Annotated in this window: 116 protein-coding genes and 1 tRNA gene (2 of these 117 cut by a window edge); 37 read left to right on the top strand and 80 right to left on the bottom strand. The window is 51.9% G+C overall.

Going from position 1 to position 113,672, the window contains the following annotated elements; translation table 11 throughout:
- From NI000_RS15605 to NI000_RS15585, 5 genes are all read right to left on the bottom strand, one after another.
- Positions 1 to 1,076: the 5' portion of a cache domain-containing sensor histidine kinase gene (locus NI000_RS15605; RefSeq protein WP_253412018.1), read on the bottom strand. 766 nt of this gene lie to the left of the window's left edge; the window shows 1,076 of its 1,842 coding nt (coding positions 1-1,076); the start codon lies at positions 1,074 to 1,076; the stop codon falls past the left edge of the window.
- Between the two features lie 190 nt (positions 1,077 to 1,266).
- A complete protein-coding gene (locus NI000_RS15600; protein ID WP_253412017.1) occupies positions 1,267 to 2,724 on the bottom strand; it encodes a catalase in 1,458 nt (485 codons plus the stop codon).
- 133 nt (positions 2,725 to 2,857) lie between these two features.
- Entirely contained in the window at positions 2,858 to 3,694 is an 837-nt protein-coding gene (locus tag NI000_RS15595) for a response regulator transcription factor (protein ID WP_253412015.1), read from the bottom strand.
- Complete coding sequence (locus NI000_RS15590) at positions 3,673 to 4,065, bottom strand: Fur family transcriptional regulator (RefSeq protein ID WP_088832162.1); 393 nt, start codon at positions 4,063 to 4,065, stop codon at positions 3,673 to 3,675. The genes NI000_RS15595 and NI000_RS15590 overlap by 22 nt, the downstream gene beginning before the upstream one ends.
- A 55-nt stretch (positions 4,066 to 4,120) precedes the next feature.
- Positions 4,121 to 4,567 (bottom strand): hypothetical protein, encoded by a 447-nt coding sequence (locus tag NI000_RS15585; RefSeq protein ID WP_253412013.1) that lies wholly within the window; start codon positions 4,565 to 4,567, stop codon positions 4,121 to 4,123.
- A 264-nt stretch (positions 4,568 to 4,831) separates the two neighbouring features.
- Here NI000_RS15585 and NI000_RS15580 point away from each other — a divergent pair, with 264 nt between their 5' ends.
- The 3 genes from NI000_RS15580 to NI000_RS15570 all read left to right on the top strand — a co-directional run bounded on the left by NI000_RS15580 (position 4,832) and on the right by NI000_RS15570 (position 8,621).
- Complete coding sequence (locus NI000_RS15580) at positions 4,832 to 5,524, top strand: response regulator transcription factor (protein ID WP_253412011.1); 693 nt, start codon at positions 4,832 to 4,834, stop codon at positions 5,522 to 5,524.
- Positions 5,502 to 7,760, top strand: a complete 2,259-nt coding sequence (locus NI000_RS15575) for a sensor histidine kinase (RefSeq protein WP_253412009.1) — start codon at positions 5,502 to 5,504, stop codon at positions 7,758 to 7,760. Before NI000_RS15580 ends, NI000_RS15575 begins: the two co-directional genes overlap by 23 nt.
- Before the next feature lie 195 nt (positions 7,761 to 7,955).
- On the top strand, positions 7,956 to 8,621 hold the full coding sequence (locus NI000_RS15570; protein WP_253412007.1) for an NAD(P)H-dependent oxidoreductase: 666 nt from the start codon (positions 7,956 to 7,958) through the stop codon (positions 8,619 to 8,621).
- An 88-nt stretch (positions 8,622 to 8,709) separates the two neighbouring features.
- Here NI000_RS15570 and NI000_RS15565 read toward each other — a convergent pair whose 3' ends face one another.
- From NI000_RS15565 to NI000_RS15550, 4 genes are all read right to left on the bottom strand, one after another.
- Entirely contained in the window at positions 8,710 to 9,516 is an 807-nt protein-coding gene (locus NI000_RS15565) for a potassium channel family protein (RefSeq protein ID WP_253412005.1), read from the bottom strand.
- Between the two features lie 350 nt (positions 9,517 to 9,866).
- The gene (locus NI000_RS15560; RefSeq protein WP_253412003.1) at positions 9,867 to 11,087 is read right to left on the bottom strand and encodes a multidrug effflux MFS transporter; all 1,221 of its coding nucleotides are present in this window, start codon (positions 11,085 to 11,087) and stop codon (positions 9,867 to 9,869) included.
- Positions 11,088 to 11,419: 332 nt separating this feature from the next.
- Positions 11,420 to 12,304 carry a GNAT family N-acetyltransferase gene (locus NI000_RS15555; protein WP_253412001.1) on the bottom strand — a complete coding sequence of 295 codons (885 nt, stop codon included), beginning with the start codon at positions 12,302 to 12,304 and terminating at the stop codon, positions 11,420 to 11,422.
- 118 nt (positions 12,305 to 12,422) lie between these two features.
- On the bottom strand, positions 12,423 to 13,409 hold the full coding sequence (locus NI000_RS15550; protein WP_253411999.1) for a lipoate--protein ligase: 987 nt from the start codon (positions 13,407 to 13,409) through the stop codon (positions 12,423 to 12,425).
- Between the two features lie 228 nt (positions 13,410 to 13,637).
- Between NI000_RS15550 and NI000_RS15545 the strand changes: the two genes are divergently transcribed.
- From NI000_RS15545 to NI000_RS15530, 4 genes are all read left to right on the top strand, one after another.
- On the top strand, positions 13,638 to 13,988 hold the full coding sequence (locus NI000_RS15545) for a c-type cytochrome (RefSeq protein ID WP_253411997.1): 351 nt from the start codon (positions 13,638 to 13,640) through the stop codon (positions 13,986 to 13,988).
- 214 nt (positions 13,989 to 14,202) lie between these two features.
- A complete protein-coding gene (locus NI000_RS15540) occupies positions 14,203 to 14,889 on the top strand; it encodes a queuosine precursor transporter (RefSeq protein WP_253411996.1) in 687 nt (228 codons plus the stop codon).
- Between the two features lie 538 nt (positions 14,890 to 15,427).
- The gene (locus NI000_RS15535; RefSeq protein ID WP_253411994.1) at positions 15,428 to 15,778 is read left to right on the top strand and encodes a hypothetical protein; all 351 of its coding nucleotides are present in this window, start codon (positions 15,428 to 15,430) and stop codon (positions 15,776 to 15,778) included.
- 176 nt (positions 15,779 to 15,954) lie between these two features.
- Entirely contained in the window at positions 15,955 to 17,478 is a 1,524-nt protein-coding gene (locus NI000_RS15530) for an MDR family MFS transporter (RefSeq protein ID WP_253411992.1), read from the top strand.
- Between the two features lie 51 nt (positions 17,479 to 17,529).
- Here the strand turns inward: NI000_RS15530 and NI000_RS15525 are convergent, their stop codons facing one another.
- From NI000_RS15525 to NI000_RS15510, 4 genes are all read right to left on the bottom strand, one after another.
- A complete protein-coding gene (locus NI000_RS15525) occupies positions 17,530 to 18,108 on the bottom strand; it encodes an NAD(P)H-dependent oxidoreductase (protein ID WP_253411990.1) in 579 nt (192 codons plus the stop codon).
- 278 nt (positions 18,109 to 18,386) lie between these two features.
- A complete protein-coding gene (locus NI000_RS15520) occupies positions 18,387 to 18,965 on the bottom strand; it encodes a TetR/AcrR family transcriptional regulator (protein ID WP_253411988.1) in 579 nt (192 codons plus the stop codon).
- A gap of 125 nt (positions 18,966 to 19,090) precedes the next feature.
- The gene (locus NI000_RS15515; protein ID WP_253411986.1) at positions 19,091 to 20,269 is read right to left on the bottom strand and encodes an NAD(P)/FAD-dependent oxidoreductase; all 1,179 of its coding nucleotides are present in this window, start codon (positions 20,267 to 20,269) and stop codon (positions 19,091 to 19,093) included.
- A gap of 35 nt (positions 20,270 to 20,304) precedes the next feature.
- On the bottom strand, positions 20,305 to 20,739 hold the full coding sequence (locus NI000_RS15510) for a DUF1641 domain-containing protein (RefSeq protein ID WP_253411984.1): 435 nt from the start codon (positions 20,737 to 20,739) through the stop codon (positions 20,305 to 20,307).
- Positions 20,740 to 21,182: 443 nt separating this feature from the next.
- Between NI000_RS15510 and NI000_RS15505 the strand changes: the two genes are divergently transcribed.
- Both NI000_RS15505 and gluQRS read left to right on the top strand, forming a co-directional pair.
- A tRNA-Asp gene (locus NI000_RS15505) sits at positions 21,183 to 21,259 on the top strand.
- A 209-nt stretch (positions 21,260 to 21,468) separates the two neighbouring features.
- The gene (gluQRS, locus tag NI000_RS15500; protein WP_253411982.1) at positions 21,469 to 22,422 is read left to right on the top strand and encodes a tRNA glutamyl-Q(34) synthetase GluQRS; all 954 of its coding nucleotides are present in this window, start codon (positions 21,469 to 21,471) and stop codon (positions 22,420 to 22,422) included.
- 147 nt (positions 22,423 to 22,569) lie between these two features.
- Here gluQRS and NI000_RS15495 read toward each other — a convergent pair whose 3' ends face one another.
- From NI000_RS15495 to NI000_RS15445, 11 genes are all read right to left on the bottom strand, one after another.
- Positions 22,570 to 23,541: an ABC transporter substrate-binding protein gene (locus NI000_RS15495; protein ID WP_253411980.1), complete on the bottom strand. Its 972-nt coding sequence runs from the start codon at positions 23,539 to 23,541 to the stop codon at positions 22,570 to 22,572.
- A gap of 39 nt (positions 23,542 to 23,580) precedes the next feature.
- Complete coding sequence (locus tag NI000_RS15490; protein ID WP_375540977.1) at positions 23,581 to 24,606, bottom strand: FecCD family ABC transporter permease; 1,026 nt, start codon at positions 24,604 to 24,606, stop codon at positions 23,581 to 23,583.
- On the bottom strand, positions 24,606 to 25,643 hold the full coding sequence (locus tag NI000_RS15485) for a FecCD family ABC transporter permease (RefSeq protein ID WP_253411979.1): 1,038 nt from the start codon (positions 25,641 to 25,643) through the stop codon (positions 24,606 to 24,608). Before NI000_RS15485 ends, NI000_RS15490 begins: the two co-directional genes overlap by 1 nt.
- Complete coding sequence (locus NI000_RS15480) at positions 25,615 to 26,211, bottom strand: nitroreductase family protein (protein WP_253411977.1); 597 nt, start codon at positions 26,209 to 26,211, stop codon at positions 25,615 to 25,617. The genes NI000_RS15485 and NI000_RS15480 overlap by 29 nt, the downstream gene beginning before the upstream one ends.
- 109 nt (positions 26,212 to 26,320) lie before the next feature.
- Entirely contained in the window at positions 26,321 to 27,850 is a 1,530-nt protein-coding gene (locus NI000_RS36950; protein ID WP_253411975.1) for a helix-turn-helix domain-containing protein, read from the bottom strand.
- Positions 27,851 to 27,951: 101 nt separating this feature from the next.
- Positions 27,952 to 29,901, bottom strand: a complete 1,950-nt coding sequence (abc-f, locus tag NI000_RS15470) for a ribosomal protection-like ABC-F family protein (RefSeq protein ID WP_253411973.1) — start codon at positions 29,899 to 29,901, stop codon at positions 27,952 to 27,954.
- Positions 29,902 to 30,000: 99 nt separating this feature from the next.
- A complete protein-coding gene (locus NI000_RS15465; RefSeq protein WP_010500226.1) occupies positions 30,001 to 30,144 on the bottom strand; it encodes a hypothetical protein in 144 nt (47 codons plus the stop codon).
- 204 nt (positions 30,145 to 30,348) lie between these two features.
- On the bottom strand, positions 30,349 to 31,023 hold the full coding sequence (locus NI000_RS15460; protein WP_253411971.1) for a YceI family protein: 675 nt from the start codon (positions 31,021 to 31,023) through the stop codon (positions 30,349 to 30,351).
- Between the two features lie 349 nt (positions 31,024 to 31,372).
- Positions 31,373 to 31,957, bottom strand: a complete 585-nt coding sequence (locus NI000_RS15455; RefSeq protein ID WP_253411969.1) for a YdeI/OmpD-associated family protein — start codon at positions 31,955 to 31,957, stop codon at positions 31,373 to 31,375.
- 60 nt (positions 31,958 to 32,017) lie between these two features.
- A complete protein-coding gene (locus tag NI000_RS15450; RefSeq protein WP_253411967.1) occupies positions 32,018 to 32,857 on the bottom strand; it encodes a 1,4-dihydroxy-6-naphthoate synthase in 840 nt (279 codons plus the stop codon).
- Positions 32,854 to 33,534 (bottom strand): futalosine hydrolase, encoded by a 681-nt coding sequence (locus NI000_RS15445; protein ID WP_253411965.1) that lies wholly within the window; start codon positions 33,532 to 33,534, stop codon positions 32,854 to 32,856. Before NI000_RS15445 ends, NI000_RS15450 begins: the two co-directional genes overlap by 4 nt.
- A 309-nt stretch (positions 33,535 to 33,843) precedes the next feature.
- Here NI000_RS15445 and NI000_RS15440 point away from each other — a divergent pair, with 309 nt between their 5' ends.
- From NI000_RS15440 to NI000_RS15430, 3 genes are all read left to right on the top strand, one after another.
- A complete protein-coding gene (locus tag NI000_RS15440; RefSeq protein WP_253411963.1) occupies positions 33,844 to 34,695 on the top strand; it encodes a helix-turn-helix domain-containing protein in 852 nt (283 codons plus the stop codon).
- A gap of 70 nt (positions 34,696 to 34,765) precedes the next feature.
- Positions 34,766 to 35,770 (top strand): ABC transporter substrate-binding protein, encoded by a 1,005-nt coding sequence (locus NI000_RS15435; RefSeq protein ID WP_253411961.1) that lies wholly within the window; start codon positions 34,766 to 34,768, stop codon positions 35,768 to 35,770.
- 37 nt (positions 35,771 to 35,807) lie between these two features.
- On the top strand, positions 35,808 to 36,857 hold the full coding sequence (locus NI000_RS15430; RefSeq protein ID WP_253411959.1) for an NAD(P)/FAD-dependent oxidoreductase: 1,050 nt from the start codon (positions 35,808 to 35,810) through the stop codon (positions 36,855 to 36,857).
- Between the two features lie 70 nt (positions 36,858 to 36,927).
- Here the strand turns inward: NI000_RS15430 and NI000_RS15425 are convergent, their stop codons facing one another.
- Entirely contained in the window at positions 36,928 to 38,286 is a 1,359-nt protein-coding gene (locus tag NI000_RS15425) for a sodium-dependent transporter (RefSeq protein ID WP_253411957.1), read from the bottom strand.
- A 242-nt stretch (positions 38,287 to 38,528) separates the two neighbouring features.
- Between NI000_RS15425 and NI000_RS15420 the strand changes: the two genes are divergently transcribed.
- Positions 38,529 to 38,756, top strand: a complete 228-nt coding sequence (locus NI000_RS15420) for a PspC domain-containing protein (RefSeq protein WP_054972628.1) — start codon at positions 38,529 to 38,531, stop codon at positions 38,754 to 38,756.
- A gap of 54 nt (positions 38,757 to 38,810) precedes the next feature.
- A complete protein-coding gene (locus NI000_RS15415) occupies positions 38,811 to 39,395 on the top strand; it encodes a PspA/IM30 family protein (RefSeq protein ID WP_253411955.1) in 585 nt (194 codons plus the stop codon).
- 51 nt (positions 39,396 to 39,446) lie between these two features.
- On the opposite strand, the gene NI000_RS15410 is transcribed toward NI000_RS15415, so the two are convergent.
- From NI000_RS15410 to NI000_RS15350, 13 genes are all read right to left on the bottom strand, one after another.
- Positions 39,447 to 40,085 carry a TVP38/TMEM64 family protein gene (locus NI000_RS15410; RefSeq protein ID WP_253411954.1) on the bottom strand — a complete coding sequence of 213 codons (639 nt, stop codon included), beginning with the start codon at positions 40,083 to 40,085 and terminating at the stop codon, positions 39,447 to 39,449.
- A gap of 49 nt (positions 40,086 to 40,134) precedes the next feature.
- On the bottom strand, positions 40,135 to 40,449 hold the full coding sequence (locus tag NI000_RS15405) for an MGMT family protein (RefSeq protein WP_253411953.1): 315 nt from the start codon (positions 40,447 to 40,449) through the stop codon (positions 40,135 to 40,137).
- A gap of 12 nt (positions 40,450 to 40,461) precedes the next feature.
- Positions 40,462 to 41,049 carry a DNA-3-methyladenine glycosylase gene (locus tag NI000_RS15400; protein ID WP_253411951.1) on the bottom strand — a complete coding sequence of 196 codons (588 nt, stop codon included), beginning with the start codon at positions 41,047 to 41,049 and terminating at the stop codon, positions 40,462 to 40,464.
- Positions 41,050 to 41,219: 170 nt separating this feature from the next.
- Positions 41,220 to 42,167 (bottom strand): aminopeptidase, encoded by a 948-nt coding sequence (locus NI000_RS15395; RefSeq protein ID WP_253411949.1) that lies wholly within the window; start codon positions 42,165 to 42,167, stop codon positions 41,220 to 41,222.
- Between the two features lie 36 nt (positions 42,168 to 42,203).
- Positions 42,204 to 42,884, bottom strand: a complete 681-nt coding sequence (locus NI000_RS15390) for an AroM family protein (protein ID WP_253411947.1) — start codon at positions 42,882 to 42,884, stop codon at positions 42,204 to 42,206.
- A 38-nt stretch (positions 42,885 to 42,922) separates the two neighbouring features.
- Positions 42,923 to 43,870, bottom strand: a complete 948-nt coding sequence (locus tag NI000_RS15385; RefSeq protein ID WP_253411945.1) for a DUF1177 domain-containing protein — start codon at positions 43,868 to 43,870, stop codon at positions 42,923 to 42,925.
- 97 nt (positions 43,871 to 43,967) lie between these two features.
- Positions 43,968 to 44,756, bottom strand: a complete 789-nt coding sequence (locus NI000_RS15380; RefSeq protein WP_253411943.1) for an IclR family transcriptional regulator — start codon at positions 44,754 to 44,756, stop codon at positions 43,968 to 43,970.
- A 46-nt stretch (positions 44,757 to 44,802) separates the two neighbouring features.
- Positions 44,803 to 45,768 (bottom strand): ABC transporter ATP-binding protein, encoded by a 966-nt coding sequence (locus NI000_RS15375; protein ID WP_253411940.1) that lies wholly within the window; start codon positions 45,766 to 45,768, stop codon positions 44,803 to 44,805.
- Complete coding sequence (locus tag NI000_RS15370; protein WP_253411938.1) at positions 45,765 to 46,742, bottom strand: ABC transporter ATP-binding protein; 978 nt, start codon at positions 46,740 to 46,742, stop codon at positions 45,765 to 45,767. Before NI000_RS15370 ends, NI000_RS15375 begins: the two co-directional genes overlap by 4 nt.
- Positions 46,743 to 46,775: 33 nt before the next feature.
- The gene (locus tag NI000_RS15365) at positions 46,776 to 48,035 is read right to left on the bottom strand and encodes a M20 family metallopeptidase (RefSeq protein ID WP_253411936.1); all 1,260 of its coding nucleotides are present in this window, start codon (positions 48,033 to 48,035) and stop codon (positions 46,776 to 46,778) included.
- A 29-nt stretch (positions 48,036 to 48,064) separates the two neighbouring features.
- A complete protein-coding gene (locus NI000_RS15360) occupies positions 48,065 to 49,654 on the bottom strand; it encodes an ABC transporter substrate-binding protein (RefSeq protein WP_253411934.1) in 1,590 nt (529 codons plus the stop codon).
- A gap of 44 nt (positions 49,655 to 49,698) precedes the next feature.
- On the bottom strand, positions 49,699 to 50,577 hold the full coding sequence (locus NI000_RS15355) for an ABC transporter permease (RefSeq protein ID WP_054972656.1): 879 nt from the start codon (positions 50,575 to 50,577) through the stop codon (positions 49,699 to 49,701).
- 47 nt (positions 50,578 to 50,624) lie between these two features.
- On the bottom strand, positions 50,625 to 51,638 hold the full coding sequence (locus tag NI000_RS15350; RefSeq protein WP_301292505.1) for an ABC transporter permease: 1,014 nt from the start codon (positions 51,636 to 51,638) through the stop codon (positions 50,625 to 50,627).
- A 434-nt stretch (positions 51,639 to 52,072) separates the two neighbouring features.
- Between NI000_RS15350 and NI000_RS15345 the strand changes: the two genes are divergently transcribed.
- On the top strand, positions 52,073 to 52,369 hold the full coding sequence (locus NI000_RS15345; protein WP_253411930.1) for a ferritin-like domain-containing protein: 297 nt from the start codon (positions 52,073 to 52,075) through the stop codon (positions 52,367 to 52,369).
- Positions 52,370 to 52,393: 24 nt separating this feature from the next.
- Complete coding sequence (locus NI000_RS15340; RefSeq protein WP_253411928.1) at positions 52,394 to 52,741, top strand: spore coat protein; 348 nt, start codon at positions 52,394 to 52,396, stop codon at positions 52,739 to 52,741.
- A 42-nt stretch (positions 52,742 to 52,783) separates the two neighbouring features.
- On the opposite strand, the gene NI000_RS15335 is transcribed toward NI000_RS15340, so the two are convergent.
- Both NI000_RS15335 and NI000_RS15330 read right to left on the bottom strand, forming a co-directional pair.
- Positions 52,784 to 53,614, bottom strand: coding sequence for an undecaprenyl-diphosphate phosphatase (locus NI000_RS15335; RefSeq protein ID WP_301292504.1), 831 nt, complete (start codon positions 53,612 to 53,614; stop codon positions 52,784 to 52,786).
- A gap of 124 nt (positions 53,615 to 53,738) precedes the next feature.
- A complete protein-coding gene (locus NI000_RS15330) occupies positions 53,739 to 54,617 on the bottom strand; it encodes a LysR family transcriptional regulator (protein ID WP_253411927.1) in 879 nt (292 codons plus the stop codon).
- Between the two features lie 129 nt (positions 54,618 to 54,746).
- Between NI000_RS15330 and NI000_RS15325 the strand changes: the two genes are divergently transcribed.
- Positions 54,747 to 55,487 carry an SDR family NAD(P)-dependent oxidoreductase gene (locus NI000_RS15325; RefSeq protein WP_253411925.1) on the top strand — a complete coding sequence of 247 codons (741 nt, stop codon included), beginning with the start codon at positions 54,747 to 54,749 and terminating at the stop codon, positions 55,485 to 55,487.
- A gap of 738 nt (positions 55,488 to 56,225) precedes the next feature.
- Here NI000_RS15325 and NI000_RS15320 read toward each other — a convergent pair.
- Complete coding sequence (locus NI000_RS15320; RefSeq protein WP_253411923.1) at positions 56,226 to 56,891, bottom strand: hypothetical protein; 666 nt, start codon at positions 56,889 to 56,891, stop codon at positions 56,226 to 56,228.
- Positions 56,892 to 57,070: 179 nt separating this feature from the next.
- On the opposite strand from NI000_RS15320, the gene NI000_RS15315 reads away from it, so the two are divergent.
- Positions 57,071 to 57,262, top strand: coding sequence for a hypothetical protein (locus tag NI000_RS15315; RefSeq protein WP_253411921.1), 192 nt, complete (start codon positions 57,071 to 57,073; stop codon positions 57,260 to 57,262).
- A 349-nt stretch (positions 57,263 to 57,611) separates the two neighbouring features.
- Here the strand turns inward: NI000_RS15315 and NI000_RS15310 are convergent, their stop codons facing one another.
- From NI000_RS15310 to NI000_RS15300, 3 genes are all read right to left on the bottom strand, one after another.
- Positions 57,612 to 58,103: an EVE domain-containing protein gene (locus NI000_RS15310; protein ID WP_253411920.1), complete on the bottom strand. Its 492-nt coding sequence runs from the start codon at positions 58,101 to 58,103 to the stop codon at positions 57,612 to 57,614.
- 28 nt (positions 58,104 to 58,131) lie between these two features.
- On the bottom strand, positions 58,132 to 58,674 hold the full coding sequence (locus NI000_RS15305; RefSeq protein WP_253411918.1) for a DinB family protein: 543 nt from the start codon (positions 58,672 to 58,674) through the stop codon (positions 58,132 to 58,134).
- Positions 58,675 to 58,739: 65 nt separating this feature from the next.
- Positions 58,740 to 59,687 (bottom strand): helix-turn-helix transcriptional regulator, encoded by a 948-nt coding sequence (locus NI000_RS15300; RefSeq protein ID WP_253411916.1) that lies wholly within the window; start codon positions 59,685 to 59,687, stop codon positions 58,740 to 58,742.
- Positions 59,688 to 59,903: 216 nt separating this feature from the next.
- On the opposite strand from NI000_RS15300, the gene NI000_RS15295 reads away from it, so the two are divergent.
- The 3 genes from NI000_RS15295 (at position 59,904) to NI000_RS15285 (ending at position 63,425) form a co-directional block, all read left to right on the top strand.
- The gene (locus tag NI000_RS15295) at positions 59,904 to 60,479 is read left to right on the top strand and encodes a beta-class carbonic anhydrase (RefSeq protein WP_253411914.1); all 576 of its coding nucleotides are present in this window, start codon (positions 59,904 to 59,906) and stop codon (positions 60,477 to 60,479) included.
- A gap of 99 nt (positions 60,480 to 60,578) precedes the next feature.
- Complete coding sequence (locus NI000_RS15290; protein WP_253411912.1) at positions 60,579 to 62,696, top strand: cadherin-like beta sandwich domain-containing protein; 2,118 nt, start codon at positions 60,579 to 60,581, stop codon at positions 62,694 to 62,696.
- A 129-nt stretch (positions 62,697 to 62,825) separates the two neighbouring features.
- Positions 62,826 to 63,425, top strand: a complete 600-nt coding sequence (locus NI000_RS15285) for a short chain dehydrogenase (protein ID WP_253411910.1) — start codon at positions 62,826 to 62,828, stop codon at positions 63,423 to 63,425.
- A gap of 20 nt (positions 63,426 to 63,445) precedes the next feature.
- Here NI000_RS15285 and NI000_RS15280 read toward each other — a convergent pair whose 3' ends face one another.
- The 18 genes from NI000_RS15280 to NI000_RS15195 all read right to left on the bottom strand — a co-directional run bounded on the left by NI000_RS15280 (position 63,446) and on the right by NI000_RS15195 (position 81,177).
- Positions 63,446 to 64,114, bottom strand: coding sequence for an MgtC/SapB family protein (locus tag NI000_RS15280; RefSeq protein ID WP_253412137.1), 669 nt, complete (start codon positions 64,112 to 64,114; stop codon positions 63,446 to 63,448).
- Positions 64,115 to 64,421: 307 nt separating this feature from the next.
- Entirely contained in the window at positions 64,422 to 65,681 is a 1,260-nt protein-coding gene (locus tag NI000_RS15275; protein ID WP_253411909.1) for a sugar ABC transporter substrate-binding protein, read from the bottom strand.
- A gap of 51 nt (positions 65,682 to 65,732) precedes the next feature.
- Positions 65,733 to 66,551 carry a carbohydrate ABC transporter permease gene (locus NI000_RS15270; RefSeq protein WP_253411907.1) on the bottom strand — a complete coding sequence of 273 codons (819 nt, stop codon included), beginning with the start codon at positions 66,549 to 66,551 and terminating at the stop codon, positions 65,733 to 65,735.
- Positions 66,541 to 67,422, bottom strand: coding sequence for a carbohydrate ABC transporter permease (locus NI000_RS15265; RefSeq protein WP_253411905.1), 882 nt, complete (start codon positions 67,420 to 67,422; stop codon positions 66,541 to 66,543). Before NI000_RS15265 ends, NI000_RS15270 begins: the two co-directional genes overlap by 11 nt.
- Positions 67,423 to 67,427: 5 nt before the next feature.
- The gene (gene treR / locus NI000_RS15260; protein WP_253412135.1) at positions 67,428 to 68,153 is read right to left on the bottom strand and encodes a trehalose operon repressor; all 726 of its coding nucleotides are present in this window, start codon (positions 68,151 to 68,153) and stop codon (positions 67,428 to 67,430) included.
- A complete protein-coding gene (gene treC, locus NI000_RS15255) occupies positions 68,153 to 69,835 on the bottom strand; it encodes an alpha,alpha-phosphotrehalase (RefSeq protein WP_309247900.1) in 1,683 nt (560 codons plus the stop codon). The genes treR and treC overlap by 1 nt, the downstream gene beginning before the upstream one ends.
- Before the next feature lie 240 nt (positions 69,836 to 70,075).
- A complete protein-coding gene (locus NI000_RS15250) occupies positions 70,076 to 70,750 on the bottom strand; it encodes a stalk domain-containing protein (protein ID WP_253411903.1) in 675 nt (224 codons plus the stop codon).
- A 125-nt stretch (positions 70,751 to 70,875) separates the two neighbouring features.
- The gene (locus NI000_RS15245) at positions 70,876 to 72,207 is read right to left on the bottom strand and encodes an ABC transporter substrate-binding protein (RefSeq protein ID WP_253411901.1); all 1,332 of its coding nucleotides are present in this window, start codon (positions 72,205 to 72,207) and stop codon (positions 70,876 to 70,878) included.
- Between the two features lie 43 nt (positions 72,208 to 72,250).
- Complete coding sequence (locus tag NI000_RS15240; RefSeq protein ID WP_253411899.1) at positions 72,251 to 73,411, bottom strand: efflux RND transporter periplasmic adaptor subunit; 1,161 nt, start codon at positions 73,409 to 73,411, stop codon at positions 72,251 to 72,253.
- Positions 73,412 to 73,442: 31 nt separating this feature from the next.
- A complete protein-coding gene (locus NI000_RS15235; RefSeq protein ID WP_216797005.1) occupies positions 73,443 to 74,276 on the bottom strand; it encodes a carbohydrate ABC transporter permease in 834 nt (277 codons plus the stop codon).
- A gap of 60 nt (positions 74,277 to 74,336) precedes the next feature.
- A complete protein-coding gene (locus NI000_RS15230; RefSeq protein ID WP_253412131.1) occupies positions 74,337 to 75,203 on the bottom strand; it encodes a carbohydrate ABC transporter permease in 867 nt (288 codons plus the stop codon).
- A 211-nt stretch (positions 75,204 to 75,414) separates the two neighbouring features.
- Complete coding sequence (locus NI000_RS15225) at positions 75,415 to 76,509, bottom strand: HAMP domain-containing sensor histidine kinase (protein WP_253411897.1); 1,095 nt, start codon at positions 76,507 to 76,509, stop codon at positions 75,415 to 75,417.
- Positions 76,502 to 77,197, bottom strand: a complete 696-nt coding sequence (locus tag NI000_RS15220; RefSeq protein WP_253411895.1) for a response regulator transcription factor — start codon at positions 77,195 to 77,197, stop codon at positions 76,502 to 76,504. The genes NI000_RS15225 and NI000_RS15220 overlap by 8 nt, the downstream gene beginning before the upstream one ends.
- Before the next feature lie 93 nt (positions 77,198 to 77,290).
- Positions 77,291 to 78,178: a VanY-A/VanY-F/VanY-M family D-Ala-D-Ala carboxypeptidase gene (gene vanY, locus NI000_RS15215; RefSeq protein ID WP_253411893.1), complete on the bottom strand. Its 888-nt coding sequence runs from the start codon at positions 78,176 to 78,178 to the stop codon at positions 77,291 to 77,293.
- A 94-nt stretch (positions 78,179 to 78,272) separates the two neighbouring features.
- Positions 78,273 to 79,229 carry a hypothetical protein gene (locus NI000_RS36760; RefSeq protein ID WP_301292503.1) on the bottom strand — a complete coding sequence of 319 codons (957 nt, stop codon included), beginning with the start codon at positions 79,227 to 79,229 and terminating at the stop codon, positions 78,273 to 78,275.
- Positions 79,230 to 79,638: 409 nt separating this feature from the next.
- Positions 79,639 to 80,136 carry a phage tail protein gene (locus tag NI000_RS15205; RefSeq protein ID WP_253411891.1) on the bottom strand — a complete coding sequence of 166 codons (498 nt, stop codon included), beginning with the start codon at positions 80,134 to 80,136 and terminating at the stop codon, positions 79,639 to 79,641.
- Between the two features lie 21 nt (positions 80,137 to 80,157).
- A complete protein-coding gene (locus NI000_RS15200) occupies positions 80,158 to 80,622 on the bottom strand; it encodes a GNAT family N-acetyltransferase (protein WP_253411889.1) in 465 nt (154 codons plus the stop codon).
- A 213-nt stretch (positions 80,623 to 80,835) separates the two neighbouring features.
- Positions 80,836 to 81,177: a zinc ribbon domain-containing protein YjdM gene (locus NI000_RS15195; protein ID WP_253411887.1), complete on the bottom strand. Its 342-nt coding sequence runs from the start codon at positions 81,175 to 81,177 to the stop codon at positions 80,836 to 80,838.
- Between the two features lie 497 nt (positions 81,178 to 81,674).
- Here NI000_RS15195 and glpT point away from each other — a divergent pair, with 497 nt between their 5' ends.
- Together glpT and NI000_RS15185 are read left to right on the top strand one after the other, a co-directional pair.
- A complete protein-coding gene (gene glpT, locus NI000_RS15190) occupies positions 81,675 to 83,042 on the top strand; it encodes a glycerol-3-phosphate transporter (protein ID WP_253411885.1) in 1,368 nt (455 codons plus the stop codon).
- A gap of 209 nt (positions 83,043 to 83,251) precedes the next feature.
- Entirely contained in the window at positions 83,252 to 83,791 is a 540-nt protein-coding gene (locus tag NI000_RS15185) for an NAD(P)H-dependent oxidoreductase (RefSeq protein WP_253411883.1), read from the top strand.
- A 261-nt stretch (positions 83,792 to 84,052) separates the two neighbouring features.
- Here NI000_RS15185 and NI000_RS15180 read toward each other — a convergent pair whose 3' ends face one another.
- Entirely contained in the window at positions 84,053 to 84,820 is a 768-nt protein-coding gene (locus NI000_RS15180) for an ArsR/SmtB family transcription factor (RefSeq protein ID WP_253411881.1), read from the bottom strand.
- Positions 84,821 to 84,982: 162 nt separating this feature from the next.
- On the opposite strand from NI000_RS15180, the gene NI000_RS15175 reads away from it, so the two are divergent.
- From NI000_RS15175 to NI000_RS15165, 3 genes are read left to right on the top strand one after another with little or no spacing between them, the layout of a single operon-like run.
- Positions 84,983 to 85,534, top strand: coding sequence for an NADPH-dependent FMN reductase (locus NI000_RS15175; RefSeq protein WP_253411880.1), 552 nt, complete (start codon positions 84,983 to 84,985; stop codon positions 85,532 to 85,534).
- A gap of 26 nt (positions 85,535 to 85,560) precedes the next feature.
- Positions 85,561 to 85,908: an ester cyclase gene (locus tag NI000_RS15170; RefSeq protein WP_253411878.1), complete on the top strand. Its 348-nt coding sequence runs from the start codon at positions 85,561 to 85,563 to the stop codon at positions 85,906 to 85,908.
- A 22-nt stretch (positions 85,909 to 85,930) separates the two neighbouring features.
- Complete coding sequence (locus NI000_RS15165; RefSeq protein WP_375540976.1) at positions 85,931 to 86,335, top strand: ester cyclase; 405 nt, start codon at positions 85,931 to 85,933, stop codon at positions 86,333 to 86,335.
- A 55-nt stretch (positions 86,336 to 86,390) separates the two neighbouring features.
- Here the strand turns inward: NI000_RS15165 and NI000_RS15160 are convergent, their stop codons facing one another.
- From NI000_RS15160 to NI000_RS15150, 3 genes are all read right to left on the bottom strand, one after another.
- A complete protein-coding gene (locus NI000_RS15160) occupies positions 86,391 to 88,088 on the bottom strand; it encodes a copper amine oxidase N-terminal domain-containing protein (protein WP_253411876.1) in 1,698 nt (565 codons plus the stop codon).
- Positions 88,089 to 88,233: 145 nt separating this feature from the next.
- Complete coding sequence (locus NI000_RS15155) at positions 88,234 to 89,466, bottom strand: cytochrome P450 family protein (RefSeq protein ID WP_253411874.1); 1,233 nt, start codon at positions 89,464 to 89,466, stop codon at positions 88,234 to 88,236.
- Positions 89,467 to 89,484: 18 nt separating this feature from the next.
- The gene (locus NI000_RS15150) at positions 89,485 to 90,105 is read right to left on the bottom strand and encodes a TetR/AcrR family transcriptional regulator (protein WP_309247899.1); all 621 of its coding nucleotides are present in this window, start codon (positions 90,103 to 90,105) and stop codon (positions 89,485 to 89,487) included.
- A 178-nt stretch (positions 90,106 to 90,283) separates the two neighbouring features.
- Here NI000_RS15150 and uraA point away from each other — a divergent pair, with 178 nt between their 5' ends.
- The 3 genes from uraA to NI000_RS15135 all read left to right on the top strand — a co-directional run bounded on the left by uraA (position 90,284) and on the right by NI000_RS15135 (position 93,289).
- On the top strand, positions 90,284 to 91,558 hold the full coding sequence (uraA, locus tag NI000_RS15145) for a uracil permease (protein WP_253411870.1): 1,275 nt from the start codon (positions 90,284 to 90,286) through the stop codon (positions 91,556 to 91,558).
- A 182-nt stretch (positions 91,559 to 91,740) separates the two neighbouring features.
- Positions 91,741 to 92,217, top strand: a complete 477-nt coding sequence (locus tag NI000_RS15140; protein WP_253411868.1) for a hypothetical protein — start codon at positions 91,741 to 91,743, stop codon at positions 92,215 to 92,217.
- 85 nt (positions 92,218 to 92,302) lie between these two features.
- Positions 92,303 to 93,289 carry a hypothetical protein gene (locus tag NI000_RS15135; RefSeq protein WP_253411866.1) on the top strand — a complete coding sequence of 329 codons (987 nt, stop codon included), beginning with the start codon at positions 92,303 to 92,305 and terminating at the stop codon, positions 93,287 to 93,289.
- A gap of 39 nt (positions 93,290 to 93,328) precedes the next feature.
- Here the strand turns inward: NI000_RS15135 and NI000_RS15130 are convergent, their stop codons facing one another.
- From NI000_RS15130 to NI000_RS15120, 3 genes are all read right to left on the bottom strand, one after another.
- On the bottom strand, positions 93,329 to 94,744 hold the full coding sequence (locus tag NI000_RS15130; protein ID WP_253411864.1) for a serine hydrolase domain-containing protein: 1,416 nt from the start codon (positions 94,742 to 94,744) through the stop codon (positions 93,329 to 93,331).
- A complete protein-coding gene (locus NI000_RS15125; protein ID WP_253411863.1) occupies positions 94,741 to 95,319 on the bottom strand; it encodes a TetR/AcrR family transcriptional regulator in 579 nt (192 codons plus the stop codon). The genes NI000_RS15130 and NI000_RS15125 overlap by 4 nt, the downstream gene beginning before the upstream one ends.
- Before the next feature lie 186 nt (positions 95,320 to 95,505).
- Positions 95,506 to 96,816, bottom strand: a complete 1,311-nt coding sequence (locus NI000_RS15120) for an amidohydrolase family protein (protein WP_253411861.1) — start codon at positions 96,814 to 96,816, stop codon at positions 95,506 to 95,508.
- A 158-nt stretch (positions 96,817 to 96,974) separates the two neighbouring features.
- Between NI000_RS15120 and NI000_RS15115 the strand changes: the two genes are divergently transcribed.
- Positions 96,975 to 97,403, top strand: a complete 429-nt coding sequence (locus tag NI000_RS15115) for a MarR family winged helix-turn-helix transcriptional regulator (protein WP_253411859.1) — start codon at positions 96,975 to 96,977, stop codon at positions 97,401 to 97,403.
- Between the two features lie 215 nt (positions 97,404 to 97,618).
- On the opposite strand, the gene NI000_RS15110 is transcribed toward NI000_RS15115, so the two are convergent.
- From NI000_RS15110 to NI000_RS15100, 3 genes are all read right to left on the bottom strand, one after another.
- Positions 97,619 to 98,098, bottom strand: coding sequence for a regulator (locus NI000_RS15110; RefSeq protein WP_253411858.1), 480 nt, complete (start codon positions 98,096 to 98,098; stop codon positions 97,619 to 97,621).
- Positions 98,099 to 98,485: 387 nt separating this feature from the next.
- Positions 98,486 to 98,617 carry a hypothetical protein gene (locus NI000_RS36755; protein ID WP_301292502.1) on the bottom strand — a complete coding sequence of 44 codons (132 nt, stop codon included), beginning with the start codon at positions 98,615 to 98,617 and terminating at the stop codon, positions 98,486 to 98,488.
- Between the two features lie 21 nt (positions 98,618 to 98,638).
- Entirely contained in the window at positions 98,639 to 99,916 is a 1,278-nt protein-coding gene (locus NI000_RS15100) for a helix-turn-helix domain-containing protein (RefSeq protein ID WP_253411856.1), read from the bottom strand.
- Positions 99,917 to 100,291: 375 nt separating this feature from the next.
- On the opposite strand from NI000_RS15100, the gene NI000_RS15095 reads away from it, so the two are divergent.
- Entirely contained in the window at positions 100,292 to 101,383 is a 1,092-nt protein-coding gene (locus NI000_RS15095) for an HNH endonuclease (protein ID WP_253411854.1), read from the top strand.
- Positions 101,380 to 101,955, top strand: a complete 576-nt coding sequence (locus tag NI000_RS15090) for an SMI1/KNR4 family protein (RefSeq protein WP_253411852.1) — start codon at positions 101,380 to 101,382, stop codon at positions 101,953 to 101,955. Before NI000_RS15095 ends, NI000_RS15090 begins: the two co-directional genes overlap by 4 nt.
- A 38-nt stretch (positions 101,956 to 101,993) precedes the next feature.
- Here the strand turns inward: NI000_RS15090 and NI000_RS37125 are convergent, their stop codons facing one another.
- Positions 101,994 to 102,146 (bottom strand): IS3 family transposase, encoded by a 153-nt coding sequence (locus NI000_RS37125; protein WP_369077328.1) that lies wholly within the window; start codon positions 102,144 to 102,146, stop codon positions 101,994 to 101,996.
- Positions 102,147 to 102,368: 222 nt separating this feature from the next.
- Between NI000_RS37125 and NI000_RS15085 the strand changes: the two genes are divergently transcribed.
- The 5 genes from NI000_RS15085 to NI000_RS15065 all read left to right on the top strand — a co-directional run bounded on the left by NI000_RS15085 (position 102,369) and on the right by NI000_RS15065 (position 106,036).
- Positions 102,369 to 102,821, top strand: a complete 453-nt coding sequence (locus tag NI000_RS15085) for a hypothetical protein (protein ID WP_253411850.1) — start codon at positions 102,369 to 102,371, stop codon at positions 102,819 to 102,821.
- A gap of 592 nt (positions 102,822 to 103,413) precedes the next feature.
- The gene (locus NI000_RS15080) at positions 103,414 to 103,908 is read left to right on the top strand and encodes a hypothetical protein (protein ID WP_253411847.1); all 495 of its coding nucleotides are present in this window, start codon (positions 103,414 to 103,416) and stop codon (positions 103,906 to 103,908) included.
- A 287-nt stretch (positions 103,909 to 104,195) separates the two neighbouring features.
- Positions 104,196 to 104,690, top strand: coding sequence for a hypothetical protein (locus NI000_RS15075; RefSeq protein ID WP_253411845.1), 495 nt, complete (start codon positions 104,196 to 104,198; stop codon positions 104,688 to 104,690).
- Between the two features lie 299 nt (positions 104,691 to 104,989).
- Positions 104,990 to 105,502 carry a hypothetical protein gene (locus tag NI000_RS15070; protein ID WP_253411843.1) on the top strand — a complete coding sequence of 171 codons (513 nt, stop codon included), beginning with the start codon at positions 104,990 to 104,992 and terminating at the stop codon, positions 105,500 to 105,502.
- Between the two features lie 279 nt (positions 105,503 to 105,781).
- Entirely contained in the window at positions 105,782 to 106,036 is a 255-nt protein-coding gene (locus NI000_RS15065; protein WP_253411841.1) for a hypothetical protein, read from the top strand.
- Positions 106,037 to 106,174: 138 nt separating this feature from the next.
- Here the strand turns inward: NI000_RS15065 and NI000_RS15060 are convergent, their stop codons facing one another.
- The 7 genes from NI000_RS15060 to NI000_RS15030 all read right to left on the bottom strand — a co-directional run.
- Positions 106,175 to 106,927, bottom strand: coding sequence for a DUF4097 family beta strand repeat-containing protein (locus NI000_RS15060; protein WP_253411839.1), 753 nt, complete (start codon positions 106,925 to 106,927; stop codon positions 106,175 to 106,177).
- A gap of 53 nt (positions 106,928 to 106,980) precedes the next feature.
- Positions 106,981 to 107,673, bottom strand: a complete 693-nt coding sequence (locus NI000_RS15055) for an ABC transporter permease (RefSeq protein ID WP_253411837.1) — start codon at positions 107,671 to 107,673, stop codon at positions 106,981 to 106,983.
- Positions 107,666 to 108,589, bottom strand: coding sequence for an ABC transporter ATP-binding protein (locus NI000_RS15050; RefSeq protein WP_054973046.1), 924 nt, complete (start codon positions 108,587 to 108,589; stop codon positions 107,666 to 107,668). Before NI000_RS15050 ends, NI000_RS15055 begins: the two co-directional genes overlap by 8 nt.
- Positions 108,590 to 108,744: 155 nt before the next feature.
- A complete protein-coding gene (locus tag NI000_RS15045) occupies positions 108,745 to 109,680 on the bottom strand; it encodes a HAMP domain-containing histidine kinase (RefSeq protein ID WP_253411835.1) in 936 nt (311 codons plus the stop codon).
- A gap of 1 nt (position 109,681) precedes the next feature.
- Complete coding sequence (locus NI000_RS15040; protein ID WP_253411833.1) at positions 109,682 to 110,371, bottom strand: response regulator transcription factor; 690 nt, start codon at positions 110,369 to 110,371, stop codon at positions 109,682 to 109,684.
- Between the two features lie 287 nt (positions 110,372 to 110,658).
- Positions 110,659 to 112,707 (bottom strand): serine hydrolase domain-containing protein, encoded by a 2,049-nt coding sequence (locus NI000_RS15035; protein ID WP_253411831.1) that lies wholly within the window; start codon positions 112,705 to 112,707, stop codon positions 110,659 to 110,661.
- A 158-nt stretch (positions 112,708 to 112,865) separates the two neighbouring features.
- Positions 112,866 to 113,672, bottom strand: the 3' portion of a protein-coding gene (locus NI000_RS15030) for a serine hydrolase domain-containing protein (protein ID WP_253411829.1). Its footprint extends 1,248 nt past the window's final position; only the last 807 of its 2,055 coding nucleotides appear in the window; the start codon falls outside the window, past its right edge — the gene reads right to left on this strand; it ends in the stop codon at positions 112,866 to 112,868.

The following is a 113,672-nucleotide window of genomic DNA, read 5'->3' as shown; positions in this document are numbered from 1 at the left end:
ACGCTCTGCTTGAAGCTGCCCTGCTCGACCCGGAGCATTTTATTCTTCAAGGCGGCTAGCGGCCGGCTCAGACGGTAGGAGAAAAAGGTGGCTAGCGCCCCGGCGGACACCAGGCAGAACAGCCCGATACCGAACGTAAAATTACGCAGGTCTTTCGTCTCTTTCAGCAGCGATTCGACGGGAATGTAGCTGATGACCTTCAAATCGGAATAGTCGGAATAATCAACGATAGCGAGGTAGGTTTTGCCCCGAATGTCCATATGACGGACATCGGAAGCTTGGGGCAGAGCGGTCGTATGGCGAAGCTCGTCCATCATTTCGGGAGTCAGGCCGCCGCTACCCTGCTGGAAGAACAGCTCGCTGCGGCTGTTTACGACGAGCAGACCGCCCTTTTCCTCGAATTTAACATTCGAGACGATTTGCCGGAAAACGTCTTCTTTCAGATCGATTTTAACCACGCCGAGCCCCTCGTTCGTATTCGGCTCCCGGATCAAGCGGGCCACCGAGACATAATCTTGTCCGCTGTCATCAAAATAATAGCTGGGCCGGTGCTTCGGAATAGCGACCCATGCGCCGTCCGCCTGCTTTACCCGTTCGTACCACGCTTCCCGCTTCACATCGGTAAACGACCGGATCGCGCTTGCATCAACGTTCGAGAACGTGTAACCGCTTCCCGCGAACAACTGAATCCCCCGAATGTCGGGACGGTTGTACGTCATCCCTGCGATGTACAGCAGCATTTTCTCCAGCTCCTCCACCGTAGGGCGTTGATTGGTGGCAAGGGCCGGGTCCCTATATTTGCGCAGGATGCCAAGTACCCCGGGGTCATAGGTGGGCATGAGCGACAGCCGCTGCATCTCCATAAAGGTCCGGTCCAGATTGCGGTTGATTTGTCCGACTAATTGCGCGGAGTAATCCGCCGTACGGCGTTCGACGGATGTGGAAAAATCGTAGTACGTTATGCCCCCCTGTAAGCTGAGAGGGATCGCAATGAGCAGCATAAAAATAAGCAGCGTTTTGGAGCGCAAGCTCCAATGGGAAAACGGGGGGATCGGTAAGGTCCGTAGTGATTTCATCTGCAACCGCCTCTCGTCGGCCTGAAATGCGCCCTTAAGTCACCCTATTGTAGCATAGATCCCGCACCTGTCGGATGTGCCGATTTCGTATTTTTGGGGGGATCTGATTCGCGGCTCTGCAGATTGAAGCGAGCTCATCGCGCGGGTATACGAAAAAAACCGCCCTCGGTTGAGAGCGGTCTTCCGGTTTTTAGTTCGAGCGCGGAAGGAAGCTTTGGATATCGATGCCGAGCCCTTGCGCGAGCCGCATCCCGTACTCGGCATCCGCCCGGAAAAAGTTGCAGATCGCACGCAGCTGGATGTCCTGGCCCGTCTGCTTCAGATCGTTCACCAGATTGCGGATCAGGTTGTCCTGCTCCTGCTTCGTGTAGCTGCGGTACCGCTCGCCGGCCTGCGTGAAATCGTCGGTTTTCTCGATTTTTTGCCGGAACGCGGGTCCTGTCAGCGGCGCTTCGCTTTCCGCATAGGCCGGGTCTTCCTGCGGACTGCCGGAAGCGCTGTTCGGCTCGTAGTTGATCGTCGAAGTATCCTGCTTCACGTTCATCGCTCCGTCCCGCTGATGGTTGCGGACCGGCGCATACGGGCAGTTGACTGGAATCTGCAGATAGTTCGCGCCCAGCCGGTACCGCTGCGTATCGGGGTAGGAGAATAGACGGCCCTGCAGCAGCTTATCCTCGGAAGGCTCGATCCCCGGCACCAGGGCGCTCGGCGAGAAGGCGGACTGCTCGACCTCGGCGAAGAAATTGTCCGGGTTCCGGTTCAGCGTCATGGTGCCGATCCGGTGCAGCGGGTACGCATCCTCAGGCCATACTTTCGTCGCGTCGAGCGGGTCGAAGCCCCACCGGTCCAAGTCCTCCGGCGGCATCAGCTGCACGTGCAGCGCCCACTGCGGGAAGTTTCCGTCCCGGACCCGGTCGAACAAATCTCTCGTCGCATGGTTGAAGTCCCTGCCCTGCACCTCCCGAGCCTCATCGGCCGACAAATTCACGACGCCTTGCAGCGACTTCCAATGATATTTGACGTACGTTACTTTGCCTTCCGCATTTACCCATTTGAACGCGTGCACGCTGAAGCCGTCCATTTGCCGGTAATTGGCGGGAGTGCCGTTATCCGAAAATACCCAAGTCAGCATATGCGTCGATTCCGACGACAGCGTCATGAAGTCCCAGTACCTTGCAGGGTCTTGAATATTGGTGTCCGGTGCGGGCTTGAGCGAATGCACCATATCCGGGAATTTCAGCGCGTCGCGGATAAAGAATACCGGCAGGTGGTTGCCGACGATGTCATAATTGCCTTCTTGCGTGTACAGCTTCACGGCGAATCCGCGCGGATCGCGAGCCGTTTCCGGCGAGCCGGTGCCGTGGATTACGGTCGAGAAGCGAACGAATACAGGCGTCTCCTGCCCGGCCTCTTGCAGAAAATGCGCCTTCGTGTAAGGCTTCATGCTCCGCTCGACGCGGAATACCCCGTGCGCTCCTGCGCCGCGCGCATGCACGACCCGCTCCGGGATGCGCTCCCGGTCAAAATGGGCCAGCTTCTCCAGCAGATGGTAATCCTCCAGCAATGCCGGTCCGCGGCGGCCGGCCGTACGCGAATTCTGGTTATCCCCCACGGGAGCGCCTTGATTGGTCGTCAAACGATGGTTCATATCTTGATCTCACCTTTCATTTATATTTAGACTTGATCTAAGTTATGACCTCATTGTACCATCGCTGCATGACCGAATCATGAGCATTCCGTGAGTTTTTCATGAAGATCGGATGAAGCGGGCGGCCGACTATTCAGTCGGCCAGCCTGTATCCGACCCCGCGCACCGTTGCGATGTACTGCGGTGCGGCGGGATTGTCGCCCAGCTTTTTGCGCAAGCTTTTCACATGAACGTCGACGACGTTGCTGCCGCCGACAAACGAGCTGCCCCAGATGCGGTTCATGATCTCGTCGCGCGACATCACGGCCCCTTGCGCTTCAAGCAGCATCAGTAAAATCTCATATTCCGTCTTCGTGCATTCGATACGGCTGCCGCCGCGCAGAACGGTCATCTTCTTGGTGTCGATCTGCAAATCCTTGAAGGTGCCGACGCTGTTCCCTTCTTCCGCATCGGCCAGACCGCTGAGCTTGAGCTCGATCCGGTACATCGCCTCCTGCAGACCCGTCGGCCACGGCTGCAGCTCCCCGAGTCCGATGAAGCTGTTATCCGCCATCTCCCGCTCGCCGACCAGCAGCACCGAACGGGCCTGCTTCTTCGGATCGGAAGCGAGTGCCTCCCGAATGCCGGCCACGCCTTCCCAGTCGGCCGTTGTCACGTCGAACACGAACAGATCGACGGCCAACGCATTCATGACCTGGGCCTCGAACCGGTGAAACACGAGAACGTCGTAGCACTCGCCCGCCAGTCCGTTAATCAGCGGATGCAGCGAGCCGGGGAACGGACTGATGACGACCACGCGCTTCGTTTCGGCGCACAGGAAAGGCCTCGTGCTGGCCGTTTCTCCTGCGCTTGAAGCCGTAGGAGCCGCTTGGCTGTCGTCAAGCCGCTCCGCATCGGCCATTCCGGTGCCCTCGGTTTGTGAATAACCCATCCGCATGAGCGGCTGCATTACGCGTTCGGATGTTTGCATGAATAGCATACCCCCTCGAAGACGACTTGACTGTGGTGCACGTCGTAGTTCGTTTTCGCCGCAACCTCCCGAATCCATTCGGCGGGCGGCGCGGACAGCACTTCATCGACCCGTCCGCACTTCTTACACACGATATGGTAATGGTCTTCCGTTCTTCCATCGTAACGGCTGGCGGTTTCCCCCAGCTTGAGTTCCCGAATCAACCCCGCATCCGTCAAGTATCGAAGCGAGTTGTACACCGTGCCATAAGCAAATTGGTGACCGTTCATACGCAGCCGTTCCATAATCTCGGCGGCCGTCGGATGATCCTCGCAGCTTTGGACAAGATCCAGAATCGCTTTGCGCTGCGTGGTTAAATTCAATCTGCTCATCAGGCTCACCCCTTATTAGTATTTAGACTTAGTATAAATTTAATTAGGGTGAAGGTCAAGAGCTGGGGAGGCCTCGTTGCTTCAGCAGGTCATACCAATCGTCTCTGCCTCCGATTTCGACGTATTTTTCACCGAAAACATAGCTTTCCAAAAACTCCTGAAAATCTCCATAATGCCGGATTTTCATTTCCGTTCCCGGATCGCCGGTCAAACAACTGATTCGTCCGTTCTGTTTATTTATATATAACGGATAAGGCTCGATCTTCCCGATGCATACCCATTCTTCGAATCCGCCGGGCATATCCGCTGCGGGAAATTGATAGTCCGGCAGCTCCTTCCGGCCAAAAAGTACAACGCTTCCGCACCTCAAAGACGAATACTCGTTCAAGAACTCGTGATAGGTTTGCAGAGCGTCTTTCTTCACATCCGGATCGGGATCGGACTCTTCCTGAATATCCCCAATCACCAAATAAAAAGGGTCTTCTTCCAGAACATGCTTCATCAATTTTATTTTTTCCCTTGTTATGGGTTGCATGGGTTTGACTCCTGCTTCTTTAAATTTAGGTTCCCGTTTCGTCCTTCTATCATTTTAGCTTAACTTTCCATATTTCTCCATACACCAATCAACTTGATTTAACCCTTTCCCCTGCTTCGTAAGAAATTTGTAAGAAAACGGGTAGCTTTTTTGACAAAAGTCTCCTTTAATATAGACATATGCGCTTGCAAGCAGCCGTAAATTCGAATGCAGCATTCAAGGAGTACGATGATGCAGAAGTACAATGTGCTGGTGGCCGACGATGAACCGGAGATTCGGGACGCCATCGAAATCTATTTGAAGAACGAGAATATGAACGTGTTCAAAGCGAGCCACGGCTTGGAGGCTTTGGACATTCTGGAGAAGGAAGATATCCATCTGATCATTCTGGACGTCATGATGCCCGGCTTGGACGGCATTCAAACCACGTTCAAAATCCGCGAAAGCCGCAATATTCCGATTCTCATGCTGTCCGCCAAATCCGAGGATACGGACAAAATCTTGGGGCTGACCGTCGGCGCGGACGATTATTTGTGCAAGCCCTTCAATCCGCTGGAGCTGACCGCCCGGGTGAAGTCCCAGCTTCGACGCTACACGCTTCTGGGCCATTACAAGGCAAACGAGGACGAGATCGAAGTCCGGGGCCTCGTGCTGAACAAACGCAGCAAAACCGTCTTTGTGGATCAGGAGGAAGTCCGGCTGACGGCGACCGAATATAGAATCCTTGAGCTCTTGATCGAGCATCGGGGCCGTGTGTTTTCGATAGAGGAGATTTATGAAAAGGTATGGAAAGAGCCGTATTTCAACGGCGAGAATACGGTAGCGGTGCACGTGCGGCGAATCCGCGAGAAAATCGAGATCAACCCGCGGGAGCCCAAATATTTGAAGGTGGTGTGGGGCATTGGCTACAAAATCGAGAAGTAAGCTCGTCCCTTGGCTGGCTTGGGGCTTGCTCTCTTACCTTATTGTGCTTGGTGTCATGACAGCCTCGGACGTGGTAAAAAATCAGGAATATCTTCAAAAGGATTATTACTTTCGCTCTCCGGCCTTCTACGAGCAGCTTCAGCAGCATTTCAATCTTTTCCGGAACGTTCATGTGGTCTATAACCATTACGAGGAGAAGACCGATGCCGAGAAGATCGGGCAGGCCCGAATGGAGCAGTGGACAAGGCATTACGAAACGATGAAAAATATCGAAGTAGAGCAAAGACGGGCAGAGGTGCAGGAGCAAATCCAAAACCTGCAGGCGTTGTTGGACCGCTACTCTGAATATGCTCCAGACTCTGACATCGAGGCTAAAATTGCGAGTATAAAAAAAGAAATTGCCTTAATGCAAGACACAGAGGCTAAAATTTCACCGAACGCAGAGCGGGAAAAGAACGAACGGATCGAGAAGGAAATCAAGAACTATCTTGATTTTCATAACAAACAATACGCTGCCGTCAAACACAGCTTATCGGCCCGCAGCGGCTCCTTTGAATATTATGTCAATGACCTCGAAACCGGCGAGAAGTATTCCAATAAGAGCGGGTATCCGGGTCACACGGACATGCAGGAAGCGTTTTATGCCATCCGCTTACCGCAAACGACGTTGGAAGGCGGCGCTTTGCAATCGATCAACCGTTCTTTCCAACAGTATCGGCTGGAAGGCATTTTTCTTTTTCCGAAGGAGCCCCGCGGCTTCAGTCAAATGATAGCCGACCACGCTTACTTCAATACGCTGCGGCAGCGGTTAATTTATGAGCTGTACCTGCTGGGGGCCGTCGTGGTGGCCACTGCCGCGTTGATCTTTTACTTGCGCCGAAATCGTTATGGGATCGAAGTTGTGCAGCAGAACTATACAGCCGTCATTCACTTGATTCCGCTGGAGCTCCGTTGGCTGCTCCTCTATGTTCTCACGATGTTTGCGTTTAGCTATGGAAGCTCCGCCGCCTTATTCCGGCTGCCTGTCGGTCCGGGCCATTTCGCACAATGCACGCTGCTGGCGCTGCTGATCGGCTGTTTGGGACTCTTGCTTGCCGATACTGTGCTACTGCTCCGAAATCCGCAGGCGCTCCGGGAGCAGTGGGAGGCAGGGCTATACCGCAAGCTGCAAGACTATGTCCAGGCTAAACTGGTAGATCGACATATTCTGACGAAGGCCGTCTTGATCTTCGTTATGACTGTGTTGTTCGGCGTCTTCCTGTTCAATGTTATGAATTATATCAGATTCACTAGCTTCCGTTACTTTTACAACATATTTTCCTTCTCGGTAGGATATGTTCTCTTTTATACGTTCGTCGTCATTCCTTACCTGTTCCGCCGAATCCTGACTTTCTCCCGCATCCTAACCGGCGCGGAAGCGATTGCCTCCGGCCGGTTCGACCATACGATTGAGGAGAAGGGCCGTGGCAATCTGGCCCGGCTGGCGCACCTGCTGAACAACATCAAGCAAAGCATTAAGACATCCGTCGAACGCGAGACGAAGAGCGAGCGTCTGAAGTCCGAGCTGATTACGAACGTATCCCACGATCTGAAGACGCCGCTCACCTCGATCATGAATTACGTCGATTTGCTCAAGCATAAGGACCTGCCTCCGGAGACGGTCGCGAGCTATGTCGAGGTGCTGGACCGGAAAACGCAGCGGCTGAAGGTGCTGATCGACGATTTGTTCGAAGCGTCCAAGATGGCGAGCGGGTCCGTCGAATTGGCGGTGGAGCACGTCAACGTCGCCGACCTGCTGCAGCAGGCGCTGGCCGAATTCAGCGACAAGATCGAAGCTTCCACGCTCACCTTCCGCGTCCGGGTGGATAACCCGAAGGTAACCGCTCCGCTGGACGGGCGCAAGACATGGCGCGTCTTTGAGAACTTGATCAGCAATGCGCTCAAATACGCGATGCCGCATACCCGAGTTCACCTCGCGTTAACCGAGGAAGCGGACAAAGTCGTCTTCACGATCAACAACGTTGCCGCCTATGAGCTTAACTTCGAGGTGGACGAAATTTTCGAACGGTTCAAACGGGGCGATACGTCGCGGAATACCGAAGGCTCGGGCCTCGGGCTCGCCATTGCCAAGAGCATCGTCGAGCTGCAAGGCGGACAGCTTCGCATCGACATCGACGGGGACTATTTCAAGGTGCGCGTCGAGTTCGCCCGGGAAGCCAAGGCCGCCGCGTCTTAACCCTTTATGTTGTCGCCCACCCCGTGCGGGAGGGTGTGGAAAGAAGAGGTCCGGGAGACTACTCCCGCGGCCTCTTTGTCATTACAGTATACAAATGGGAACTATATAACAAAAATGTGCGTACTTACGCATTCGGATACGAAAGGTTATAATGCTGAACAGGAACTAATATTATCCGAAAGCGAGGCATTACTTATGGAAGCAAGAAAACAGCAAATTATAGAGGCGTTTCAGTTCAGACATGCGTGCAAGGAATTCGACAGCAGCAAAAAGATCAGCGACGCCGATTTCCAGTTCATTCTGGAAACCGGGCGGTTGTCGCCAAGCTCCTTCGGCTTCGAGCCGTGGAAATTTGTCGTCGTGCAGAATCCGGCGATCCGCGAAAAGCTGCTGCCGGTCACTTGGGGAGCGTCCAAGCAGCTGCCGACCTCCAGCCATTTTGTCATTATCCTGTCCCGGACGAAAGCCGATATGGTCGCCGATTCGGACTATATTCAAAACATGCTGACGAACGTCAAGCAATTCCCGGAAGAGATCCGCGCCAACTATACCAAGATCTATGGCAAGTTCCAGGAAACGGACTTCCAACTGCTCGATAACGAGCGCGTGATGTTCGAATGGGCAGCCCGGCAGACCTATATTGCTCTGGGTAACATGATGACGTCAGCCGCTCAAATCGGCATCGATTCGTGCCCGATCGAAGGGTTCGACAAAGCCAAAGCAGAGCAGGTGCTTCGGGAAGAAGGAATTCTTCAAGGCAACTTCGGTATTTCCTGCATGGTCGCATTCGGCTACCGCGTGAGCGAACCCCGCCCCAAAACGAGACAATCGCTTGATCAAATCGTGCAGTGGGTAAACTGATTCCGAGCGCCTAGCGTCTTCTCGCGAGCAATCGATTTGCCCCGCAGACAACCCCTTCGATCCGTAATGGAAGAAGGGGTTGTTTGTTTTACCGGTCCGCCGCCTTTCGCTTGGGCCCCGAATACATTTGCTCGGCGAACGACTGGTCGGATATTTTGAAATGCGTGTCGGAAGCGATTTTCGTGAAATTGGCGAGATTTTCTTCGAGCACCACTTCCAGCGTAGTCCGCACGTTCCCCGCTATTCGTTCGACGCTTGTCAGAATGAACGCCGTGCGGGCATCGGCATTGTACGGGTTCTCCACCTTCAGCGATTCGTCGGCAAAAATGAGGATCTCCCTAGCTTCCGCCAACCGGGCGCGGTGCAAGGTTTTGTCCTTGGAAGGAATCCCCCGGATAAACAAGAAGTTATGTTCGTCCAGCGGCGCTGTGGCGAGCCGATCATCGATCAGCACGACGTCTGTAGACGGCTCGTTTTTGAGAATATTTTTGATCGTGATCCGGGCGCGGCCGCTCCAGCCGATGACGACGACATGGCCGCCGCCGTGCTTCGTATAATCCAAGTCTCCGTTCTTCCTTCTCTCTTGCCGTTCGACCAGCATTTCATAGAGCCTCCCGATAAATAAGGTAAACAAACCGACCCCGCCGACAATGAGCAGAATGCCCCACAATCGGCCAAGATCGGTTTTCGGAAACGTGTCCCCATAGCCGACCGTCGCGAGCGTAACGACCGTCCACCACAGTCCGTCGTAAAACCGGGGAAACTGCTCCGGCTCCAGAATCGGCATAAGAACCGAGCTTGTGAGCACCAGCAGCCCCGTGGCGATCGACAAGGTTCTCATACGGATTAGGAACACGGAGAAAAACATCTTGCGGAATTGGAACCAAAACCTCACTCGATCTCTCTCCTTCGCCATGTCGAATAACAGGATTCTACAAAGCGGATTTCGACAGCACGCCGTAATGAAGGGGGATTCCGCTCCTGAGCTGCCGAATCACGTACGAACCTGCTTCCGATGCAGGCAGGCGTATCATATGTATATACCGATAAATTCGCGCTGTAAAAATGGTTTCCTGCACCCGGAAAAAGACTTTTTCCGACAATGTTCCCCGTGAAACGATTTTATCCGCTGAAGCGCTTTGCTACGCGATTTTTCGATATTTTTCCCGGCGGTCCAAGCTGCAAAATATACAAAAAAGCCCTCCGCCATGAGGGGTGCCCCATGCTGCGGAAGACTCTTAACAATTAAGCTTTATTTTCATACCGCCGCACGAGCAGCAAATAGCACAGCACGGAGCTGACATCGGCTGCGGCGATCACGATCCCCATCGGCACGGCAGTTTGATTGCCGGCGATGCCGACCAGCGGCGCCACAATCCCGCCGAAGATGAACGATAGTACGCCGAGCAGAGCCGAGGCGCTTCCCGCCGCTTCGCTCTGGTTGCGCATCGCCAGCGAGAAACCTGCCGTGGACACGATCCCGACGCTGGATACGACGAAGAACAGAGGCACCAGAATCGCATACAGTCCGGCTCCCGACACGATCGCAAGCAGCAGCGCCACACCGGCGACCGAAGCGAGCGCCAGCCCGCTGACCAGCAGCCGCTTATCGCTGACCCGCCCGGCCAGCCGGCCCGTGACCTGCCCTGCAAGAATAATGCCGAGGCCGTTAATTGCGAAGCAGACACTGAACATCTGCGGCGACACGCCGAAAATATCCTGAAGCACGAAGGGTGAGCCCGAAATGTAGGCGAACATGGCGGCAATGACGAAGCCCTGCGCCAAGGCATAGCCCATGAACGTCCGGTCGCCCAGGAGACGGCGGAACGTCGTCAGCGTATTTCCCAAGCCTCCCTTGGACCGCCGCTCCTGCGGCAGCGTCTCCGGCAGTGCCAGTACGACCGCGATCAGCATCAGGACGCCGATCAGGCCGAGCACGACAAACACGCCGCGCCAAGAGGTGACTTCCAGCAGCTGCCCGCCCACGATGGGCGCAAGAATCGGCGCCGCCCCGTTCACCAGCATCAGCAGCGAGAAAAACTTCGTCAACTCCGTTCCCGAGTACATATCCCGCACGATAGCCCGCGAAATGACGATCCCTGCGGAGCCCGCCATCCCTTGGATAAAGCGCAGCAATACCAACAGCTCTGCGGATGGTGCAACGGCGCAGAGCACCGAGGACACGCCGTAGAGGATCAGGCCAATCAGCAGCGGCAGCCGCCGGCCGCGCACGTCGCTGACCGGCCCGGCATACAGTTGGCCGAGAGCCAGCCCGAGCAGACAAGCCGTCAGGCTAAGCTGGGCCATCGACGTGCTGCTGCTCAGCTCGTCCGCCAGCTTCGGCAATGCGGGCAAATACATATCAAGTGATAACGGCCCGAAAGCGGACAACGAGCCTAAGATGAACACCATCCATATCCGGCGCGACGGCACGGAGCCTTGCGCCGAAGCTTCGATCCGGCTCATAAGCCTACTCCTCCGTTTTGCGTCCGATGCTTATTGTCCATCATCAGCGTCGCAACCCAATTTTGGTCAAGAACAACCTTTCCTACCCGATTCATACAGCCACACATCTCTTTCTTATCCGTAATGGGGACAGAGGCATCTTCTCTCTATTCTGCGGTCCCTTGTTGTAACAATTATAGTTACATGTAGGTTTAAAAGTCAATGCAAAATGCGCTCGACAGCCGCGGCTAACGGTGCGTTAAAGCCGTGCTTGCCGACCCTTACGCTAAAAAAAGAACGCAGGCGGCCTCCCGTTCCGAGGCACCTGCGTTCTTCTCCCGATCGATCCCCGCCTATCCGCCGAGCTCAATCGTATAATAATCGTTCGCGTTCAACGCCCGGAAGCCGCACGACTCGTACAGCCCGAGCGCCCGGGGATTGTCCGCCGCAACCTCCAGCTCGAAGCGGACCGTCCCGCCTTCCCGGTATAAGCCTTCAATCGTCCGGGCCAAAATTTCCCGCCCGCACCCGCGTCCCCGGTACTCCGTTAATACGCAAAAACCGAAAATAAAGGCGACGCCTTCATCCACACGTACATTCAGCTTGCCGATCGGCTTGCCGCCCAGCTCCGCGACATACGTGTTCTCCTTCCCGTCGGCTACGGTTTTCTCCACGAATTCTTTGGCATCCTCGTACGATATATCGAACCCCTGCATGTCGAGCTCCGTCAGCACTTCGACATCGTCCGCCGTCGCCAATCGGAGTTCCAGAGCTTCCGCTTGCCGCGTATCCGGAACTTGCGGCGGTTGCCCGTCCGGCACCCGCATCTCCATCCAATGCTCGGAGAACGAATAGACCGCTCCCCGGGCCTGTAGGAACGCTTTTCCCGAAACCGAACGCTCCTGACATATAAAGATCAGCTTCGGAATCCCGCGGCGTCTGCATTCTTCGGTCGCCGCATCGGCCAGTTGGGTGAACACGCCCTTCCGCCGGTGCTGCGGATGCACCATGCCGCTGATTTCCGCTTCCGTCGATCGGAAGGAGTAGATTCCCAGAAACCCGATAAGCTCTTCCCCTTCATACATCAAAAAGTCGTTCGTCACCCCGGCCGGCCGTTCGGAAAGCATTTCCCAGTTCAGCTTCAGCGTAATGCCGTCCTCCGCGTTGCACAGGTCTGCGAGTGCCCGAATATCGCGCAATTCTTGCTCCGAGAGTCCTTGTTTCTCAGTCAATTTCAATCCGCTGTCCCCCACTTCGTTACCATATTTAGTTCTTAGTATACAATCGTGGAGAAGGTTCCGGCGGATAATGATTGGTTTACAATCATTTTTTCCGAAGCGTCGAGCCAACATGCGCTTATAACAGCAGTTCCAGCCACTCGTCCTTGGTCACCTGACCGAAGTAGTGCTGCAGATTCACATCGTCCAGCACCCCGGCCAGCGCAGCCGTATCGTAACGGACGCCTTGCAGCTTGGCAGCAAACTCGGCCGCATCTCCCTGGCCGAAGAAATCGCCATATACTGCGGCCTCTCGGATCACTCCCGCTTCCACGTACAGCCGGACGTCGAACGTGCCGGCAGACAGGCGCTTCACGCGGTGAACATTGAACGCCGGGGACTTGCCGTAATTCCAATCCCAGCTCCGGTACCGTTCGTCCGCAAGCTGCCGTACCGCATCCCAGTCGGCTGCGCTCAGCTCATACCGCTGAACCTCCGATCCTTCGAAGATCGAGTCCAGCAGATGCTGCCTGAACGCCTCAATCGTCATCGGCCCGCTCAAAAATTCCGTAATGTTCGCCACCCGGCTGCGGACCGACTTTACGCCCTTCGACTTGAACTTCTCCGGATTGACGTTCAGCGCGGACGCGACATGGTCCATCTGCGAATCGAACAGCAGCGTGCCATGGGTAAACATCCGCCCTTTGGTGGCAAACTGCGCGTTGCCGGATATTTTCCGTTCCCCGACTTGGATGTCATTGCGCCCCGTCAGCTCCGCCTCGACGCCAAGCCGATGCAGCGCCCGGATCACCGGCTCGGTGAACTTGCGGTAGTTGTGGAAGGACTTGCCGTCATCCTTCGTAATGAAGCTGAAATTAAGGTTGCCGAGATCGTGGTATACCGCCCCGCCGCCGGACAGACGCCGCACGACATGAATGCCGCGGGCCTCGACGTACTCCCGGTTAATCTCCTCGGCCGTATTCTGGTTTTTCCCGATAATGATCGACGGCTCATTGATATAAAACAACAAATAATCATGGTCCGCCGGAAGCTGCTTCAAGGCGTATTCCTCCAGCGCCAGGTTCAATGCGGGATCGGTAATGCCGTTATTGTCAATGAAAAGCATGCGCTTCTCCCCCTTCTCCTGTTCGAACGGACAAGCTCCCGTTCCAGTTCTATTATAGCAAGGGCCGCAGCCTGGATCGAGCTGTCTTGTCCGCCGCAGCCCGTGCATGAAAAAAACGGCGCAGGAAAACCTAGATCAGACATCCCTAAACTTAAAAGGGATCAGCTTGTTGATGGTCAGGGTTCCCCGCCCGACAAGTTCAAGCATTCTTCCAAAGGAGCTCGCCAGATGAACAAAACATTCGTATGTGTCGCCCTTCTCCTTGCCGTTTCGCTGTCTGCCTGTGGTCAACCCGCCAAAACGCCGCCTGCGGATCAAGGAGCCGCAACCCCCGCCCCGGGAGGCGGAACCGTTACCGTGGATGCCCAAGCGATCTATAAGCAAAATTGCCTCAGCTGTCATGGCGCCAATTTTGAAGGCGGCGTCGGCCCCAACCTGACGAAGGTAGGCGGCAAGTACTCCAAGGACCAGATCGCAGCGATCGTCGCGAATGGCCGAGGGGCGATGCCCGGCTTCAAAGGCAGGCTGTCCGACACCGATACCGGTGCCATCAGCGACTGGCTCGCTGCTAAGAAATAAGGGACCTCTCTACGGAACCCGTATATTCTTTATCGCTCGAAAATCCCCTGGACCGCACGTTGTCGAACGATGCTGCGGCTTTCAGGGGATTTTTATGTAAAATTGTTCCATTCCTTTTCTTAGGCATTTCTGCTATTCTGTTATTCGATCGGGCTTCCGGCCCATCCGCGGTTCGAGACCATCCCGCGTTATCAAAACTAAGGGGGAACGGTACGTGTTTAATTTGGCATGGGGAATTTTGTTTGTCGTCGTGAATTTTGCTTTGTTTCTGCTTTGTTATCGTTTTTTCGGGAAGAAAGGACTGTACGCCTGGATCGGCTTCGCTACCGTGCTGGCCAATATCCAAGTCGTCAAAACGATCGAGTTGCTCGGCATCGTCATGACGCTCGGCAACACCGTCTACACATCGATCTACATGTCGACAGACCTGCTCAACGAGAAGTATGGGACGAAGGAAGCCAAGCAGGCGGTATGGTTTGGCTTTTTCAGCTTGGTCGCTTCGACGGTCATCATGCAGATGGCGCTCGTGTTCACGCCGCAGGAAAGCGACATCGCGCAGAGCTCGCTTGAGACGATATTCGGCTTAATGCCGCGGCTGGCCGCGGGAAGTCTATGCGCCTACTTTATCAGCCAGTTCCTCGACGTGCGGGTGTACAGCTATCTGAAGAAACGGTTTCCCGTGTACAACCAGTTCTGGATCCGGACGAACGGCAGCACGGGGCTCAGCCAGCTTGTGGACTCGCTGGTCTTCTGCACCATCGCTTTTGCCGGGGTGTATACGCTGGATGTCTGGCTGCAAATTTTGCTGACGACCTACTTGTTCAAGTTCGTCATCTCCGTCGCTTCGACGCCGGTCCTCTACATCGCCCGCAGCTTCCGCATCAAGGAAGACGGGAATTGATTCGTTATAAAGGCGCTTCCGTTCGTGTATTGAGCGGGAGCGTTTTTGTTGTTTAAGACGGAATGCTGCGCCCTTCGTCCGTTCCCATTGTGGCCCATTCGAAGATATGGTATGATTTTCATGCGTGATATTTTTATATCGCGCGTGGAGGCAATAGACAAATAGGATTCCCTGGTTTGGGGAACTATTCAGGGCAAGGATCAACCCCGAGTCTCATGGATCATGAGGTTCGCACCATCCGAAATGTGTTTTCGCAGGAAAGACTCCCGCTATTCCCGCAAGAGCCGCCCGGTGTATCCAAGACAAGGTTGAGGTCAAGGATCAATGAGCACGATTCATGTGCGTTTAATGAGCAATGACTTCGCTGAGCGAAGGTAGATAATCTTTCGTTGATTCGCAGCGTTCTAAGGAGAAGCATCCGACGCCTCGGGAGCACAAGAGCGTAGGACGGCAAAACGACCACAGGACAAACCGGTATCGCGGAGATTCGAGAAATCCGAGGGTTACACCTTGGAAGTAATGGTGGTGTCACCAGCATATGTTGCTGGCGACCGTCGACATGATTTTGGCAATGTACCTGGGTGAAGTCTGCCTGCAGGATGCCAAAATACGACTTCAAAAGAATGCACGGTCCGTGCGCTCTTTTGAAGTAACCGTTCACTTCTCGAATCCCGCTGCCAGTTTGTCTTTTTTTGATAAAAAAAAGATGTTCTCAAATGGCGGTGGATCGAGAGGCAAGGTGGCCCTCGGGTCACCGCCCTCTGTTTTCAGGGGGATTGCTTGTTGTTTTGCCACTACGAAGAAGGAGGTAACCGAGGCTATGAGCTGCATGATCAAGGTAACGGTTTTTGGACTTTTTACAATTGATATTCGGGTAAAGAAAAAGTAAGGCTTGTCTCCATCCATGCACGGCGATTTTAACGTGCATGGTTCTTTTTTTTGATTCATCTTCAAAAAAACTTTATATCCAACTTTTGAATCCTGACATCCAGTTGTCAGTTAGACTAAGGTATAGTATGTATATAAAGCTTAAAACATTTCATATCGGAGGTAGACAATCGACTTATGAGCAAAACAAACAACAAAACCGGGATGGTCGTAGCGGGGCTGCTTCTCGCGATCCTGATGGCCTCGATGGACAATACCATCATGGCGACCGCGATCGGAACGATCGTCGGCGAACTCGGCGGACTCGATAAATTCGTCTGGGCGACCTCCGCTTACATGGTGGCGGAAATGGCAGGAATGCCGATCTTCGGCAAACTATCCGATATGTATGGACGCAAACGATTTTTCGTCTTCGGGATCATCGTCTTCATGCTCGGCTCCGTTCTCTGCGGAACGGCGACTTCGATCGTACAATTAAGCATCTACCGCGCGATTCAAGGCATTGGCGGCGGGGCCCTGGTGCCAATTGCGTTCACGATCATGTTCGACACCGTCACGCCGGAGAACCGGGGAAAACTCGGCGGGCTATTCGGCGCGGTGTTCGGCATGTCCAGTATTTTCGGCCCGCTGCTTGGGGCTTACATTACGGATTACATCCACTGGAGCTGGATTTTCTATATCAACCTGCCGCTTGGCTTAATCTCGCTTGTCATGATTGCGCTCTTCTATAAAGAATCGCCGGTTCACTCGAAGCAGCGGATCGACTGGTGGGGTGCCATGACGCTGGTCGGAGCCGTCGTCTGCCTCATGTTTGCGATGGAGCTCGGCGGCAAGCAGTATGCCTGGGGCTCGGTTCAAATCTTGGGCTTGTTCGCCGGATTTGCGGTCCTTACCCTACTGTTCCTGTTCGTCGAAAAGCGTGCCCAAGAACCGATCATTTCGTTCAGCATGTTCCGGAACCGTCTTTACGCCTCAAGCAATGCCGTTGCGATCTTGAGCGGGGCGGCGTTCATCACGGCCTCCGTGTACATTCCGATCTTCATTCAAGGCGTGCTTGGCGGAACGGCCACCAATTCCGGCCTTATGCTGCTGCCGATGATGCTCAGCTCGGTCGTTACGGCGACCTTGGGCGGTTTCTTGATGACAAAGATACCGTTCCGCTCGATCATGATTCCGACGCTGGCCCTGCTTGTACTGGGTCTCGCCCTTCTCACGACCTTGACGCCGGAATCGCCACGTTTTATCGTCACGCTGTACATGATCTTGACGGGCCTCGGCATAGGAGCTTCCTTTTCCGTGCTCAGCAACGCGGCCATCCATTCGTTCCCGGCCAGCCAGCGCGGTGCGGCGACGTCTACGCTCAATTTCCTTCGTTCGCTTGGCATGACGCTTGGCATCACGCTATTCGGCATCATCCAAAGCCATGCGCTGACCCGGAAGCTGACGGATGCCTTTGCAGGTAGCGGTCAAGCCGCCGCCCCGAAGGGCATCGACTTCAGCGACCCGCATGCGCTGCTGGACCCGGCCACCCGCGCCCAGATCCCTTCGCAAGCGCTGGGTACGATCACGGAAGGGCTGTCGTCATCGGTCGTCCTGACGTTTGCCTGGAGCCTGATCCCGGCAGGCTTGGCGCTGGTTGCAGCCTTCGCGATGAGCAAGGAGAAGCTGGACCCTGCGGCCGAAGCGGCGGCTTCCCACTGATCTGCGCAAGAAGCCTGTGTCCCCCCCGTGGAGGTACAGGCTTCTTTTCGCTTATGCCAAAGCTTGTCCCAGACGGTTCACTTTCACCAGCCAATGCTCTCGCTCCATGTCCGTCAACTTGCCGACTTGCCCGATCGAGGTTACCTTGACGGGCCGGATGCCGCAGAACTGCAGCGTGGACACCTTCATCATCCGATGACCCGGTTGACCCTGCACGAGCCTGTAATACCAGACAGGCGCATCCATCGTCACGATCAGCCTCGCCGTTCTGTCTTTGAGCAGCTGATCGGGCAGCGAGGAGCCTTTCTTGTATTTAAAAGCGTAGCCCGGCAGGAAGACTCGGTCGAGAAAACCCTTGAGCAGCGCAGGCGGACCGCCCCACCAGATCGGATACGTGAAGACCAGATGCTCCGCCCACCGGATCGACTCCTGCGCCTTGACCAGATCGTCTTCCAGCGGAAGCTTATTTTTATAACCGCCCGATAGATTCGGGTTAAAGTCCAGCTCCGCCAGACGAATTACCCGAACCTCGGCCCCGGAAACCGCGGCTCCCTCCGCGTAAGCATCTCCAAGCGCCCATCCGTAGCTGTGCTCCACCGGATTTCCTTGCACGATCAAAACTTTCTTCATGACTGAACTCGCTCCTTTTGGTTAGCATTCACTAACTTTGTATGTAAAAAGAAAAGGTCAAAGCTGACCTTAGACTGTTGAGGAACCCTGGAAGTAGAAAAACTCAGACAAATAGAGGTGGGGTATATCCCGTAAGAGTTTACGTCCGCCTTTGAAACCCGTGAAAATACCGCTAATTGTAATCAAGTTCACGGGTTTCAAGAGCGGCTGGAGGGATATACCCTACCGGCGTATGCAGAGAGTTTTCTACGCGAAGCGGGTTTCTCAACAAGCTCAGGTCAAAGCTGACCTAATAAATGGGAAAACCTCCGCTTCACTTCCGCTGCCAGCGGCTCCAGGCGGGCCGGAAGCTCCCCGTGCAGGCTAGAAAGCGCCATCTGGTTGAATGCGCCGATAATCAGCACGGCGGACAACCGGGCATCCTGCTCGGGAAGCTCTCCGCGCTCGATACCTTGCTCGATGAAGGCAACGAGGGCGTCTGACGGCTGTCTCCCCTCGCCGCGGCTGGCTTCCACGAAAATTTCGTGCTGCTGGGCAAGCAGCAGCATGCCGTACTGGTCCTCGTCATGCATGCGCAGCACTTCGTCGATCAAGCGATGGAACCGGCTGCGGAACGTCCCCGGCTGCCCCGCCATATAGTCGATCAAGCGCGTATAGCCGCCGCAGTAATGAGTGAACGCTTCGAGCGCCATCGCCTGCTTGCTTTTAAAATGCTTATAAATGGCGGCATCCGTAACGCCCGCCGCATCCCCGATCTCTTTGACGGAAATGCCGTCGATCCCTTTGGTCGCGAACAGACGCATGGCCGCCTGCAAAATATCCTTTTTCTTGCTATCGATATGCGGCTTCTTCATCATGACCATATTGTAAGTGAATGCTAACCAAAACGCAAGAGCAACGATGGGACAACGACAACAACGGCGAAATCCCACTCGGTAGTAAGCAAAAGAGGGTACCCGACAGGGCACCCTCTTGTTAAAAATTAATAAGCCAATGTGAACAGACCGTTGATATGAGTCAAATAGCGCATGTTGCTTGCTTCTTTCATCAGCGAAGCCGGAAGGCCTTTGAGGCGCGTTTTGTTTCCGCCGACCGTGCCGATCGCATCTTTGCGGCCAAGGCTCGCCAGCGTACCGGAGAATACCGGCGTGAACGTATCCATCGGCGCGTTGTTGAAGTAAGCGAAAATGTTATGTCCGATCGTCTCGCCCATTTGCCAAGCCAATTGAGCCGTCGGCGGGTAAGGACGTCCTTCGTTGCCCATAACGACCGCGCTGTCCCCGGCGAGGAAGATGTCTTTGTGGGACGTGGATTGCAAGTTTTCTGTTACCGTTGCGCGGCCGCGGTTGACTTCGATACCGCAGTTGGCCACGACAGAGTTGCCTTGAACCCCGCCGGTCCATACGAGCGTGTTCGTCTCGATGGAGCTGCCGTCCTTCAGGAATACCGTATTCGCCTGCATTTCCGTAATCGCAACGCCGGTCAAGAACTTCACGCCGCGCTTCTCGAGGCTCGTTTGCGCACGCTCGACAAGCTCCTGTGCGAAGCCGGCCAGAATGGACGGACCCGCTTCCACGGTATACAGGGAAATATCGTTAAAGTCGACACCTTTGCTGCGGCAAAGCTGTGGCAGCATGTCCGCAAATTCGCCGACAAGCTCGATGCCCGTCAATCCGCCTCCGCCGACAACGAACGTCGCGTCGGCTTTGTTTTTCGTACGGCTGTATTCGTCGATGCGTGCTTCCACGTGCGCGCGAAGACGGTTGGCGTCGTTTACGGATTTCAGGACAAAGCTGTGCTCCTGCAGTCCCGGAATGCCGAAGAACGCCGTTTCGCTGCCGAGAGCAATAACGAGCACATCGTATTCGTACGTTTTGCCACTGGCCATAAGAACTTGCTTCTCATCCGGACGGATGGTCTCGACCGTATCGATCTGAAGATTGATATTTTTACCGCGCAAAAGCTTCTCCAGTGGCAGGGCAACGGCTTTCTCCGCCAAGTTGCCTACAGCCAGCCGGTGCAGCTCCGTAATAATCTGATGCGTCGGAAAACGGTTAACGACCGTAATCGTCGCTTCTTCCGCCGTCATGTACTGCCGCGCCGTCAGGGCGCTCAGCAATCCGCCGTATCCGCCGCCTAGTATCAAAATTTGCTTAGCCATCCTGTTCATCCGCTCCTTGATTCAGCTTTCCTATATTATTGACGCTGCTGTTGGCGCTCAGCCAAGACATCCAAGAATGCCTGAGAAAAACGGAACATCTTTTGTACTTGCGGGTCTTTCAGCATTTTGAGCAAACCGAACAGACCGATCGTCGCAGACTCCTCTTGCGCACGGTCGTTCGCTTCGATTGCCGCGGACGCCAGACCTTTGGCTTTGTCCTGAATCGGCTTCACGAATTCTTCGACGCCGCCTTTGATGTCTTCGATAAATACGCGGTCCGTGGCCACATTTTGCACCAAATCGTACGTTTTGGTGAGGATGGTCACCATTTCCGCCAGCTTCGGCAAATTCTCGACCAACACCGTTAAAGACTCCTGCACCTCGGGCTTCATCAACTGATCAAGCACATCCAAGGATTCCCGGGTGGGCTCGGCTGCAACTACCGCTTGTTGAGTGGATGCTACTGACATTAGAGAACGTCCTCCTTTACTTTGGAATAGAAGTCCGTTAATTGTGTCGATACCTGGTCAGGCAATGCAAACATCATGTTTTTCTCGAAAATATAGGAAGCGAGGAGAAGCCCGTTCGGAGGCCTTCCCTCACGCTTGTTACAATTTTCACATTTTCGGGAGCATGAACAGGTCGAAACGGAACCCTATATACTTATAGATTATACCTCCGAAGAGAGAGCCGTGGAAAAACAAATTTCGACATTTGTGAATTTTTTGTGACTAACCAACGTTCAATTTCAGAAATGTGTCCATTTGTAGTCAGGAACCGAAAGAACTGGGAAACGGGCGGCCGCGGATTATTTTCCGGGACCGGTACGGCTTCCTTCACCCGGCCTATGCTTCTCTCTGAGCTACTTGCTAAAATCGGGCGGCCGTGTTATTATCATATTTGTCCCTAACGCGGAGCCGTGGTGTAGAGGCCTAACATGCCTGCCTGTCACGCAGGAGACCGCGGGTTCGAATCCCGTCGGCTCCGCCATTGATTAACTTCATTGCAAGGGATGAGAACCCACAGGGTTCGTCGGAGCGTTCACTTCGATAGCGTTACTTCGCAGTCTCGGAGTGAAACGGAGAGCATCTCGTCGGCTCCGCCACTAATATCATTGTTTGCAACATGACATTTATCATACATAAACAACCGGGCAGGGGAAAATCCTGCTCTTTTTTGTATACCTGCGAGGTGATTCGATGAGACGCGGACGGTTCGCCCCGACGCCTTCGGGACCGATGCATATCGGCAACGCCTTCACGGCGCTGCTCGCCTGGCTGCAAATGCGACAAGCCTCCGGTACGTTCGTGCTGCGTATCGAGGATATCGACGGGCCGCGTTCCCGCCCGGAATATGCTCAGCTCATCGCAGAAGATTTAACCTGGATGGGACTGGACTGGGACGAAGGTCCGGCCACCGACGGCCCTTACAGCCCTTATCTGCAAAGCAAGCGGCTGGAGCTGTACGAGCAGGCCGTCGAACGCTTGCAGCGCAGCGGACGGCTCTATCCTTGCTATTGCAGCCGGGCCGAGCTGACCGCCATCGCCAGCGCCCCGCACGGCCTTGCCTCGGAAGGCGCGGCTTATCCCGGGCTGTGCAAGGCGCTCAGCGAAGAGGAGCGCAGGCGCAAAGCCAAGCATAAGGCCCCATCCTTGCGTGTGGCCGTTCCGGAGCGCTCCTTCTCCTTCGAGGACGGCATGGCGGGCGTACAGCAGGTGCCGCCCGGCGCTCTTGGCGATTTTGTCGTCAAACGCGCGGACGGCCAATTCAGCTACCAGTTGGCGGTCGTCGTCGACGATGCGGCCATGGGGATCACCGATGTGCTGCGGGGGGCGGATCTTCTCGATTCGACCCCGCGGCAGCTCGTCCTGTACGAAATGTTGGAGGCGGCCCCGCCGAGCTTCTGCCACGTCCCGCTGCTCTGTACGCCGGAGGGCGGCAGGCTGTCCAAGCGGGACCGCAGCCTCTCGCTTGCCGCTCTGCGCGCCGCCGGCGTTCCGCCGGAACGCGTGATCGGCTACTTGGCTTATGCAGCCGGCTTGCTCGACCGCCCCGAACCGGCAAAAGCGGCCGAGCTAGTCCCGCTTTTCTCACTGGATCGCCTCGCCGGCGAACAAATTGCCTTCAGCGAAGAAACCCTGGCCTTGGGCTGAGCCATAGGAAGCCGTTCACGCGAATCAACAAGCCGCCGTCATCAGCTTGAGACCAACCCTGAAACGGCGGCTTTTGCAAAAATACTCCACGGAAAAGGGCCGCTTCGCGTCTCCTGCATTGGAGCGGAACGGTCCTTCGTCTTCTCTCTATTTCTTCGTACCGAGATGGTCTTTAATCGCTTGAAGCCCAGCCACCTGCCCGAGGAAGAACGTATCCCCGGCCAGCGTATCGATCGGATATACATGATTCTCCTTGACCGCCTTGAGATTGTTCCACACCGGATGATCCTTCCAAATGCTGATCAAGCCGAGCGGATCTTCGGCCTTCATCTCCCTGCGATTGGCGGCGATAAAAATATGATCGGGCTTGAATTCGCTGAGCGCTTCAATGCCGATCCGCCCCCCGATCTTTCCGTCCTCGGGCAGCCCCGCCACAGGCGTCAAGCCCAGCTCCTCGTAGTATATCGGGAAGTTTTTGGGATGCATGACCGTAAAGTCCTTGCCGTTCGCCACGAGGAACAGCGCCGTTTCGCCCTTGTGGTCGGCCGCCACCGCTTTCGCTTCGCTTTTCAGCTTCTCAAAATCGGCAATCACTTGCTTCGCTTTCTCTTCTTTGCCGACGATTTCGGCGAATTTCATCAGCCTCGACGCCGCATCCAAGGAAAAGTCGACGGCAATCGAAGGGGCCAGCTTATTGAACTCGTCATAGCTTGCGCCTTTGCCCGAGCTGGTCATCACGATCACCTGCGGGTCCATTTCCAGCAGCGTTTCCCGGTTCGTCTTCCCGCCGAGATCGACCACCTTCATCCCTTCCGCATACTTGGCGAAAATCGGCGACTTGGCTTTCGTTCCTTCGAAGCCTTCCGACACGATCGGAGCTACCCCAAGCACGAGAAAGTAGTCCGTGCCCATAATATCGACGCTGGCCACTCGCTCCGGCTTTTCCTTCAGCTCCAGCTCGCCCTTCACGTGCTTGATCGTACGCGGAAAACCGGCGTTCTGGCCGGAACCCGCGACTTCCGTTCCCGCCGCCGTATTCTGCTGCCCGCTGCAAGCGCTCAGCCCGGCCGAAGCCAAGCACAGCGCAAGGAACCCGGCTGCGAATCGAAGTTTACGCATTCCCCAATCCCCTTTTGGTAAAATCATCCATTATTCAAATTACGCCTTAGCCCGCATTAACAAATAAATAAAATAAGGACCGCCTAATAACGAAATAACCACGCCTGCCGGTATTTCCGTGTTCTCCATAAAGCTCCGGCCGCTCGTATCCCCGGCGAGCACAAGCAGCGCGCCGACCGCTGCCGTAATAGGCAGCATGTATTGATGCTGCGGCCCGACCAGCCGCCGCGCCATATGCGGGCCCAGCAGCCCGACGAATCCGATGCCGCCGCCGATCGCCACACTGGAGGCCGCCAGCCCGACAGCCGCCGCCATTAAGACGAGCCGCTCTCGGTTGACTGAGAGTCCTAACCCGCCTGCAATCTGCTCGTTCATGCTCAGTACGTTCATCACTCTCGATTTCCAATACACATACGGCAGCAGGATGACAATCCAAGGAAGCAGCGCGAGGACGAATTTCCAGTTCGAGCCCCATAGCGATCCCATCTGCCAAGTGACGACAAATTCGAAGTTTCGCGGATTGAGCTGCAGCGTCAAAATGACGCTGACCGCGCTCATCCCGGCCCCCACGGCGATTCCCGTAAGCAGCAGCCTTGTCGGTGAAATGCCGCTCTCTTTTTTATACGACAGGATGTAAATGAGAAGAGCGGACAAGCCTGCACCCGCCAAAGCGAGAAAAGGCATCAGAAACGGCGGCGCCACGCTGGTCGCTGGGTAGAACGACACGAACAGCAGGACTGCGAAGCCCGCGCCGGCATTGATGCCGAGAATGCCCGGATCGGACAAGCCGTTGCGCGAAATTCCCTGCAGCACCGCGCCGGACACTGCAAGCCCCGCCCCGATCAGCACGGCAATGATCATGCGCGGCAGGCGCAGATCGAACAAGACGATGTTCTGCTTACGGCTGCCTTCGCCGAGCAGCGTCTGCAATACCTCCATCGGGGCCATACTGTAGCGCCCCGTATTCATACTAACGACAAACAGCACAAGCAGCAGCGCGCCGAACAACACGATCAGCCGGAGGCTGCGGCGGCCGCGATGCTGCACGAACGTATCCGTACTCACTACAGCTCCCTCCGTTCCTTGCGCGCCAGATATAGAAAGAAAGGAACGCCCAACACGGCAATAATGGAGCCTAGCGGCGTCTCATAGGGTAGAGCGACCATTTTCGCTCCGATATCGGCAAAGACGACCAGCAGTCCGCCCAGGACGGCGGAGCAAGGGATAATCCACCGGTAATCGACGCCGACCAGAAAGCGGACCATATGCGGAACAATCAGTCCGATAAAACCGACGCCTCCGACCGTGGACACGGATGCCCCGACCAGAACCATCACCACCACGGTGCCGATCCCTTTCACCAGCTTCGTCCGTTGGCCGAGCCCCGCCGCCACGTCTTCGCCCAGGCTCAGAATCGTAATGGACCGGGAGACGGCCAACGCAGCGATCAGTCCGCCTGCGATCCACGGCAGCATCACGGATACCTGAAACCACTCCGCCGTCGAGATGCCGCCGGCCGTCCAGAAGGCGAGGTCGTAATTGATTTGGAACAGCAGCGACAGCGCCTGACTGACGCCCGACAGCAGCGAGCCGACGACGGCGCCGGCCAATACGAGACGCAGCGGCGTTAAGCCCCCTCTGGCAAAGAAGGCGATGCCGTATACCAAACCCGCGCCCAAGCCGGCACCGATGAACGAGAATACGATAATCGCTCCGAAGGGAAGCCAAGGGAAGAACGCGAACACGAGGACGAGTACAAAGCCTGCCCCCGCATTGATGCCCAGCAGTCCGGTGTCGGCAATCGGATTGCGGGTCATCCCCTGCATCATCGCCCCGGCTACGGCGAACGCCGCGCCGACCAGTACCCCGGCAAGCGCGCGGGGAATGCGCAGCGATTGGATAATGACATGGTGATCGTTGCCCGGGTCGTAAGCCACGATCGAATCCCACACCGTTCCGAACGTAATATGGGCCACCCCCGTTACAATCGAGGTGCCCATCCCGAGCAAGATCGCGCATATGCCGACAGCCAGAAGGACGGTGGCCATCCACGGACGGCTGCGGATCGGCGCTTTATCGAGTGCCGGCTGGGATAGAGCCATCGGTATGCGGGTCCTCCGTTGCAGTGGATGAGCGAACGACCGTCAGCTTTTCTTCTGCCCGCGTTCTTGGTCTTGCCTCGGGAACGACTTCCGGATAGCCGATATGAAGGAGCCCGACCAATTTTTCCCCCGGCTTGACGCCGACGCTTTTCAGAAATCCCGGGACAAAAGTAAACGGCTCGGTCTTCCAAATCACGCCAAGTCCGCGCTCCCAAGCGGCCAGCTGAAAGTTCTGAATCAAGGCGCACGCCGCCGCGTAATCCTCTTCCCGCTCCCGCTGGCGCGGGTCCTCTTGAACAACGACCAGCAGGTGCGCCGGGATATTCATATAGGTCTCCGGCGAGCGGCTCTTCACGGCATGGCCCGCAATCGCTTCGCCCAGCGTCCGCTTGCCTTCGTCTACAAATAAAATAAACCGCCACGGCTCCCGCAGCCCATGATTGGGCGCCCATACCGATACGTTGAGCAGCTCGTACAGGAGCTCTTCCGATACGGGGTCCGGCTTGAATTGCTTGATGGATCTTCTCTCTACGATCGTCCGAGCCGTCTGAAATTGTGCAGCCTCCACGAAAGTTATCCCCCTGTCAATGATAGTGATATTCATTCTCACTATAAAATTGTACAGAAAACGCCCCGGATTAAAATAGACGAATCTTCGCCAAGACCTGTATTTTTCTTCAAAATTCCCGCTTGGCAAACAATTCGATGGCTTCGACGAGCGCTTTCTCGTGCCCGAGCGCCGAATAGTGCAGCCAAGGATACTCGCCGGCCTGATATACTTTTCCTTTCAACTCGTGGATGCAGCCGGCGTCAAAGCCCGGCTCGGTGAAGAGAAGGATATGGTCTGCTTCATAATCATTCAGCTTCCCGACGCTGTCGAGCTCCTCGAAAGCGAGACCGCGGATGCGCGCAGGGGCGTTCAACTGAAGCTCCCGGTATAATAAATCTCCGACCTTGCGCCGCTGCTCGCCGAATACTCTAACCCGCCCATGCCGCCATATGCGGGCTGCGAGCACCGTCTCATTCCGCAGCGATTGATGGATCCGATGACGGGCTGCTGCGGCTTTGCGTTCATAAGACCGGATCCAATAGACCGCGACCTCCTCCATTCCGATAGCCGCCGCCAGCTGCATCAAGTGCTCCCGCCACGATTGCCGCTTGTACGGAATCAGCCGGGTCGGGGCGAGCTCGGACAAGCCGTCGTACCAGACGGCCGCCTTCTCGGAACCGAGAATCAGATCGGGCTGCCGGGCTCGCATCGGCGCAAGATCGAACTCGGCCGCCGGGTCTTCGCTGTACTCCTCTTTGGACAGGACGACCATACGGTCGCCCGGAATCCCGAGCGCCGTTAATCCCGCCCAGAGGAAAGGATTGAGCACGACGATCGTTTTCCGAAACGACTGCATGTACTCGACCGGGGACACCCCAACCGCACTTTTAAAAATTCGGCTGAAATAATACGCATCGGCATAGCCGACCGCCTTGGATACTTCTTTTATTTTCATGTCACGGGTTGCCAGCAGCTCGCGGGCTTTCTCGATCCGCTTGGCGGTAATATATTGGAGCGGACTTAGGGAGGTGCTGCGCTTGAAGCTCTGGAAAAAAGACGTCGGCTTCATCCCCCGCGCACACGCCAACTCCTCCATCGGGAACGTCTCGGTATAATGCTCGTCGAAGTAGTCCTGAATGCTGCGGATCACAGCCTGCGAGGCTGCCGGCTCCGTTGCATCCGTGCCCGCCGTCAGGATCGACTGCCACAGCTCGGTCAGGCCTGCCTGAACCCGATGCGCCTCTGCCCCGGAGCCCGCGTTCCAGCATTCGTACAAGGTCTCCATACACCGGCGGACGATCGGAACGGGAATGCCTTGCACGATCCCTTGAACGGGCAAAGGGCAATCCTCAACCGCCCACCGCTGCCCCTGTCTATGCGTCTTGGCGGAGGCAAACTCGATGTAGTAAATCGCCAGCCCGCCTCGTACGGCACGAACCGTATACGGATTCCGGCCCGGCTGGCAGACGAACAGGCTGCCGGCTTCCAAGCGAATACGGGCATCGGAAGCGCATAGCTCCCCTTCGCCGCTTATGACAAAGACGAGCCGGTTCGTACCAGGGTCCGAATTCGTCCGGAGGGTCCAGACCTCGGAAATTTGCTTCATTTGCATATCGACGAAATCGAATGCGTAACAATTCCATGCGCCGCGGTCCACCGAGCAGTTCCTCCCTTGATCCTATTCTTGTTGTGGTTGTCAGAGCCTTATCATTCCCATTGTATGGGCAAAAGCGGACCCGCAGCAACATGGAACCCTGCTTACTCCTCTTCTCCCGCCGCCAGCCATTGCTCATAGAGGCGGTCGAGCTCTTCCTGCACGGCTTCCCGCTCCGCCCATCGCTCGCTAAGCGAACGGGCATCCGTACCCGCCTCCTGCTCCTGCATGGCGGCATCCAATGTGGCGAGCCGCTCCTCCGTCAGGACAATGGACCGCTCCAGCGTGTCGCGCTCCCTGCTGCGGTCTTCCGCCGCTTTTCCGCGCCCGTTCGTCCTGCCCTGCGCGGCGGCCAGAGCCACTGCCTTTGTTTTCACGGCCGCGGGAGAGACGACCTGAGCCATAGCGTTTTCGCCTGAGCTTCCGCGCTGCTTCCGCTTCTCCTGATACTCGTCGAAGTTGCCCAGATAGACGGTGATCCTGCCATTGTCCAGCTCCCAGATGCGCCCGGCCAGCCGGTTGATGAAATACCGGTCGTGCGAGATGGCGAGCACGGTGCCCGGGAACGTCTCCAGCGCTTCCTCCAGCGCTTCCCGCGAGGCGATGTCCAAGTGGTTCGTCGGCTCGTCGAGCAGCAGCAAATTCGGCTTGCGGAGCACCAGCAGCGCCAGCCTCAGCCGCGTCCACTCCCCGCCCGACAGCAGATTGACTGATTTGAACACGTCCGGGCCGTAAAACAAATATTTGGCCAGAATTCCCCGGGCCTCCCCTTCCTCCAGACCGGCTTCGCTGCGAAAATAATCCAGCATCGATTTCTTCGGCCCATCCGGGTACTCCTGCTGGGCCAAATAGCCGATGTCCACGCGCGCGCCCCATTCGAAGCGCCCCTCATCGACGGCTTCCTGACCGAGGATGAGCTTGAACAAGGTCGATTTCCCCGACCCGTTCTTCCCAATAAGCATAACCTTGTCTCCGTAAGCCAGCGCTCCGTCGACCGCGTCCAGCAGCTTCCGGCTTCCGTAGCTTTTGCCGATGCCCTCCAGCGTCACAACCTTGCGTCCCGAGCGATCCGCCTGCGTCAGCCCGAAATCGGCGCTTTTCGCCTCCAGCACTGGCCGTTTCAGCTTTTCCATGCGGTCCAGCGCTTTTTGCATCGAAGCCGCCCGCCGGAAAAACTTCTCGTTGCCGCCGATCCGTCCCCATGCTTCCAGCTGCTTGATCGTCTCCGTCATCTTCTTGATCTTCTTCTGCTGCTCCTGGTAGTCGGCGAACTGCTGAAGCAGCCGCGTCTCCTTTTCCTTCATATAGCCGGTATAGTTAGTAAAATACGACTGCGATTCGCCGTCCTCCAGCTCGACGATCTTCGTCACGACCCGGTCCAGAAAATACCGGTCATGCGAGACGATCAGGCACGAACCGTCGTACTGGGTTAAATAGTCTTCCAGCCATTCGACCCCGTGCAGGTCAAGGTGATTCGTCGGTTCGTCCAACAGCAGCAGCTCGGGCTTCCGAATCAGCTGCGAGGCTAGATTGATGCGGGTCTTCTCTCCTCCCGACAGCGAGGCGTACGTCTGGGTATAGCTGCCGCGGTCAATCCGCAAGCCGTCGGCGACCCGCTCGATGACGGCATCCAGCTCGTAGCCGCCCTCGCGCTCGAACTTCTCCTGCAGCGCCGCGTACTGCTCCAGCCAGCCGGCCAGCCGATCCGGGCCGTCAGAGACGCCCGGCTCCGACATGAGCTTCTCCAGCTCTGTCATCTTCAAACGGCATTCCAGCAGCTCCTGATGGCCAAGTGCCAGCACGTCATAGACGGTCCGGCCTTCGAACTCCGCCGGAATTTGCGTCAAATAGCCGATTCGGGTTCCTTTCCGCACGGCAAGCTGCCCGGCGTCGGGACGAAGCCGCCCGGCGATCAATTGCAATAAAGTCGATTTGCCGCTGCCGTTGCGGCCGATGAGTCCGATGCGCTCGCCTTGCTGAATATCCAAGTTTACGTCTTCAAGAACAAGCTGTGCGCCATGGTACGCTTTTATATATTGACAGTTAACGATCATCTTAAGGAGTCCTCCTTGTGTGATCCTAACCTTGGTATGCAACAAAAAGAGCCGCAGGAAAAAATCCCTACGGCTCTTCGGACTGGCATCCGTTTGCGGTTAAGGTAGGATTATTTTCGCGAATGGTGAAACCGTATAGGCATTTTTGGACAGACCTCTCCCGTTGACGGAAAAAGCATGCACAATGCCAGCCAAAAGCATCAGCAGCTGGCTAATACGGTTGTTCACCATCTCGTGATTCATCCTACCTCACCTCCTCTTGTTCAAGTTATTTACAATTTTACCATAGTGGACGGGCGGTTGGCAAGCTTCGTCGGCAGCACCGGTCCGCGCAAGTTGATAATGCCAAGTAGCTTCGGCCAAAAAAAACGCGCCGATTCGTGGCTGCAGGCCGTTGTAGCTTGTGTCCTGCAGCCAAGGAACGCGCGATTGCGGTGTACGGGCAGTTTACTTTTTCAGGATGAGCCTTAATTGCACGGTCACGTTGTTCTCGGTGGAAACGACAACCGCATGAGGATTTTTCAAGCCGAAGTCTTCAAAGGTAACGACCGTGCTGCCTTCCATACGGAGCGCGTCTTGGCTGTAAACCGCGTCGCTCTTGAACGTGACGTCCTTGGGTTTGCCATTCACGGTAAGCGTGCCGGTCATGTCGAAGGAAACCTTCTCCCCCTCTTTCCACGTCTTAGGGAAGTTCTCGATTGACTTTAATGTAAATTTGGCTTCGGGGTTCGCTGCGGCGTTCAGGAACTTCTCCCCTCGGACATGCTCGTCCCTCTGCGAGTTGCCGGACGAGATCGATTTGAGGTCGAGCGCCGCCTCGGCTTTCATCTTGGACGGATCGGACGAATGGAGCGTCCAGCTTCCTTTCACCGCGCTGCCTTCGAAGTTAACGGTTTCCTTAGAGGTCGTGACCGAGAAGTATACTTTGGAATCCGGGCTGATATTCCATTGCCCGTCCAGCTTGCTTGCTTCAACGGCTCCTCCGGCGGCCGACGCCGAAGCGTTCGCAGGAATCACGTTCTGTACCGCAACATGGTTCCCGGCATAATAATCGTAAGCGGCATAGCCCCCTCCAACGATAACGACTGCACCTACGGCAAAAGCGACCAACTTCAGTTTCATAATAATTATTCCTCCTTCGTCATATTAGCTGCGCTGCAGCCTGTTTTCTTCATGGGCAGATTCGCTTGGCCCCTCGGCCCCCTCAGTCACACTACAATACGTAGTGTAATTGGCAATAAAAATACCCGTACTCCTGATGCCAAAAAACATCGAGTCCCGCTTCATCAGTATAGCATCATCGGCGCCGGTTGCACTACATGACGTAGTGTAATAGATCGCGAATATCGTACCTTCTCCGTTCTTGAGGCCTATCATAACCGGTCTGCCTTAATTTTAACTGAAACGAACATTAAAATAAGATTAAAAATTTGCGAGACCCTTGGGAGCCGAAGGCCTCGCTTGTTCGCTTCTACGGGTAAATCTTCTCCCCGCGCTCCAGCATGGCCACGAATTGCTGGATTCGTTTTGCCCGCGTTTCCGCCTTTTTCGCGCTGTGGATTCGGAACAGCACGGCGAACCGGTTCTGCTTGTCGAGCGATTCGAAGAAAGCTTTGGCTTGCGGATTGCGGTTCAATTCGCTTTGCAAATCGTCGGGCACGGTTGCGCGGCTTTGCGACTCGTACGCCTTGTCCCACTGCCCGTTCTGCTTCGCTGCTTCAATGGCCCGGAGGCCCGGGGGCTGCATCCGGCCGCTTGCGATCAGCGCTTCCGCTTTGTCCTTATTCACCTTGGACCAGATGCTCTTCACCCCGCGCGGCGTAAACCGCTGAAGCCAGGTGCTCTCGTCGTAAGCTTCCTTCCGGCTGTCGATCCAGCCGTAGCACAAGGCGCTTTCCAGCGCCTCCTGATACGTTAACGTCACGACATCCGCTTGCTTCTTCGCCAAACGCAGCCTTACTCCGGCCGATGCGGCATGATTCTGCTCCAGCCAAGCTTCCCAAGACGGCTGGTCTGCAAATAATAAGATCGGCAGCTCGCTCTCTTTCTTGGACATGTGTCTCTCGCCTCCCGGGCCAGGTAGTTTATCCGTCCGTTGGTTGGTTCGCCCCGCGCCTCAGCGCAGCAGGGACAAGTCGAAAGAAGGAACTAACCCTTCCTTCGCCGCCCGGCCCAGCAGGGCCTCCACCGCGCCGTAGCCGCTCTCGCCCAGATTGGCCGTGTACTCGTTCACGTACAGGTCGATATGCGCGCGGGCCACTTCCGGAGACAGCTCCTGCGCATGGCTCATCACGTAATCTTGGGAGGCTTGGGGATGCTCCCACGCGTACTTAACCGAGGCACGGGCCCATTCGGCGATCGCCGTGTGGTCCAGCGACCGGCGGGCGATGATCGCCCCCAGCGGAATGGGCAGACCCGTGTCCGCCTCCCACCAGTTGCCAAGGTCGGACAGCAGGGTCAAGCCGTACGAGGGGTACGTGAACCGGGCTTCATGGATGACCAGCCCGGCATCAATTTGACCGTCCCGCACCGCAGGCATAATCTCGTGAAACGGCATCACGACGATCTTGCCCACGCCGCCCGGAACCTGCTGCGCCGCCCATAAGCGGAACAGCAAATACGCGGTCGAGCGGTCGCTCGGCACCGCGACCCGCCGGCCGGCCAAAGCGGCAGGGCCTTCGGCGCTGACCGCCGGATTGTTCGTGAGCACCAGCGGCCCGCAGCCTCGTCCGAGCGCGCCTCCGCAGGGCAGCAGCGCGTATTCGGACAGCACCCACGGCAGCGCCGCGAACGATATTTTGAGCACGTCCGGCCCCCCGGGCTCCGCCGCAAGCCGATTGGTAATATCGATATCCGCGTAGGTCACGTTAAGCTTCGGCGCCCCCGGCACCAGCCCGTGAACCCAAGCGTGAAACACAAACGTATCATTCGGGCAAGGAGAAAAAGCGATCTTCATCGTAGCACCTCCAGTAAAATTGCGCCCGCCGCTTCCAACGCGTCCAGCGCCTCTTTGATCCGCCAGGCTTCGCGATCGCGCGGGCCGACCGCATTCGAGATGGCGCGAAGCTCAAGCGCCGGTACCCCGCGGTCACGGGCGGCCACCGCCACGCCGAAGCCTTCCATGGCCTCGGCCGCCGCCCCCGGCACCCGGGCCGCCAGCTCGGAGGCGGTTGCCGCCGTGCCGGTCACGGTGGACACCGTGAGCACCGGGCCCGTAAGCGCCGGCAGCCCGGCTCTTTGCAGCGCCTCCGTCAGCCGCGCAGCGAGAGAGGCGTCGACCGCGATCCGGCTGGAGCCGAAGCCCAGCTCGTCCACACTGCGGAAGCCTTCGGGCGTCTCGGCGCCCAGATCGGCGGCAATGATCGCATCGGCCACCACCAGCGAGCCGATCTCCGCCCGGCCGGGAAAGCCGCCGCCGATCCCGGCGCTGACGACCAGGCCGTACTCGGCCGCAGCCAAAGCCTTCGCGGCGCTTGCCGCCGCCGCGGCCGGGCCGACGCCTCCGGCCACGACGTCGAACCTGGCGTCGCCCCGCAGCCCGCGCAGCACGGCATCCCTCTCGGCCGGAACGGCCGTTATCACCAATACGCGCAGCCCCGTCTGTTCCCGGCTGGCGTTGATTTCATGACCCATCGTTACCTTCTCCTTCACGACACCATTGTTTCCATCGGGTAATTGTTTTCCGAAAACGACCGTCTTCCTTCTTTGTTAACTTTAATACTTATGAGGAATGATGTAAACTTTCTGCCGCCGCCGTGCTGCAGGCCTACTGGGAATATGATCCTTTTTGTTCGCCAATCCAAAATGAGATTGATTATCAATATCAATACAAGTATGATTAAGTTGTGTAACTTTACCAGGAGGAACGCGATCGCTCGTCCCAGCGGAGCGGAGCAGATGAGCCCATCGGGCAGCGGCACTTGATTGCAGGAGGTGTGTGAAATGAAGATGGACATCAACAAGCTTGCCGAGCATTTTGCGCGTACCTCTTTTCAAGTGGAACAAGTCTGTCGCTATGTGCGTGAACCGGGCCTGAGCTGCGATGACTATACGGAGCCTTTCCCAGGCTTTGTTTTCCCATTAAGAGGAAAGGCCGAGTTTGATTTCAGCGGAACGTCCTATACGCTTGCTCCGGGCCATGTAGTGCACGGCGGCGCCCGTATGCCACTGAATCGGAAGGTTCTCGGCAACACCGGATGGGAGTACTTGCTTGTTCTATACCGGGTCTGCGCGCCCGAGCCGGCCGGATTTTCCTTGTCCAAAGCGCATTTTCAGCTTACCCCGGGACAAAGCCCCCGTCTGACGGAGCTGCTTGAGCTTTTGTGGCGCTCTTCAGGTGAGCCGGGCGGGATTTCCGCCTTTCAGACAGAAACGTTGTTTCGCTGCGTCTTGGAGGAACTGTTTGTCTGTGTACGAAACCAGAGCAGCGACGGCGAGCAAGCGTTATTCGAGCAAGTATCCAGGTACATACACGAGCATTATATGGACGGGCTTAGCGTACGTGCTTTGGCTGAACAAAATGACATCAATGAAAACCGCTTGTTCTATGTCTTCAAGAAGTACGCGGGCATGGGCCCCGGCAAGTATTTGATGGCCTATCGTCTGAATCGGGCGAAGGAATGCCTGCTGGCTAACGACGCGCCGATCGGCGAAGTGGCGAAAAGCGTCGGCTATGCAGACGCATTATATTTCAGCCGTATCTTCAAAAAACAGGCAGGCGTCTCTCCGGCCGAGTTCCGGGGGCGATTCAGGAATAATCCATATGGATTTCAGGATGGCTCCATTCCTCTCTAAAATGCGTTTTGCTAAACTGACCGTAGCTTTGTTTTTCAAGCAAAACTCAAGTCACAACGGAGGAGTCAGAATGAAAGCACTCTTGAGACTATTCGTCTCTATCGCACTTTTGGCGGGGATTTTAGCCGGTTGTGCCGGAACGCCGGAGCCTAACAATCCTTCAGCAGCAAACAGCACAGCCCCGGCAAAAGAGGGAAGCGCCACTACAGAAAAAGCCGGTCAGGAAACGGGAACATGGCCGAGAACATATGTAGATGCTCTCGGACGCAAGATCGTACTGGAAAAAAAGCCTGAGAAAGTAGCTCTTTTGTTCTTCCGCAATTTTGAGCATTTGTTTTTGCTGGATGAATCACCTGTAGCGGCGACAGACCTGAATGTTCTGAAGGAATGGGAATCCCTCGCTCCTTACAAGGACAAAGCGATTGCCGATATCGGCTCCATGACGAGCCCCAATCTGGACAAGCTGGTGGAAATCGGCCCCGATCTCATCATCATGGTCTCGGGTCGGTACGGGAGTTACGGCGACAAGCTGGAGAAAATAGCCCCGGTTGTAACGGTGGACAGCAATGAAAACAATTGGCAAGGCGCGCTGCGAGAATACGGAAAAATCTTCGGCAAAGAGCAAAAGGCCAAGGATGAAATTTCACGGATTGAAACCTTGATTGCCGATTCCAAAGAACAGCTGAAAAAATTCAGCGACAAAACCTTTGGTGTAATTATGCTGGGCGACAAGCAATTCTGGGGCTTTACCACACAGTTTGTTTTCAACAAGGAAAGCGGTCTTGCTTTAAACCCGCCAAGCAAATACGTTGCCATGTCGACAAAAGGGGAGCAGATCTCCCTGGAAGGGCTGGCAGCGATGAACCCCGATTATATGTTTGTTGCCGACATCGGAGGTTCGTCGAAAAAATTGCAAGGCTATCTGAAAAACCTGGAAAGCGATTCTGCCTGGAACTCTCTTCAAGCCATTAAGAACGGGCATATGTACGCCCTGGACAGCTCGATTGCGGCGGGTGGGCCGTTGGGAATTGAGCTGGGGGTCAAAACGATCGTGAAACATATTTTGGCAAAATAGAGCGCGTCGCTAATCTTAGCTAAGGAGAGGATCACGGATGAAAAACGAGGAACTGTTTGACGTCACGATTATCGGTGGAGGCCCTGCTGGGCTTTTCGCATCTTTTTACAGCGGTTTAAGAGAAATGAAGACCAAGCTGATCGAATATCAGCCAAGACTGGGCGGGAAAGTCCATGTCTATCCGGAAAAAATGATTTGGGATGTCGGCGGTCTGACGCCAACGCTGGGTGAGAAGCTGATCGAGCAGCTCGTCCAGCAAGGGCTAACCTTCGATCCTACCATCGTGCTGAATCAAAAAGTAGAGCGGATTGAACGTGACGAAACAGGCGTATTCGTCCTGCATACTTCTTCCGGTGAGCAGCATTACACGAAAACCGTCATTCTTGCCATCGGCGGGGGAATTTTGGAGCCGCAAAGAATCGAGTTGGAGGGCGCCGAGAAGTTCGAAGTATCCAACCTGAGCTATACCGTCAAATCACTGAGACGGTTTAAGGATAAAACCGTCATCATTTCCGGTGGAGGAAACTCGGCGGTCGATTGGGCAAACGAGCTGGAGCCGATCGCCAAGCAGGTGTATTTGACTTATCGCAAAGATACGCTGTCCGGGCATGAGGCACAGGTGAATCAACTGCTGAACAGCTCGGCCAAATGCTTCTTTAACACGACGATTACGAAGCTGACTGCGGCCTCCAACCAGGAGACGATTGAGCGGGTGGAACTGACCAACCATGAGACGGGCGAAGTACAGGAACTGAACATTGACGAAGTGATTATCAATCACGGCTATGAACGGGACAGATCGTTGCTGGAAAACAGCCAGGTGAAGCTTGAGATGGCGAATGAATACTTCCTGGCCGGTCAGACAAACAGCGCTACATCCGAGCCGGGGATTTTTGCGGCGGGAGATATTATTTCGTACGAAGGGAAAGTGCATTTGATTGCCGGAGCGTTTCATGACGCGGCAAATGCAGTCAACCAAGCCAAGCTGTACATTCAGCCAGAAGCGCATGCAAGCGGAATGGTTTCTTCCCACAATGACATTTTTCAGAGCAGAAACCGCGAGCTGATTAAGCAATTGATAAAATAGGAGCACAAAAATTTATACTAGAAAATATCAAGCCGGATTTCTACTATGCAGAAATCCGGCTTCTTTAGGCTTAAAACGACAAAATGCCGACGGAATACAAGAATACCAGAATGATCAGAATCGGCGATACGACCCTCAGCAGGAACATCCAAGCGCGGTACCAGAAGCCATTCAGGCCCGCTTCTTCCCCGGCCAATTTCCACGCATAGCCGGTAAACAGCGTAACGACCAAGCCGCCTATCGGCATGAGCACGTAAGACGTCATAAAGTCGACCCAATCGAAAATCGACTTTCCGCCGGGAGTGAAGGAGCCGAGCACGCCGCCGACCGAGAGGGCGGACGGGATGCCGACCACAAAGCATGCGACGGACACGATCACGGCCGCTTTCTTCCGGGTCCAGCCCCAGCGGTGCATCGCATACGCAACCGGAACCTCCAGGATGGAGACGGCGGAGGTCAGCGCGGCGATCGCGAGCAGCAGGAAGAACAACCCTCCGAAGATCGCGCCAAACGGCATCTGGGCGAACGCGGCAGGAAGCGCCATAAACGCCAGTCCTACCCCTTCGCTAGGCTTCAAACCGTAAGAGAAGACGGTCGGAAATATAACGATCCCGGCAATAAACGCATAAATCAGATCCCCGAACCCGATCGCCAGCGTTGCGCTGCCGAGGGATTGCCTCTTGTCGACGTACGATCCGTACGTGATCATGATGCCCATCCCGAGCGATAAGGAGAAGAAGGCATGTCCTAATGCAATGAGAGCGGACTCCGCATCCAGTTTGGAGAAATCCGGCTTCAAGAAAAACTCGACCCCGGCGCCGGCGCCGGGAAGCGTAAGCGAACGGAACATCAGCACCAGCAAAATGACCAGGAAGCCCGGGATCAAAATTTTATTGAACTTCTCGATCCCCCCGGAAACGCCCCTCGCAAGAACCCAAGCGCTGAGGATCATAACGACGGCTTGCCAGAATAAAGGCCAATACCCGCCCGCGAACGTAAGGAACTTATCCTTGTAATCGGCGCCTTGCTGGAATAACAATCCTGTAAACGATTCCAAGGTATAATGCAACGTCCACCCGGCAACAACGGCGTAGTAGGACATGACCAAAAAAGCGGTAATGACGGATAGAAATCCGAAGTAGCCCCATACCTTTTTGTTGGTCAGCTTGTAAAAAGCTAACGAAGCGTTTGCCCGGCCGCCCCGCCCGATCGTCATCTCGGCCAGCAGCACCGGCAGCCCCACGATGATCAAACAAACAATGAACAACAGAAAAAATGCCGCTCCCCCATGCTTGCCTGTAATGTAAGGAAACTTCCACATGTTGCCGAGCCCCACCGAGCTCCCGATCGCGGCCAGAATGAAACCGCTTGACGTAAACCTTTCCCCCTTGGCTTTAGAGACGTTTTCGGAACCATGATCGTTTTTCATATTCTACTCCCCAACTTTTATAGGATAGCACTAGTATAAACAAATTACGGTTATTGTCTAAAGGTAAAATTTTACATTTATTCCGACTTAGGTAGAATGGCTTCCCCTCCTTAGGTCCAGTTCAAAAACCGCCACAGGTCGGTTTTCGCCAGAACGCGATCGGACTACAATAAAGACATGAAGCAAGCACAAATCAAACAACCAACGAAAATGAAAGATATATATCGAAAGGAGAATGTTTTATGAACAAAAAATTATTCCGCTCCCGCAGCAACAGCAGACTGACCGGCCTTTGCGGAGGCCTCGCGCAATATTTCGGCCTGGACGCGACGCTCGTTCGCCTGTTGGTCGTCATCGCCGCCTTCTGCAGCTTCGGCACCGTCACGCTGATCTATTTTGTTCTCAGCCTGCTTGTCCCGAAAGCGCCGTACGACGACTACGCTGTCATGAACCCTTATCATAACTACTAATCTACGGGAATCTACGTAAAACTATAAAATATGACAAAAGGAGCTAGAACAATTATGGGAGTTTTAACCAGACTATCTGATCTATCGAGAGCCGCCGCACACGAGGCGCTGAGCAAGCTGGAGGATCCGGTGATGATGCTGAACCACTACCTCCGCACCATGAAGGAGGAAATCGACGCGGTCCAGCGGACGCTGAACCGGCAATCCGGCACGGAACGCTCGCTGAAAATGCAAATCGACGCCTACAACCGGCTGGCTGCCCAATGCGAGAAAAATGCCGCCGAAGCGCTGGCCGACGGTCGTGAAGCGGAAGCCCGCCAAGCCGTCGAAGCGAAGCTGCATTATCTGGACAAGTCGCTGGAATGCTCGGAGTGGTACGTAGCCGCCAAGCAGCGCTCGGAAGAGCTGTCGCAGCAGTTGGAGGAAACAAAAGCCGCCTATGCGGCCATGCAGGAGAAGCGTACGGAGCTTGTGGCCCGCGCTCAGAAAGTGGAAGCCCAAGTCAAACCTTCGGCGCCTCGCTTCCTGTACAGCTTCGAGGGCGGCGCAGCCGCGCGCGGCTTCGAGCGGATCGAGGAAAGAATTATGCAATCGGAAGCGCTGGCTGAGCTTCACCGCCGGCCTGCCGCTCAGGGGTAAGTTTTGTCCATAGAACAAAAAGAGAGGGCCTCGATTCGGCGCCTCTCTTTTTTATGCCTCCCGGTTGCTCTGAACCGGTTCCTTGCCCTGCTTCCATAGCCGGTAGGCCAATAGCGTAACCGCGAGAAAGCCCCCGTAAATTCCAATGGTAAGCCATACCGCTCCCGGCTCCGTCATCAAAGTATTGCCCACGAAGGCGAACAACAGCATGGCCGGGATTTTGCCCAGCGCGGACGCCACGACATACGCGGCAAAGGAAACGCGGCTCAAAGCGGAATACGCATTGATGATAATGGACGGAATGAAAGGAATGAGCCTGGCGAAAAGGATGGTCAGAAAGGCGTTCCGCTCGAACAGAACGGTCAGCTTGCCGAGACGCTCGTAGCGGTACAGCATTCGCTGACCCCATTCCTGATACCCGTAACGGACCAATAAAAACATCAGCAACGAAGCCGCTGTCGAGCCGGCCCATGTAATCGCCGCACCGAGCACCGGCCCGAATGCCGCGCCGATGACCCCGCCGACAACCGGATAGGGGATGACCGGAAACAAGGCCATAACCGTTGCCGCAACGATGACCAGAGCCATGTCGCTGGAGGATTGAAACCACGCCACGATCTCTTCGCCGTACCTGTAAATAAGATAAGCCGCGGCGGCGTAGAGGAGGGCTAAGCTTATTTTTTTGAACATAAACCTACCCCCGGGAATGACATGATGATATTCTGTGCCTTTCGAGCGGTCACTCGCCGCTCGGAATGAAGCGCCACCGATCCAAGTCCAGTTGTCCGTTATCGGCGATCTCGACGCCTTCGCCCCGCAGGTACATCATTTGGAGCATGCGGCCTTCCTCCTGCCGGATCCCAATTTCCCCTCGGGCGTTGACCACCCGGTGCCAGGGCAGCCCGTGTTTGCCGCTTGACGAATGCAGAATGCGCACGACCTGTCTGGCCCCTCTCGGACTTCCGGCCAGCCCGGCGATTTGACCGTAGGTCATCACATTTCCTTCCGGAATGCCTTGAATGATCTCGATCACCCGCTGCGTAAATGGGTTCATCCGCTACCTCCTCTACTTCGAGACAAACCGGTTGCCGCCGATCCAAAAACGCCACGGATAATCGCGGGCTTCGCCGCTGTTCTCGATCCCGATCCGGGTACCGGTCTCCACCGGCCCGAACGCTTTTCCTTCGGCGATATAGAGCGGCGATTCGAAGAGCGGCCTGCCGTAATCGTCCATCGTAATGCCGAGCGCCTTCGTCAGCTTCCCCGGGCCGCTGGTCAGCTCCCGCTCCTTCTTATCCCGGCTGCGGCGTTCATACATGAGCTCCGTTCCCGTGTATGGCTCGACTGCCCGAATCAATACCGCCTCCGGATGATCCACCGGCCCGCTGACCACATTGATGAGACAATGCGTATGCATCACATAGGTATAGGCGTGGCCGGGCGGACCGAACATCACTTCCGTTCGGGGCGTCCTCCGGTTGCCGAAGCTGTGCGCCGCCCGATCTCCCGGACCGATGTAGGCCTCGGTCTCGACAATCCAGCCCGATGCCGTACCGGCTTCGGTCTCCTTCACAAGCAGCATGCCGAGCAAGGAACGGGCCAGCTCCAGCGTCGGCTGCTGAAAAAATGAAGCGTTCACAGGTTGAAATGACATAACATGCACCTCATATGTGGAATCAACCGGCCGTTTTCTCCTTAAAGAAAATTGTAAATGGAAATGGCTCCTCGAAGCAAGTTCGGCGCAAAAGGAAAAGCGCAGTTAAGGAAAAAGAACATACCGCTTCCCCCTTTAACAGCGCTTCGGTTTTGAGCAAGCTCACCGGGTTAAACCTGCAGCCTGCCTTTGTCTAAAATAAGCACATCGTCGATATAGACGTCAGGCCGGTTCACGACCAAATCGATATGGACCCCGGCTTCAACGGTTCCGCCGAACGTGTGGTTGCTGCCGAAGGCCACATGGATCGTGCCGTACACCTTCTCGTCTTCCAGCACGACGCCGGTAATTCTGGCCTTGTCGTTGGTGCCGATGCCGAACTCGCCGAGGAGCCGGCCTTGGCCATCGCCGAGCTTCCGAAGCAGCTCCGCGGCAGCTTCTCCCTGCGCATCGGTAAGGCGCCCGTTGTCCACCGTGATCGTCACCGGACTATGGAGCTTGCCGATGTCCGCAATCGAGCCGTCGACCACGAGTTGTCCCGAAGCGGTCCCTTCCACCGGGGCGATATAGCCTTCTCCGGACGGCAGATTCCCCGACTCTCCTGGACTCACGTAGACGCCGGTGCTCGGAATGCCGCTGCGCCCTTCGATCGAGAAGGTCAATACCTTGCCGTCCTTCTCGATCCGTACCCGCTTGCCGCGGCTGAGGAGATCGGCCACTTGCTCGGTAACCTGCTTGACTTTATCGTAATCGGCGGCTATCGCACCTTCCAGGAACATATCCCGGGTAATGCCCGGCATCGTTGCCAAGCGGGCTCCTTGCGCCGCCGCCTCTTTGCGCGCTTTCGTATGGGTAAGGGAATGCTCAGTGGCGCAGATGACGACATCGGCCTGCTTCATCGCCTCGCTGACCGGAGACGGCGGCTCTTGTCCCGACTTCTCCCGCTCCTTCATCACCATCAGCATCGCCTCGGCGCCGAGCTGCTTCCCCGCCTCGTACAACGCTTCGCCAATGTCTTTCTTCCGGTCGTCGGCGACAACCAGCAGCTTCTCGTGCGGCTTGAGTCCAAGGCAGCTTTGCAGCAGGCCGCTGCTTACTTTGATCAAAGACGTATCCATAGCATAACTTCCTATCTTGCGAATTTGACTTGCCTCTCAGATCATCTCCGAAACCACCTTGGCCAGCAGCGCATTGGACAAAATCACGGGCAGCCCCGTATGCCTGGCGACAAACGCCCTCATCGCTTCCGTATATCCCATGCAATCGAGCAGCACGATGTCCGCCTGTTCCTTCAGCTGCGCGCATGCGGCAAGCGCCTGCTTTTCCCTGAAGTCATATGGCGAAGCGGCCGCGATGAACGGGTCAAGCCCGCGATGTCGCCATTTCTCCGCCAAGGCCTCCTGTTGCTCGGCCAAAGGAACGAGGACGCCGAAACGCATGCCGCGAACCATCGCCGCGACGATCGGAGCAAGCAACTCGTCGGGCTCCAGCAGACGGGCTTCCTTCGTCTTCAATCCGTCGAATACCCCCGTGCAGAGAATAACAATTTGCCGGCAGCCCAGCTCCTCGAGCCAATCGATCTTTTGCTGCAGCACCGGCGCGATTTTTTCCCTTGCCATCACGACGGCATCGCCGTTGGCCAGCCGCGAGGTCAGCACATAATGTTCCGGGCCCGGAGATAGCGAGGCGGCGATCTCTTGCTTCGTCATCCCATCCAGAACGCCGACCTGAAGCAGTTCAACCCGATCCCCCAAGTGCCGCTCCAAAATCGGGGTCACGTCCGGGCGGGGCGCTTGCCCGATGGTGACGGTACCTAATTTCTTCACTTCAGCCATCTCCGTTTCTGCCAGCGGTATCCGATCCGGACCGGGTATTAGGCGTTGACGGACGTGCCGCCCATCGTCTGAAGAACCTTCATCGAGCCGTAAAGCTGCTGAATTTTCGCAAATTCGTCCTTGCTGTAGAAGGAGCAGGTGCCGTTCGTGACTTCCTTCGCCGTCTCGACCGCGAATTTCACTGCGGCGGCGATATCTACCTCGTGACTTGCCCCCGTGCCGCAGCCCGGAACGGTCGATTGCGCGGTGATTGCCAAACCGACTACTGGCGCATTCGTGGCGACCGCAGGCTGCAGGATGCTGTTGATATGGTACAAATCGTTGCCGTAAGGCGTGATGTCCTGCATCGTAATCGGGAAGGTGACCGGGTGCTGACCGGTCGTCATCTCCATAATGCGCAGCAAGTCGTCGCTGATCCGCAAAATATAGCCTTCCTTCACGGTCGGCGAAATGGTAATGCCTTTATGGTTGATGACCCGGTTGCCCTTCGTCGTATCGATGGACAGGATCGCTTCCATCTCCGGCACGACCTCATATTGATTCATGGTCAGTATATCGACGGGAGAGTCCATGAAATCGACCGGCTCATGCGGCCGGGTCGGCGCATCCGGGCAGATATGGGTCGTGACGATCACGTCGCCTTGGAGATGATCGCCCTTCCGCTTCATGTCCGCCAGCTTCAGCGCGCTAGCCACCGCAGCCACGGCGCCGTCCGCATCGGACACGATGCCGATCCGGGACGGGCGGGCTCCGATGCCGCCAAGCCGTCCGATAATGCCGAAGGTCGGCGCGGACCCGCCGCTTCGCTTCCCTTTCGTGCCCGGGATGACGATTTTGACAAAATCGGTCGATCCCTTCTCGCCCTGCACCGTCTGGACGGAGACCTCTACCTCCGGATAGGCGGCGAACAGCTCTTTGATGTGATGCCCGTTGACATAAGCGCTATCCATCGTTTCATAGACAAGCAGCGTTTGCTGTAAAGACATGGTGTCATTCCCCTCTCCTCTTCAAAAACTTGCGTTTTTCCGATCGATCGGCAGTCGGCGATCGGCGATCAGCGGGCGGGAATGCTTACATTCTTTGTCAGGATATTGGATGACGCCTTCCGGCAACCGACGAGATGCTCAGCTTATGCAGGCACGCTTCAATCTCGTCGCGCTTTCTGCGCATCATATCCAGCACCTCCGACACTTTCGCTTCCGGCATCCGGTACTCCGGTCCGGCGAGCGTAAGCGACGCCACGATTTCTCGCCGTTTGTTAAAAATTGGAAGTGCAATCCCGAATGTCGCGTCGGAGTATTCTCCGACGGAGTAAGCCCAGCCCGCCTTGCGAATCGCCGCCAAATCCTCCATCAGCTTCTCGGGATCGATGACCGTCTTGCCGGTTTTGGGCTTCAAGCCCTTGTCGATGATCGCCTCCTGATCGGCCTTCGGCAAGTACGCCATAATGACTTTGTTGGAGGCCCCGGCATAGAGCGGCGTCCGGTCTCCGACCGCGGACATCGCATATTTGATTCGTTGCTGACTTTCCGCGATCTCCACGCAGATCCCTTCATGATCGTCCAGCCAAGTGAGGAAAACAGATTCTCCCGTTTCCTCGGACAATATATGCATAACGGGCAGGATTACATCGGAAATACGGAGGTTATCCCTGATAATCGAACCGTATTCCCACAGCTTTGTTCCCAGCTCGTACTTTTTCGTTTCGTCGTTCTGAATCAGGAATCCGCGGGACTCGAAGGTCGTCAAGATGCGATGAACGATCGAGTGGCTCATGTCCATCTCTTTCGCCAATTCCCGCACGCCCCATGACGGCGTTTCTCTCGTAAAATATTCCAAAAGCTCCAGCGCATTATCTAATGTTTTCAGCATGACCTTTTGCCCCCAAACCCAAAATTGCCCATCACTTTTAAATTTATCATGAATACAAGTGACAAGCCACGCTCCGCCCGGGAGAGACTTCCTTCCATTCGGGCGGGACGCTCCCGCATTCGGGCTTGGCTACCGGGCACCGGGTATGGAACGCACACCCGGCCGGGGGATTTTGCGGATTCGGCACATCGCCGGTCAAAATAATTCGCTCCCGCTTCGTTTCGGGATCGGGCACGGGCAGGGCTGACATCAGCGCCTGCGTGTAAGGATGCAGCGGCTTGTCGTACAGCTCTTGGGTTGGCGCCAGCTCCACCATGCGGCCCAAGTACATCACCCCGACCCGGTCGCTGATGAACTTCACGACGGACAGATCATGCGAAATAAACATGTACGTGAGCGAAAATTGCTCCTGCAGCTCCTGCATCAGATTGAGCACCTGGGCCCGGATGGACACGTCCAGCGCGGACACCGGCTCGTCGCATACGATGAATTTCGGCTTCAGCGCAAGCGCGCGGGCAATCCCGATCCGCTGCCGCTGCCCGCCGGAAAACTCGTGCGGGTAACGGTGGGCATGGTACGAGGACAGTCCCACAACTTCCATCAGCTCCGCAACGCGGCGCTTAAGCTCGTCCTCGGGCAGCTTCTCGTGCGTGCGGAGCGGCTCCTCCAGCGTCTGCTGCACCGTCCACCGCGGATCGAGCGAAGCGTACGGATCCTGGAACACGATTTGCATCTTCGTGCGGAACTTGCGCATTTCCTCCGGGGACAGCTTGCGCACGTCGGTTCCTTCGAAGAAAATGTCGCCTTCGGTCGGCTCGATGAGACGCAGAATCGAACGGCCCGTCGTCGATTTGCCGCAGCCGGATTCCCCGACGATCGCCAGCGTCTCGCCTTTTTCGATGGTCAGGCTCACGCCGTCCACCGCTTTGACGACGCCCACCTGCTTGGAAAATAAGCCTTTGTGGATCGGATAGTGCTTCTTCAGATTGCGAATCTCCAGCAATGCGCTCATAATAGTCCCTCCTGAACGAGCAAGCAGCGGCATTTGTGCCCGGCCTCGACCTCTTGCAGCTGCGGAGGCACGGTATCGCATGCATCCGTCCGGAAAGCGCAGCGGGGAGCGAACCGGCACCCCTTGGGCATCTCCGCCGGATTCGGCACGCTGCCGGGAATCGGCTCAAGACGGTGCTGCTCGCCCGCTAGCTGCGGCAAGGAAGCCAGCAGTCCCCGGGTATACGGATGCTTCGGCTGCCGGAACAGCGTCTTCACATCGGTTTCCTCGACCACCTGCCCGGCATACATCACCACGACCCGCTGGCACGTCTCCGCCACGACGCCGAGGTCATGGGTAATGAGCAGCACGGCCGTTCCCTGCGCTTCCTGCAGCTCGCGCATCAGGTCCAGAATTTGCGCTTGAATCGTCACATCGAGCGCGGTCGTCGGCTCGTCGGCGATCAGCACCTCGGGGCCGCACGCCATCGCCATGGCGATCATGACCCGCTGCCGCATCCCTCCAGAGAGCTGGTGCGGATATTCCATGGCGATCTGCTCGGGACGGGGAATGCCTACCTTGGTCAGCATCTCGACCGCCTTGCTCCAGGCTTCCTTCTTGCTCACCTTCATATGAAAGCGGACCGACTCTGCAATTTGCGAACCGATCTTGAACACCGGGTTGAGCGAGGTCATCGGCTCTTGAAAAATCATCGCCATCTTGTTGCCGCGAATTTTCCGCAGCTCCGCGGCGGACAGGGAGAGCAGGCTTGTGCCGTCATACCGGATGTCTCCGCCAGCAATCCGGCTGACCCCCTTGGGAAGCAGCCCCATGATCGACATGGAGGTGACGCTTTTGCCGCAGCCCGATTCGCCGACGACCCCCAAGGTCTCCCCCTTGTGAAGCACCAGATCGACCCCGTCGACCGCCCTCACCACGCCGGAACGGGTGACGAACTCCGTTTGCAGTCCCTGAACCTCAAGTAAAGCGTTCATTGCCCCGTCCTCCTTTCCTGGGTGGCTTTACTGTTAACTGCCGTCGGTCGTGCCCAAATATTTAATCGCGGTCAGCGCGTACACTTTGGCCGCTTGAACGACTTGCCAAACCGGCGCGCGCTCGTTGAAGTTATGGATCGTGGATAGCTCCGCCGGCCCGTACTGTAGCACCGGAATCCCGTGGTTGCGGAAGTGGCGGGCATCGCTCGACGCCCACTGCAGGACGCCGTAAGCTTCCTTCCCGCTGACATCGGTGATGCTTTCCACCAAGTAACGCACGATCTCCTCCGTCGAAGGCGTCCAGTTCGCATTGCCCCGGAAGCCAATCGGCTTCAGCTCGGCGTCGATTCCGACTTCAAGCAGCAGACGCTTCGCTTCGTTCAATACATCGCGGTAGTCGATGCCGAACGGCACGCGCGAATCGACTTCGATCGTGCAGCGGTCCGCGACGACGTTCGCTTTCGTCCCGCCGTGAATCGTCCCGATATTGACCGTCACATGATCGTAAACGGCGCTGACATCGGTCGCTTCCCGCTCGCGGACATAGTTCTTCGAAATCTCGATAATGTCGCGCATTTCCTCGGGAATGTTCGGCTTCATATCTGTCAGCCGCTGCAGCACTTCGATCGCTTTGGCCGCTTTGACGATCGCGCTGTCACCCTTGAACGGCGACAGGCTGCCGTGACCCGGCGTGCCCTCGACCGTAAATTCGAACCAGCTGCTGCCTTTTTGACCGATGGTCGGATGCTCCGGGGAGGACGGCTCGGCGATGACCGCCGCCGTCCCTGTAATCAAGCCCCGTTCCAGTACCCACGGAACGCCGAAATGTCCGCCGGTTTCCTCGTCCGGCACGATAAACAAGGACAGCTCCCCCGCCAGCGGTACGCCGAGCCGTTTCAGCAGCGCGGTGACGAAGATTAGTCCGCCAAGACCGCATTTCATGTCCGAAGCGCCGCGGCCGAGAATGTAGCCGTCCTTCACCTCCCCGGCAAAGGGAGGGAAATCCCAGCGGGACAAGTCGCCCGCCGGTACGACATCGGTGTGCCCGCAGAAGAGCAAATGCTTGTCGCTCTTCGTCCCTACGGTGGACAGCAGATTGAACATATGCTGCTCCGACTCGTGCGCGGCCGTCTCGATTCCGGCTTCCTTCAAGTAGTCGGTAATGAACTTGCTGATATCGCGGGTATCGCCCGGCGGATTTTCGCTTGGAAATTGAATCAATTTACAGCACAAGTCTATAAGCTCGTCCTGACGTTTATCGATTTCTTCCAGTACGGTCTTTTTCCAATCCATCGCACAGCCTTCCCTTCTCCTTGGAACTGTTACTGCCCCTTGCTCATCGGATAGAAGCGGAGAATTTCATCCGGGTAGTACACGTAGCCCTTCAGGTTCTTGTTCATCCCCACAATGCGGTTGTATTCGTACAGGTACAGCCAAGGCGCGTCCGCGGTAATCAGCTCCTGCGCTTGCTTGTACATCTCGTTGCGCTTGGCTTGATCCGGTTCGTTGTTGGCTTTCTCCCACAGCTCGTCGACCTTCGCGTTCTTGTAGTTTCCGTAGTTCGAGGTGCCTTTTCCGTACAGCAGGAAGCCCAGATGGTAGCTTGGATCGTTGACGAAAGACGTCCATTTCGAGATATACGCCGTCAGGTTGCGCTCTCTTTGCATTTGCAGGAATTGGGCGCGCGCGACCTTTTGGATGTTCATCGTGACGCCGATTTTGGCGAATTCGGCCTGCATCAAGACAGCGTCATCCTCCCAGTCCTGGAAGCCCGATCCAAGCGTGAGGTCGAAGCTGAGCCCGTTCTCGTAGCCGGCTTCTTTCAGCAGCTGCTTCGCTTTGTCCAAATCGTGCTTATAGATAAATCCGAAATCGGAGTACCCCGGCGTATTGCTCGGGACCGCACTCTTCAACTGCTTGGCCTGATCGTACATGACGTCGTGCACCAATTGGTCGTAAGGAACCGCATAAGCGAGCGCTTGTCTGACTTTCACGTTGTCGAACGGCTTCTTGGTCGTATTAAGCGCAAAATACAGAATCCGGTTGCTCGCATCGGACTTGACCGTCAGGTTGGCGTTGTTCTTCAGATCGGTGACGTCCTTCGGAGGAATCTCGATCGCTAGGTCGACATCGCCTTTGCCGAGCAGCATGACGCGGTTCGAAGCTTCCTTCAAAAACTTCATCGTCACTTTGTCCACCTGAGGAGCGCCCTGCCAGTAGTTTTTGTTGGCGGTCATAACGGCTTCCGAGGCGGGGTCCCATTTCTCGATGGTGAACGGACCGGAGCCGGCCGCATTTTTGGTCAGGAAGTCGTTGCCCTTCTCTTTGATCACTTTTTCATCCAGAACGGAGAAGTTGTACAGTGCCAGCATTTGCAGGAATGTATGGTTTTCTTTTTCCAGCTGAATGCTGATCGTTTGCGCGTCTTTGACGGTGTAAGCTTTAATGCCGGACAATTGGTAGAGGAAGCTGCCCGCTTTGGAGTTTTTCAGATGGTCGAGCGAAAAGGCCACCGAATCCGCCGTTACCGGATTTCCGCTCTGAAACTTGGCGTTCTCTTGCAGCTTGAAGGTGTACGTCAGCTTATCGTCGGATACGGTCCAGCTTTTGGCCAGCATCGGCTTGATCTCGTCGGTCTTCGCCACCTGCCCGCCGTCCACGGTTTTGACCCCGTATGTCACCAATTGGTCGTACGCGGCGACGACCAGCGTGTCGGAGGTCAGGTCGCTCGCTTCGGCCGGGTCCATCGTCGTGCCGCCGTCCGAATAGGCAATCGTAATGATTTTGTCCTTCTTGCTTTGCTCCGGCGCAGCGGAAGCGTCTGGCTTCTGGTTCGCATTCGGGCTGCAGCCCACGGCCGTCAAGAGCAATGCGCTTGCGGCAAGTCCGGCTAACCATTGGTGCTTCTTCATGTGTTCTTCCCCCTCAAAGTTGTCAGATAGCCCAGCATATAAAGTTACTTGCTCGAACGAAGCCGCGGGTCTAGAACGTCGCGCAGACCGTCGCCAAGCAGATTGAAACCGAGAATCGAGGTGGCGATGGCTAGTCCCGGAAAAGTAACGATCCACCAGTCGCCGGAAATAATGTAGCCGCGGCCTTCGGAGATCATGGCGCCCCATTCCGCTGTCGGCGGCTTGACTCCTAGCCCGAGGAAGTTCAAGCTGGCCGCCGTCAGAATCGCGAAGCCCATGCCGAGCGTCACCCGCACCATAAGCGGAGCCAAGGCGTTGGGAAAAATGTGCCGGAACAAGATGACGGAGTCCTTCAGGCCGATGGCCCGTCCCGCTTCGACGAACTCTTTCTCCCGCAGCGAAATGGTCTGCCCGTGCATCAGCCGCGCGAATTCGGGGACGCCGACGATGCCGACCGCAATCATCGCGCTGGTCAGTCCCGGACCCATGGAAGCGGCGATCGCCATCGCCAGCACCAGAGAAGGAAAAGCGAGCAGCATGTCCATGATCCGCATGATAATATTCCCGAGCATCCCGCCATAATAGGCGGCGATCCCGCCCAGCGGAACGCCGATGCAGAAGGAAATGCCGACGGCAATCAGGCCGGACCAGATCGTAATTTGCGCTCCGTAGAGCACCCGGCTGAGGATGTCCCGACCGAAATTGTCCGTTCCGAACCAATGCGCCGCGCTCGGGGCCTGAAGCTTGACCGCCGTATTCGTCTCGTTCGGCCCGTATGGAGCGATGGCCGGTGCGAGCAGAGCCAAGACGGACCAGATAACAATAAACGCAAGGCCGATCACGGCCAGCCGGTTGCGAAGCAGCAGCCTAAGTGTCGCCGCCGCCTTGCTGCCTTCCCGCGTCTTCGCCTTGGCAGCCGGAATGGAAGCTGTAAATTTACTCACGTGTCGAACTCTCCTTTCCCCGGCGGTTATTCGTATCGAATTCTTGGATCAATGAATCCGTAGAGCAGGTCCACCGCCAAATTGATGACGCTGTACAAAATGGCGCTGATCAGCGTGAACGCTTGAATGGGCGCATAGTCGGTAGCCAGGATCGATTCGGTCACATAGCCGCCGATCCCGGGCCAAGCGAAAATCGTTTCGGTAATGACCGCGCCACCCAGCAGATAGCCGAACTGCAAACCGAGCACGGTTAAGGTAGGAATCAGCGCGTTCACGAGGGCGTGCTTCAGGATGACGGTGCGTTCGTAAATCCCTTTGGCGCGGGCCGTTCGGATAAAGTCCTGTCCGATTACTTCCAGCATGCTGGAGCGCATCATTCGGGCAATGATCGCCATCGTCCCCGTACTTAGGCAGATGGCCGGCAGAATGAGATGTGAAAGCGTTTTCTGAAAAGCAATGAAATCCCCCGAAAGCAAGCTGTCGATCAAGTATAATCCGGTAACATGCGTAGGCGGGTTGATGTCTTCGCCGATGCGGCCCAGCGGCGCCGGCGCCCAGCCTAATTTGGAATAAAAAATGGAGATGAGGATCAATCCGAGCCAGAAGACGGGAACACAGGCCCCGATGAGCGAGAAAATACGCGAAATGTGGTCAACGACCGATTCTTTCTTCGTAGCGGCGATAATTCCGACGGGAACGGCAACGAGGACGGCAATGATAAAGCTCGCAATGGTCAGCTCCAGCGTGGCGGGGAAGCGCGTGGCAAAATCGCCGAGCACCGTATTGCCCGTATGCCAGGCCAGTCCGAAATCCCCTTGCAGCAGCTGCTTGATGTAATCGACAAATTGCACGTAGAGCGGATTGTTCAGCCCCATCTCTTGACGAATTTTCTCGACTACAGCCGGAGGGGCTTGCTCGCCTGCCAGCATCACCGCCGGGTCGCCGGGCAGGACTCTTGAGATAATAAATGTAATCAGTGCAATCCCGATCAGCCCCGGAATCATAAACACGATTCGCCGAAGGATGTAGTTAACCACCATCTCTTACCCCCTTTTTGTAAAAAATAAGTAACGGCATCATAGCTATTGTGCGCATGGAAGGAGATGTTCATGTAGCGCCGTCCGTTCTTCCCAAATGGGTCCTTCCCGCGTCACTTTCGGGCTCCAAGATGATGGAAGCTTATAAGCCATTCCTCCCTTTTGTACCTATTATCGGTACAGTGGTTCTTTTTTAAATTTTTTGTTAATTTCGATTATACTCACTTTTCTTGAAAAATCAATCGTTTTTCACAGCTTTTTTGACTACCAATGTGAGTTAAGGTGACACAAAAATTTTCCAATGGTTAAAAAATCCCTACGGGATCGATTCGATCCTGTAGGGCTGTACCTCTTCTCCATTTTCCACCAAGCATATTCCTCCCTGAATGGCTCATTCTATACCATGTACGCCAATTCACCAGAAACGGAGCGATCTTATGCCAGCGACGATGACCCCTCCCGCTCAGCAGACGCAGCCGCCGATTCCCGTTCCGCCGCGCGTGATTACAACGAAAGATTTGCTCTACCTGAAGGACGCGCTGTCTTGGGAGCTGTCTGCTTTTAAGAAATTTCACTTTTTTGCCCAGCAGGCGACCAATCCGCAGGTCAAGCAGGCGCTCGATAAAGTCGGACAAATGCATCAGCGACATTATGAAAAGCTGCTTACGCATCTGCAAGTAGACAACAACGCCGCTATGGCCAACCTGCCCCGTCCGCAGCAGGCGTCCCAATAATTCCAAGTAAGGAGGGTGCAGCCGATGCCAGGCCAGCAAGCACAGAATCCTAATGAAATCGCCAATCCGCAAAGCGGACAGCTGCCGCAGGTCAAAGGACCGGAGATGAACGACCGCGACTTCCTCAACGACGGACTTGCCACATGCAAATTATTAACCGACAACTTCAACGTGGCCGTCCGCGAGGCCAGCCACGAGCAGCTTCATGCCGATATGCTCCAAATTTTGACGGAAACGCATCAAAGCGCCCGCGACTTGTTTAACCTGATGTTTCAGAACGGATGGTATAAGCTGGAGGCCGAAGAGCAGCAAAAGCTTCAGCAAGCGCAGCAGCAGTTCAGCGGGTATTCCTCGCAGTTTCCTTATCAGTGAGTTAGGAAAGCTCCTGCCTTTAACGGCAGGAGCCTGTTTTGTTTACAGGAATACAAAATAGATCAGAGCGGCAAGCGCCAAGCGGTAAATGGCGAACGGAACGAGCTTGATGCGCTGAATCAGCTTCAAGAAAAACCGGATCGATAGCAGCGCAAAGACGAACGCGCTGATCATGCCGACGGCACAGAAGGATATAACGTCGGGGGTAAAATATTCCCAATGCTTCAATAGCGAAAAGAAGCTCACGCCGGCCATGACCGGTACGGCCATAATGAAGGTAAAATCCGCCGCCGCGCGGTGGCTCATCCCCATCAGGACGCCCCCCGAGATCGTCGATCCCGAGCGGGAAAATCCCGGCCACATGGACAAGCATTGAAATAAGCCGACGGCGACGGCTTGCTTGTAGGTCATCTGATCGACGGTCTCCGTCTTCGGCTTGCGCGGCCGGAACCACTCCGCCGCGAGCATAAGCACGGCTCCCGCCACAAGACCGATAACGACCGTTTCGGTGGAGAACAAGTAGGTGTCGATATAATCGTCCAAGAGCAAGTACAAAATCCCCGCCGGAAGGAGCCCCACCAGTACCTGCCACAGGTTCAAGCGCGGCCCGGAAGCGGTCTGTCCCTGGCTTTTGCAAAGTCCGAGCAGGTCCATAAATCGGTCCCACATCAGAACGACGACCGCCAGGATGGAGCCCAGCTGGATCACGATCTTGAACGCGACGGCAGCTTCCGGTGAAAACATGCGCTTCGTTTGAAACAAAAAATCGTCCACGATAATCATATGCCCGGTAGACGATACCGGAACGAACTCGGTCATTCCTTCGACCAACCCTAGAACCAACGCGACAAAGGCATCCCATAATACGAACAAGTTCCAATCACTCCTGCCAGTACGGTTTTCATTTCCCACTGAACACAAGTATAGGCAGGAGATTTTAAATGCCTCTTATCCCGTTCTTAACTGTTTCTTAAAGAACACCCGTCTTTGCGCCAGTTTACCGGAGCTCTTGCTTGAGAAATTGATACAGCTTCGCCCCTGCCAGCTTCAAAGGAACCTCCGACGTTTTGCAGAGCAAGCCGAAGGTCATCTCGATGAGATCGCCGCTTATGGCCCGGGCCGTCGTTCCTTCCGGCAACGAGTTCACGGTAATCTTAGGCACCAAAGCGATTCCCAATCCGCCAGCGACATAATATTTCAAGGCCGTCATGCTGCCGATTTCCATCGTGTTTGACGGCATGCCCCCGGCATCCTGCATGACCATTTCAAGCTTCCGCCGATACGGACAGGTGGCTGAGGTGATAAGCAGCGGATAATCCCGGATCTGATCCGGTTCGACGATCTCCTGCTTCGCCAACGGGTGGTCTTCGGGCATCAAAACGAGAAACGGCTCTTTGAACAAAGGCTCGAAGTAGAGCTCGGCCCCCAAATCCGGTGCGGAGCAAAGAGCCAAGTCGATGTCGCCTTGAAGAAGCCGCTCGCTCAGCGCCGGCGTACTTCCAAACTCCACCGCAATGCGAATCTTCGGATAGAGAGTTAGAAACTTCTTCAAAACGGCCGGCAGCCGGTAGCTTGCCGTCGGTTCCGTCACGCCCAAACGAAGGCTTCCTGCCATCCCCCATTGCAGCTCGGACATATTTTGCTGCACCCGCTCCATGTCTCGGACGATCGGTAGACTTTGTTCGTAAAGCAGTCGGCCCGCTTCGGTTAACCGGATTTTCTTCCCACGCTCGATCAGTTGAACGCCTAAGTCCGATTCCAACTTCTGCATCTGCATCGTGACGGTAGACTGGGCATAATTCATTTCTTCGGCGGCGCGGATGAAGCTGCCGTGATGTACGATCATCTGAAAGGTTTTTAGCATTTTCAGGTCCATTCTCATCCCTCGGGCTATTCAATTCAATTTTTATGAACTTTTCATTCACTTAATTCAATTATACAGAACGACATTCCTGACGTACAATCGCCTTATAGCAAGCAGAGAAGGAAAAGGAGGGCATTTTCGATGAATTTGAATAATAAAGTAGCACTTGTGACGGGCGGAGGTACGGGGATCGGCCGAGCGGCCTGTCTTGCGTTGGCTGAACGGGGGGTAGCCGTCATCGTGAATTATTCCCGGTCCGCTGCCGATGCGGAGGCAACGGCTCAGAGCATCAGGGACAAGGGCGGCCAAGCGGCGGCGATCCGAGCCGACGTCTCTCAAGACCGGGAAGTGCGGCATATGGTCGATGAGGCGGTCCGACAATTCGGGAACGTAGATCTGCTCGTGAATAATGCCGGGATCACCCGGCATTTTCCGATGGACGATCTGGATGCAGCGACGGACGAGGTATGGGATGAGCTCTACGACGTCAATGTGAAGGGGATGTTTTTCTGCGCGAGAGCCGTGGCTCCTTTCATGAAAAGCAAGAAGCAGGGGGCCATCGTGAATGTAGGCAGCATCGCCGGGATAACCGGACTGGGCTCTTCACTTCCGTATGCCGTATCGAAAGCGGCCGTTCACGGCCTGACGAAATCGTTGGCACGCGCTCTGGCGCCGTATATCCGCGTCTCCTGCATCGTTCCCGGAGCCGTTGCAACCCGGTGGTGGGACGGCAAGGAAGAGCAAATGAAGCGGCTGGCTCCGCAGCTGCTGCTGCAGCGCATTTCCACGCCTGAGGATATCGCCCGCATGATCTGCGCCGCCTTGGAGCAGGAGGCCATGACCGGCCAGATCATTACGGTGGACAGTGGACAGACGCTGTAACGGGAACCTGGCGGAAGGGTCCGCGGCTCTTTGGGGGGCTGGCCGTGTCCTGCCCCGTAGAGCCATACCCGCAAAAAGTTACCCTACGAAGCCCGTAAAAATACCGATGTAACCCAATGCTGTGATCACTTGGGTTTTAGGGCCGGTGAACTGGGGGACCCGTGCCTATCGTTTGAGAAACCAAGGACCTCAATAATAAATTCGAAGAAAAACAAAAAAACGGCTCTTGCCGCGTAAATGCGAACAAGGGCTCGTTACTGCATTGCAATCATGTTTTTTCTTTATTGCATCTAAAATAGGACAGAGTACATTAAAGATTTCGCATAGCTTGGTTATGGAAAAATGTGGTGAGTCGGTACACAGTTGGCTTTGAAAAAAAGTAAGTATTTCTGATGATATTCATGTATTTTAGCCATACTTTTTAAACGATGAAATAATTTAAAGCCCCCAAGAACCAAGAGACACCGCCTACAAGACCAGCTCCAATTGAAACGTCTTTATTCGTGGAATAATGTATGATCATCCATAAAACAGTGAACGATAGCCCCCCTCCGCTGCAGCGTTAATGATAACTTTTTGCTTAGACAAAAATATCACGCCTTTACCTTTTTAGTTATAATAAAACCACCCAGACTTCTGAAAAATCTGGAGAAAAATAAAGATCGGCCCTTGCCGCAAGGATGCGAACAAGAGCCGTTTTTTTGCATTGTTCCACGAATTCAAAATCGCTGCCCAGAGTTAATAAGAGTGGAAAATAGGAACTGGGACTGTTATACCAATAGTGCCATACCACCCATAAAAGTCTACGTAAGTGCCTGCTCCTTTGTCTGTGTTTATAAGCATCCATGCTCCTGCTGCTGCAACGGCGGTCACCGCAGAAGCAAACCAAGCAGGAGGAGTCACCGAAAAGAAAAGCATAGTTGCTTGCATAGCAGCAATTGTTCCTGCAACAGATGCAGTATATAAAAGAACATTGTCCTTAAATTTTTGAACAAATTCATGAGAGAAGTGAATCTGAGTTCCCCACCAAGCAATATCAAAAGAAAAATTATCACCTAAATTGATAGCGGCACGTTCGAATTGTGTCGGTACTAATGTACCGTTGCTGGAAACAGACAACTCCTGTGCATGTTCTCTCACAAAAGCATTCGTTTTTTCGATTACTTCTTTGGCTGTCTGGATGTCTGCTTTGCTTAAGATTTTATCTGCTTCTTTGGTCAAATAAAACTGTTTAGCAGAATCAATTTTTACATACGGATTAACCTTATCGATAAAAGCCTGTGAAAGTTGTGAAATTGCCTGATCAGCTTGAACAGTAACTTCTGGAGGAGCAGCAAAAGCAGAGCCGACCTGACTTCCCAATAAAGCCAAAGATAAAGACGAAGCGACAATAATTTTCTTCACCCCGAAAACCTACTATTATTTTGAAATATATGAATATTTTTCAATAAATTAATATTATCAATATAAGGATATATTTTCAATTAAAACCTAAATATATAAAATTTATTTTAGTTAGCATAGCGCAAGAAATTCGAGAATATGGTAAAATTTAAACAAACTTGAAAGGGAGAAATTTTACAATGAAACAAGTACTACTTAATTTTTTAAAAAAAAGACTACCCTGGAATATTTTGAATTTTATTATTTTATTCACAATTTTGCCTAGCATTTTGAACGTAGATCTTCAAACATCTCTTATGGTAGGATCAATAGTTTTTATCGTAGTGGGTTTAATAGAAATTATTGCAATGGCACTGTGGGGACGAAAATAGTTGATCAATAAATTGAACAGAAGGGCTAAAAAAACACCACTTCAATAATCGGTAATACCTGACTAAGTGGTTTTTGGGATTGGTTTCCCATTTTATTTACTCTATAAAAAAACAATCGCTCCGTAACAGTTTCTTAACTTGCTCGTCGCTATAGCCAAGCTTTGCCAATCTTCGAGCGGTGAACCCTGCACCTGTTGATGCTCTGTATACCGCGTCATCCTTTATGCCGTAAAGCTTTTCAAAGATTGCGCCGTTCCGGGCAAGGTACAGTCTCCCTAAAAAAAAAGAAAAGCCGAACCGTCCAAAGCTCGTCGCTTTGGCAAGTTCAGCATATCCGTCTTCCGCGATCTTACGCGCCCGAGCCGCTCCCGCAAGCCTGCTTCAAATGGAGAGTTCCCGCCTCGTCCAGCATCGCTTCGGCAATCGTCAGAAAATCTTCCCGCGCGATCTCGAAATGACCCGAGCGGAGCTTATACCCCCAATGCCGGTTGCCGCGCGTAAAGCTGAGCTGATCCAGCAGCGGGGCGATTTTCACTTCGCTGCAAGTAAAATAGCGGATATCCCGGCGGAGCGGTACGAAGGAATCGGACATCCGGTACTCGTAAACCCGGTCGTCCGCCACCCGGCCGATGGCGGTAAAGGCTTGCAGCGGCTCCCCTCCCTTCATGTCTGTACGCGGAGAATAATAAATGAGCCAGTCTCCGAGGCGCATCCTCCGGAGCGGCGCGGACTTGCCGTGGCACAGCTGGGCAAACCCGCCCTGTACGCCCCGGCTTACATGGGAAGCGGAAACGACGCCGATCCAGTAGCGCTCTTGCCCGGGTACCGATTGGTCCGGCATCTGGTGATCCCTCCTGTTCATTCTCGCCTCAATTAAACGCTAGCAAGAGAGCTTGCTTCAAACGGTCCTTCTGCAGAAGATGGTGGCGGTAATGCATTTCGACGAGCCTGAACCATTCTTCCGCGGTCAGTCCCCCAAACCGGGGATGGGCGACGGTATGGTGCAGCGGCGCATTCTCCAGCTTTGATGCAATCTCATTCATTCGGCGCACGACGGATTTTAGTCCTTCGACAAGCTGCTCTTTGCTTTCGGGCTGCTGAGGCGTATATTGCGGTGAAGGCGGGACCTGGATGCGCACCGGCGGCAGGCTTCCTTGCCCGAATACGGTCTCCCCCACCTCCGTCTTTTCGCCTGCGGATGCGGCGTCATCCCCGCCTGGCGCCAGACAGCGCTCCGCATTGGCAAGCTGCATGTACAATGCGGCATTGATCAAATGCTGGTACATTTGTCCGAGCGACCATTCGTTCTCTCCCGGCTGCCGCTTCAACTGTTCCATACTGAAGCCTTCCAGCTCCTGAATGTAATGTTCCGTAATGTCCTCAAAACTCCGCAAAATTTCCGTTGTGTTCATTGCTTATCCCAGCTCCTTTTCATCATCTGCTCTTACTATACAAAAGCGCTACTGACAACAGTATGTCAGTAGCGCTTTAGCATTTTTTCGGCTTCTTCCCGGACCCGGACCTTCAGCGCCTCCGGCTCCAGCACCACGGCATTCGCACCCCAGCCGAGCACCCAATGCAGCAGTTCCTCGGGCTGCCGGACGCGAAACGTGATGACCAAGCCTTCCTCCCGATCCTCGAAGGCTTCTAGGTAAAAGCTGCACGTTTCTTTTACTCGATCCACGATATCCGTACTTGCCAGAATACGCACCCGCACGTTCCGGTCATCCGCAGGCAAGTAATCCTGCAATTGAAAATCCGGGGGAAACGAGAACGGGTCCTCCAGAACGGTCAGGCCGCTCATTCGGGACAGCCGGAAATGGCGAAGCTCCTTCCGCAACTCGCAATGCGCAATCAAGATCCAGGAGCCGCGAACAAGGATTAGACCGTAAGGGGCGACTGTGCGGTCGCTGTGGCGGTTCCCATCGATTTCCGGCCTGTTTTTGGAATAATGGAACCGAACCTTCCTCTGCTCCAATATCGCTTGCCGCAGCGCTTCCAAGTACTGCTTCTCCCGCCCGCCGATCGGCGCGTCTCCCGCAGCCAGCAGCCGCATGGTCGCGCGGACCCGGGACGCCTCGCTGCGGACGCTCTCCGGCAAGACCGCTTCGATTTTGCCCCGGGCGCTCTGTGCCTTCGCGCCATATCCTATGTCGAACTTTTGTTCGATAAAGTCCGTTCCAATCAGCAGCGCCACCGCTTCTTCTACCGTAAAGCTCACCGGAGGGAGAAAATACCCCTCCATCAAGGAATAACCCTGCCCCGGAGCGCCGACAACCGGAACTCCCGCCTCGCTAAGCGCTTGAATGTCCCGGTAGATGGTTCGCGTACTCGTCTCAAAGCGGGCCGCCAAATCCTCCGCGCGCAGCACCCCTTTACGCTGCAATTCGATGACGATGGCTAACAAACGATCTGTTTTGTTCATCTCTGCCCACCCTCTCCTGCACGATCGACTTGCGTCCTTTTGCCGAAGCCTGATTTGTTATCATCATCTTATTACAATAACGCAATGAAAAGCATAAAGCTTTTGAGCCCCCTAGTCCTCCGCACCGATGTTAAATAGATTTTTACTATTCATCCTCCTGCATTTGATGCTAGACTTAACATAAGAATCTAGCGTGAAGCAAGGAGGCCTCACACGATGTCCATTGTCCCAAGTCTACTGGAATTCAACAAGAAATTCGTTGCCGAGAAACGGTATGAAGATTACTTAACGGACAAATTTCCCGATAAAGAAGTCGCCGTGCTGACCTGCATGGATACGCGGCTTAGCGAGCTGCTTCCGAAGGCGCTGGGCTTCAAAAACGGAGATGCGAAGTTCATCAAAAATGCGGGCGCGATTCTAACCCAGCCGTTCGGCAGCGCCATGCGCAGCCTTCTGGTCGCCGTCTACGAGCTGGGTGCGCGCGAGGTTATCGTGATCGGCCACCACGGCTGCGGCATGACGGAGATTGATCCGGCACGTATGGTGAATAAATTCGCGGAGCACGGCATCGATCCGTTAGTGATCGAGACGCTTGAAAACTCGGGCATTCGCATGGAAAAGTTTTTGCGCGGCTTTAGCTGTGCGGAGGAAGGCGTCATGCACAGCGTCAAAATGATCCGCAGACATCCGCTGTTCCCCCAAGCGATCCCTGTTCACGGCTTCGTGATGGACCCCGAAACCGGGGCGGTCGAGGTCATTGTCGAGGATTACAGGGAAGGCTGTCCCGGTTAAAACATTGAAACCCCCTGCTTTCCTAGACATTTAGAAAACGCGGCAGCAAGAACGCCATCTTTTTTTAATGGTGGTTATCATCATGAAGGAGGACGTTTTGTGCGAATATCGAAGCTTTTAGTGGCCATGATGACGGCCATGATCGTTATTATTGTTTTTCCTTGGCATGCGCGTGCGGCAGGCAATGATGCCAATGCCGATCTGACGAGCATTCATCAGGGCGCAGGGGCCCTCTCGCCCGCATTTTCACCGACCGTAACGGAATATTGGGTGAGGATGCGCAGCTCCGAACAAGGCTTCTACACATCCGCCATCCCTGCGAATTCCGGGGCGAAGATGGCGTACTCGATGAACGGAAGCGCCTGGATCAACCTGCCCGAAAATACGTCGACCGGCTATATCGCGACGAACCGGGGAGACAACAAGTTTCAAATCAAGGTTACCTCGGCCGATTCTTCAACAATCAACACGTACACGATCCATGTGTACTTTCCGGCAACAAACGATGCGGATTTGAGCGATTTGCGTATAAGCGGGGCGGCGTTAAGCCCGGCTTTCCAGCCTTCAACGACGAGTTACTCGACAAGCGTTCCTTACGCGACGAGCAACGTGTCGCTCACCGGGGTGTTGGACGACCCCGCCGCCACCTTCCTGATCAACGGAACGGCGGCATCCGACGGAGCCGCATTCGGCCCCATTCCTTTGAACGTCGGAAGCAATACGATCACGGTCCAGGCTACATCGAACGATAAAACAGTCAATAAAACGTATACGATTACGGTCATGCGGGCGGCGCCTAGCACGAATGCGAAGTTGAGTGCTTTAACCGTCTCCGGGACCACATTAAATCCCCCTTTTGAGCCGCAGCTTATGGGATATGTTCTGGCGGATGTCGGCTATGCGACCCAGGAAATGACGGTCACGCCGACGGCGGCCGATTCGGCGGCGACTGTGCAGCTTCAAGTAAACGACGGAGGCTTCACAACGGTTAGCAGCGGCTTGCCCAGCCAGCCGTTAGCCCTGAACGTCGGGGGCAACCGCATCCAAGTCAAAGTGACCGCGGAAGACGGAACGGCAACGACTCTCTATACGATGACCGTGAAGCGGCAAAGCAACAACGCGTGGCTAAGCGGGCTGGACGTGACTCCGGGAAGCCTGAACGAACCGTTCGTGTACGAAAGGCTGGCCTATACGATGGCGGACGTCCCGTACTCTACGTCCAGCTTGGCGGTAACGCCCGCGTTATCCGATGTGAACGCCTCCGTCTACGTTCGCGCCAACGGAGGAAGCTACATTCCGGCGGCTAGCGGCTCTCCGGCTACCCTGCCTCTGACCGTGGGCAGCAATACGCTGGAGATCAAGGTATTGGCCGAGGACCCGTCCGTGGAAAAAATATATACGCTCACCGTAACGAGATTAAAGAATAGCGACGCCAGCTTGTCCGGCTTAACCGTCTCGCCCGGACACCTTGACTTCTCCAGCCAGGTGACCGATTATTACATGACGGTAAGCCGGTCCGTCCCATCGCTCACGGTGAAGCCCGTCTTGCCGGATAGCAACCCGGCCGCCAAGATTCAAGTCCGAGTCAACGGCGGCAGCTACGTTCCCGTTCAGAGCGGCATGGACAGCCCGGCGCTGCCCTTGATCTCCGGCGTATCAAATGTCATCGAAGTGCTGGTCACCGCGCAGGACGGGACGACCCGGCTGTACACCATTCGCGTGACACAAGCCGGAACGCCGGTGCTGACGAAGCTGGTCATGGACGGAATGAACGTGCGGCTGACCTTCTCCGAGCCGCTGCGGTCCGTTGCGGATGCGTCTTACTTCAGCATCAACAATATCAGTCGTAACACGGCGCTGTCGGTAACCGATGTCGTCTACACGCCGGGAGCCGCTGAAGCAGGCTTCACCACGAGCGGCCCGCTGCAGCCGGGGGATGATCTGGAATTCCGTATCCAAGCCGGCGCGGTAAGCAGCCTTAGTGGGGAGACGAACGCGGCCGTAAGCCTCAAGGTAGTCTACGGAGACGCCATGCAACAAATGCTGCGTAGACTGGCCGATTTCGATACCGACCATGACGGGATTGGCATCCGTGAAGTTCTCGCTTATCTGAACTCGCCGTACGGGCATAATGACTTGAACGGAGACGGTCAATTTACCCGTGAAGATGTGGCGATTGTATTGAGACAGGTTGGGGCGAAATTCGTTTCGCCGTAGAAACCATGGAAAGCAGCCGTTTCCCGGCATCGGGGGACGGCTGCTTTTTCGATCATCCGAGGCGCAATTGAACCGGATACAAGTGCATGGTAAAATCTGTATTAATGTGACTGGAAAGGCGGTTAATCGATGAGAATATTAGTTGTTGGCGCTACGGGAACGCTTGGCAGAGCTGTCGTCGACCGATTGAAGGATAACCACGAGATTATCAAAGCGGCACGGAGCGGTGGCGATGTGGCCGTAGATATGACATCAACGGAGAGCGTCGCAGCGATGTACGAAGCGGTAGGAAAAGTCGATGCGGTCGTTGTCACGGCGGGAAGCGCCAAATTTCTTCCACTGACCGATATGACCCCGGAGGATAATCAGGTTGCCATCGACGGCAAGCTCAAAGGGCAGATCAATATCGTTCTGCTCGGATTGGATTATGTCCATGACGGCGGCAGCTTTACGCTGGTGTCAGGCATTTTAATGGACGATCCTATCGCGCAAGGAACCTCTTCCGCGATGGCCAACGGCGCCATCCGGGCGTTCGTCAAGTCGGCTGCGATCGAAATGCCGCGAGGCATCCGGATTAACACCGTCAGTCCAAATGTGCTGGAAGAATCGTGGAACGATTATGCCGGTTATTTCGCCGGGTTCGTACCTGTTCCCGCCAGCAAAGCGGCCGCCGCGTATCAGAAAAGCATCGAAGGCAAACAAACCGGCCAGTGCTACGAAGTTTATTAAGGCGGGACGCTTTAGCTATGCTATGCGGTAATGGTTTCTACCTCCACGGCAAATATGTGCCGCATCTTTTTTAACGTATAATAGACCGTTGTCGTGCGCATCTTGGACGAAGCGGATACGACAATCTGCATTTGACGTTTGCCGTCGCTTAAATCCTTGATCTTGATATGCTTGACCTTCATTGAATTTTGTTCGATTTCGTCGATCAGCTTGGTCATTTCGTCATTTTCCTGAACAACGATGTTGATCGACAGATCACGCTCGCTCAGCTTGCTCGGACCTAACAGCTTGAACAGCGCAGGAACAAAATTAATGGCTGTAATGATGAGGATTGCCGCACACCCCGCTTCGAGGTAGTAGCCGGCTCCCGTCGCAATGCCAAGTGCGGATGCGGCCCACACCATCGCAGCGGTCGTGAGACCCGATATCACGTCGTTGCTGCGTCTAAGTATAACCCCGGCGCCAATAAAGCCGACTCCGCTGACGATTTGGGCGGCCAAGCGCATCGGATCCATATTCGTATGTCCGGGGACCGAATATTGTTGTACAGAATTGATCGAAACAAGGGTGATCAAACAGCTCGCTACGGAAATGACCATACTTGTCTTCATCCCAAGCGGCTTATGCTTGAGCTGACGATCCAAGCCGATCAATAAACCGAGCAGCAGCGCGATCGCCATCTTAACCATGGAGTCATAAACGTCCAATCATTCCGCCCCCTTACCACTACATTCAAAAATAAGGGGGCATCTCCCCCCTAGAGCTTGTTGAGAAAGTGGGCAATTGAGGTAATAGAGGTTACGAGGGGGTGGGGTATCTACTTCCGGTCGCTGTTGTCAGCGGGAAACTTTGATTGAAGCCGCTAGTAGCGGATATTTCCCGCAGACAAAGGCGAACGCTATCGCTCCTCCAGTAGATACCCCACCTCCGTATGCTTCTCTATTTTTGTAAAAGCTCACTTTCTCAACACTCTGAAGGGGGAATCCCCCCTGACGGTTATTTTTTCTCGTAGTCCGCTTTGGCTTTTTGAATCAAGGCCGCGTATTTGTTCAACGTTTCTTTCACATCTTTCTTGTCCATCACGACTTCGCTGAGTGCTCCGTTGATCGCTTTGTTCACTTCAGCCCAATAAGGAACGTTGGATAGAGGCTGGGCTACTTTCAAGCCTTCTTGAGCCGCATCGAAATACGGTTTTTGCCAATCTTCCACCACCCCGTAGACGTCGCTTCGGAACGATGGCCAGCCAAGCTTGGAAATGAGCAGTTCCTGAACCTCTTTGGACATCAGATATTCCATGAACTTCACGGCCAATTCCTTGTTCGGAGAGCCTGCCGGAATGCCGATGACTTCTCCGCCCAATGTTTTTACGGCGCCTTTCGGCCCGCTGTAGCCGGAATACGCTTTAATTTCCTTCTTCCCGCCGTCCTTCACAATCACATTCACGCCAAACGGCCAGTTCGGGGCATAATACACCGATTCCTTCGCCAAAAATCCGTTCGTCGCGCTGAAGCTTGCTTTTAGCGTATCTTCGGATAAATAAGGCCAGAGCTGCTGCAGGAACGTAAAGGCCTTGATCGTTCCCTCATCATTCAATACCAGCGGATCGCCGCCGGCTTGCCGGATAAATTCGACGATCTCGATGACATCGCCCGAAAGCTTGATTTTCAAGGCCAGCCGGCCTATGCCTTCCTTTTCCTTCAGCGTCTTGGCCACGTTCAGCAGCTCATCCCAGGTTTTCGGAGGCTGCAATCCGTACTGCTTGAATTTATTTTCGTTGTAATAGTTAATTTCCACATTCGGCCGGTACGGCATGAAATACGTCTTGCCTTCGAATTCCCCCGCTTCCACCAGCTTTCCGATCGCTTCCTGCGGAATTCGGGCTTTATAAGAGCTCAGGTCTTCGACCAAGCCCTTCGACACGAGAGCCGCCGTATTGTTGACATCCTGCGCGATGAGGTCGATCTCGGCCTTTCCGGCCAGCTTCATCGCCTCCAGCTTCTTCACGACGTCCTTCGCTTCGACCTGAATCGCTTCCACCTTCGCGTTATTGGCTTTTTCAAACTTGGGGAGAACATCGCTGCGCATGACAGCCCATTCTTCTTCGCTTAACGCCATGGTCACCCGCAGCGTTTTCGCTTCGGCCGGTGCGGCCGCGCCCTTCTCCTTGCCTTCTTTGTCAGCACACCCTGCAATCACACCAGCCGTCATCGTTGAAACCAAACCTACCGTCAATAGCTTTTTCACAGACCGATTCATGTTGAAATTCCCCCCAGATGGTATTGGCTTTTATGTTATCCAAGGAAAGCGTCAGCCTTTGACGGCGCCCCCCAGATAATCCGATTTCAAGTATCTCTGAAGCACAAAGGTAATGATAATAACCGGGATCGCCAGAATCGTGGCATAAGCTGCCTGCTGGAAAAAACCGCCCCGCTCGACGTAGTAATAAATTTGCAGAGGCATGGTCTTGGTGGACAGGGACAAATACAGCGCATAAGTGAATTCGTTCCACGAGTTCAGCCATACGTACATGGCCGAAACGGCAATCCCCTGCATGGACACAGGCAGGATGACCTGGATTAGCGTCTGCATCCGCGTTGCCCCGTCGATCGCGGCCGCTTCCTCCAGATCAACCGGAATGGCCTCGAAATTGGCTACGAGAATCCAAGCCATAAACGGAAGCTGCCCGATCAAATGCGCCAGCACAAGCCCCAAGCTCGTATCAAGCAAATCCCATTTCAGGAAAATAACCGATATGGGGAGCGCAATGCCGACAACCGGAAACATTTTGGTGAAAAAAAGCGACAGCATATAAGCATACTTCGCCTTCTTGCCCAGGCGGGAAATGGCATAAGAGGCAGGCACGACGATCGCAAGCGAAACGAGCATGGTCAACGTGGCGACGGTAAAGCTCTTCTGCAACGGGGGCCATAAATTGCCGGACTCAAAAACCTGCTTCCAATGCTTGAACGTCACTTCATGGATCAGAAAGGTCGGGTGCTGGGTCAGCACTTCCTGCGGGTTGCTAAACGATATTTTGACCAGGATGTACACGGGCGCAACCATGACAAGGCTGATCAACAGGACGACGAGATACAGCCCCACTCTGGACAATCCCTTAGCGGCCATGGCCGAACCCCTCCCCTTTGTCGACATATTTCAGATAGACCGTGACGAACAAGACGATGAGGATCAGCAGGATCGTGGAAGCCGCTCCCGACGCGCTTAAATTGTTGTAGGCGTACTCCTCGTAGGCATAGGTGGCAAGAAATGGAACCGCTTTCCCAACTAAAATTTGAGGGAGCTCGAAAATCCGGAATTGATCGATCGCCCGCAGCAGCACCGTCATCGTAATGGTCGGTTTCAAGATCGGCAGCGTGACGTGCCTGAAAATTTGCCATTTCGTCGCGCCGTCCATGCCGCCGGCTTCGTAAACCTCTTTCGAAATCGATTCCAAACCTGCCAACAGCAGAAGCACCACCACAGGCAGCACCTTCCACGTATCGGCAAAAGCGATGACGAATAAGCTCCGGATGCTTCCGCTCGTCCAATTGACCGGCACGGTGACGAGCCCAAGCCTGTAGAGCAGCTCGTTCAAATAGCCTTGCGTCCCGAACACATACAGCAAGGTGACTCCCGATACGAGCGTCGGAATGCCCATAGGCATCAGGACAAGCGACCGGATAAGCCCCTTGCCCTTGAACGTTTGTTTGAGAACCATGGCTACTAACAAGCCTATGCTCATTTGAATGGTTAAACCGATGATCGTCACCCCGACCGTATTGACAATGGCCCGGACAAAGTCGGGCTTTTGAAAGACGGACTCATATACCTTCAGCGTCCATTCTCCCGTTAGATTGTCCTGAAAGCCCAGCATGATCGTCTTGAAGATCGGCAGAAGCGTAAAGCCGAAAATATAAAGGGTCATAGGCAAAATAAAAACAAGCTCCAGCCTGTACTTTTTCAAGGATTGCAGCATCGTGCGAATCACCCGCTTCACCGTTTTTACGTGTTGTGTATTCTTCTCGCAAAGTCGACAAACTTGAATTTATCCGGCCTGTGTCGGGACTCCGTATATTGGAATAACGTCGTATCGTTCAGACAAACGTAATTCTCCACCACAACGACCATATTGTAGGCGCCGAGATCCAAATAGTTACGGTCTTCTTCGGTAGCTTCTTGTACGGAAATGACCTTTTTCGCGTATCCGATTTTCAATCCCAGCCCATGCTCAATATACTCATAGATGGAATCCTCGCATATTTTGATGGTTAAATCGGTGACGTATTTCTTCTTGAAAAAATCTTTATCCAAGATGATTCTCTCGCTGCCGATCTGCCTTACCCGCATCACCTTCCAGATCTCGTCATCCTCATCGGTATCCAGATGGGTCGTCAGAAAAAGATCCGGCTTGATCACCGTCAGCTCTTCGACGATGGTCTTGGGCTCCCGGCCCATTTTTTGCGCCAGCTCCTTAAAGCTGACCAGACCGGAAATCGGGAAATTAAACCGCTTCGTTTCCAGCACGATGGAGCCTTTTCCTTTGATCTTCTGAATATAGCCGTTCTGCGACAGCAAATTAAGCGCTTTCCTCACGGTCTCTCTAGAGGTCTCGTAAGCCGACACAAGCTCGTTTTCGGAAGGCAGCATGTCGTTGGCCTTGATGTCGTTGTTTTCGATTTTATTGACCAGATCGTGGTAAATGGACAGGTACTTGTTTTCCAAATTCATCACCAACCATAATAAATTATCGACTCGTACGGCCTAAGCCGCATATTGCCGGGTAGCGCCTTGGAATCCTTGTAGTTCGATAGCAAGATCCGCCATGATGGCCCGCTCCACGAAGCTTCCGTCCACTCGAAGGCCGGCTGCTTGTCCGTAAAGTTGCTGATCACCAGCAAGGTTTCATTGTTGTATTTTCTCAAATAAGCGAAAATTTCCGGATGATCCATCAGGATCGGCTCATAGCTGCCATACGTAATGATATCGAATTGCTTTCTTAACGAAATCAGCTGCTTATAGTGGAACCATACCGAATCGGGGTCCCGTAGCGAAGCCTCCACGTTGATCCGGCTGCTGCCCGGAGCGACCCGAATCCACGGACGGCCGGTCGTAAAGCCTGCATTCGCGCTCGAATCCCACTGCATCGGCGTTCTCGAATTATCGCGCGATCTTCTGCGGACAATTTCCATGGCCTCTTGCTCGCTTTTTCCCTGCTCCCTCATCATCCTGTACATGTTCAAGGTTTCGACGTCCCGGTAATCGTCAATGTGATCGAAGCCGGGATCGGCCATTCCGATCTCTTCCCCCTGATAAATGTAAGGCGTTCCCTGCATCATGTGGATGGTGGTCGCAAGCATTTTCGCGGATTCCTTAAGGTAAAGACCGTCACAGCCGTAGCGGCTGACAATTCTCGGCTGATCGTGGTTGCACCAGAACAGAGCGTTCCAGCCCCCGCCTTGATGCATGTCCACCTGCCATTCGGACAAAATTTTCTTTAGCCCCGGCAGGTCAAACTCGCCCAGCTCCCACTTGTTGCCCCCGGGATAATCCACTTTGAGATGGTGGAAGTTAAATACCATATTTAATTCCTGCCGCTCGGGACGGGTGTACCAAATACAATGGTCAATCGTCGTGGACGACATCTCGCCGACGGTCATCATATCGTACTTGGAAAAGACTTCCCGATTCAACTCCCGCATATACTCGTGAACCCGGGGGCCGTCGGTATAAAACCTTCTCCCGTCTCCAATCTCATCATCGGGAAAGTCCTGATCTTTGGAAATCACGTTAATGACGTCGAGCCTGAAGCCCTGTACGCCCCGCCCAAGCCAAAAATGCATGATATCGCATACGTTCTTTCTGACCACCGGATTCTCCCAATTGAGATCCGCTTGGGTTTCATCGTATAAATGCAAGTAATATTGCTGCGTCTTCCCGTCATATTTCCATGCGGGGCCGCCGAATTTGGACTCCCAGTTGTTTGGCTCCCGGCCTTCCTTGGGCTCTTTCCAAATATAGCAATCCCGATATTCGTTATCGACGGATTGCCGCGAGCGCTTAAACCATTCATGCTCGGTTGACGTATGATTGACAACGATATCCATGATGATCTTAAGATTTCGTTGGCGCGCTTCCCGGATCAGGAGGTCGAATTGCTCCAAGCTGCCGTATCTTTCGTCGATCGCGTAGTAGTTGCTGATGTCGTAACCGTTATCTTTTTGCGGCGATTCATAAATCGGCGTCAGCCATAAGACATCTACCCCCAAATCCGCCAAATAATCCAGCCTTTGAATGATTCCCTGAAGATCTCCGATTCCATCTCCGTCGGCGTCCATAAAGCTTTTCGGATAAATCTGATACACAACGCTTTTCTTCCACCAGTCGCTTTCAAGCTTATGGCGCAGCTCCACAACAATCATCCTTTTATAGCAAGTAGTGGTGTTATGGCGTTATGATCCAACCGGACCAATCTCAACCATTATTCAAACCTGTATATACAAGATACGGCTATTATATTCCATGTTAATAAGGCGGTCAATAAGATTTTTCATAGTTGTATATACAGGTTCGGAACACTCTGAAGAGCGCGCCGCGAAAAACAAAAAGGCCTCCGATCGCCTTCAGCGACCGGAAGCCCGCATACCCTTCTTCTATTTCACATCGATTGCAAAAATATATAACGTTTGGCCTTGATCCCAAGTGGAGTATATTGAGATATGGTAGCGCCCGGGTTGTTTGGGTAAGTGCAGCCGATTGCCGCCCAAGGGCACCGCCTTACCCTCTTTTTTGCCGGCGTCCGATTCGGACACCATAGTAACCTCCAGCATCAAAGGCTCCATGCCCTTCGGGTATGTAATGACAATATCCGATTCCGGCTTCACGGCCACCGGAGGGTATTCGGCTTGCTTGATAATTTCTGATGCCGGGCTGGGCCTCGTGTAGGGTTTGAAGCAATCCGTCCAACATGCGTTGCCATCAAGCAGCGGAATCTCCTGCATCCAGACGATTCCACTGTCGGTTTTCTTCTCATAGGCAACGTAGGGAACGGGCGCCAAGGTCCGTTCGTCAAATTTGACGCTTTGTTGCTGAATATACGTTGTCCGCTTGTCCTCTCGGTAATCAATGTCCGCTGCCATCTGTTCCGTCACGGAGCGCAGCGGGACATAGACGTGTCCGTTATAGTTGATCACGGACAACCTTTTGTCTACCCCGTTGATGACGAATTTCTCAGACGTTAGAAAGTCCAGAGAGGAGCTTGCCCCGTAAGCCGCAACGGTAATCACTACGAATACGCAGACGATCGAAGCTATAATATATTTTCTCAAAAGATACCGTCCTTCCTTTTCCGCATCTTGATCCATTATATTACGCGGAGCGGCTTTTTGCCGCTGCTGCGACTGCAATCGTTACGGTTGCGGCATACGTCGGCTCTTCCTGCCATGCTTACTCCTTATTCGTTCAAGTAAGTTGTCGTCCGGTTCTGGATCAGCTTCGCGACTTCCTCCGCGGACTTCTGGCCGCTGAAGAACGCTACGGACTCTTCATAGATAATGTTAAACACTTTAACATCCTCGTCAGCATAACGATCGGCCGTATGAAGGAACTGCTTGAATCGGGCAAAATCCTCCTCCGACACCTTCGCCGTTTTTCCATCCTCAAGCTTATACGCTCCGCCTTTCGTTTGCTTCTGAAGCTCGTCCAGCTTCTTCTCGTTCACCGATTTCAGGAGGGAAAATCTGTCCTGGTAGGGAGACGACTGTACTTCTTCGGATAGCAAGAAGGCCATAAACTTCCATGCTTCCTCTTTGACCTCGGATTTGGCTTGTATCGCAAGCTCCGAGGTGGTAACGATCTTGATTCCGCCGGTTTTTCCTTCCGGGTGCGGCTTTTGCAGCAGCTTCGGATTGGAGAATTTCGCATAGGGGCCCTTGATAAAATCGGCCGGCGAGAAGATCCGCTCGGTGTAGAACAGCGGCTTTTCGTTATCCGTCGCTTGGGCCATCATGATTTTGTCGTCATACAGCTTTTTAACTTGCCGCAGCATGTCCGTGAACGCCGGGGAGTCGAATTTGGCTTTCCGGGTCGCGCGGTCGATCAATTGTCCGTAGCTGTCCGTCACCCTTTCCTGCAGGATGTAATCCGGCGGATTACTCTCCAAGAAATTGCGGCGGTCCTTGCCGCTCGCTGTCTGCTGCACCAGCTTTCGGCCTATCTCTTCGAATTGCTTCCAATTCCAGCTTTTGTCGTCGACCTTGACGTTCGCCTTCTCCAGAACGTCCCCGTCCCCTACGAGTGCCATCAAGAAGAAACTGGCAGGAATCGTATACAAGCCGCCGTTCAATTTCATCGAGTCCAAAACGTTCATCTGCAGGTTGCTTTTATTCACCGTTTTGTCCTGGTCCAGCATATCGCTCATGTTCAGGAGAAGCTTTTGATTCACATATTTGTCGGTGGGCAAGCCGCTCGCGTCGATAATATCCGCGCCTTTTCCCGATAGCAGCGCCGTGTTCGTCGTTTTTATATATTTCTCGTTATCGACACGCTCATCGCCCGGTTGCTTGAAGCTCTGGATTTGCACGTCGATGTCGGGATACTTCTCCTTGAATTTCTTCGCAGCCGCCTCGTAGTACGGGTTCGGCTCTCTTAGAGATAAGGTCACGACCTTCTTTCCCTCTTTCGATTTCGGCTGCTCCTTGCTTGCCGTCGTCTCATTGCCGTTTCCGCATGCGGTTGTCGTGGCAAGAATCACGCAGGCGAATCCAAGCCCCAATCGTTTTTTCATCGTAGATTCCTCTCTTCCATCAAATGATTATATTCGTGCGCGGCTACTGCAAACGCACCCGATTGCCATCCTGCAAGGGCTCGCTGCTTTCCAGAATGATCAGATCGCCCTCGTACACGCTGCCCTCCGGAACCTTCGTTACTTTGTCATTCGTTTCCGTGGCACGAATTTGGACCTTGCGCACAATAAACACATCACCCAAAGCGCCTTTCCGTTCTTCCACTTTATAGATGAACTTGCCTGCGCGATCCTCATGTATGGCCTCGTTCGAAATCAACAGCCCCTCTTGCTGCGAGCGCTTCGTGAGTTTGACCCATGCCTGCTCACCTCCTTTCAGTTCGGAGGCCGCCACCTTCACGCGCACCACTTTCCGGGCGATCGTAGCTGTCTGATTGGCCTTTTTATCGGACGAGCCCGCCATGCGCGGCTCGGCATCCGCCAACTCCAGAATGGCACCTTCCAGCATGGTCGGCTGCTGATCCCCTATGGCCTGAACTTCGACCTGCACCTTGTCCTCCAGAGAAATCCCCAGATTGGTCAACAGCGGCGCATCGGCGATAAATTCGAACCGGTAGCCCCGGCTTTCGTTCGTGATCACAACATCTGGCTCTCCCGCGGAAGCCAAGCCCACGACGGCATTCAATTTCGTAACCATCCCGTCGAACGGGGCGGGAATTTCTTTTTGGCTGGCCAGACGGTCCTCCAATTGCTTGATTTTGCGTTCCTGGATGCCCAGATCGATTTTTTGCTTCTCCAGATCGCGGCTAACGCTCCGCTTCTTCATCTCGTCCGCTTCCTGTGCCGATACGATGAAGCGGTCCTGGGTATTTTGCAGCTCGATTTGTTGCTTTTCCAGATGCGCCTTTTCATCCTGCAGTTCCCGCTCAGTGGACGAGCTGTCATAGGTGACAAGCGCCTGCCCCTTCGCCACCCGGTCCCCTTCCTTCACGTGAACCGCTTTGACCTTCAAGCTGCCGGGATTCGTTAGCTTGGCCTCCGCGATCGGCTTCAGGTTCCCGCTTCCTTCAAGCGTATAGACAAAGCCCTCGCGCGTCGGCTTCTCCGTTCTGACCTTCGGCAAGGTCAACGACTGCAGCGTATTGCCGAATAAGGTGAACAGCACGAGCAGCGCGATAAAGCTGCCGAACACCGCGCGAAGCTTTCTTTTGCGACTACGTTCTACGGGCTCTTCGTTCGGTCCCATTTCCGCGTCCCCCGCCTCCTAACCGTACAAGCTACCCCTTGATGCCGGACAGCTCGATGCCTTCGATGAAGTAAGTTTCCGCATACAAAAACAGCAGCACCATCGGCGTCATATAAAGCATGGACGCGGCGAAAGCAATCCCCCGTTCGCCTTCGTGCACTTTCGATAAATAAACCGACAGCGGCTGCTTGAGCGAATCGTCCAGAAAAACAAGCGGCTGCTCCACCATGTTCCAATAATCCGCGAACAGCAGAACAACGAGCGCCCCCAGCCCCGGCTTGAGCATCGGGACAATGATCTCGCTGAAAATCCGTACATGCCCGGCCCCGTCCATCTTGGCCGCCTCGATATAGGAAAACGGAATATGCAGCGCGAACTGCCTGAGCATGAATACGCCGAATGCCGCGAACACGCCGGGCCATATGATCGCAGACGGACTGTTCAGCAGCCCCAGCTTATCGGCCATCATATAGTTGGGCACCAGCGTCACTTGGAACGGCATAAGCATCGTCATGACATAGACGAGAAACAGCGCATCCCGGCCCCGAAAACGCAGCTTGGCGAAGGCATAGGCCGCCAGCGCACCGACGACGGTCTGTCCCGCAATGATCGGCACCACCAGGAAGACTGAATTCCAGAACATCCTCAGAAAGCTTGAATCGAGGACCAGCACGCTCGCATACTGCTCCAGCGACGCCAGATTCGGCAGCAGCTTTAAATTCACAAACCGGTTCGCGTTCCCTGCGGCAGCGTCGGTCATTTTCCCGATCAGTCCGTAATTGCTGCCGATTTCCCATTCGGTCATCAACGAATTTGTGAAAGTAATCACGATGGGCATTAGCAGTACCGCCGCGATCACGGCCATGACGGCCGTTAACGCTCCTTTTTGCCAAGCTCTTGACCTTTGCAGCCGACTCTCCTCCCGCTATTCCATAAACTGCCGGAAACGGCGTTCCAGCGCAAACAACGCGAAAACTACAAGCAGAATGCAGCCCGCCATCAATGTCGCCGCCGCAGTCAATTTCTGCAGCTCGAGCGTCATGAACATATTGTTCATATAGTGCTGCAGCGTATAGATGCTGTCGTGCGGATAATCGCCCGCGATCAAGTACGTCTCCCGAAATATTTTAAACGAGCCCGTGATGGACATGATGACGACGAAAAACATCGTCGGCGTTAAATAGACGAGCGTAATGCTGCCGAACTGCCGGAGTCGTCCGGCGCCTTCCATCCGGGCCGTCTCGTAATAATCGTTCGGAATCTGCTGAAGCCCGGCCAGAAATAAAATCATGTTGTAGCCGACGTTTTTCCATAAATAAATGACCATGACCACATGCCGGGCCGCCTCCGTCTTCATCCAATCCACACGTTCGAGCCCGAAATAACCGAGCCACGCGTTCAGCGAACCGTTCCAGTCGAACAGCATCTGCCAGATGAGAACAACCGAGGCGACGGGGACGACAAGCGGCAGCACGTAAGCCGTTCTCAGCATATTGCGCATGTACATCTTACGGTTCAGCAGCAGCGCCAGCCCCAAAGACAGCCCCACGATGAGCGGTACGCTGACCGCCGTAAAATAGAACGTATTGGACGCCGCTTTCCGAAACGAACCGCCCGCAAGCAGCTCGCTGTAATTCGCCAGTCCTACAAACTGGCCCCCGACCGGGCGATCCAGGAAGGAGTCGTACACCCCCGCAACGAACGGAATAAGGTAGAAGAGCGCGAAGCCTGCGACGCTGGGTGCGAGAAACAGCAGGGCCGCCGCCGCATCGCTCCGGGTCCATCGTTTCATTCCTTGCTTCAGCATGAATCGGCAATCACCCCCGTTTGACCGTCAGTGCCAAGCCACATGACAGCTTTCCTGTTGTTCATCGGATCATTCCTGCTTTCTGTTCGTGATAACAAAAAAACCCTGCTTCTTCATCCCCAGCGCTGTCCTGTCCTTCATTCACTAGGATAGGAAATACTGTTTAAAAAGAAGTAGGGTAATCTTAAAATTTTTCTTAATTTGTTTGCGGCAGACGCACTTCAAAGATGGTGCGGTTCGTGCTGCTATGGGCGGTTACCGTTCCATCGTGCTGGATTACAATGTTCTTCGTAATATATAGGCCAAGACCCGTGCTTCCCTCTTGATACGTGCGCGCCTTGTCGCCGGTATAAAACATATCGAAGATGTGCGGCAGCTCGTCTGGGGTAATCGGGACTCCGTAATTGATCACTTGGACCACGACCGCTCCCGCTTCGGAATAAGCGTTCAAGTCCACAAACCTGCCGTCTTTTCCGTAACGGATGGCATTGGTCAGCAGATTCTCGAAGACGCGCGCCAGCAGATCTCCGTCGCCCGATACCGACAAACCGGGAGCCACCTGCAGCCGGGCCGTCAATTGATGCTTCTCAAAGGCGGGATACAGCTCCTCGTTCAACTGAACCAGCAGCTCGCTGAGATCGATGGTTTGTTTCTCGAAGGCAAGCATGCCGTAGTTCATTCTCGTAATCTCGAACAGCTCGTCGACAAGCTTCTCCAGACGCTGCGATTTTTGAAAAGCAATATCCGCATACTGTCTGACCTGCTCCTTGGTCAACTGCTCGTCCTTCAGAATAAAATCCAAATAGCCGATCACCGAAGTCAGCGGCGTGCGCAAATCATGGGCCAAGTTCAGGACCAGCTGATCCTTGCTGCTCTCCGCAAAGTCCCCTCTTTCGACGGCCTGCTGCAGCTTTTCGCCCGCCAGATTAATATCCGTCGCAATGTCCTCGAACTCGTCGCGGGAGGAAATATGCACGCGCTGCTTAAAATCGCCATTGGCCAGATGATGAATGCCCTTGGAAATTTCATTGAAATAAGTGGCGTAGGGCTTGGTGAGGACAAAGAAAAACAACGTCGCCAGCGGGATGAAGAACAGCAAAAAGAAGTTAATATCTCCGACAATGTTGATGAACATGCGCACGTAAGCCAGCGGATCCTCAAACTTCACGAATGTTCGGTAATAAAACTGTAGGAGTTTATAGAGCAAATACGTAATGGTACCCGCGAACAGCATGCTTAAACCGAGCAGCATGATCATTTTGGACCGGAAGGTGCGCACCATGCTAGCCATTGAATGTATATCCCACCCCCCATACCGTTTTGATCAGCTTATGTTTACGTTCATCCTCTTGTAATTTTTTCCTCAGTTTCCGGATATGAACCATCACCGTATTGCCGCCTTCATAGTAGTCTTCGCCCCACACCTGCTGAAAAATATTTTCCGCACTGAACACTTTCTTCGGATAGCTGGCCAGCAGATACAGGATATCGAATTCTTTCGGCGTCAGCTCGACCGGTTCGCCATATAAGGTAACCGTGCGCTGATCGGGATAAATGGCCAAGCCTCCCGTCTCCAGCACGGGCTTGTTCTCCGCCGACGATTGGCTGAGCAGTCTGGAACGCCGCAGCTGGGCGTTCACGCGGGCGATCAGCTCCATCGGGTTAAACGGCTTGGTCATATAATCGTCCGCTCCCCTCACCAAGCCTGCGATTTTATCCATGTCGGACGTTTTCGCGCTCAGGAAAATGATCGGCATATGATTCGTTTCCCGGATTTGCCGGGTCACTTCGTAACCGTCCATTTTGGGCATCATAATATCCAAAATCGCCAGATTGATCGAATGCGTCTGAACGGCCTGAATGGCCTCCTGCCCATCCGCTGCTTTAATCACTTGGTAGCCTTCTTTGGCCAAATGCAGGCCGATCAAATCGGCAATCGCCGTCTCGTCGTCCGCGATCAAAATCGTGATACGCTTCATGGCATTCACCCTCTGCATAGAGTTAACGATTCCATTGTACCAGAACTTCCGGGGCCATTGACGCGGCATCTTGAAAATCCTAATTGCATCCGATCAAGGAAGCAGGGTCACAATGACGCCGTCTATATTGTTTCCCGATAGTTCATAGCGGCGACCGGCCGGCACCGGGATAGACGCATTGCCGGAAACGGGATAATACGAGACTTCATAGGATTTGCCCTCTACCGTCGTCGAAACCGTCTCTTGTTCCTTCAGGTAATCCAAATATTGCTCCAATGTAAAGTTTTTCTCCTGCATGATCGCACTATGCGGCAAGCCGACATAACGAAAATGCCACGGCTCGTATTTAATGCCCGTGATCTCCGTCTTGTCCTTGGGATAGCGCAAAATAAATCCGTAAGCCCAGGCGTTTTTTTGCAGCCATTTTCCTTCCGGGGCGCGGTTCATCTCCGTTTGCGTCGATCCGATATCAAGGGATAAGCCTAAGTTATGCTCACTGTAGCCCGCAGGCAGCGCATAATCGGCGCCCATACTTTTATACAGCTGGCTTTGTTCTTTGTTGTCCCGGTAGCCGCTGCTGATCATAAAACTGCTCACCCCTTCTTTGGCGGCGGCATTGACCATCGTTTGAAATTTTTGCGCCACGCCTTGCGACAGCCGGATCGTCTTATCGAGCACCACGTATCCCTGGGACAGCTCCTTATCCCGAAACAGGTTGACCACATCGGCCGTAACGCCCTCTTCGTGCACCGGATACTGCTTGTTAACCAGCAGCAGATTCCCTTGGTAAATCTGGCTTTTGGTTACTTTTATCGTTTGAGCCTTTGTTTGAGTCTTCGTTGGAGCCTTCTTTTGGGGAGCCGCCTCCCGGGCTTGGTCGCCCGCCTTGCTGTATTCTACGTTTGCGGCTTGCGGCCCCTGTTGAATGGCTTCACACCCCAGCGGCAAAAGCATGACAAGCAAAAAAACCCACTTCTTCATCTCCGTTTCCTCCTTACGCTTTCATTCTGTAAGGATAAAGAATAACGTTTAAAAAGAAGTAAGGTAAAGATAAAGATTTTCTTAATATTTTATATCATAGGATAATAAATAGATTTTCAGGCTCGGGCGTTATCGTTTGCAGCAGTTCACCGGCCTGCCCCGGTTGAGACGCAACCACGGGCTGCCCGGTAACGGGGGTTCCTCCGCCATTGCCGCCGTTGCCGCCGCAAGCCCCTCCGCCTCCGCCAACGGTAAGGATACCGGTAACTCCGGGCGCGTTAACTCCACCCGTACCACCATTGAGCTGCAGTGTTCCCGTAATATTGGGTGAGCTTGACGAGATCAGGTGGATAATCCCGCCGCTGCCGCCTCCGCCGCCTCCTTCGCCATCCCCGCCGTTTCCATCCCAGCCGTCCGCTCCGTTGCCGCCGTTTGCAGTGACCGTCCCGGCAATAGTCAACCCGCCTTTGGCAGCGATGACAATGACCCCGCCTGCGCCTCCACCGCTTCCGACAATGCCTTTTCCGGCAATCTGAGGGTTCGTGCCGTTACTGCCGTTTGCGGCCACTACAGCCCCGCCTGCGATAAGAACCTGCCCCTTGGCGAGCAGGACCAGACCGCCGCCACCCTCGCCACCGCCGCCCAGCAGCACCCGGCTTCCCGCACCTCCGGCCGCAGCCTTCGGAATCACCTGCGAAGCCTGGAGCGTATGGAGTCCGATTCCCCCGTTATACGGCCCTGCCTCTGCAACCGATACGCCGGGATTCGGGGAGCCGTTGCCCGAGTCTGCGGAGCCTGTCAGGACGTTTACGATCCCTGTGATGGTAATATCGCCCGTGGATTGCAGCACGATGCCGCTTGGAACAATGAGCGAGCCTGCAATTTCGATTCTGGAGAATTGCAGGTTCAGCCCGGCAGGCAATCCGGCAAGACCTTCGGGGGTGCTCAGATCCAGCACCTGTCCGCTAACGACAATGAGCTCGCCCGCTGAGCCATCCCCATAAATGCCAAGCGCACCATCGGCTCCCTGCGGGCCAACCGGACCTTGCATTCCCTGTACTCCTTGCGCTCCTTGCGCTCCCTGTACTCCTTGCGCACCTTGTGCTCCTTGTATTCCTTGCGGCCCCTGTGGTCCCTGCGCTCCTTGTAGACCTTGAAGCCCTTGCTCACCTTTGAAGCCTCTCGGTCCTCGCAAACCCCGTCGTACCAAGAAGCATCGCTGCCGGATCACTTTGAATTTGAATCTTTTGCATTTCGGCCTTTTTTTCTTCGCTTTGCCCAGAAATCTCCCTCGACGCACGACCTTTCTTCGATGCACGCCCTTTTTTCGATCCACGAATTTACGTTTACATCCCGACATGACCATCCCTCCTCCCGCTATTTGACCAGTGTATGCGCCACAAGCAGACAAGAAGTGGTCTACTGACTATAAAGGAGCCTATTTAACACAGATTCCAGATTCAAGGACGGGGCGGGAATATCCCTCTCAAAGCAATGCAGTAATTCAGCACAAGAAAAGGCTGCATATTATTGTGCGGCTGATTGCCGCCGACAGAACTGATGGCGGCCGGGCTCAACTGCGAGTTCCCGGATTGGTTATACGTCAGACTATCGGCGAGCGCCCACGTGCTATTGACAGGAAGAACGCTGTTGGCGGCATCCGAGCTCCCTATCGCTTGATGCGTATGGCTCGGCAATTCGGAAATCGTCAGGGTATGCGATACCTCGCCTCCAGTCTGGCCCTGCGTGAAATCGGCCGACCGATGGATCGCCACTCTGCCTCGCAAGTCGGGAAGGGCAAAGGTGGTGCTCCCATTCCCGCCGTACGTTGTTCCCAACAGGGAAAATAAGGCTTGATTTTGACTGATAGGCAGCAATTGACCGTCACAAAACGCCCATCCTTCCGGTGCAAAGGTAAATGCAAACAACCGGATTTCGCCCAGAAATGGTTCTGCCACTTGAATTCCCCCTATTTTTCATCAATTCCCGCTCCACTCCATGGCTGCGTAAAGTTCGCCTCCCTCCGCCACACGAAAGCCCAGACGCTCGTATAAAGATACGACCGGATTGGAACGGATGACATGGAGCCTGATGGATTTCCTATGTGCTGCGGCTTTATCCTGCAGCCCCTTCAAGAGAGCCGTTCCGATCCCGCCATTCCTGTATTCCGGCACAAGGGACAAATCGATCAAACGAATGTCTTGAGGCGACTCCTGCAGGATGATCCCTCCTACCTTTACGCCGTTGTGTAAAAGAATTCCATGTTGGGCCAAAGGGTATTGCAGTGCATAAGATCGCTGCCGAAGGTCGAACTGCATGCGCAGAAACGCGTCGAGTTCCCCTTCCTCCCAGCCCCAGGCGGATACTTCTTCGATTCGCGTACTACGGTACAGTTCATACAGAAACGCCTGATCTTCCGTCTTGGCATCAACTATGGTTACCATGGGGATCAGCTGTCCTTCCCTTGCCAAAGTGTCGAAAATAATCGCGGTTTTACAGTTTATGCGCGGCAGTCCAAGTAAGGTACAGCGAAACGCATACCATGGGCCTCGCTATTTCCCGCTCTTCCCCGCGAGCGGCCGTAACGTAAAAAAAGATCGCCAGCCGTCTGGCCAAGCCGGCCAGCAGGGGCAATCTTCTTCTTAACTGCGAAAAAACTAGATCTTTTTCACAAATTCGGATTTTAATTTCATCGCTCCAAAACCATCGATTTTGCAATCAATATCGTGATCACCGTCAACCAAACGGATATTTTTAACTTTTGTTCCCATTTTCAAGACCGATGAGCTTCCTTTTACTTTCAGGTCCTTGATGACCGTTACCGTATCGCCATCATTTAGAATATTACCGTTTGCGTCTTTGACAATCTTGTGGTCTTCGCGATTTTCCGTTTCTGCTTCTAACGTCCACTCATGGGCACATTCCGGGCAAATCAGAAGGCTTCCGTCCTCGTAAGTGTACGCTGAATTACATTTCGGGCAATTTGGCAAATTAGACATAATTTCTATAGCTCCATTCGTTCGTATTAGACTTATACTGTCATAGTCTGCTCCTATTTGCAAACCTTCGGACGAAGCCCATTAGAAAATGATGCGATAAAATTGATTTACAATTTGAACGCCTCCTGCAGATGTTGTCGGAAGAGGGAAAGATACAAATATCACCAAAGAGTACATCCCCGAGCTCCAGTTTACATTGCCTGTGGAAACCCATTAACCGGCCTTAGAATCAAAAAGCCCGCATCAGCTCTAGTCGGCTAAGCGGGCCTAATTTCTTCCAAATCGCTCCACTGCTTTTCCCTCTCAAGGACATCTCATAAAAAAAATTTATTGACAACGTTTACATCGAATACTAAAATACAGTCTATAACAAGTAAAAACTATGATGGAGACACTGAGACTCATACTTTGTGGCACTTTCGTTGAAGAAAGTGTTATTAAAGTATGGGTTTTTTTCATGGTTTCTGTTGTTATTACTTACATCAAGGAGGACAACGATGCTTAACTTCTTCAAACCTGCTCCGCCTATCGACAGATTGCCAGACAATAAAATCGATTCTGAGTATAAGAAGCTCAGACTTCAAGTGTTTCTTGGCATCTTCATTGGGTACGCAGCGTACTATTTGCTTCGCAAAAACTTCTCGCTGGCGATGCCCTACTTAACCGCGCAGGGATTCTCCAAGGCGGAGCTCGGCTTTGCGTTATCGGCCATTTCGATTTCTTACGGGATCAGTAAATTTGTGATGGCCACCATTTCCGACCGAAGCAATGCCAGAATCTTTTTACCCGCCGGCTTAATCCTTTCGGCCATCATTAGTTTGCTGATGGGGGCTTCTCCTTTCTTCACCTCGTCCGTTACCATCATGTTTATTATGCTGTTCCTGAACGGATGGTTCCAAGGGATGGGATGGCCGCCGTCCGGACGCGTCCTCGTTCACTGGTTCAGCTTGAATGAACGCGGGAATAAAACCGCCATTTGGAACGTGGCCCACAACGTTGGCGGAGGCGTCATGGCGCCGCTTGCGGTGGCAGGGGTTGCGATTTTCGCAGGAATGTCCGGATTCTCCAAATCGGGGTATGAGGGCGTCTTTATTTTACCGGCTGTGGTTGCGATTGTTTTCGCAATTGTCTCTTACTTCTTAATCCGCGATACGCCGCAATCAGTCGGCTTGCCGTCGATCGAGGAATATCGCAACGATTATCCGAGCGCGACGAAGAAAACGTTCGAAACCGAGCTATCGACAAAAGAAATTCTTTTCAAGTATGTGTTGAACAATAAGTGGGTTTGGGCGATTGCGTTTGCGAACATCTTCGTTTATTTCGTCCGGTACGGCGTATTGGACTGGGCTCCGACGTATCTGAGCGAAGAAAAAGGCTTCAACATGAACAAGTCCAGCTGGGCTTACTTCTTATACGAATGGGCAGGAATCCCGGGTACGCTGCTCTGCGGCTGGATCTCGGATAAAATGTTCAAAGGCCGCCGCGGACCGGCTGGCGTCGTATTTATGATCGGCGTATTGATTGCGGTTCTGGTGTACTGGTTTAACCCGCCCGGCAATCCGACGGTCGACATGCTATGCTTAATCGCGATCGGCTTCCTGATCTACGGTCCGGTAATGTTGGTCGGTCTGCAGGCGCTGGACTTCGTTCCGAAGAAAGCCGCCGGGACGGCAGCGGGACTTACCGGTTTGTTCGGTTACCTGGGAGGTACGGTAACGGCGAACGCTTTAATGGGGGTTATCGTCAGTGCCTCCGGGTGGGATGCAGGGTTTATTCTGTTGGCCGCTTCTTGCGCGATTGCAGCCGTTATCTTTGCCCTGACATGGAATGTCCGCGGGCAAGAAGTCGTGAAGAATCAGCATTAATTGAATTTAAGAAGGAGTAAAAATCCGTGTGATTTTTATTCCTTCTTTTTTTTGTGTGCAGCCGCTGCTTCCGGGGCCCAGGCGGCGTCTATGGTACGATTTACAGGACCTAGTACGAAAAAAAAGCGTACTTTGCAAAAATGAAATTCTCCCCAATAATGAGGAGGTAATTCGCGATGCATTAATCAAACCGAGGAAGGATGACCGTTATGAAAATCATGGTTATTGTTGCCCACCCCAATCTGAATCAATCCCGTGCCAACCGCGCATTGACGCTTGAACTGAAAAAGCATGCCGACATCGATATCCGCGATCTGTATCAGGAGTACCCGAACTGGCAGATCGATGTGGAGCGCGAGCAAAGCCTGTTGCTTCAGTATGACCGGGTTGTGTTTCAGTTCCCCTTTTATTGGTACAGCTGCCCGCCGCTTTTGAAAAAATGGTTCGACGATGTGTTAACGTTCGGCTGGGCTTTTGGGCCCGGAGGCGACCATTTGAAAGGCAAAGAGTTCATGGTCGCAACGACCGCAGGCGGTACGGAAAAGGAATACCGCGCGGGAGGCCGCAACTGGTTCACGATCAGCGAATTATTAAGACCGATCCAAAGCACCCTCACCCGATGCAACGGTACCTATCTCCCCGCTTTCGTCACTTATAATGCGAATGAAGGCACGGACGCCTACCTGGCAGAAGAGGCCGGCAAATATGCGGAGCATATCCGGGCTTCCGCGCACGCGCTCGTTCATTAATTCAAAAAAGACACCGTCGGTGTCTTTAGAGTGTTGAGAAAGAGGTTTTTGACTGAAATAGAGTAACAAACGGAGGTGGGGTATCTACTGGAGGAGCGATAGCGTTCGCCTTTGTCTGCGGGAAATATCCGCTACTAAGCGGCTTCAATCAAAATTTCCCGCTGACAACAGCGACCGGAAGTAGATACCCCACCCCCTCGTACACCTCTATTACCTCAATTGACCACTTTCTCAACAAGCTCAAGACACCGTCGGTGTCTTTTAATCCCCGGCTAGGGTTGCCCCGGTTTCAAGGAATGTCTTCATGCCCGAAAGCACAATCGGCACGCCGTTTTCAAGAATGGCGGCGGTATTTAAAGCCTGCTCGAATTCATCATGCACGACCGTAACGAGAGTCACCCCCTGCAGCTCGGCATGCGGATCGATTTCCCATGTCATGCGTGACGGGGAATCGCCGGCCGTATGGGGAAACGAAAGAAACTTCCAGCTCACCGTCAGCCTGTGCGGAGGGTCCAAGGCAAGAATGGTTCCTTCGACTTGCTTCTTTCCTGCCGGGTTCCACAGCTCGAAAGGCGAGCCGACCTCCCAATCGGATCGGATAGAGCAATTGAACCAAAACTTTGAGGTTTTGGCCGGATCGGTGAGGGCTTGCCAGATTTGTTCGGGCGTCGCTTTAATGGCAATCCGGTTGACATGCCGGGGTTTGTTCTCCATAGTCGTTTCACGCTCCAGTTCGTTTTTAAGGGATGTTAGTTCAATGGCCCAAGGTTCCGCGTATTTGCTGACCCATCGGTCGTAGATTTGCCGGATCGGCACGGCATTCAAATAATGCAGCTTTTCCCGGCCGACTTTGCGGGTCGTAATGAGACCGGCTTCTTCCAGAATATTCAGATGCTTCATGACGCCGAATCTCGACATTTGCAGAGGGGTGCAGAGATCGTTCAGCGTTCGCCCGTCGGAGGCGTGAAGCAGATCCAGGAGCGTGCGCCGGCTGGGATCGGCCAATGCCTTGAAGATTTCATTTTCCAATAAGAACACCTCCTTCTGAGACAGCATGCTGCAGGATTTTATGTTTTGCCCCTTGACATGTTACCTTATGGTCACATATTATAAGGGTGACAATATAGTCACATGTTATCACAAACCAATCGGTTTGCAACCATCAAATCAGAGTGAAAGGTGATGTTTTATATGAAAATTACCCTAATTGCCGGCAGTAACCGCGAAGGCGCTGCAAGCACGTCCCTTCTTCGGTCCATCGAAAGTCTGTTGAAAGTCCAGAATATATCGGTCACGTTTGTTGATCTCCGGGAGCTGCCCTTGCCGCTGTATTCCCCCGACGCCCAAGCGCTTCATCCAAATGTCCAGCGTTTGGCAGAAGCGGTCGCCAATGCCGAGGGCCTCATCCTCGCGACCCCGGAATACCACGGCTCCATATCGGGAGTGTTGAAAAACACCCTGGACTACGTGCATGCCGGTCTGGTTGCCGGAAAGCCGGTGCTTTCCGTAAGCTCCGCCGGCGGTCCGATGGGGGTCAGCTCGCTGCTGCATCTCCAGAGTATTGTACGCAATCTGCACGGTGTTAACAGTCCGGAGTGGATTTCCATCGGAGCCGGACTCCATAGCTTTGATTCGGACGGTCATCCGTCAGACGAGGGAATGCGGGGAAGGGTCGAAAGTGCGGTCGGGAAGTTCGTAGACCTCACCCGGAAGCTCGCGGCCGGAGTCGAAGCGGCCATATAATCGAACAACAAAGGAGATGCATTGCCATGAAAACGGTGGAACAGAAAAATGTCGAAATCGTCACCGCGTTTATCGAAGCTGCTGAGAATCGAAGCGAACTGGATCGCACGGAGCAATTTTTTGCGGAACAGCTCGGCGAGGCCTTTACGGATCGGCACTATGCGGTGGACGAAATTTTAGCTCAAGGCGAGAAGGTCACGGCCAGAATTATAATCACAGGCACGCATCAAGGCGCGTTTGCCGGCAAAGCGCCTACGGGTAAATCGGTGAAAATTACGCAGTTCCGTGAATTTCGCGTCGTCGACGGCCGGATTGCCGAACACTGCGGGTGGTTCGATACCGGAACGCTGTTGCCCCAGCTTCAAGCCAATTAAAACGAAAGGAAGGAGATGTTGGATGATGCAAACGATGGAGCAGAAAAATATCGAAACCGTTACGGCGTTTATCGAGGCGTTCTGGAATGAAAGCGATCTGGACTGTACGGACCGCTTTTTATCGGACGATTATCAAGAGCTCGCTTATGAATCCAAAGAAGGGCTGAAGCAATTTGCCGGCAAAATATTGGAGGCCTTTCCCGATAAGCGCTATACCGTGGAAGAGATGATCGCCCAAGGGGAGAAGGTCCTTGTCCGAATGACCGTGAAAGGCACACATACCGGGACGTTTTTCGGAACTGCCCCTACGGGCAACTCCATTGATGTCACGCTGTACCGCCAATATCGCGTCGTCGACGGCAAAATTGCCGAGCACCGCGGTTGGATCGATATGGTGACGATGTGGCGCCAGCTTCAAGCCAGTTAAGTACACAATAAAGGCCGGGAATCCCTTGAATGAGAGATCCCGGCCTTGTATAACGTTACGAATCTTTCCAAATATTAAATTCGAGCCATTTGCCTTGAAACACATCCTTACCCTCGACATTGTTCAGCGGGCCGAATCCAAGTTCGAAATCTTTATTGCTTTCAAAATGATCCGAAGGCAGCAAAAAGACTACCATCTTCTCCACGCTTTCACCCGTTTTCAACTCATCCTTCACTTTGGGTGTAAGCCCGCTTGCAGCCTTTACACTGGCGGCAGAACCAGGCAGTTCAAGCGTCTCTTGCAAACTGTTGACATTAATGGTTTGTGCCGACTCATTATCAATACGGTATTTGGCTGTCAAGGCGACGATCCCTTTATCGCCAAACCCTTTGAAAGAATTGCTATGCGCTGGGTCGATAGTCAGCTTGGCCCATTGATACCCTTCCAGTGTAATTTTTATGTTTTCCAGCTGCTTGTTTTTCTTGGGCTGCCAGGTGAAGAGCAATTGCTTTTGGGCTATTTTTTCTGTCGTCAGAACATCCTGATAAGGTTGCTGTTCTTTTACCTGTGATCCGGAGCTGCCATCCGTTCCATCCGCTTTTTCAATTAGGAAATCACGGCCCCCGATGCGCAGCATTTTATCGCTTGGCTGTTCGGGCAAGAAAAACATATACTGCTTGGTTGTTCCATCATGATACTTGAGCAGCAGGGTATAATTGACGATCGTATAGGTTCCCGATGCTTTCGACTCCGAACGGGTGGTTGTCGAAACACCGGAATTATCGCCGCTAGCCGAACCGTCGGTCGTATAACCTGTGAATTTGTTATCGAAAAAAGTACCGTCTTTCTTGAAAGTATACGTCAGGGAGCTTGCCAATCCACTACCGACCGGGCTGGCCGAATAGCTGGTAGATACATATTTGCCTTCAAGCTTCATCCGGCTGGCCGGCAAATATTTGGTATATTTGTCTCCGCTAATTTCCAGTTCCGTGTCGGAGTTGACCTTGAAAGAATACGTTTTGCCATTGCTTAGGACAAGCTGGTTTCCTTTGATTTCATAGGTCAGGCATTTATCTTTGGTACAATCAAGCGCATCGAGTCCGCCATCAGGAAGGCCGGTTGCCACCTGATTATCGTTGATAAAATAATAATAATCCCAGCACAGCGAGGAGCATTGTCTAATCCCCGACAAATCCATCTGCCAATTTGCATAAAAACCTCTAAGCGCACCTTGGGCAACCGCCGGAACGCCTTTATTCGCTTCATCTTGCGCCGCAGCCTTGGAAAGCCCGGAAAGCTTGGTGAACTCTTCGCTATAAATGCTGATCGTCTGCTGCTCACTGTTCCAGCCGACGACTGCCCCTGTCGCTTCCCCGACAAAGCGCAGCGGAACCAACGTATGCCCGTCAACCAACCTTCCCGGACTAGTTAACGTCACCGTTTCGCCATTGACTTGGGCTGTCTGGCTGTTGAGCGTTAACGAAAACGTCTGCCCCTCTTTCTTGCCGCTTACCGTTTGAGTATCCGCATTCCAGGAAATCTCAATGCCAAGCGACTCGAACAGCGGACGAAGCTGCACCAAAGTCATACCGTTCTCAAGCAGCGGGTCGATGGAAAACTTGACCGGCTGTTTATCCGTATATACCTCAATACGCTTGCTCTCTGCCCCCTCAACTAACGGTGTAAAGAGCAGCAGCGCGGCTGCCAGCATGACCAAGCTTATGACCAAAATTGATGATTTGTTTTTTCTCACCTCTAACAATGGATTAGATGCCCCCTTCCATAATTTGCAGAACCTAAATACAGGTTAGCGGTTGGGAAGGCTTGCGGCAATAGGCCTGCCGAATGAAATTTAGGGGCATCCCCACTTCAGACGGGCAACATACCCGCCTCATAGCCTAGAACAGCACCGGCAGGCTCGTAAGAGACCGCAATGTGCTGCGGTTATACGTCAATTGCTCCGGCGCGACCGCCAAGCGCAGATGGGGCAGCCGCTGCAGGAGCGTGCCGAAAGCGATCTGGCCCTCCAGTCGTGCCAGCGGTGCTCCCAAGCAGAGATGGATGCCCTTGCCGAAGGCAAGATGCTCGTTCTCTTCCCGCGTGATATCCAATGCCTCGGGATTGGAGAACCGATGCGGATCAAGATTGGCGCCCGCCAGTGAGACCAGAACCATCTCTCCTTCGCGGATTTCCTTGCCGTGCAGCGTGAGATCCTCAGCGGCAAGACGGCTGCCGATGATGACGGGTCCCGCATAGCGCAGAAGCTCCTCGACGGCGGAGGGGAGCAGGGACGGATCGCTGCGGAGCATGCGCATTTGTTCGGGATGCTGCAGCAGAGCCAAGATGCCGTTGCCGATCAGGTTGACCGTCGTTTCGTGCCCGGCGACAATGAGCAGCCAAATCGTCGAAATAAGCTCGTTCTCGCTTAATTGATCTCCTTCATCGTAAGCTTGAACCAGGCCGCTCGTTATGTCATCGCCGGGATGTGCCCGCTTGTCGGCCAGCAACGCTTTGATATATTCAACAAACTTATCGAGAACTGCACCGACGTCATCCGCTTGATTCGGGTCCAAGGAAGCGCTCAAGAGCTCGCGGGTCCATTCGCGGAATTGGTTCCGATCGGAAGCAGGAATTCCCAGCATCTCGGAAATAACCGTCATAGGGAGCGGATAGGCAAAATCCGTAATCAAATCCATCCTTCCCCGCTCCTGCACGGCATCCAGCAACTCGTCGGCGATCTGCTGAATACGGGGACGCAGGCCCTCGATCGTATGAGGCGTGAAGGCTTTGGAGGCCAGCCTGCGCAAACGGGTATGATCCGGCGGATCGACCGTCAGCATATTCGGCATCTGCTTCGTCCATTCCACGAATTTGTTCACGGACGCGTTCTCATGAACGGATTCCCGTTGATCCTGCGGTGGAGAAAGCTTCCGGATATCTTTGACAAAACGAGGGTCCTTCAGGATCGCAACGACATCGTCATGACGGAAAGCGACCCATGCCGCTCCCCTCCCAAAAAAGTCATCAAGACGGTAGAGAGGTTCTTGCTGCCCGGCAAGCCGCTTATAAAACGCAATGAAATCACGCATCGTCTCAGGTGAGGCAAAATCGCCGCCAGTGATTTTTTCCATATCACTTACCCCTTTCCTTTACTCTGCAATTCCATGCCGGATCATGCTGAAAAACCGGTTCATCTCATCGAACAGACGGTCAGCAGCCTCGTCATCCATCACACCGATACCCGTGAACGCCGCTGAGAACTTATTTTCGAAATGCTTCGATGTGATCATAATCAGCTCGAACGCCTGCTTCCGGTCTACCCCGTTCCGAAGGGGAACGGCTTCAAATAACTGCTCCAACACTCGATTCCTCTCGGCAATCGCTTGGCCGTACTTTTCCTCGATCTCCTGTCTCAATTCATCGGGCGGCGAATAAAAAGCTTCGTATACTAGCTTCAATTCATCGGGATGCTTGCGAAAGTAGTCAAGCTTGATGCGGCCAAATCTATCGATCGCTTCAAAAAAATCGTTATGCTCCGAAACCGCGTCAAATCGCATCGCCGTCCTAACCTTCTCAAAGCAATGCTCCAGCAAGCCGAGATACAGCTTCTTTTTGCTGGTGAAATGATGAAAGATCAACGCCTTGGAAATGCCGGCCGCCTCCGCCAGCATCTCCGTCGAAGTGTTTTTGAACCCATAGCGCGCAAAAACAGACAAACAGGCCTCGAGGATTTTTTCCCGTTCGTACAGCTGTAAAGGCAGATGCTTCACTTCCTTTCCATGTTGCTGACCAATTGGTTAGTAACATTGTATTATATGCTGACCATCCGGTCAATATGCCTGTCTCTCCTCAACGCCGCTATTGTGCAAATTCGTCTTTTCATGCCTCTTTGCATGCACTATAATACGGTAGATAACAATAATTCAAACGAGCAAAAGGGGAACTTCAATGTCGCGAATCATCCAAGTTCATGAGAGACCGCCCTTCTGGAAGAGCTTGCCGCTGGGCTTGCAGCATCTGTTCGCCATGTTCGGATCCACGGTGCTTGTGCCCATCCTGTTCAAGGTCGACCCGGCCACGATCCTGTTGATGAACGGCATCGGGACCTTGCTGTACCTTTTCATTACGAAGGGGAAAATTCCCGCTTACCTCGGCTCCAGCTTCGCCTTTCTTTCGCCTGTGTTCGTCGTCCTGGCGGAAAAAGGGTATAACGCCGCGCTCGGCGGTTTCCTGGTAGTCGGCGTCATCTTCACCGTCGTCGCTCTGCTGATCCGCTATGCGGGAACCGCGTGGATCGACGTCGTATTTCCTCCGGCTTCCATGGGGGCGATCGTCGCGGTGATCGGGCTCGAGCTCGTTCCGACGGCCGCCAAGATGGCCGGCTTCATCGCTCCGGACGGAGCGCCCGCCGGTTGGTCCCCGGATACCACGACCATTACGGTCTCCGTGGTCACAATGCTGGTCGGCGTGCTCGGATCGGTGCTGTTCCGCGGAATTTTCAAAATCATTCCGATCCTGATTGCCATCGTCGTCGGCTATGTGCTGTCCAGCGTGCTCGGGCTTGTGCATGTACAAGAGGCGATCGGCGCAGCCAACTGGCTGACGCTGCCTACCTTCTATACGCCGGCATGGGATTGGACAAGCATCGCCATTATCGCCCCTGCCGCGCTGGTGGTCATCGCCGAGCATATCGGCCACCTGATTGTGACCGGCAACATTGTCGGCAAAGATCTGTCCAAGGACCCGGGACTCAGCCGGTCTTTGCTCGGCAACGGCGTCTCCACCGTGATCTCCGCGGCGGTAGGCTCTACCCCCAATACGACGTATGGGGAGAATATCGGCGTCATGGCGATCAGCCGCGTTTATTCCGTCTGGATCGTCGGTCTGGCGGCGGTCATGGCCATCGTCCTTTCCTTCGTCGGCAAGCTGTCTGCGCTGATCCAAACCATTCCCGTCCCGGTGATGGGTGGCGTTTCGCTGCTGCTGTTCGGCGTCATTGCCGCATCCGGCATCCGCATGCTGGTCGAGACGAAGGTGGACTACTCCAAGCCTGCGAACTTGATCCTGACTACGGTCGTGCTGGTCGTCGGTCTAAGCGGGGCTGCGTTCAAGTGGGGGCATCTCGAGCTGAAGGGCATGGCCCTTGCCACGGTCGTGGCGATTTTGCTCAGCTTGGTATTCAAGTTGTTCGATGTGCTGAAGTGGTCGAACGATACAGATTAAGAAACTCGCAAAGGGCGCTGCCCGAAAGGTCTGCTTAGACCCTCGGACAGGCCCTTTTGATTTGCGGTGCGATGTTTCCCATTATAAACAAAACCTCCCGTGGGGATAGGGAGTTCCGGACAAAGGCACAATACGGTTGTGTTCTTTGAACAACACTTATTCCTAAGGAGGCCTGGTTTCGAATGACTACTAAAAAAGAAGCCGTAACTCAAGAACAAATCGCGGATAAGGTGAAGGCTGAAGTGGCTAGTGAGTTGACCCCATTGGAAAACCAGCTTAACCAGATCCAAAAGATTTTAACCCAAGTTCAAAACCCTTCTTCCCAAAGCTCTGCTTCGACGAGCTCCAATCAAAATCAGCAGCAGATTGGTCAGCTTGTCAACCAAATGAACCAATTCAACCAACAAGTGCAAAGCCAGCAAAAGCAAGCCATTCAACAGCTTCAACAATCCATTCAGCAAGCCAACCAAACGTTGAACCAAGCGAACCAAACCGTTCAATCGTTCCAAATGCTGAGCCAAATGCAGCAGCTGATCCAACAATCTCAGCAGCAAGCGAATCAAATGAATCAGCAGAATCAACAAAACCAACAGAATCAACAGCAAATGAATCAACAAAGCTTCAACCAAAGCAGCTTCAATATGAACCAAACTCACTAATCATTCCTTCTGCACTTATGCGGGTTGCGTTGCGACGTAACCCTCTTTTTTAGAGAACGTCGAATACGAAGGGGAAATGAAGGGGATGTTAATTACAGCTTTTATCTTTATCATGATTGCTGTTGTCATAGGCATTATTTTCTTAAGAAACTTCGCCAAGCAGTTAGCCGATCACGATGACCGTTCGCATGGGGAGCATCCTCATCACCTCAAGGAAGCGGCGAGTATAGAAGCGGCTCAGGAGCTTTACCCTTTCGAAACAAAAAGCACTGCTCCTAGTCAGAATGAGCCGGATAAAAAAAGAAGCCATATTCGAGCTGTGCCCGATATACGGCAAGATAAGACGAAAAGCAGCGTGCAGGCTGCAACGCATAAAGCCGATGCTAAAGCTGAAAACACCGTGCAACCTGTTACGCCTAAAGTCGACGCCAAAGCTAAAACCAACGTGCAGCCTATTACGCCTAAGGCCGACACCAAAGCTAAAACCAACGTGCAGCCTGTTACGCCTAAGGTCGACGCCAAAGCTAAAACCAACGTGCAGCCTGTTACACCTAAGGTCGACGCCAAAGCTAAAACCAACGTGCAGACTGTTACGCCTAAGGTCGATGCCAAAGCTAAAACCAACGTGCAGACTGTTACGCCTAAGGTCGATGCCAAAGCTAAAACCAACGTGCAGACTGTTACGCCTAAGGCCGACGCTAAAGCTAAGACCAACGTGCAGTCTGTTACGCCTAGGGTCGATACCAAAAACAAAACCAACGTGCAGCCTTTTTCTTATATTCAGGTTCCTAGCAATATTCCAGCTTCGTTTATTGCTAATGAACAGCCGTATCAGCCAGCTTTAAGTCAAAGTATAGATTCCGCAGCCGTGATTCCCTTGTCTTTGGAAAAACAATTGGACAATATTGAAGTCACAGAGAACAAGCTTCAAATTAACGTATATAATAACCTTGTCCAACAGTTAGAGGAAGCTTCAGCCGTATTAGCGCAAATCGATGAACAGATTCAATTCATCGAATTAACGAACTTTATTGATGATGAATTTACCAAATTAAGTAACATTAAGGCATAAACACCTAGCATGCGGGCCCGCACCAGGTGTTTCATACTCTTAATTTCCGTTTCGTTTCGCTGCAACAAAGATAACGGTTAACAGACCATGGACGGCCAATACCCCAATGAGACATTGCACGAGAAATGCGATGTCCGGAAGGAAAAGGCCGACCGTTCTCCACGAGATGCCCATACTATAGGTGAATAATGGAATAAGTGCAGCGGCAGTGATCAAAGAGAGCGCACCCGCACATACCCACAATGGTTTATTTATCGCCTTTTTGCGCTGCAGGCGGATGAAACTGAATACGGAAACCGCGGTAAACAAGATGACAACCCCGAGCGTCATCCACTGCGTGCTGGCGTTCATTTCCGCCAAACGGGGACTTTCACCCTTCATAATAGACCGGATTCCCTCCATGATGCTTAAATACGTAACGGCTTCCAGTTCGTGGTATTTATTCATCAGAAGAACAGCACCTAACTCCTGCTCGGGAATAAAGAACAGTTCCGATTTATATTCCGGCGTTGCCCCCGTATGGTAAGGATACTTCTCGCCCGATCTCGGGAAGTGCCAGCCCAGACCGTAGCGTCTGTTAGGTTCCGGCGGCGTTCGTAATTGTTTCAGACCTTGTTCCGACATCAATTCCCCGCCGTACAGCATGAATTTGATGAATTTGGCCAGATCGGCTGAGCTTGACGACATATACCCGTAAGGTGCTCCCGATGGATCATACAGCCCGTAGCCTTTCACCGGCTTACCGAACCATGACGTATAACCGGGCACGAATCCTTTGCTAACCGCGCTTTCGTAATCGGCTGTCGTGCGGTTCATGCCAAGAGGCGAAAAGATACGGGTATCCATAAATGCAGAGAACGGCTGACCCGATACCGCCTCAACAATAGACCCTAAAAGCAAATAGTTGGCCGAATTATACTCATAGGCCTCGCCCGGAGTACGGCTCAACTTGACCCCGCTTAGCTCCGCAGCCGCTTGCGCAATCCCCTTTTCCCGATTGCGATCTTCCCTGTCCGTCACCTTCATGCCTTCATAAGCGCCGATCCCGCTCGTTTGCTCCAATAGATGGCGCACCGTTATCGATTTCCCGCTGTCCGTTTGATACGTGAACCAAGGGAGGTACGTCTCGATCGGTTCTTCCAGCTTGAGCTTGCCTTCCTCCGCCAACATCATCATGGCAAGAGCCGTCAGAGGCTTGCTGATCGAGCCGATCAGAAAAGTCGTATCCGCCGTGACGGCCGATCCGTCGCTCATGGTCCCCCAGCTTTCTTGATAGACGGTCTGCCCGCGATGCACAACCGCCAGCGAAGCCCCGGGAATATGATATTTTGCCAGCGCTTCTTTCATCAATGCGTCGATTTGTTGAGCCGTATCACGATCGCGCTCTTCGGCGGCTAGAGAAAGAGAAGGAGCCGCGAGCAGGAAGAGGAGTAGACTGATGACGATCCTTTTCATCTGCTCTCCCCTTCAGACTTGCTTACATAAAGCCCAAGAAGCTCGATCAACAATCGATACGACCGGTCAAGATCAAACTCGTCGTCGACGATTTTCTGAAGCGCCAGTCCGTCAAAGCAGGCTAATAGGATGCTTGCAAGCGCCGAAGCGTTAGCGGAATCGCCCACCAAGTGCTGCAGCGGCGCGGAAAGGCTCTCCCTCCCGCTCTTGAGAATCGACGCGACTTCCCGTTCCAGATGACCGCTCTCGCTTTTCAGCCCTAGCGAATACAGCTCATACCGCCAGCGGTACCAGTCGGGATTGTCTTCCGCTCTGGATTTGATTTCGAGCAGTACGGCTTCGGGGGTTGCGGCATCTTCCGGCAGCCCGTCATATTGCTTTTGGTAACGTTGTTGAACCTCTTCCTGTACGGAAAGCAGCAGCTCCTCTTTATTTTTAAAATAATAATGAACCAGCCCCGACGTCATTCCGGCCTCGCTTGCAATATCTTTGATCGATGCGTTGAGGTACCCTTTTTTGACAAATACTTTATAAGCCGCGTCGATTAATCGTTGTCTTTTCTCCTGTGTGCTCATCCGATCCCGCCCTTTTTTTGGTTGGTCAACCAACCAAATTATAAAGACGGTGCGGCATAATGTCAATCGTTGGACGTTTACATGATGGCTTGTTAGTCAACTCTTGCCTGTTTTACGATAACGGATACAAACACAAGGCTTCGACGTAGAGCTTTTTATTACTGAACTAAAGACGAGTAAAAATGATTAACTTAGTTTTTGCACACCTTTGAACCACACGGCTTTAATGGATAGTGTATCCGAGATATTGGTTGTCGGATCGCCTTTGACAAGTACTAGGTCAGCGCGCGCACCTTCGGCAATACGGCCACGATCATGAAGACCGAACCGACGGGCCGGTTTCGAGGTCGCCGACTGAAGCGCTTCTACCGGAGTGAACCCGGCCTTAACCAGCAATTGCAATTCATGATGTACGCTGGCTCCATGAGCAAGTCCGCCAAGATTCGGAACAGGAACGGGGGCGACATCAGTCCCGACCAGAATATCCACTCCGGCCCTATGAAGATCCATCACATTTTTAAAGCTATTTTCCATTTTGCCTTGCGGGAAAGTATTGAAGCTAGAGTTCAAAATATCGATCCATTCCGGACTTAATTTGGAATAAACACGCGGGTCATTCGCCAATTCCGATGCTGGGTTCCCAAGAATGGATGAGTTCAACACCAAGCACGGTGTAACAAAAGCGCCAGAATTGACGATGGATTGCACTAACTCCGGCGTGTACTCGGGCCTGTCGATAAACAGGTGGCCCAATCCGTCCACTCCAAGATCGATGGCGGTTTGCGAAGAATGAGCGGTCAAGACGTGGGCGATGACGACTTTATCGAACTTATGGGCTTCTTCCACGGCTGCTTTTAGAATCTCGTCGCTTAAAACAGGCAGACCAGGGGCACCCATGACTGTTCCTTCTTCAATCATGATTTTTATATAGTCGGCACCATTCTCCACCTGAGTATGCACATGTTTGATCGCTTCTTCCACCGTCGTTACTTGCGGCACTTCTTCGTGATCGTGGGCGTAAGCGGCTAGCATAGCTTCCCGGTCTTCCTTCGATAACTTCTCCAATTCCTTTAATACGAATTCCGGAATCTCATCCCCATCTGGCAGCAATTCATCCGGATGACCACCCGGAGCGGTGATCGCCGTGCCTGCAGAACGGACATCGGCGACGTCATCCACATTTTTCAATTGGATCGCGCGTCCTCTTTCCGTAAAATCACCGTTCATTTCGAGTTCTGTCGTCACGCCGAAATTTAATGCATCTCGTAATCCACCGATGGAAGTGTGGACATGCGCATCAATCAAGCCGGGCAGTAATGTTGCATTCTCAGCATTGATGATAGTTGCATTCGCCGGAATGTCGCCGCCCACCGCAATAATGGTTTCACCTTTGATGACAACACTCCTTGACTCGATCACTTTTTCTCCATCGAAAATACACACATTCGTAATTGCAGTCACTTTTTCTAACGGAGAGTATTGAGTTACATTCTTCATTTTCTTATTCCTCCTTAGCGTGGCATTGTATCATTTAGGAGTATAATTGTTAGAATACTAACTGTCAATAAACTAAGTTTTTCTTGACGTGCATGCTAGTTTTCTGTATAGTCTATTTACCGACAGTTAGCCTTCTAATAATTTGAGGAGGTACGATCATGAAGCCCCGTAAGGATACGCCTTATCTGGATTTGTTTCAGATTATCGGCCTTAAGTTAAAGAAAAGAGCGGACGAGAGCATAAAAGAGTTGGGCTTAAATGCTCAACAAGGAAAAATAATCGACTATATCTACAGAAACCAAGATAAAAATATTATTCAAAAGGACCTTGCCGATCGGTTTCACGTGCGAGGAGCCAGTATTACAAGCATGCTTCAGGGCCTTGAGAAAAGAGGATTTATCGAGCGTAAGATCCCTGCCAATAATGAACGGCAAAAAAATATATATGTTTTGCCCAAAGCCGTTGAATTGATTGAAGCCTTTAATGACTCCTTCCAAAGCGTGGAGGACGAAATCGTTCAAGCCCTTACCGCAGAGGAGAAGCGAACCTTAAAGGAAATCCTGATCAAAATTAATGAACGCTTATAATTGCGGCTGGAATTTACCCCGACGTTCGCTTGGAGTTCCTTGTTTCATTAGGCTATGCAATATTGTCCAAATAAACGGAGATTAAAAGCTCAATAGTGACTACGACGATTGATTAAGGTATTGCGTCGCAATCAATTTGTGAAAAAATCTCATATTTTTCGAGAAAATAATAGGAGCCCCGGACCGACATCCAGGACTCCTTTTTTATATGGTGTTTAGCACCCGACACCCGACCCATCTATAGGTTGGTTCCTAATCAATTGACTAACCCATGATTGTGACACTCCTAAGATTTCGGCCAGTTTTCTCTGCGAAGCTTCCGGATTTTCCTTCATCGCTTTATGCAGTCGATCCAATAGTTCTTTTCTTCTTTTGGTCATTACTTTCTTTTTCTTCTCTTTGGCTCGTTCACGTTCTACCCGCGCTAAGAACACTTGAAGCGCCGGAAGGCTTAGAATACAGGGCATACAAATATAAAATTTTTTGAAGTAAATCGTTTGTTCGTTACCTGAGCAAAACAAACATTCATTGCCGTGATATCTATAAACCATAATCGCCTTTCTCTTGTCATCGCAGAAGTACTCTGTCTTCACGTTGGGATTCAGATTCAACATACGCCTAAGCTCCATGGGAATTACGATTCTACCTAAATTGTCCACCACTCTAACAATTCCAGTTCTTCGATCCTCTTGCATAAACACACCTCAAACCATAACGATTTCTAGCTTGCGCACCGCATTTTTCGAATTTGAGCAATTAACACGTATGTATCTAATTGTTGACTCAATCGAACCATCGATTCACTCGTTAAGCTTTCGCCTTGTTGCACAGCCCTGTCCATTTCCTGTAGGATGGCTTTCATTGCGTGATGTAATATTTCGTCGCTGCAATCTGCTACTAGACTATTCACCGCTCCTCCTCCTAAAACAGTTTTCATAATATAAGTCTAAATCATCTTTCTCATTTTCCATTTAATACAAAAAATGAGAAACATTTTTACTCTTAAAAAGAAAAAAACAGGCAAATATGCCTGTTCATTTGTTCAATCTATTTATCGAATCAGCAAATACAACATAAAGAAATTAATGTCCCGGACTTACATCACTATACATCATAATTTGAGTTTGCTTTTCTATGGGGTAAGTTGGGGTATTGTAAAAGCTACCACTCAAAGATAATAATAGAACAATGGAAAAAAGAATTGCTTTCTTCATAATCCTTTCCCTCCTTGACGCTTATTCATTTACATTATATGCCATAATATAAATTATATCCATAAGCTCTTTATTAAGGATTATTGAATTTTTGGTTAAACAATAAAAAAACTCACGCATACAAGTATCCTTTTCTTCAAAAGCATTAATCTTATCCAAATATTGTAGACTACTGGAGAAACTCTTCACTCCCTCATCAATTGCACCAATAGTTAACTGATAGTGTCCTTTGTGTCGATAATACTTCCCTTTCGCTCTGTAAATATTAGGGTCATCAGGACACATTTTCATAATTTCATTCTCTCTTTCTAAAAGTTTCGAACACGCATCCAAATTATCTATCTTTAAATAAATCTCCAAAAGCTCGTCGACGATATGTAAACGATTCTGCTGACTACATTCTTCAAGGCGGTATTCAAGTTGAGGGATTGCAATATCATATTCCCCTTTTCTTGCTTTGGTTATTGCCCGTGTAATATTAGCCGCCTCGTAAACAAAATCGTACTCGTATTTTTCAAAAACGTCTAATAACTCTTCAACTTTATCGTAGTTTTTCAAAGCCGAATAAGAATTTATCATCGACAGATGCGCTCTTGCCTTTAATTCTGATTCATTTTTTTCAAGCACCATCCCATTCTCACAAAACTCAATGCACTCCCTGTATTTTTTCGTATTATGAGCGTGCAATCCCATTCTGAAATAATAGATTACCTTTTCTTCATCAGATAAAAAATCAATATAATGTATAATTTCTAAGCCATCTTGGAACGTTTGTTCAAGACGTTTCAGGTCTAACCTTTCGATCAAATACTTCTGTAATAAGCCTTTCGCAATATAGTTCATAACGCCATGCTTTCTCGAATATTTCACAATGACGTTATACAGTTCTAATCTTAAGCTAGACTCACTAACCTCTTGCGTAAAGTAATAAAGTCGTTGCAAAGAGTCTTCCGTTTCGTTGCTAGGGTTTTCAAGCAAACGCAACGCGACTTTAGAAGCTAGCGATGGCCTCCTCTCGCTTGATAATACATCTTGCAGAACTTCGTATAAAACTTCCGTTCGATTTTCTATTGTGATGTAGCATTCTATCAGCTCTTGGTAAGCTTCGGGGAAAGCATTCGTGATCGCCTTGACCGTTTTAAATTCCGGACGCTTGGTCGATCCTTTTTCGAGTTTTTGAAGTACAGGCTTACCCACACCCGTTAACTCCTCAAGTTCTGCATATGTCAAGTTTTTCTCTTTTCTAAGTTGGAAGATAATATCGGAGATGGTTTTATTGTGATTTAACATATCCACCATTACACATAACCTTCCTTTTTATTCTATTATTTTACATTGGTTAATTATAGCGAAGTCAGTTTCATCTGACAATGAACTCTTTATTTCGATAATCGCCTAATTCTTACTTGAAATACAGCGATTCGATAAATTTTTACAAAGTAGAAGCGATTGTTTGGTAATCACTGTAAGTACTTTGCTTATATCAAGTAATCAAGGGAATAAAAAATAGACACCTATTCCTATCCCATATTTTGTAATATTGTGATAAATTATGTTTGGACAAACAGTCGGCCGACGAGATGTTCAAACTTTTCCAAGGAGGCAGATAGGTTTTAGTGAAAATTTTCTCGTTTCTTGTTTTACAAAAAAATCAGTAGAGGAGTGACATTTCAAATGGGTATTAAAAAAATTGGGAAATACTTATTACCTGCCATTCTGAGTTTGTCTTTCGTTCTCTCAAGTGTGCTTCCTGCCGCTGCGGCTGATTCAACATCAGCTAAAAACAATGCTGTTCTGCTGGATAACGCTGAGAAAAAGGAAATTAGAATTTCCCACAAATTTTCAGTAGTCTATGACAAAGATAAGGCGGTTAAGGTAATCGAAGGTGATAACGTCGGCAAAAGTCATGCTTCGAATAAGAATGCAGATCAGTTAGCCAACGAATTAAGCGCATCTTTCTTGAAACCCAACGATGTCATCAATTATACTGAATCTGGCAAAGAACATAGTGTATACAATCTGAAAAATGTTGGACAATCAAACACAGAATTTTCAACTGTTGATCCTTCTGCGGCTGGCGGAGGCAGACTTGGTAGTGGTGTCTCAATAGCGTACTACTCAGCGGATTTCGTCATTACAGGAAATACAAGCCCTTATTTGGAAATTGCACTTACTGGTGTACAAGGGAATCTACCTGCTACTGTTGGAGGGCAGCTTTCATTATCGCGAGGAATCAATAAAATCGGGAGCTATACGGTAACAGATGTTTTAAATTACAACTGGCAATATCCATTTGTAGGGAAATCGGAAAGGAAATATGTTAGCGCGAATAATACAAGCTTTTACTGGTATCAATCGTCTAATTTTGCAATTTGGAGAAATCCTGACGGAAGCACGGCTGGCTATGCCACAGATGGAAATCAGACGACCGAAATACTGCTGAATAAAATCGGGGTACTGTATCCTTTTTGGTACGGTGTAGATGTAAACGGGTATTTAAACGCTTTTCCTCCCGATACTACAACTTATTCCAGAGTATCGTCTGATGTTGTAGCTAATTTAAGAAAAGCATTCGAAAATAGTGTTAGGGACAACTATAAAAGTTATTACGATAAGAACTACGGGTACGTTAATTGGCAGCCGGGTATTGAGATACATCATATCAGACCTTTGAATTTTGGAGGTGATAACTCTTTTGAAAATTTAATTCCTTTGTACGCAGATAAACATTATCAATTCTCAAACTGGTGGGCTTATTATCAATGAACAAAATTATATATCTGACCTTGAAAAGCTTAAAGGCTCGTTTGGCGAAACAACAGATCCTATGGGTTCAAAGAGAATTGGGCTATGTTAAACCTTGCACATGCGCCTTTTACAAAGCCGCTACGCCAGATCAAATCTATAGTTTTGTAAAAGAAACAGACTTTTTCTTGCCAACGAGTTACATCGATTTCTTAAAAATGCACGATGGCGCGATATTATTTCAAGACCAGTCAGAGTATGTTAATCCTCCTTGGTATATTTTTGGCTTGGAGGAAATTATGGAATACTCGGAACAAAATGAACTTCCTCCTAACTTGTATGCCATTGCTAAGTTTAATCAGACCATTATTTTTGTTGACTCGTCGCTGGTCAAGGAGGGAAGGGAAGACTATTTATTTGAAGGCGCAACTTTCGACCATGAGTACGAAGCAATGAATCTGAATTTTGAATTATGGTTTGAAAGACTTATTGTTTCCCAAGGTGCACATTTCTGGCATTGGAACAACTATTCACTAAAAAACTATCAGCCAGAAGAGATTTCACTTGATGAGCTAAATGAAACGGAAGAGTAGTAAAGTCTGAAAAGTTTGAAAGCACCCCCGCCAGCTGGTCAAGACCCCAAATAGCGGACATTGAAAAAGCCCTGGGCTGCAAGCTGACGTCGGTACTCTGCCGGCGTCAGCTTGTTTAGCTTTCTTTGCGCTCTTTCTTCGTTGTAAAAATGGAATGAAATAATTTTAAACGCGAAATGGACCAATCGCATTTGCGATTGGTCTGTTCATATGATATGGTTTATTTTGTAAATAAAGGAGTGGGAAGACCATATGAGACACTGCAAAGTTGTTTTTATGGCCTGTGCATTAGCACTTGTTTGGGGATGCAGCCAACAGCAACCTATAACGGACTCCACTAAAACCGAGCAGAAGGGGCAACCACGTCAACAAGCGTCCTCTGTAGATCGTCAAAAAAATGAACAAAATGAAATTTGGAAATTGGCTGCACAGGGGAAGTTAAGGGAGTTGATCTTTCAGTTAAGTCAACTAAGAGTGAAATCATTAAGAAATATGGGAAACCACTGGAGACTGGAAACTCAGAATATAGATTTCAACTTAGGTATGACGGCTTTATATTTGAATTTCCAAATAACTTCGTCGTTAAAGATGGTCAAAACGAAAAACTGGTAACAATCTTAAAATTGGAGGAGCTTGAAGAGTCTAGTCAAGCAACTTCTATATATGTTAAACCTACGGTATTAGATTGGAAAGGAACCACCTGCGACGTTAAGAAAATTTTTGGAGAGCCTGACCAATTTGTCAATGATCAAGCATACGGTGGGTGGCATCTGATATATACTATCGAAAATTCAGGAAAGACTTATCATTTAACTTTTAGTGCTGATACAGAGAACGGTGAGATCAAAGAGATTAAATTGTCATAATGATAGATGGCGTAAGCCTGGAAGCACCAGCGAAGGCCCCCTGCCAACGTAGCTGATGGGGGTATTGATTATTATATATGTGCTTGAGCTTTATAACACCAATTAATTCCTTTCAAAAGGGAGGGTGACAAGGTGATATTCTCGGTCACAGTGATCATGTTATGCATGATGCTGGGGTATGCGATTTTGGGGCTTCTGTTCCTAAGATTCTTGCTCAAAAGGTTTTCGGTAAACGTCCCTTACATTGTTGCTTCTTTCATTCTCATGGGAATTTTGCTCTTTCAACAGGTTTATCAAGGACGAGTGATAATGGGCAGCATATTCATTATGGTTTTAATTGCTGCATTTGTATTGGACATGGTTTCGAAGAAATCTAAAAAATCGGGCTAAGAACTTGCTTTCCCCCGTCGCTATGTGACGGGGGTTTTTACTATTGCTCCAGTTGCCCCGATGCTTTCCGCTTTTCTGGACCTTTTTGTTTTTCAGCGCATATAATATTCCTATTTAAAGGAACTCGAAACAAATGTTTACTTTCACTCGTCTATGTTTTAAAGTAATCATTTACTTTTCCTGAATTGAAGGGAGATTTCCGATGTTCAAATCAGTTTATTGTTTGTTTCTTGGAGTTATTGTCATGTTAACTTCGGCATGTCAAACTTCGCTCCCAACACCTAAGGATGTAAAAGAACCAGTGAAGCAAGAAGCGACTGCAAGTGATGAAAAAATATCGAAACAGGTAAACTATATTAAAAGCAGTCTGAAATTAGGCATGACGCAAGAAGAGGTTACATCATTATTTGGAGATAGGTTCATCGACGTAGAGGATAACGGAGATTTAGAAAACGGGGGCGACAGCTTTTGGCTATACCGTTTCTTTAAGCAAAATGACTATAAATCCGCTTTTCCTGATTATGTAGTCGATAAAGAGGGTCTGAAGGAGAGAAAGGTAGGCGCTGATTTATTCATAGCGTGGAAAAACAAAAAGGTTCATTTGTATTCAGTTTCCTATGTACAGGGATCAGATAATCAAGTTCATCAATACGTCGTAAAACCAGACGGAACTATAGAAGATGGGCCTCTATCTTGAATGTAGCGTCTGGCCTGCCTTTAGGTGCCGTTTCATCGCTTTGAAAACCTTAAAAAATATAAAAGGTTATTGTACAAATCGACACTGAATACATGTGTCTTGGAACATTGTTGGTTTCAGTTTGGGCGTTTTTGCTGGCGACACGATAAACCAAACGATTAGCGCTCTCTTGATGACTTCGGTTCTGGCACATTAAACTTTCTAAGAAAGCTCAAATTGGAACCAAAACGGTAGACAATTGGGTTACGTTGTAATCAGTGGTCAATATGATGAAGGGGTTCACTGCTTTGAAGCTTTGGGTGATGGAGATTTTGTTAATTACTCTAAAGCAAAACTTCATGTTGCCTACTTCAATGGATGGCGCGATCCAGGTAATCAACGTCCTTGATAAAACAAAACAGCGTGCATCCTTCATAAAGGTTGCACGCTCAACAGCTATACAAATTAAGAAAATTGTTATTTCCCCACCTTTATGCGTAGGAGTTTTTTTAATTATTATCAATATTATGGTATTACTGTGTATAAGGAAAGGAAATGATGATATGAGCAGGAGAACGGCCGGGGTTGTTCTTTTAGCTATTTCTGCTTTTCTTACAGGAGTCAAATACTTAACTGCATCCATTTATTCAACATCATCACCTGGCACTGTTTATGGCCCAGATTCTTTCAAACAATGGTTAGATTATGTAGGGGGGAATTTAACCACTTACAGTATAATCACTCTAATCGTCGGAATTATTTACCTGATTCTTGCTGAGATTTATGATTTCGACAAAAAATAAGCTTATTCGTTGAGTAATGCGCGCGTTTTTAAAATTTTCATCTCAACTTATTAGGTTATTTCCCTTTGAAAACCTTAAAAATAATAAATGGTTTTTTGTACAAATCCAATGGTCTATTGGTTTCCAATGGACAACTGGATCGGATCATTGGGAAAAACCAGGGACTGTAAATAAAAGCTTCTAGGTGAACCAAAGTAAACAAAAGACTGCTCTGGTCGAGCGGTCTTTTGTTTACGATTTTAGACACAGGACTTAGGAATGTAAGCTACAACTATAAAAATCAAGTTTAAGGAGGGCACATGAATAAAAGAAGAACATGGATTATTTTGGGCCTTTTAATCCTGAGCATTGTCACCATACTGTATTTAAAATTCAACGAGAACGATAAATTCAATATCATTTCCACCTATGTTAACAATAACGTAACCTTTGACAAAGACTCTCTTCAGACGTATCCGGAAGATAAACTTGAAGTTGTTTTCTGTACTGATAAAACGCAAAAAACTCACATTTTTCTACTAAAAAACAATAAAGTTCTTACTTCCACTTCGTTTGTAAATGCACCCTTGAATGAAAAGAAGGTCGATTGGCAAATTTCTAAGAACCCGCAGTTAAATTATTTGCTATTATCTGGGAGATTGAACGATGCGATCGAATCTCTTGAGGTAAATGGATCTAAACCACAAGACCTAAAAATAATACAATATAATCATGAGAAAATTTTCTACAGTTTGTCGGAGGATATTAGAGAACCGATTGATATTCAAGCCAAAGATAAAGACGGGAACATCGTTTATAAAACACTGCCCTAGTACCTTGGATCAAAATCGAAGGAAAAGCCTGCTCTGCTTCTTGTCGCTTTGCATCCGATTCCTTTCTTACGGCACTCTTAGCCTTTGTTCCCGGTGCTCAGGCTGGAGCAATCGCCGCCGCTGTTATTTCAGCCGGAGCGCTCATGATGGCAAACTCCATGTCATATTGGAATCAAGGGAGAGGAGTAGCACTAAACCTCCATTGGTTTCCATTTGTTTACTATGAAGCGACACCAAACAATTAATGTAATATAATGACAATAAAAGGAGGGATGGAACATGTTTGGACCAACAGCGCTAATCATCGGATTTCTTTTATTGTCTGCATTGGTTATCGTACTTGGTGTAAAGCTTGTGCTAAGAAGTAGTCCAAAGAAAGCTGACTGGGTATTGACAGGCACAACATTCCTTTTCATAATTGCGGCTGCAATTTCTTCTTTTTATGGGAAACTCAATACAGGAATTCCAATTTTCCTACTCTCAATTGCGTTAATTGTGATTGGAACAAGAACTTATAAACAAAAATCGAAGTAATGAATGAAAAAGAAAAAAGGAAGGCAGACTTTGGTCTGCTTTCCCCAGGCTGTTCTATTGTTCTAGTAGCGGTTCCGATAATTTGGACACCAAGTACAAAAATATATCCTGCATGGCAAGGTCGGGTGAGGCCTCTTTTCATTTTTTGAACAGAATGTCGCCCGTCTGTGTGGAAATGTTGAGCGTTGCACTCTCGGATTGAGCCTCACCCACATATCCATGAAGTTCATTGGAAACAACCGTTTTGGTATTTGTTGCTTTTTCAAGAGAAACCTGATTATCAATATTCCCTAGTTTTGCTGATAGACTTACATTTAGAGGTGCTAGTTGATTAGGTAGATCGAATTCGACTTTACCAAGGTTAGTAGATATGTTACTGCTTTTCTTGCCAATTACATCCTTTACGGTGATGTCGCCGGAGGTACTGGTGTTCACATTTAAGTGTTGGACCGACAATTCTGACTCAACGGATATGTTGCCAAGTCCGTTATCTATCTCAAGGGAGTTGAAGTCTTTATAAGGAAGACGGATTGTTAACGATGGCAATGGCCCCGTATTTATGCTTATCTTTTGTTTCTGTTTAAGCATAATCAGTAATGTTCCATCTTGGTTCGACGTAGTCACGTCGGTATCTTTTGAATTGTCCTTGGATAGTTCCCATTCTGCTTGATTGATTTGTTTGTCGCCTATGACTGTAACTGTAGCAACGTCACTCTTGATTTTTAGGGAATGAATGTTTTTTACATCAATTTGAGAATTATCCCCTTTTACTGAAGAGTTTTGCTGGGACGAACTTGGTGTACTAGTGACGGAGGATTCTTTCGTACATCCGGCGAGTACGATACTGGCAGCGGCCAGGAGAATCATAGCTAACTTCATGTTGTTATTCAAAATGTTTATCTTCCTTTCTTCTGCATGAGATGTGTTGAATATACTCTCCCAAGTTAACGAATATCGATTTGATCAATTTTGCGAATCGCCATGTATCCGACCGCTATGCCAATCGCGGCTAGCAGAATTGGAACGATAATAATGTCATTCAAGCTGAATCCGCCACCGTCCGAGCTGGTCAGCAATACCATGATGACGGAGGATACAATGGTCGTCGGAATAGAATATTTGCGCATCCCGAAGTAGAGCGGAATCAGCGCCGTGAAGCTTGCTGCCAGCGCATAGAAGCCTGATTTCGCAGCGTGCTGCAACACGAGCGTCAGCGTCAGTTCATCCGATACGAAATGTGTGAATGAGTTGACGACAATATACAACGTACTTAAAATAATCGTGGAAGCCACGATACATAGAAAGGTGAACGCGATCACGACCATAAGCTTAGCCGCAATGATTTTATGACGTTTGATCGGGTACATGAACAAGACGGTAATCGTCTTATGATTGAACTCATCGATGACGAATCGCCCCAGCAAGACGGCCGCGAAAATAGTAAATGTCACTCTCACAAGTACACCTATCTTAGAAAACACGTTGCTATAATCTTCAAATACGTTTATGCCGTTCATCTTCGGCGAATAGCTTACCAATATCATGAATCCGAAAATGATCAGAGTAGCGATCACAGCGCTGCGAATATATCCCATAATCTTAAATTTTCTTAGCTCCAGCTTCATCAAATTAAGCATGTACTCCACCTCCATTCAACACTTGCAAAAAGTAATCCTCTAACGAGCCGCTTCGTTTATGAATCGAATCAATAACCACTTCGTTCATGATCAAGATTTTAGTAATTTCGCTTTGCGCCATATGCTGGTCATAGATTCGTATGAATTGATTGTCGATGACTCGGATATTGTTCAATTGAAGTTTATCCGTTAAGACATAAGCAGCTCGGCTGCAATCCGTCGTCATGATCTCGATGTAATTCGTCGTCTCGTGGCGAATTTCGTCCATCGCAATCTCTTGCAGTAACCGACCGCCTTGAATGACGCCAATTGTATCCGCAATTTGCTCGATCTCGCCTAGAATGTGACTGGAGATCAATAGCGTCGTGCCATATTCCTTGCACAACATGCGGAATACGTCTCTTAACTCTTTGATCCCTAGCGGATCGAGTCCATTGATCGGTTCGTCGAAAATAAGCAACTCCGGTTTGGTCGTAATAGCGCGGGCGATCCCCAGGCGTTGTTTCATCCCGAGCGAGAAGGTCTTTACTTTCTTCTTGCCCGTATCGACCAGATTCACAAGTTCCAGCGCTTCATCAATCGCCTTCTTGTTGTAGTACCCCATATAATCGCAATGCAGTTCCAGATTCTCGCGGGCTGTCAGCTTATCATAGAACACCGGGTATTCAATAATTGTTCCCATGCGTCCCAGAAGATGATAGGAATTCGGCATTAGCTTCTCTCCAAATATTTCGATCTCCCCACTCGTCGGCTTGACGAGATTCGTAATCATCTTCATCACTGTCGTTTTTCCTGCGCCGTTGGGACCCAAGAATCCGTAGATTTCGCCTTTCTTCATATTCATATTGACATTCGAGACGACTTCCTGCCCTTGAAAGTCCTTTGTCAATCGATTCGTTCGTACGATATGCTCCATATTCTTTTCTCCTCTCGCTCTCTCATAACTATATCTTACAGGACGTAATCTTCTTTTTTCTTACTTCACTCTTACGAATTTCTTAAGCGGACTCTATGTGCGATGATGCTCATGAAAAAACTCATGAAATGAGTTAACCCTCCTCAATTCATGAGCTAGTATTGTACTTTTTTCAATTGAACGGTAAACACCGTTAACTCATAAGGCTTGCTGCGGAGGTGGATGGACCCGCCCATACTCTCCACCAACCGCTTCGTAATGGTAAGACCCAATCCGCTGCCTTGATAGAACTTATTCCGCGAATCTTCCAGCGTATACATCCGTTCAAACACATGATCGATATGCATCGCATCAATGCCCTTTCCCCGGTCCCATATATCCACATAGACAGAAGATTCATCTTCCCGGAGCGTCAAACCGAGCTGCTTGCCGTGATTGCCATATTGAATGCTGTTCGAGATCAGATTGTTCAGCACGCGGTGCAGCGCCTCATCATTACCGAAGCCATAAATCGGATGATCCGGGATCTCGATATGGACGAGGTAATCTTGCTCCGCAAGAATGTCGTAATAAGCCAGAATCGTCGTGCCGCAACGTTCATTCATGAGAATTCGGGTCATCGGCATATCTTGATCCCCGGACTCCAGCTTAGCCAAATCGAAGAAATCATGAATGAGCACCAACGTCTCTTGGGTTTTGACATACACTTTGCCCAGCAAACGTTCGCGCTCCTCTGCAAGCATCGCCGGATCGAGATGGAGCATCTCAATATAACCCAGTATGACGGTCAAGGGGGTCCTCAGATCGTGCGAAATATTCGATACCATCTTTTTCATCGATATTTCCATTTTGGCATAGTCAGAGTACATCTGATGCTGCGCCTCCAAGAGCCGGTTGATCTCCATCAGCAGCGCTTTGAACTCCCGGTCGTTCGTCATGAGCAATAACTTCTCATGGGTAGCGAGGGATGATATGCGTTCGATCTCTGATCGCAACTGGCGCAATTGCTTGCGGTGGCCCGCGCAATTAACAGCCAGATACATGACTAAACAGATAAGAATCGCGATCATCATCAATAGAATGAGCGTCATCTTAGCGGCCTTCCCACTTGTAGCCAATGCCCCATAGCGTCTTAATATACCGCGGCTCTGACGGGTTATCTTCTATCTTGTCCCGCAGCCTGCTCATATGAACATTAATGACGTTCTCGTCGCCGTAATAGTCATCGTTCCATACCTTCGCGTAAATTTGTGCTTTCGTAAAGACGCGATTGGGATGCGCTGCGAATAGTCGCAGAATCTCGAACTCTTTGGATGTCAATTTTATCGGCTCCTCGTGCTTGAAGACGGCGAAATTATCGAAATCGATCCGTAAATCGCCCATGCTCAGGATGTTATGCATCGGCGCAACCTTCGTCTCAACGCTCGCGTATTGCGTCGCCCGCCGGATGATCGCCTTCAGTCTCGCAGACAATTCGATCATCGAGAAAGGTTTCTCAATGTAGTCGTCTGCACCGAACCCGAGGCCTAACGCCTTGTCGATGTCGCTGTCCTTCGCGGACATAATCAAGATTGGCACATGGCTGTAAGCCCGAATGCGGCGGATGACTTCCATTCCATCGATCTTGGGCATCATAAGATCGACGAGTAACAGATCAAATTGCCCCTGCGCCTGCTCGAATTTCCGAAGTCCCTCGTCGCCATCCCCGGCAACGGTCACCGCATATCCTTCTTTCGTTAAATAAGTCTCAACCATTTCTACAATGGCTTGATCATCTTCCATAATGAATATCGAATGATTTATAACGAACAATCCTCTCTACGCTTGCTATGACTTTTCATTTCATTAGTATAACAAAAAAGCAAGCTCATTATAATCCGATCATACCAAATTGAGATATGACCGTTCGGCTTTCAGCAATCCTGTTAAAACAGATATATAGATTGTACTTACTGAATTCATCATACATGGAAGAGGGCTGCTGTATTAAAAAACGCCCTGAAACGAAAAAAACAATCCCTAAACAATATATTGTCTAAGGATTGTTTGTTTAAAATGTACGGAGAAATCTATTTATTCTTCAATTCAATTTTAAATAAATCACCCGCTTTTCCACCAAAAACGATCATCCCACCTTCAGGCAGTACTACCGAATGATTGTTAGTTGCCTTGGAGAAGTTCACAGCCATTCCATTCTTATCGTAAACGGCAAATCCCCCACTTACCGGAGTCTTAACGTTCATGACTCGATTGGCTGATTTTTCATCAATTTTATACCATATAGCCTGACCATTGGATGGTATGATGCAGAATGAATCATTCCCTTCATAAATGGGTTGAATAGCATCTTCATTGATATAGGAGAATCCATCAATCTTTAAATACTCCGTATGTCCTTCTTTATAAAAGTTGAGATCAAATACATCTCTTCCCATCATAATTGGAATTTGGACAACATTTACTGCTTGATTCTCATTAACAATTTTAGTCCCATTTGCGTATCCATGATCCATATCAACGGATATTTTCTTTGATATGATCGGCGCGGCCAGATAAAATATAGAATTTATCTTTTCATCCACCGCATAATAACTTTTTCCGTTTCTATTTTCCCATACCTTTTTAGTTGTTTGTTGGAGTGGATTGGAATCCAGCTTTTGATAGGCATAGAACACCATCATGGACTGACCTAATCCTTCATTCGTATAGGCTTTAAGCTTCACATATGTTTTTCCATTTGTTTGTTTGTCAAAGCTTAATGTTACACTGCCATCTTTGCTTTTGAATTGTCCATCGCCCGTATACACATATGTTTGTGCGGGTATCAACCCTCCAGGTAACTCAATCTCTCCGTCCTTAATCTCTATATTAATGGTTGAATCCTTTGTACCATAAAAGCCAGCATAAGAAAGCAATTCAGACGGCATGTTCACCTTCAAGGCAGGTTTAAATGTTTTCTCGGGTAGAATTTCCTTAATATGCCCCTGGTCTTTTAAGTATTCTAATAAAACTTTAGTTACAAATGTACCATTGAATCCTGAAGACCCTCCTGAAGAAAGCACAGCCATAGAAATATGATGTTCTGGTAGTGCAATCAAGAAACCGTGATAATTAATGGTGTCTCCACCTTTGGATAATGCCGTTATTCCGTAATCATCAAACTCTGGCAAGCTAACCGTGTCCCAACCAAGACCATAGTTAAAGGCGTTCGTTTTTTCAGGAACCCATATTCCTCTTTTATATTCAGGACTTTGCATGGCTTTGGCTGATTGTTTAGATAGAACGTCCGTTCGATCACCCATTAATATTTCTGCAAACTTAGTTACGTCTTCTGCAGTTGAGTAGAGCCCGCCTGCCCCAAGGGTGTTAACATTCTCAATGGGTAAAGCCTGATTCATCGTAGGGAAGTAAATTTTGGTTAACCTTTCTCTATCAAATTGATCACGTGGTGTTTTAGTTGAGCTTAAATTCAGAGGCGTGCTCACATATTTCGCAAGGAATTCGGTATAGCTCATACCGCTCACTCGTTCAATCATGATTTCAAGCAGACCAAACCCATCGTTACAATAAACGGAGAATTCACCTGGATTTGCTTTTAAATGTTCTGATTGTAACTTGGTCAATAATTCATCGTGGACTATTGTATCATTGTCATCAAATAACAAACTATTCGGATAGTGAGAACCGTAAAGCCCTGACGCATGATTCATTAACATACGAGGTGTAATTTTTTTATATCTTTCATCTGCCATTTTGAAGTCTTTGATATACGTTGTAAGTGGTTTATCAATATCAATTTTATTAGCATCAGCTAGTATCATCGCTGCAGCAGATACATGCATTTTACTTACCGAACCTATACCAAACATGGTGTCTTTGGTGATCGGAGCTTTGGAAGCTTTATCATATACACCCGCGTTATCTGATAAAACAATGGATCCCTTATCCATAATGGCATACTGCACACCACTTGCACCAGAGACAGAAAGGAGCTTCGAAGCCAGCACCTGTGCCCTTTCTTTTACAGTAACCGGATTCGGATTCGTTTCAGCAAAAGCAGAGGTGACCGGTAGGGTAATAAGCATAGCGGTCATTACTACAGAAACCATTTTCTTCATTATTCATTCCTCCTCGTAATTTCTTTCAAGATTGTATGTACCCCAATTCATCATACATGGAAGAAGGCTGCTGTATTAAAAACCGCCCTGAAACGAAAAAAACAATCCCTAAACAACATATTGTCCAAGGATTGTTTGTTTAAAATGTACGGAGAAATCTATTTATTCTTCAATTCAATTTTAAATACATCACCCGCTTTTCCGCCAAAAACGATCATCCCACCTTCAGGCAGTACTACCGAATGATTGTTAGTTACCTTTGAAAGGTTTACAGACATTCCATTCTTGTCGTAAACGGCAAATCCCCCACTTACCGGAGTCTTAACGTTCATGACCCGATTGGCTGATTTTTCATCAATTTTATACCATCTAACCTGACCATTGGATGGTATGCTGAAGGTTGAATCCTTCCCTTCATCAATGGGTTGAATAGCATCTTCATCGATATAAGAGAATCCATCAATCTTTAAATACTCCGTCTGTCCTTCTTTATAAAAGTTGAGATCAAATACATCTCTTCCGGCCATAATCGGAATTTGGATAACATTTACCGCTTGATTCTCATTAACAATTTTAGTCCCATTTGCGTATCCATGATCCATATCAACGGATATTGTCTTTGATAACAATGGCATGGCCAGATAAAATGTAGAAGTTATCTTTTCATCCACCCTATAATAACTTTTTCCATTTCTATTTTCCCATACCTTTTTCGTTGTTGGTTGGAGTGGATTGGAATCCAACTTTTGATAGGCATAGAACACCATCATGGACTGACCTAATCCTAGGTTATTCGTATAGGCTTTAAGCTTCACATATGTTTTTCCATTTGTTTGTTTGTCAAAGCTTAATGTTGCACTGCCATCTTTGCTTTTGAATTGTCCATTGCCCGTATACACATAGGTTTGTGCGGGTATCAACCCTCCGTTTTGTGCAGGTAAATCAATCTCTCCGTTCTTAATCTC

It is taken from the genome of Paenibacillus tyrphae, from assembly GCF_024158745.1.
Classification (GTDB): domain Bacteria; phylum Bacillota; class Bacilli; order Paenibacillales; family NBRC-103111; genus Paenibacillus_G; species Paenibacillus_G tyrfis_A.
The sequence above is the reverse complement of the archived record's forward strand: the minus strand, read 5'-3'. Positions and strand labels throughout refer to the sequence as shown.

What these genes read in the sequence shown, in the direction of transcription:
- NI000_RS36755 (WP_301292502.1), bottom strand. Translation starts at nt 98,617, where the DNA reads ATGAAGAAAGCAATTCTTTTTTCCATTGTTCTATTATTATCTTTGAGT.
- NI000_RS15385 (WP_253411945.1), bottom strand. Translation starts at nt 43,870, where the DNA reads ATGTCTTTACAGCAAACGCTGCTTGTCTATGAAACGATGGATAGCGCT.
- NI000_RS15365 (WP_253411936.1), bottom strand. Translation starts at nt 48,035, where the DNA reads ATGGATTGGAAAAAGACCGTACTGGAAGAAATCGATAAACGTCAGGAC.
- NI000_RS15370 (WP_253411938.1), bottom strand. Translation starts at nt 46,742, where the DNA reads ATGAACGCTTTACTTGAGGTTCAGGGACTGCAAACGGAGTTCGTCACC.
- NI000_RS15245 (WP_253411901.1), bottom strand. Translation starts at nt 72,207, where the DNA reads ATGAAAAAACGATTGGGGCTTGGATTCGCCTGCGTGATTCTTGCCACG.
- NI000_RS15270 (WP_253411907.1), bottom strand. Translation starts at nt 66,551, where the DNA reads ATGGCCGCTAAGGGATTGTCCAGAGTGGGGCTGTATCTCGTCGTCCTG.
- NI000_RS15310 (WP_253411920.1), bottom strand. Translation starts at nt 58,103, where the DNA reads ATGCCGGACCAATCGGTACCCGGGCAAGAGCGCTACTGGATCGGCGTC.
- NI000_RS15090 (WP_253411852.1), top strand. Translation starts at nt 101,380, where the DNA reads ATGAACAAAATTATATATCTGACCTTGAAAAGCTTAAAGGCTCGTTTG.
- NI000_RS15450 (WP_253411967.1), bottom strand. Translation starts at nt 32,857, where the DNA reads ATGAAGATCGCTTTTTCTCCTTGCCCGAATGATACGTTTGTGTTTCAC.
- NI000_RS15050 (WP_054973046.1), bottom strand. Translation starts at nt 108,589, where the DNA reads ATGGAGCATATCGTACGAACGAATCGATTGACAAAGGACTTTCAAGGG.
- NI000_RS15590 (WP_088832162.1), bottom strand. Translation starts at nt 4,065, where the DNA reads ATGAGCAGATTGAATTTAACCACGCAGCGCAAAGCGATTCTGGATCTT.
- NI000_RS15295 (WP_253411914.1), top strand. Translation starts at nt 59,904, where the DNA reads ATGTCCATTGTCCCAAGTCTACTGGAATTCAACAAGAAATTCGTTGCC.
- NI000_RS15285 (WP_253411910.1), top strand. Translation starts at nt 62,826, where the DNA reads ATGAGAATATTAGTTGTTGGCGCTACGGGAACGCTTGGCAGAGCTGTC.
- NI000_RS15585 (WP_253412013.1), bottom strand. Translation starts at nt 4,567, where the DNA reads ATGAAGCATGTTCTGGAAGAAGACCCTTTTTATTTGGTGATTGGGGAT.
- NI000_RS15350 (WP_301292505.1), bottom strand. Translation starts at nt 51,638, where the DNA reads ATGGTGGTTAACTACATCCTTCGGCGAATCGTGTTTATGATTCCGGGG.
- NI000_RS15275 (WP_253411909.1), bottom strand. Translation starts at nt 65,681, where the DNA reads ATGAATCGGTCTGTGAAAAAGCTATTGACGGTAGGTTTGGTTTCAACG.
- NI000_RS15405 (WP_253411953.1), bottom strand. Translation starts at nt 40,449, where the DNA reads ATGAACCCATTTACGCAGCGGGTGATCGAGATCATTCAAGGCATTCCG.
- NI000_RS15120 (WP_253411861.1), bottom strand. Translation starts at nt 96,816, where the DNA reads ATGAAGAATGTAACTCAATACTCTCCGTTAGAAAAAGTGACTGCAATT.
- gluQRS (WP_253411982.1), top strand. Translation starts at nt 21,469, where the DNA reads ATGAGACGCGGACGGTTCGCCCCGACGCCTTCGGGACCGATGCATATC.
- NI000_RS15165 (WP_375540976.1), top strand. Translation starts at nt 85,931, where the DNA reads ATGATGCAAACGATGGAGCAGAAAAATATCGAAACCGTTACGGCGTTT.
- NI000_RS15580 (WP_253412011.1), top strand. Translation starts at nt 4,832, where the DNA reads ATGCAGAAGTACAATGTGCTGGTGGCCGACGATGAACCGGAGATTCGG.
- NI000_RS15410 (WP_253411954.1), bottom strand. Translation starts at nt 40,085, where the DNA reads ATGTTCAAAAAAATAAGCTTAGCCCTCCTCTACGCCGCCGCGGCTTAT.
- NI000_RS15420 (WP_054972628.1), top strand. Translation starts at nt 38,529, where the DNA reads ATGAACAAAAAATTATTCCGCTCCCGCAGCAACAGCAGACTGACCGGC.
- NI000_RS15340 (WP_253411928.1), top strand. Translation starts at nt 52,394, where the DNA reads ATGCCAGGCCAGCAAGCACAGAATCCTAATGAAATCGCCAATCCGCAA.
- NI000_RS15200 (WP_253411889.1), bottom strand. Translation starts at nt 80,622, where the DNA reads ATGGTAACCATAGTTGATGCCAAGACGGAAGATCAGGCGTTTCTGTAT.
- NI000_RS15225 (WP_253411897.1), bottom strand. Translation starts at nt 76,509, where the DNA reads ATGGCTAGCATGGTGCGCACCTTCCGGTCCAAAATGATCATGCTGCTC.
- NI000_RS15130 (WP_253411864.1), bottom strand. Translation starts at nt 94,744, where the DNA reads ATGAAAAGGATCGTCATCAGTCTACTCCTCTTCCTGCTCGCGGCTCCT.
- NI000_RS15155 (WP_253411874.1), bottom strand. Translation starts at nt 89,466, where the DNA reads ATGGAAAAAATCACTGGCGGCGATTTTGCCTCACCTGAGACGATGCGT.
- NI000_RS15460 (WP_253411971.1), bottom strand. Translation starts at nt 31,023, where the DNA reads ATGAAACTGAAGTTGGTCGCTTTTGCCGTAGGTGCAGTCGTTATCGTT.
- NI000_RS15140 (WP_253411868.1), top strand. Translation starts at nt 91,741, where the DNA reads ATGACTACTAAAAAAGAAGCCGTAACTCAAGAACAAATCGCGGATAAG.
- NI000_RS15520 (WP_253411988.1), bottom strand. Translation starts at nt 18,965, where the DNA reads ATGATGAAGAAGCCGCATATCGATAGCAAGAAAAAGGATATTTTGCAG.
- NI000_RS15230 (WP_253412131.1), bottom strand. Translation starts at nt 75,203, where the DNA reads ATGAAACGATGGACCCGGAGCGATGCGGCGGCGGCCCTGCTGTTTCTC.
- NI000_RS15445 (WP_253411965.1), bottom strand. Translation starts at nt 33,534, where the DNA reads ATGGGTCATGAAATCAACGCCAGCCGGGAACAGACGGGGCTGCGCGTA.
- NI000_RS15240 (WP_253411899.1), bottom strand. Translation starts at nt 73,411, where the DNA reads ATGGGACCGAACGAAGAGCCCGTAGAACGTAGTCGCAAAAGAAAGCTT.
- NI000_RS15035 (WP_253411831.1), bottom strand. Translation starts at nt 112,707, where the DNA reads ATGAAGAAAATGGTTTCTGTAGTAATGACCGCTATGCTTATTACCCTA.
- NI000_RS15425 (WP_253411957.1), bottom strand. Translation starts at nt 38,286, where the DNA reads ATGAAAAACGATCATGGTTCCGAAAACGTCTCTAAAGCCAAGGGGGAA.
- NI000_RS15380 (WP_253411943.1), bottom strand. Translation starts at nt 44,756, where the DNA reads ATGCTGAAAACATTAGATAATGCGCTGGAGCTTTTGGAATATTTTACG.
- vanY (WP_253411893.1), bottom strand. Translation starts at nt 78,178, where the DNA reads ATGAAGAAGTGGGTTTTTTTGCTTGTCATGCTTTTGCCGCTGGGGTGT.
- NI000_RS15495 (WP_253411980.1), bottom strand. Translation starts at nt 23,541, where the DNA reads ATGCGTAAACTTCGATTCGCAGCCGGGTTCCTTGCGCTGTGCTTGGCT.
- NI000_RS15375 (WP_253411940.1), bottom strand. Translation starts at nt 45,768, where the DNA reads ATGAGCGCATTGCTGGAGATTCGCAATCTGAAGAAGCACTATCCGATC.
- NI000_RS15595 (WP_253412015.1), bottom strand. Translation starts at nt 3,694, where the DNA reads ATGCAAACATCCGAACGCGTAATGCAGCCGCTCATGCGGATGGGTTAT.
- NI000_RS15095 (WP_253411854.1), top strand. Translation starts at nt 100,292, where the DNA reads ATGGGTATTAAAAAAATTGGGAAATACTTATTACCTGCCATTCTGAGT.
- NI000_RS15055 (WP_253411837.1), bottom strand. Translation starts at nt 107,673, where the DNA reads ATGCTTAATTTGATGAAGCTGGAGCTAAGAAAATTTAAGATTATGGGA.
- NI000_RS15070 (WP_253411843.1), top strand. Translation starts at nt 104,990, where the DNA reads ATGAATAAAAGAAGAACATGGATTATTTTGGGCCTTTTAATCCTGAGC.
- NI000_RS15570 (WP_253412007.1), top strand. Translation starts at nt 7,956, where the DNA reads ATGGAAGCAAGAAAACAGCAAATTATAGAGGCGTTTCAGTTCAGACAT.
- NI000_RS15170 (WP_253411878.1), top strand. Translation starts at nt 85,561, where the DNA reads ATGAAAACGGTGGAACAGAAAAATGTCGAAATCGTCACCGCGTTTATC.
- NI000_RS15360 (WP_253411934.1), bottom strand. Translation starts at nt 49,654, where the DNA reads ATGAAGAAGCACCAATGGTTAGCCGGACTTGCCGCAAGCGCATTGCTC.
- NI000_RS15440 (WP_253411963.1), top strand. Translation starts at nt 33,844, where the DNA reads ATGAAGATGGACATCAACAAGCTTGCCGAGCATTTTGCGCGTACCTCT.
- NI000_RS15045 (WP_253411835.1), bottom strand. Translation starts at nt 109,680, where the DNA reads ATGACGCTCATTCTATTGATGATGATCGCGATTCTTATCTGTTTAGTC.
- glpT (WP_253411885.1), top strand. Translation starts at nt 81,675, where the DNA reads ATGCTTAACTTCTTCAAACCTGCTCCGCCTATCGACAGATTGCCAGAC.
- NI000_RS15530 (WP_253411992.1), top strand. Translation starts at nt 15,955, where the DNA reads ATGAGCAAAACAAACAACAAAACCGGGATGGTCGTAGCGGGGCTGCTT.
- NI000_RS15435 (WP_253411961.1), top strand. Translation starts at nt 34,766, where the DNA reads ATGAAAGCACTCTTGAGACTATTCGTCTCTATCGCACTTTTGGCGGGG.
- NI000_RS15135 (WP_253411866.1), top strand. Translation starts at nt 92,303, where the DNA reads ATGTTAATTACAGCTTTTATCTTTATCATGATTGCTGTTGTCATAGGC.
- NI000_RS15195 (WP_253411887.1), bottom strand. Translation starts at nt 81,177, where the DNA reads ATGTCTAATTTGCCAAATTGCCCGAAATGTAATTCAGCGTACACTTAC.
- NI000_RS15300 (WP_253411916.1), bottom strand. Translation starts at nt 59,687, where the DNA reads ATGAACAAAACAGATCGTTTGTTAGCCATCGTCATCGAATTGCAGCGT.
- NI000_RS15430 (WP_253411959.1), top strand. Translation starts at nt 35,808, where the DNA reads ATGAAAAACGAGGAACTGTTTGACGTCACGATTATCGGTGGAGGCCCT.
- NI000_RS15515 (WP_253411986.1), bottom strand. Translation starts at nt 20,269, where the DNA reads ATGGCTAAGCAAATTTTGATACTAGGCGGCGGATACGGCGGATTGCTG.
- NI000_RS15390 (WP_253411947.1), bottom strand. Translation starts at nt 42,884, where the DNA reads ATGGCTGAAGTGAAGAAATTAGGTACCGTCACCATCGGGCAAGCGCCC.
- NI000_RS15455 (WP_253411969.1), bottom strand. Translation starts at nt 31,957, where the DNA reads ATGTCCAAGAAAGAGAGCGAGCTGCCGATCTTATTATTTGCAGACCAG.
- NI000_RS15600 (WP_253412017.1), bottom strand. Translation starts at nt 2,724, where the DNA reads ATGAACCATCGTTTGACGACCAATCAAGGCGCTCCCGTGGGGGATAAC.
- NI000_RS15100 (WP_253411856.1), bottom strand. Translation starts at nt 99,916, where the DNA reads ATGGTGGATATGTTAAATCACAATAAAACCATCTCCGATATTATCTTC.
- NI000_RS15175 (WP_253411880.1), top strand. Translation starts at nt 84,983, where the DNA reads ATGAAAATTACCCTAATTGCCGGCAGTAACCGCGAAGGCGCTGCAAGC.
- NI000_RS15110 (WP_253411858.1), bottom strand. Translation starts at nt 98,098, where the DNA reads ATGCAAGAGGATCGAAGAACTGGAATTGTTAGAGTGGTGGACAATTTA.
- NI000_RS15415 (WP_253411955.1), top strand. Translation starts at nt 38,811, where the DNA reads ATGGGAGTTTTAACCAGACTATCTGATCTATCGAGAGCCGCCGCACAC.
- NI000_RS15040 (WP_253411833.1), bottom strand. Translation starts at nt 110,371, where the DNA reads ATGGAAGATGATCAAGCCATTGTAGAAATGGTTGAGACTTATTTAACG.
- NI000_RS15330 (WP_253411927.1), bottom strand. Translation starts at nt 54,617, where the DNA reads ATGGACCTGAAAATGCTAAAAACCTTTCAGATGATCGTACATCACGGC.
- NI000_RS15080 (WP_253411847.1), top strand. Translation starts at nt 103,414, where the DNA reads ATGTTCAAATCAGTTTATTGTTTGTTTCTTGGAGTTATTGTCATGTTA.
- NI000_RS36760 (WP_301292503.1), bottom strand. Translation starts at nt 79,229, where the DNA reads ATGCAAGGTCCGGTTGGCCCGCAGGGAGCCGATGGTGCGCTTGGCATT.
- NI000_RS15125 (WP_253411863.1), bottom strand. Translation starts at nt 95,319, where the DNA reads ATGAGCACACAGGAGAAAAGACAACGATTAATCGACGCGGCTTATAAA.
- treR (WP_253412135.1), bottom strand. Translation starts at nt 68,153, where the DNA reads ATGAATTTGGAAAACAAGTACCTGTCCATTTACCACGATCTGGTCAAT.
- NI000_RS15325 (WP_253411925.1), top strand. Translation starts at nt 54,747, where the DNA reads ATGAATTTGAATAATAAAGTAGCACTTGTGACGGGCGGAGGTACGGGG.
- NI000_RS15510 (WP_253411984.1), bottom strand. Translation starts at nt 20,739, where the DNA reads ATGTCAGTAGCATCCACTCAACAAGCGGTAGTTGCAGCCGAGCCCACC.
- NI000_RS15220 (WP_253411895.1), bottom strand. Translation starts at nt 77,197, where the DNA reads ATGAAGCGTATCACGATTTTGATCGCGGACGACGAGACGGCGATTGCC.
- NI000_RS15485 (WP_253411979.1), bottom strand. Translation starts at nt 25,643, where the DNA reads ATGGCTCTATCCCAGCCGGCACTCGATAAAGCGCCGATCCGCAGCCGT.
- NI000_RS15465 (WP_010500226.1), bottom strand. Translation starts at nt 30,144, where the DNA reads ATGAATCACGAGATGGTGAACAACCGTATTAGCCAGCTGCTGATGCTT.
- NI000_RS15550 (WP_253411999.1), bottom strand. Translation starts at nt 13,409, where the DNA reads ATGCTTTTCATTGACAATAACGGCATTACCGATCCCGCATTGAACCTG.
- NI000_RS15395 (WP_253411949.1), bottom strand. Translation starts at nt 42,167, where the DNA reads ATGGATACGTCTTTGATCAAAGTAAGCAGCGGCCTGCTGCAAAGCTGC.
- NI000_RS15400 (WP_253411951.1), bottom strand. Translation starts at nt 41,049, where the DNA reads ATGTCATTTCAACCTGTGAACGCTTCATTTTTTCAGCAGCCGACGCTG.
- NI000_RS15560 (WP_253412003.1), bottom strand. Translation starts at nt 11,087, where the DNA reads ATGAGCCGGATCGAAGCTTCGGCGCAAGGCTCCGTGCCGTCGCGCCGG.
- abc-f (WP_253411973.1), bottom strand. Translation starts at nt 29,901, where the DNA reads ATGATCGTTAACTGTCAATATATAAAAGCGTACCATGGCGCACAGCTT.
- NI000_RS15345 (WP_253411930.1), top strand. Translation starts at nt 52,073, where the DNA reads ATGCCAGCGACGATGACCCCTCCCGCTCAGCAGACGCAGCCGCCGATT.
- NI000_RS15280 (WP_253412137.1), bottom strand. Translation starts at nt 64,114, where the DNA reads ATGGTTAAGATGGCGATCGCGCTGCTGCTCGGTTTATTGATCGGCTTG.
- NI000_RS15315 (WP_253411921.1), top strand. Translation starts at nt 57,071, where the DNA reads ATGAAACAAGTACTACTTAATTTTTTAAAAAAAAGACTACCCTGGAAT.
- NI000_RS15115 (WP_253411859.1), top strand. Translation starts at nt 96,975, where the DNA reads ATGAAGCCCCGTAAGGATACGCCTTATCTGGATTTGTTTCAGATTATC.
- NI000_RS15235 (WP_216797005.1), bottom strand. Translation starts at nt 74,276, where the DNA reads ATGGCCGTGATCGCGGCGGTACTGCTAATGCCCATCGTGATTACTTTC.
- NI000_RS15065 (WP_253411841.1), top strand. Translation starts at nt 105,782, where the DNA reads ATGTTTGGACCAACAGCGCTAATCATCGGATTTCTTTTATTGTCTGCA.
- NI000_RS15525 (WP_253411990.1), bottom strand. Translation starts at nt 18,108, where the DNA reads ATGAAGAAAGTTTTGATCGTGCAAGGAAATCCGGTGGAGCACAGCTAC.
- NI000_RS15545 (WP_253411997.1), top strand. Translation starts at nt 13,638, where the DNA reads ATGAACAAAACATTCGTATGTGTCGCCCTTCTCCTTGCCGTTTCGCTG.
- uraA (WP_253411870.1), top strand. Translation starts at nt 90,284, where the DNA reads ATGTCGCGAATCATCCAAGTTCATGAGAGACCGCCCTTCTGGAAGAGC.
- NI000_RS37125 (WP_369077328.1), bottom strand. Translation starts at nt 102,146, where the DNA reads ATGCGATTGGTCCATTTCGCGTTTAAAATTATTTCATTCCATTTTTAC.
- NI000_RS15185 (WP_253411883.1), top strand. Translation starts at nt 83,252, where the DNA reads ATGAAAATCATGGTTATTGTTGCCCACCCCAATCTGAATCAATCCCGT.
- NI000_RS15535 (WP_253411994.1), top strand. Translation starts at nt 15,428, where the DNA reads ATGTTGCTGGCGACCGTCGACATGATTTTGGCAATGTACCTGGGTGAA.
- NI000_RS15305 (WP_253411918.1), bottom strand. Translation starts at nt 58,674, where the DNA reads ATGAACACAACGGAAATTTTGCGGAGTTTTGAGGACATTACGGAACAT.